Origin of the sequence: Chitinophaga pinensis (genome assembly GCF_007896845.1) — a bacterium.
Taxonomy (GTDB): Bacteria; Bacteroidota; Bacteroidia; order Chitinophagales; family Chitinophagaceae; genus Chitinophaga; species Chitinophaga pinensis_C.
The window spans coordinates 1-115343 of the sequence record NZ_VOHS01000011.1; the positions used below are offsets into that span (position 1 = coordinate 1).

105 protein-coding genes are annotated in these 115343 nt (G+C 44.5%); 55 read left to right on the forward strand and 50 right to left on the reverse strand.

Annotated features, from left to right (window positions below; translation table 11 throughout):
* Positions 1–264: hypothetical protein (locus FEF09_RS31395; RefSeq protein ID WP_222596956.1), on the forward strand; the 264-nt coding region annotated here is incomplete at its 5' end.
* Between the two features lie 106 nt (positions 265–370).
* On the opposite strand, the gene FEF09_RS13070 is transcribed toward FEF09_RS31395, so the two are convergent.
* From FEF09_RS13070 to FEF09_RS13085, 5 genes are all read right to left on the reverse strand, one after another.
* Entirely contained in the window at positions 371–616 is a 246-nt protein-coding gene (locus tag FEF09_RS13070; protein ID WP_146305532.1) for a hypothetical protein, read from the reverse strand.
* Between the two features lie 109 nt (positions 617–725).
* Positions 726–860 carry a hypothetical protein gene (locus FEF09_RS32985; RefSeq protein ID WP_261387467.1) on the reverse strand — a complete coding sequence of 45 codons (135 nt, stop codon included), beginning with the start codon at positions 858–860 and terminating at the stop codon, positions 726–728.
* On the reverse strand, positions 845–1042 hold the full coding sequence (locus FEF09_RS13075; RefSeq protein WP_146305676.1) for a two-component regulator propeller domain-containing protein: 198 nt from the start codon (positions 1040–1042) through the stop codon (positions 845–847). The genes FEF09_RS32985 and FEF09_RS13075 overlap by 16 nt, the downstream gene beginning before the upstream one ends.
* Positions 1009–1440, reverse strand: coding sequence for a two-component regulator propeller domain-containing protein (locus FEF09_RS13080; protein WP_146305533.1), 432 nt, complete (start codon positions 1438–1440; stop codon positions 1009–1011). Before FEF09_RS13080 ends, FEF09_RS13075 begins: the two co-directional genes overlap by 34 nt.
* Complete coding sequence (locus FEF09_RS13085) at positions 1416–2198, reverse strand: two-component regulator propeller domain-containing protein (protein ID WP_222596957.1); 783 nt, start codon at positions 2196–2198, stop codon at positions 1416–1418. Before FEF09_RS13085 ends, FEF09_RS13080 begins: the two co-directional genes overlap by 25 nt.
* Before the next feature lie 118 nt (positions 2199–2316).
* Here FEF09_RS13085 and FEF09_RS31400 point away from each other — a divergent pair, with 118 nt between their 5' ends.
* The 10 genes from FEF09_RS31400 to galB all read left to right on the forward strand — a co-directional run bounded on the left by FEF09_RS31400 (position 2317) and on the right by galB (position 13998).
* A complete protein-coding gene (locus FEF09_RS31400) occupies positions 2317–2862 on the forward strand; it encodes a carboxypeptidase-like regulatory domain-containing protein (protein WP_222596958.1) in 546 nt (181 codons plus the stop codon).
* A 2-nt stretch (positions 2863–2864) separates the two neighbouring features.
* On the forward strand, positions 2865–5249 hold the full coding sequence (locus FEF09_RS13090; protein ID WP_222596959.1) for a SusC/RagA family TonB-linked outer membrane protein: 2385 nt from the start codon (positions 2865–2867) through the stop codon (positions 5247–5249).
* Positions 5250–5266: 17 nt separating this feature from the next.
* A complete protein-coding gene (locus FEF09_RS13095) occupies positions 5267–6859 on the forward strand; it encodes a RagB/SusD family nutrient uptake outer membrane protein (RefSeq protein ID WP_146305534.1) in 1593 nt (530 codons plus the stop codon).
* 24 nt (positions 6860–6883) lie between these two features.
* Entirely contained in the window at positions 6884–7609 is a 726-nt protein-coding gene (locus FEF09_RS13100) for a SusE domain-containing protein (protein WP_146305535.1), read from the forward strand.
* A 94-nt stretch (positions 7610–7703) separates the two neighbouring features.
* Positions 7704–7940 (forward strand): hypothetical protein, encoded by a 237-nt coding sequence (locus FEF09_RS13105; protein ID WP_146305536.1) that lies wholly within the window; start codon positions 7704–7706, stop codon positions 7938–7940.
* Between the two features lie 39 nt (positions 7941–7979).
* Positions 7980–8159: a hypothetical protein gene (locus tag FEF09_RS31405; RefSeq protein WP_222596960.1), complete on the forward strand. Its 180-nt coding sequence runs from the start codon at positions 7980–7982 to the stop codon at positions 8157–8159.
* 13 nt (positions 8160–8172) lie between these two features.
* Positions 8173–8979: an arabinogalactan endo-beta-1,4-galactanase gene (locus FEF09_RS13110; protein ID WP_222596961.1), complete on the forward strand. Its 807-nt coding sequence runs from the start codon at positions 8173–8175 to the stop codon at positions 8977–8979.
* Positions 8980–9001: 22 nt separating this feature from the next.
* Positions 9002–10177 (forward strand): cellulase family glycosylhydrolase, encoded by a 1176-nt coding sequence (locus FEF09_RS31410; protein ID WP_222596962.1) that lies wholly within the window; start codon positions 9002–9004, stop codon positions 10175–10177.
* A 98-nt stretch (positions 10178–10275) separates the two neighbouring features.
* Complete coding sequence (locus FEF09_RS31415) at positions 10276–11553, forward strand: hypothetical protein (RefSeq protein WP_222596963.1); 1278 nt, start codon at positions 10276–10278, stop codon at positions 11551–11553.
* 3 nt (positions 11554–11556) lie between these two features.
* On the forward strand, positions 11557–13998 hold the full coding sequence (gene galB, locus FEF09_RS13120; RefSeq protein WP_146305537.1) for a beta-galactosidase GalB: 2442 nt from the start codon (positions 11557–11559) through the stop codon (positions 13996–13998).
* A gap of 61 nt (positions 13999–14059) precedes the next feature.
* Here the strand turns inward: galB and FEF09_RS13125 are convergent, their stop codons facing one another.
* Positions 14060–15904: a glycoside hydrolase family 2 protein gene (locus tag FEF09_RS13125; RefSeq protein ID WP_146305538.1), complete on the reverse strand. Its 1845-nt coding sequence runs from the start codon at positions 15902–15904 to the stop codon at positions 14060–14062.
* 139 nt (positions 15905–16043) lie between these two features.
* Here FEF09_RS13125 and FEF09_RS13130 point away from each other — a divergent pair, with 139 nt between their 5' ends.
* Positions 16044–16664, forward strand: coding sequence for a hypothetical protein (locus tag FEF09_RS13130; RefSeq protein WP_146305539.1), 621 nt, complete (start codon positions 16044–16046; stop codon positions 16662–16664).
* 16 nt (positions 16665–16680) lie between these two features.
* Here the strand turns inward: FEF09_RS13130 and FEF09_RS13135 are convergent, their stop codons facing one another.
* Positions 16681–17397, reverse strand: coding sequence for a DUF4440 domain-containing protein (locus tag FEF09_RS13135; protein ID WP_186774328.1), 717 nt, complete (start codon positions 17395–17397; stop codon positions 16681–16683).
* A 149-nt stretch (positions 17398–17546) separates the two neighbouring features.
* On the opposite strand from FEF09_RS13135, the gene FEF09_RS13140 reads away from it, so the two are divergent.
* Entirely contained in the window at positions 17547–18431 is an 885-nt protein-coding gene (locus FEF09_RS13140; protein ID WP_146305541.1) for a serine hydrolase, read from the forward strand.
* A gap of 71 nt (positions 18432–18502) precedes the next feature.
* Here FEF09_RS13140 and FEF09_RS13145 read toward each other — a convergent pair whose 3' ends face one another.
* The 3 genes from FEF09_RS13145 to FEF09_RS13155 all read right to left on the reverse strand — a co-directional run bounded on the left by FEF09_RS13145 (position 18503) and on the right by FEF09_RS13155 (position 21296).
* Positions 18503–19312, reverse strand: coding sequence for a helix-turn-helix domain-containing protein (locus FEF09_RS13145; RefSeq protein ID WP_146305542.1), 810 nt, complete (start codon positions 19310–19312; stop codon positions 18503–18505).
* A gap of 33 nt (positions 19313–19345) precedes the next feature.
* Positions 19346–20326, reverse strand: coding sequence for an aldo/keto reductase (locus FEF09_RS13150; RefSeq protein ID WP_261387468.1), 981 nt, complete (start codon positions 20324–20326; stop codon positions 19346–19348).
* 94 nt (positions 20327–20420) lie between these two features.
* Positions 20421–21296: a transglutaminase domain-containing protein gene (locus FEF09_RS13155; protein ID WP_186774329.1), complete on the reverse strand. Its 876-nt coding sequence runs from the start codon at positions 21294–21296 to the stop codon at positions 20421–20423.
* Between the two features lie 222 nt (positions 21297–21518).
* Here FEF09_RS13155 and FEF09_RS13160 point away from each other — a divergent pair, with 222 nt between their 5' ends.
* Both FEF09_RS13160 and FEF09_RS13165 read left to right on the forward strand, forming a co-directional pair.
* Positions 21519–22409 carry a sensor histidine kinase gene (locus FEF09_RS13160; protein ID WP_146305544.1) on the forward strand — a complete coding sequence of 297 codons (891 nt, stop codon included), beginning with the start codon at positions 21519–21521 and terminating at the stop codon, positions 22407–22409.
* 157 nt (positions 22410–22566) lie between these two features.
* Positions 22567–23289: a LytR/AlgR family response regulator transcription factor gene (locus FEF09_RS13165; protein WP_146305545.1), complete on the forward strand. Its 723-nt coding sequence runs from the start codon at positions 22567–22569 to the stop codon at positions 23287–23289.
* 142 nt (positions 23290–23431) lie between these two features.
* Here FEF09_RS13165 and FEF09_RS13170 read toward each other — a convergent pair whose 3' ends face one another.
* Complete coding sequence (locus FEF09_RS13170; RefSeq protein ID WP_146305546.1) at positions 23432–23617, reverse strand: hypothetical protein; 186 nt, start codon at positions 23615–23617, stop codon at positions 23432–23434.
* Positions 23618–23741: 124 nt separating this feature from the next.
* Here FEF09_RS13170 and FEF09_RS13175 point away from each other — a divergent pair, with 124 nt between their 5' ends.
* Complete coding sequence (locus FEF09_RS13175) at positions 23742–24557, forward strand: SDR family oxidoreductase (RefSeq protein WP_146305547.1); 816 nt, start codon at positions 23742–23744, stop codon at positions 24555–24557.
* A gap of 22 nt (positions 24558–24579) precedes the next feature.
* Positions 24580–25488 (forward strand): helix-turn-helix domain-containing protein, encoded by a 909-nt coding sequence (locus FEF09_RS13180; protein WP_146305548.1) that lies wholly within the window; start codon positions 24580–24582, stop codon positions 25486–25488.
* A 231-nt stretch (positions 25489–25719) separates the two neighbouring features.
* On the opposite strand, the gene FEF09_RS13185 is transcribed toward FEF09_RS13180, so the two are convergent.
* The 3 genes from FEF09_RS13185 to FEF09_RS13195 form a co-directional block, all read right to left on the reverse strand.
* Positions 25720–26472, reverse strand: coding sequence for a M57 family metalloprotease (locus FEF09_RS13185; RefSeq protein ID WP_186774330.1), 753 nt, complete (start codon positions 26470–26472; stop codon positions 25720–25722).
* Between the two features lie 658 nt (positions 26473–27130).
* A complete protein-coding gene (locus FEF09_RS13190; RefSeq protein WP_146305550.1) occupies positions 27131–28177 on the reverse strand; it encodes a DUF4375 domain-containing protein in 1047 nt (348 codons plus the stop codon).
* A gap of 198 nt (positions 28178–28375) precedes the next feature.
* Positions 28376–29116 carry an SDR family oxidoreductase gene (locus FEF09_RS13195; RefSeq protein ID WP_146305551.1) on the reverse strand — a complete coding sequence of 247 codons (741 nt, stop codon included), beginning with the start codon at positions 29114–29116 and terminating at the stop codon, positions 28376–28378.
* A 101-nt stretch (positions 29117–29217) separates the two neighbouring features.
* Here FEF09_RS13195 and FEF09_RS13200 point away from each other — a divergent pair, with 101 nt between their 5' ends.
* The 3 genes from FEF09_RS13200 to FEF09_RS13210 all read left to right on the forward strand — a co-directional run bounded on the left by FEF09_RS13200 (position 29218) and on the right by FEF09_RS13210 (position 31483).
* Positions 29218–29793, forward strand: a complete 576-nt coding sequence (locus FEF09_RS13200; RefSeq protein WP_146305552.1) for a Crp/Fnr family transcriptional regulator — start codon at positions 29218–29220, stop codon at positions 29791–29793.
* A 97-nt stretch (positions 29794–29890) separates the two neighbouring features.
* Positions 29891–30634, forward strand: a complete 744-nt coding sequence (locus tag FEF09_RS13205) for a carboxypeptidase-like regulatory domain-containing protein (protein ID WP_146305553.1) — start codon at positions 29891–29893, stop codon at positions 30632–30634.
* A gap of 99 nt (positions 30635–30733) precedes the next feature.
* A complete protein-coding gene (locus FEF09_RS13210; RefSeq protein ID WP_146305554.1) occupies positions 30734–31483 on the forward strand; it encodes a lysophospholipid acyltransferase family protein in 750 nt (249 codons plus the stop codon).
* 103 nt (positions 31484–31586) lie between these two features.
* Here the strand turns inward: FEF09_RS13210 and FEF09_RS13215 are convergent, their stop codons facing one another.
* Positions 31587–34331, reverse strand: coding sequence for a putative LPS assembly protein LptD (locus FEF09_RS13215; RefSeq protein WP_146305555.1), 2745 nt, complete (start codon positions 34329–34331; stop codon positions 31587–31589).
* Between the two features lie 240 nt (positions 34332–34571).
* Here FEF09_RS13215 and FEF09_RS13220 point away from each other — a divergent pair, with 240 nt between their 5' ends.
* The 9 genes from FEF09_RS13220 to FEF09_RS13260 all read left to right on the forward strand — a co-directional run bounded on the left by FEF09_RS13220 (position 34572) and on the right by FEF09_RS13260 (position 45245).
* Positions 34572–35930: an N-acetylmuramoyl-L-alanine amidase gene (locus tag FEF09_RS13220; protein WP_146305556.1), complete on the forward strand. Its 1359-nt coding sequence runs from the start codon at positions 34572–34574 to the stop codon at positions 35928–35930.
* Positions 35917–36246, forward strand: a complete 330-nt coding sequence (locus FEF09_RS13225) for a hypothetical protein (protein ID WP_146305557.1) — start codon at positions 35917–35919, stop codon at positions 36244–36246. The genes FEF09_RS13220 and FEF09_RS13225 overlap by 14 nt, the downstream gene beginning before the upstream one ends.
* A gap of 218 nt (positions 36247–36464) precedes the next feature.
* Positions 36465–37463 carry an MlaD family protein gene (locus FEF09_RS13230; RefSeq protein ID WP_146305558.1) on the forward strand — a complete coding sequence of 333 codons (999 nt, stop codon included), beginning with the start codon at positions 36465–36467 and terminating at the stop codon, positions 37461–37463.
* 8 nt (positions 37464–37471) lie between these two features.
* A complete protein-coding gene (locus tag FEF09_RS13235; RefSeq protein WP_146305559.1) occupies positions 37472–39604 on the forward strand; it encodes an OstA-like protein in 2133 nt (710 codons plus the stop codon).
* 436 nt (positions 39605–40040) lie between these two features.
* Positions 40041–40310 carry a hypothetical protein gene (locus tag FEF09_RS34760; protein WP_409994856.1) on the forward strand — a complete coding sequence of 90 codons (270 nt, stop codon included), beginning with the start codon at positions 40041–40043 and terminating at the stop codon, positions 40308–40310.
* Complete coding sequence (locus FEF09_RS13245) at positions 40240–40695, forward strand: hypothetical protein (RefSeq protein WP_186774338.1); 456 nt, start codon at positions 40240–40242, stop codon at positions 40693–40695. Before FEF09_RS34760 ends, FEF09_RS13245 begins: the two co-directional genes overlap by 71 nt.
* A 43-nt stretch (positions 40696–40738) precedes the next feature.
* The gene (locus FEF09_RS13250; RefSeq protein ID WP_146305562.1) at positions 40739–41263 is read left to right on the forward strand and encodes a hypothetical protein; all 525 of its coding nucleotides are present in this window, start codon (positions 40739–40741) and stop codon (positions 41261–41263) included.
* A gap of 104 nt (positions 41264–41367) precedes the next feature.
* Positions 41368–42912, forward strand: coding sequence for an NAD(P)H-hydrate dehydratase (locus FEF09_RS13255; RefSeq protein ID WP_146305563.1), 1545 nt, complete (start codon positions 41368–41370; stop codon positions 42910–42912).
* Between the two features lie 89 nt (positions 42913–43001).
* Positions 43002–45245, forward strand: a complete 2244-nt coding sequence (locus FEF09_RS13260; protein WP_146305564.1) for a sodium-translocating pyrophosphatase — start codon at positions 43002–43004, stop codon at positions 45243–45245.
* 542 nt (positions 45246–45787) lie between these two features.
* Here the strand turns inward: FEF09_RS13260 and FEF09_RS13265 are convergent.
* Positions 45788–46789 (reverse strand): helix-turn-helix transcriptional regulator, encoded by a 1002-nt coding sequence (locus FEF09_RS13265; protein ID WP_146305565.1) that lies wholly within the window; start codon positions 46787–46789, stop codon positions 45788–45790.
* A 443-nt stretch (positions 46790–47232) separates the two neighbouring features.
* On the opposite strand from FEF09_RS13265, the gene FEF09_RS13275 reads away from it, so the two are divergent.
* The 6 genes from FEF09_RS13275 (at position 47233) to FEF09_RS13300 (ending at position 55324) form a co-directional block, all read left to right on the forward strand.
* A complete protein-coding gene (locus FEF09_RS13275) occupies positions 47233–49611 on the forward strand; it encodes a TonB-dependent receptor (RefSeq protein WP_146305567.1) in 2379 nt (792 codons plus the stop codon).
* Positions 49612–49635: 24 nt separating this feature from the next.
* Positions 49636–50502 carry a DUF4249 domain-containing protein gene (locus tag FEF09_RS13280; protein WP_146305568.1) on the forward strand — a complete coding sequence of 289 codons (867 nt, stop codon included), beginning with the start codon at positions 49636–49638 and terminating at the stop codon, positions 50500–50502.
* A gap of 77 nt (positions 50503–50579) precedes the next feature.
* Entirely contained in the window at positions 50580–51203 is a 624-nt protein-coding gene (locus FEF09_RS13285; RefSeq protein WP_146305569.1) for a hypothetical protein, read from the forward strand.
* Positions 51204–51645: 442 nt separating this feature from the next.
* Positions 51646–52038, forward strand: a complete 393-nt coding sequence (locus tag FEF09_RS13290) for a BlaI/MecI/CopY family transcriptional regulator (protein ID WP_146305570.1) — start codon at positions 51646–51648, stop codon at positions 52036–52038.
* A gap of 34 nt (positions 52039–52072) precedes the next feature.
* On the forward strand, positions 52073–54088 hold the full coding sequence (locus tag FEF09_RS13295) for a M56 family metallopeptidase (protein WP_146305571.1): 2016 nt from the start codon (positions 52073–52075) through the stop codon (positions 54086–54088).
* Between the two features lie 105 nt (positions 54089–54193).
* On the forward strand, positions 54194–55324 hold the full coding sequence (locus FEF09_RS13300; protein WP_146305572.1) for a C1 family peptidase: 1131 nt from the start codon (positions 54194–54196) through the stop codon (positions 55322–55324).
* A 526-nt stretch (positions 55325–55850) separates the two neighbouring features.
* Here the strand turns inward: FEF09_RS13300 and FEF09_RS13305 are convergent.
* The 14 genes from FEF09_RS13305 to FEF09_RS13370 all read right to left on the reverse strand — a co-directional run bounded on the left by FEF09_RS13305 (position 55851) and on the right by FEF09_RS13370 (position 69051).
* Positions 55851–56126, reverse strand: a complete 276-nt coding sequence (locus tag FEF09_RS13305; RefSeq protein WP_146305573.1) for an acylphosphatase — start codon at positions 56124–56126, stop codon at positions 55851–55853.
* A 670-nt stretch (positions 56127–56796) separates the two neighbouring features.
* Positions 56797–57405, reverse strand: coding sequence for a 2'-5' RNA ligase family protein (locus tag FEF09_RS13310; protein ID WP_146305574.1), 609 nt, complete (start codon positions 57403–57405; stop codon positions 56797–56799).
* 316 nt (positions 57406–57721) lie between these two features.
* Positions 57722–58483 (reverse strand): triose-phosphate isomerase, encoded by a 762-nt coding sequence (gene tpiA, locus FEF09_RS13315; protein WP_146305575.1) that lies wholly within the window; start codon positions 58481–58483, stop codon positions 57722–57724.
* Between the two features lie 33 nt (positions 58484–58516).
* Positions 58517–59686, reverse strand: a complete 1170-nt coding sequence (locus tag FEF09_RS13320; protein ID WP_146305576.1) for a putative sugar nucleotidyl transferase — start codon at positions 59684–59686, stop codon at positions 58517–58519.
* Positions 59687–59754: 68 nt separating this feature from the next.
* Entirely contained in the window at positions 59755–60006 is a 252-nt protein-coding gene (locus FEF09_RS13325) for a type B 50S ribosomal protein L31 (RefSeq protein ID WP_012793782.1), read from the reverse strand.
* Between the two features lie 155 nt (positions 60007–60161).
* Positions 60162–60653, reverse strand: coding sequence for a YajQ family cyclic di-GMP-binding protein (locus FEF09_RS13330; protein WP_146305577.1), 492 nt, complete (start codon positions 60651–60653; stop codon positions 60162–60164).
* A gap of 160 nt (positions 60654–60813) precedes the next feature.
* Positions 60814–61548 carry a head GIN domain-containing protein gene (locus FEF09_RS13335; RefSeq protein WP_146305578.1) on the reverse strand — a complete coding sequence of 245 codons (735 nt, stop codon included), beginning with the start codon at positions 61546–61548 and terminating at the stop codon, positions 60814–60816.
* A 42-nt stretch (positions 61549–61590) separates the two neighbouring features.
* Complete coding sequence (locus FEF09_RS13340; protein ID WP_146305579.1) at positions 61591–62676, reverse strand: DUF4097 family beta strand repeat-containing protein; 1086 nt, start codon at positions 62674–62676, stop codon at positions 61591–61593.
* A complete protein-coding gene (locus tag FEF09_RS13345; RefSeq protein WP_146305580.1) occupies positions 62660–63211 on the reverse strand; it encodes a hypothetical protein in 552 nt (183 codons plus the stop codon). Before FEF09_RS13345 ends, FEF09_RS13340 begins: the two co-directional genes overlap by 17 nt.
* Complete coding sequence (locus FEF09_RS13350; RefSeq protein WP_186774331.1) at positions 63211–63726, reverse strand: RNA polymerase sigma factor; 516 nt, start codon at positions 63724–63726, stop codon at positions 63211–63213. Before FEF09_RS13350 ends, FEF09_RS13345 begins: the two co-directional genes overlap by 1 nt.
* A 236-nt stretch (positions 63727–63962) precedes the next feature.
* Complete coding sequence (locus FEF09_RS13355; RefSeq protein ID WP_146305582.1) at positions 63963–66425, reverse strand: outer membrane beta-barrel family protein; 2463 nt, start codon at positions 66423–66425, stop codon at positions 63963–63965.
* A gap of 301 nt (positions 66426–66726) precedes the next feature.
* Entirely contained in the window at positions 66727–67152 is a 426-nt protein-coding gene (locus tag FEF09_RS13360) for a hemerythrin domain-containing protein (protein WP_146305583.1), read from the reverse strand.
* A 4-nt stretch (positions 67153–67156) separates the two neighbouring features.
* Positions 67157–68455, reverse strand: a complete 1299-nt coding sequence (locus tag FEF09_RS13365) for a prolipoprotein diacylglyceryl transferase (protein ID WP_146305584.1) — start codon at positions 68453–68455, stop codon at positions 67157–67159.
* Between the two features lie 182 nt (positions 68456–68637).
* Complete coding sequence (locus FEF09_RS13370; RefSeq protein WP_146305585.1) at positions 68638–69051, reverse strand: BrxA/BrxB family bacilliredoxin; 414 nt, start codon at positions 69049–69051, stop codon at positions 68638–68640.
* 230 nt (positions 69052–69281) lie between these two features.
* Here FEF09_RS13370 and FEF09_RS13375 point away from each other — a divergent pair, with 230 nt between their 5' ends.
* Together FEF09_RS13375 and FEF09_RS13380 are read left to right on the forward strand one after the other, a co-directional pair.
* Entirely contained in the window at positions 69282–69737 is a 456-nt protein-coding gene (locus FEF09_RS13375) for an Hsp20/alpha crystallin family protein (RefSeq protein WP_146305586.1), read from the forward strand.
* A gap of 149 nt (positions 69738–69886) precedes the next feature.
* Positions 69887–70726, forward strand: coding sequence for a hypothetical protein (locus FEF09_RS13380; RefSeq protein WP_146305587.1), 840 nt, complete (start codon positions 69887–69889; stop codon positions 70724–70726).
* Positions 70727–71085: 359 nt separating this feature from the next.
* On the opposite strand, the gene FEF09_RS13385 is transcribed toward FEF09_RS13380, so the two are convergent.
* The gene (locus tag FEF09_RS13385; protein WP_089813398.1) at positions 71086–72483 is read right to left on the reverse strand and encodes an arginine decarboxylase; all 1398 of its coding nucleotides are present in this window, start codon (positions 72481–72483) and stop codon (positions 71086–71088) included.
* Positions 72484–72713: 230 nt separating this feature from the next.
* Positions 72714–73346, reverse strand: a complete 633-nt coding sequence (locus FEF09_RS13390) for a WbqC family protein (RefSeq protein WP_146305588.1) — start codon at positions 73344–73346, stop codon at positions 72714–72716.
* 339 nt (positions 73347–73685) lie between these two features.
* Between FEF09_RS13390 and FEF09_RS13395 the strand changes: the two genes are divergently transcribed.
* On the forward strand, positions 73686–74141 hold the full coding sequence (locus FEF09_RS13395) for an LEA type 2 family protein (protein ID WP_146305589.1): 456 nt from the start codon (positions 73686–73688) through the stop codon (positions 74139–74141).
* Between the two features lie 78 nt (positions 74142–74219).
* Here FEF09_RS13395 and FEF09_RS13400 read toward each other — a convergent pair whose 3' ends face one another.
* On the reverse strand, positions 74220–74591 hold the full coding sequence (locus tag FEF09_RS13400) for a heavy-metal-associated domain-containing protein (protein ID WP_012793797.1): 372 nt from the start codon (positions 74589–74591) through the stop codon (positions 74220–74222).
* A gap of 69 nt (positions 74592–74660) precedes the next feature.
* Entirely contained in the window at positions 74661–75308 is a 648-nt protein-coding gene (gene pyrE, locus FEF09_RS13405; protein ID WP_146305590.1) for an orotate phosphoribosyltransferase, read from the reverse strand.
* A gap of 39 nt (positions 75309–75347) precedes the next feature.
* Here pyrE and FEF09_RS13410 point away from each other — a divergent pair, with 39 nt between their 5' ends.
* Positions 75348–75974, forward strand: a complete 627-nt coding sequence (locus FEF09_RS13410; RefSeq protein ID WP_146305591.1) for an NUDIX hydrolase — start codon at positions 75348–75350, stop codon at positions 75972–75974.
* A 28-nt stretch (positions 75975–76002) separates the two neighbouring features.
* Here FEF09_RS13410 and FEF09_RS13415 read toward each other — a convergent pair whose 3' ends face one another.
* Genes FEF09_RS13415 through FEF09_RS13430 form a run of 4 tightly spaced genes read right to left on the reverse strand, consistent with a single transcriptional unit; the run spans position 76003 to position 78356 of the window.
* Entirely contained in the window at positions 76003–76437 is a 435-nt protein-coding gene (locus tag FEF09_RS13415; RefSeq protein WP_146305592.1) for a hotdog fold thioesterase, read from the reverse strand.
* A 30-nt stretch (positions 76438–76467) separates the two neighbouring features.
* A complete protein-coding gene (coaD, locus tag FEF09_RS13420) occupies positions 76468–76938 on the reverse strand; it encodes a pantetheine-phosphate adenylyltransferase (protein ID WP_146305593.1) in 471 nt (156 codons plus the stop codon).
* 6 nt (positions 76939–76944) lie between these two features.
* On the reverse strand, positions 76945–77496 hold the full coding sequence (locus FEF09_RS13425; protein WP_146305594.1) for an RsmD family RNA methyltransferase: 552 nt from the start codon (positions 77494–77496) through the stop codon (positions 76945–76947).
* Complete coding sequence (locus tag FEF09_RS13430; protein ID WP_177222955.1) at positions 77487–78356, reverse strand: DUF3822 family protein; 870 nt, start codon at positions 78354–78356, stop codon at positions 77487–77489. Before FEF09_RS13430 ends, FEF09_RS13425 begins: the two co-directional genes overlap by 10 nt.
* Positions 78357–78417: 61 nt before the next feature.
* On the opposite strand from FEF09_RS13430, the gene FEF09_RS13435 reads away from it, so the two are divergent.
* On the forward strand, positions 78418–79749 hold the full coding sequence (locus tag FEF09_RS13435; protein ID WP_146305595.1) for an MATE family efflux transporter: 1332 nt from the start codon (positions 78418–78420) through the stop codon (positions 79747–79749).
* Positions 79750–79751: 2 nt separating this feature from the next.
* On the opposite strand, the gene FEF09_RS13440 is transcribed toward FEF09_RS13435, so the two are convergent.
* From FEF09_RS13440 to FEF09_RS13455, 4 genes are all read right to left on the reverse strand, one after another.
* The gene (locus tag FEF09_RS13440) at positions 79752–80507 is read right to left on the reverse strand and encodes a hypothetical protein (RefSeq protein ID WP_146305596.1); all 756 of its coding nucleotides are present in this window, start codon (positions 80505–80507) and stop codon (positions 79752–79754) included.
* A 105-nt stretch (positions 80508–80612) separates the two neighbouring features.
* On the reverse strand, positions 80613–80963 hold the full coding sequence (locus FEF09_RS13445) for a dihydroneopterin aldolase (RefSeq protein ID WP_146305597.1): 351 nt from the start codon (positions 80961–80963) through the stop codon (positions 80613–80615).
* A gap of 224 nt (positions 80964–81187) precedes the next feature.
* The gene (trxB, locus tag FEF09_RS13450; RefSeq protein ID WP_146305598.1) at positions 81188–82132 is read right to left on the reverse strand and encodes a thioredoxin-disulfide reductase; all 945 of its coding nucleotides are present in this window, start codon (positions 82130–82132) and stop codon (positions 81188–81190) included.
* Between the two features lie 240 nt (positions 82133–82372).
* Positions 82373–83230, reverse strand: coding sequence for an RNA polymerase sigma factor RpoD/SigA (locus FEF09_RS13455; RefSeq protein ID WP_012793808.1), 858 nt, complete (start codon positions 83228–83230; stop codon positions 82373–82375).
* Between the two features lie 326 nt (positions 83231–83556).
* Between FEF09_RS13455 and FEF09_RS13460 the strand changes: the two genes are divergently transcribed.
* The 3 genes from FEF09_RS13460 (at position 83557) to FEF09_RS13470 (ending at position 88225) form a co-directional block, all read left to right on the forward strand.
* On the forward strand, positions 83557–84579 hold the full coding sequence (locus FEF09_RS13460) for a threonine aldolase family protein (RefSeq protein WP_146305599.1): 1023 nt from the start codon (positions 83557–83559) through the stop codon (positions 84577–84579).
* Between the two features lie 443 nt (positions 84580–85022).
* The gene (locus FEF09_RS13465; protein WP_146305600.1) at positions 85023–87668 is read left to right on the forward strand and encodes a valine--tRNA ligase; all 2646 of its coding nucleotides are present in this window, start codon (positions 85023–85025) and stop codon (positions 87666–87668) included.
* A gap of 98 nt (positions 87669–87766) precedes the next feature.
* Positions 87767–88225, forward strand: coding sequence for a hypothetical protein (locus FEF09_RS13470; RefSeq protein ID WP_146305601.1), 459 nt, complete (start codon positions 87767–87769; stop codon positions 88223–88225).
* Between the two features lie 175 nt (positions 88226–88400).
* Here the strand turns inward: FEF09_RS13470 and FEF09_RS13475 are convergent, their stop codons facing one another.
* The 6 genes from FEF09_RS13475 to groES all read right to left on the reverse strand — a co-directional run bounded on the left by FEF09_RS13475 (position 88401) and on the right by groES (position 96316).
* Positions 88401–91160 (reverse strand): TolB family protein, encoded by a 2760-nt coding sequence (locus tag FEF09_RS13475; RefSeq protein ID WP_146305602.1) that lies wholly within the window; start codon positions 91158–91160, stop codon positions 88401–88403.
* Between the two features lie 248 nt (positions 91161–91408).
* Positions 91409–92842, reverse strand: a complete 1434-nt coding sequence (locus tag FEF09_RS13480) for an L-serine ammonia-lyase (protein ID WP_146305603.1) — start codon at positions 92840–92842, stop codon at positions 91409–91411.
* A gap of 328 nt (positions 92843–93170) precedes the next feature.
* Positions 93171–93668 (reverse strand): FKBP-type peptidyl-prolyl cis-trans isomerase, encoded by a 498-nt coding sequence (locus tag FEF09_RS13485; RefSeq protein WP_222596964.1) that lies wholly within the window; start codon positions 93666–93668, stop codon positions 93171–93173.
* A 58-nt stretch (positions 93669–93726) separates the two neighbouring features.
* A complete protein-coding gene (locus tag FEF09_RS13490) occupies positions 93727–94233 on the reverse strand; it encodes an FKBP-type peptidyl-prolyl cis-trans isomerase (RefSeq protein WP_146305605.1) in 507 nt (168 codons plus the stop codon).
* Positions 94234–94339: 106 nt separating this feature from the next.
* Positions 94340–95974: a chaperonin GroEL gene (gene groL / locus FEF09_RS13495; protein WP_146305606.1), complete on the reverse strand. Its 1635-nt coding sequence runs from the start codon at positions 95972–95974 to the stop codon at positions 94340–94342.
* A 60-nt stretch (positions 95975–96034) separates the two neighbouring features.
* On the reverse strand, positions 96035–96316 hold the full coding sequence (gene groES, locus FEF09_RS13500) for a co-chaperone GroES (RefSeq protein ID WP_012793817.1): 282 nt from the start codon (positions 96314–96316) through the stop codon (positions 96035–96037).
* Positions 96317–96707: 391 nt separating this feature from the next.
* On the opposite strand from groES, the gene nusB reads away from it, so the two are divergent.
* The 6 genes from nusB to FEF09_RS13530 all read left to right on the forward strand — a co-directional run bounded on the left by nusB (position 96708) and on the right by FEF09_RS13530 (position 103553).
* The gene (gene nusB / locus FEF09_RS13505; RefSeq protein WP_146305607.1) at positions 96708–97637 is read left to right on the forward strand and encodes a transcription antitermination factor NusB; all 930 of its coding nucleotides are present in this window, start codon (positions 96708–96710) and stop codon (positions 97635–97637) included.
* A 28-nt stretch (positions 97638–97665) separates the two neighbouring features.
* Positions 97666–98109: a DUF1573 domain-containing protein gene (locus FEF09_RS13510; protein ID WP_146305608.1), complete on the forward strand. Its 444-nt coding sequence runs from the start codon at positions 97666–97668 to the stop codon at positions 98107–98109.
* Positions 98110–98152: 43 nt separating this feature from the next.
* Positions 98153–98494 carry a preprotein translocase subunit YajC gene (yajC, locus tag FEF09_RS13515; RefSeq protein ID WP_044220102.1) on the forward strand — a complete coding sequence of 114 codons (342 nt, stop codon included), beginning with the start codon at positions 98153–98155 and terminating at the stop codon, positions 98492–98494.
* A gap of 43 nt (positions 98495–98537) precedes the next feature.
* The gene (gene coaE / locus FEF09_RS13520) at positions 98538–99170 is read left to right on the forward strand and encodes a dephospho-CoA kinase (RefSeq protein ID WP_261387470.1); all 633 of its coding nucleotides are present in this window, start codon (positions 98538–98540) and stop codon (positions 99168–99170) included.
* A gap of 292 nt (positions 99171–99462) precedes the next feature.
* Positions 99463–102342, forward strand: coding sequence for a DEAD/DEAH box helicase (locus tag FEF09_RS13525; RefSeq protein ID WP_146305610.1), 2880 nt, complete (start codon positions 99463–99465; stop codon positions 102340–102342).
* Between the two features lie 98 nt (positions 102343–102440).
* Entirely contained in the window at positions 102441–103553 is a 1113-nt protein-coding gene (locus tag FEF09_RS13530) for a glycoside hydrolase family 5 protein (RefSeq protein WP_146305611.1), read from the forward strand.
* Positions 103554–104221: 668 nt separating this feature from the next.
* Here the strand turns inward: FEF09_RS13530 and secDF are convergent.
* Complete coding sequence (gene secDF / locus FEF09_RS13535) at positions 104222–107389, reverse strand: protein translocase subunit SecDF (protein WP_146305612.1); 3168 nt, start codon at positions 107387–107389, stop codon at positions 104222–104224.
* 255 nt (positions 107390–107644) lie between these two features.
* On the opposite strand from secDF, the gene FEF09_RS13540 reads away from it, so the two are divergent.
* The 4 genes from FEF09_RS13540 to FEF09_RS13555 all read left to right on the forward strand — a co-directional run bounded on the left by FEF09_RS13540 (position 107645) and on the right by FEF09_RS13555 (position 111680).
* On the forward strand, positions 107645–108823 hold the full coding sequence (locus FEF09_RS13540; protein ID WP_261387471.1) for a class A beta-lactamase-related serine hydrolase: 1179 nt from the start codon (positions 107645–107647) through the stop codon (positions 108821–108823).
* A gap of 37 nt (positions 108824–108860) precedes the next feature.
* Positions 108861–109577: a DUF4397 domain-containing protein gene (locus FEF09_RS13545; protein ID WP_186774333.1), complete on the forward strand. Its 717-nt coding sequence runs from the start codon at positions 108861–108863 to the stop codon at positions 109575–109577.
* Positions 109578–109825: 248 nt separating this feature from the next.
* On the forward strand, positions 109826–110965 hold the full coding sequence (locus FEF09_RS13550; protein ID WP_261387472.1) for a pyridoxal phosphate-dependent aminotransferase: 1140 nt from the start codon (positions 109826–109828) through the stop codon (positions 110963–110965).
* Between the two features lie 178 nt (positions 110966–111143).
* A complete protein-coding gene (locus FEF09_RS13555) occupies positions 111144–111680 on the forward strand; it encodes a hypothetical protein (protein ID WP_146305616.1) in 537 nt (178 codons plus the stop codon).
* A 4-nt stretch (positions 111681–111684) separates the two neighbouring features.
* Here the strand turns inward: FEF09_RS13555 and FEF09_RS13560 are convergent, their stop codons facing one another.
* Complete coding sequence (locus FEF09_RS13560) at positions 111685–112611, reverse strand: M23 family metallopeptidase (protein WP_146305617.1); 927 nt, start codon at positions 112609–112611, stop codon at positions 111685–111687.
* A gap of 114 nt (positions 112612–112725) precedes the next feature.
* Here FEF09_RS13560 and FEF09_RS13565 point away from each other — a divergent pair, with 114 nt between their 5' ends.
* On the forward strand, positions 112726–114279 hold the full coding sequence (locus tag FEF09_RS13565; protein WP_146305618.1) for a methylmalonyl-CoA mutase: 1554 nt from the start codon (positions 112726–112728) through the stop codon (positions 114277–114279).
* Between the two features lie 66 nt (positions 114280–114345).
* Positions 114346–115242: a class I SAM-dependent methyltransferase gene (locus tag FEF09_RS13570; RefSeq protein WP_146305619.1), complete on the forward strand. Its 897-nt coding sequence runs from the start codon at positions 114346–114348 to the stop codon at positions 115240–115242.
* The last annotated feature ends 101 nt before the right edge of the window (positions 115243–115343 follow it).

The window sequence follows — 115343 nt, forward strand, 5'->3', positions numbered from 1 at the left end:
GAAGCTGAAGGAGAAGGAAGACTGTCTGTAATCAAAGCTGATCTTATCTGTTATGCTGTATATCCTTTGAAAGTGGGGAGCCTTTCATCCCCGGCAGCATACGTTGATTGGCCACCTGCAGGTCCGTCAGGTATACCGGCGGCAAAAAGAACTGGTTGCGGATGTCTCCGGATAGAAAGCGTTAAAACCATTAATCCCGCCAAACAACATCAGGCCGTCTTTCGTCTGCAGATAGGCATTCGCTTCAAATTCCAGTCCTTGTAACCCATCATGGTTTATACTTTTTATAATGCTGTGTGTCCGGATTGTAACACACAATACCATCTGAGGTAGATCCAGAAATTGCCGGTTTTATCTTCTGTGATTCCTTTTATGAAACTGTTCCCAGTCCGCCGGCATGTGTATACAATTCAAATTCATTATGCAATTCATGGAAGCGGTACAATCCGGATTGTCCTACCCATACCCGTCCTTTGGAATCTGTAAACAGTACCCGTAAATCCGGCAGTTTTTCCGTTTTCCTAAAATAATAATCCAGCTTCTCTTCTGTCAGGTTATAACGGGTCAATGCGCCATCGTCTGATCCGATCCAAAGGCGCGCTTTTCCATCTTCCATCAGCGACACTATATTGTTAGCATGCAGCGGAAGGCCGTAACTTCCCAAAAAGCGTGAGAACTGATGGTTTTGGGATTATACATATTTAGTCCACCGTAATAAGTGGCTATCACAGACAGCCTTTGCTGTCTTCCAGTATTTTCTGCACATAATTGGAAGTGATACTCTTTTTATCGGCAGGATTGTTCAGGAAGCGGGTAAATGTTTCGGTACCCGGATGGTATAGATTTAATCCTCCTCCCATGTGCCTACCCATATATTGCCCTTACTGTCTTCTGTAATTGCGAGCACCTCATTGGATCCGAGGGTGTTTTTATTAAAAGCGTCGTACTGGTAATGCCGGAATGTTCCGGTCTTACGGTCAAACCTATTCAGGCCTCCGCCGTCTGTGCCTATCCAGATAAACCCTTTACTATCTTCACAAATGCCTTGACGTCATTATAACTCAGGCTGTTCTGTTTCATTTGCTGCTGATACAACCTGAACTTTTCCGCACCGGGTACATATATATTAATACCTCCCCGATGTGTTCCTACCCATATAATGCCCTGTCTGTCTTCAAAAAGGGCAGACACTGTGCGTTGAGACAAACTTTTGGGCGATTCCGGTTCATTCTGATAGTGATAAAACGAGTTGTCGTTGGGGTTCAGCAGGTTCAATCCGCCATTGATTCCTCCCACCCAGACATTTCCTTTATGGTCACAAAGCGTTGCCCGGACCTGATTGGTAGATAAGCTGGCGGGATCCTGCTCCTGATGATGATAAGTCTGGTACGTGCCACTATCAGGATTATAACAGATCACTCCATCTCCTGCTGTTCCCATCCAAAGGTTTCCCTTTTTGTCGGTGCTGAGTGTCCGGAGCGCCGTAGTCTCCTGATAGGCACCCGGAGCAATAAAATTTCTGCTGAGGGGTCAAATGCAGCCAGTCCATTATCTGTAGCCAGCCATAAACGTCCTTTGGCGTCTTCACATAGCGCATTTATCCTATCATCTTCCTGCCGCCGGTGTGGGCTCATCCGGTAAGCCGAAAATGTTCCTGATGCCTGATTATACAGATTCAGGCCTCCCCCGTCAGTACCTACCCATAAATGGTGCTGCCTGTCTTCATAGAGACAGGTCACATGATTATATCCCAGAGAGGTGGTATCGTCCTGCATACTCAGAAAACGGGTAAAGCTATTTTTTCCGGCGTCAAGACGGTTCAATCCATTCAGGGTTCCTACCCAGATGGCACCTTTACTATCCTCATAAATACACCTGATATAGTTATCGCTGATACTGCTACTGTCAGCAGCACTGTATCTGTAAGTAATGATCTGGTAACCATCATATTTATTGAGTCCATCCCGGGTACCAAACCACATGAAGCCTCTGCTATCCTGAAAAATGGTCTCAATGGTACTGTTGGATAAACCCTGTTCATTGGTCAGGTGTCGGAAATGGAGATCTGGTGCCTGAGAAAATACCGGATTCATTGTCAGTAACAATACCGGCAAAAAGGCACAGCGAAAGAACACTGCATAACGTGTCAGGCAATGATCAGAAAAGCGGAAATACGCCCGGGATAAAGCGTGGAACATACACACAGAATCAAAATTAGATCAATAGAAACAAAAAAATGTCTGATAGAATAACAGCCCCGAGGCCATCTATTTTACTTTGCGAACCTAAAATACGGCCAAAATAAAAAATGCCACGATGAAAATTACAAAACGGGGATTCCACGGTATCATCTATCTTATTGTTGCCTTGCTAGCCGGACTGTCAGCATCAGCCCAGCAAACTGTCAGGGGGACACTCCGGTCAGCCGCCGGAGAAGCTATTCCGGGGGCAACTATTGCAGTTAAAAAAGCAGGCACTGTCGCCATTGCCGATTCGGCTGGCCATTTTTCTATCAAAGCGTTGACAGGCGATACCCTTGTCGTGAGCTTTGTGGGTTTTAAACGACAGGAAGTCAGGGTACCTTCCTCTCTATCCTTAAATATCATTCTTCAGGAGTCTGTATCGACCCTCAGCGACGTAGTCGTGATCGGTTATGGTACCCGGGCTCAGAAAGACCTGACCGGTTCCATTGCAACTGTTAGTTCGAAAGACTTCCAGCAGGGAGCCATCACCACACCTGATCAACTGGTGACCGGCAAGGTGGCCGGTGTGGTCATTACCCCCAATAGTGGGGCACCCGGTGCAGGCGGTACCATCCGTATCAGGGAGGTACTTCTCTCAATGCGAGTAACAACCCGCTGATTGTGGTAGACGGGGTACCGCTGACCAGCGAAGGGGTATCTGGCGTCGCCAATCCGCTCAGCCTTATCAATCCGAATGACATCGAGTCATTCAATATTCTGAAAGACGCCTCCGCCACCGCTATTTATGGTAACAGGGCTTCTAACGGGGTGATCATTATTACCACTAAAAGTGGTTCTTCCGGCAAACTGAAGGTCACTTTTAATACCGTCCTTTCTGAATCTGTCAGAAGAAACGAAATCGGCGTCCTGAACGGTGACCAGTTCCGTAACCTGATCGCGCAGAAGGGGAATGACGAAGAAAAGTCACTTGTGGGTACCGCGAACACTGACTGGCAGGACCAGATCTTCCAGAAAGCCTTTGGAGGGGACTATAACCTTGGGCTCTCCGGCGGTATCAGACACCTGCCTTACCGTCTGTCTATCGGACATACCTATCAGGATGGTATCCTGAAAACCAGCAATATTAAAAGAACTTCAGCTTCCCTGAACCTGAATCCGACCTTCTTTGACAATACGCTGAAGGTTACTATTAACCTAAAAGGAGTTTATCAAAAGTCCCGTTTTGCCAACGAAGGTGCAATTGGGGCAGCCATCGGCTTTGATCCTACCCAGCCGGTATATGCCAGCAATAAGTATGGTAATTTCTTTGAATGGCTGAATGCATCTACTGGTATTCCGATTGAACTGGCCACTAAAAATCCGCTGGGTCAGCTGTTGTTAAATTCCAGTCTAAGCGACGTATACAGAAGCATCGGTAATATCAAAGTAGATTATAAATTGCCTTTCCTGCCCGCGCTGACCGCTACTGCCAATGCCGGCTATGATATTTCCAAAACGGAAGGAAACGGCTTTGTACCCGCCTATGCCGCCCTCTCCTACCAACGGGGTGGTTCCATGACGGAGTACTCTCAACGGAGAAAAGACAAACTCTTTGATTTCTACCTGACCTATAACAAGGAATTGAAGGAGCTGGCCAGTAAGTTCGATGTCACTGCCGGCTATTCCTATCAGGATTTCTTCAGGGGAAGCCCTGCCTATCCGGTAAGAAACGCCCATGGCGATGTAATTAACATCCCGGTGGCAGATTCCAGTCGCAATACGCTGGTTTCTTTCTTCGCCCGCGCCAACTATACTTTATTGGATCGCTATCTGCTGACAGCCTCTTTCCGTCGGGACGGTTCGTCCCGCTTCGGACCGGCTAATCACTGGGGAGACTTCTCCTCCATCGCACTGGCATGGAGGATCAAAGAAGAAAGTTTCCTGAAAAACGCCGATCTCTTCTCCGATCTGAAAGTACGCGTAGGCTACGGCGTAACCGGTAATCAGGATATAGGTCTGGCTTATCCGTTCCTCCCGATCTACACACAGGGCGCCAACAACGTGCAATATCCGTTCGGCAACGGGGCTTATTATACCTACCGTGCAGAAGCTTATGACCCCAATATCAGATGGGAACAGACGGCTGCATGGAACGCAGGTCTGGATTACGGCTTCCTGCACAACAGAATCACCGGTACACTCGATTTCTACTATAAGAAGACCAAAGACCTGCTGGCAGATATTCCTACCGCTGCCGGTGCGAATCTTAGTAACCACGTGCTGACCAATGTCGGCAATATTGAAAGTAAAGGTGTCGAACTGGCTATCAATGCCACCATTATCGAAAAGCAAAAACTGAACTGGAAAGCCGGCTTCAACATCAGCTATAATCAGAACAAGATCCTGAAATTGTCTAATGTCTCCGATTCCAGTTCCGAAGGCATTCTTACCGGCGGCATCTCCGGTGGTACGGGCAACAGCATTCAGATCAATACAGTTGGTTATGCACCGCAGACCTTCTATGTATATAAACAAGTGTATGGCCCAGATGGGCGTCCTGTAGAAGGTGTATACGAGAAACCCGGAGAAGGCAGTAACATGTTTTACAGATACAAATCTGCGAATCCTAAACTGACGATGGGTTTTACTTCTCAGTTCAATTACGACAACTGGGATCTCTCCTTCGTATTACGCAGCAATATCGGCAACTATGTATACAACAATATCCGTTCTGCCGGTGGTGCTTACAACAGTATCAGAACCTCCATGGGCTACATGGGTAATGTAAACAGAGACTATCTGAACTCGGGTTTCAGTAACAGCCAGTATTCCTCTGACTACTATGTGGAAAACGCTTCTTTCCTGCGTATGGATAACCTTTCCTTAGGTTACAATTTTGGAAAGATACTGCGGAACACGGCCAGCTTACGTGTGAATGCCATTGTACAGAATGTATTTGTTGTTACAAAATACAGCGGACTTGATCCGGAGATCTTCAGTGGTATTGACAATAATCCTTATCCAAAACCACGCATCTATTCTCTCGGCATCAACATCGCTTATTAACCTTGAAAAGAAGGAATATGACTATCAAATCACTATCAATTATAACTGCCTGTGCCGCTATTATGGCGACCACGGCCTCCTGTACCAAAGACCTGAACCGGTTGCCTTATGTACAGGAAACATCTGAAACGGTGTATAAAGATCCTGTAAAGATCAAAGGTGTACTGGCAAAACTATATGGCAGTCTTTGTCTCAGCGGACAACACTATGAAGACAACAGTCTTTCTGATATCGTTACTGACAACACCGGTACAAACGTATTTCTCCGTAACTACTGGCAATTGCAGGAACTCACAACTGACGAGGCAGTCATCGGCTGGAATGACGGGGACCTGCTGAGCTTCCACAACCTGAACTTTACACCTGATGGCAAATATGTAAAGGTGCTCTATGACCGTATCTTCTTTGGTGTGGCTGCCTGTAATGAATTCCTGCGACAGACTGCTGAGGAGAAAATGAGCAGTTTTCCTGCAGATGTCGCAGCCGATATACAGGAGTATCGTTATGAAGCACGTTTCCTGCGTGCCTTCTATTACTGGACAGCGATCGATATGTATGGGAAAGTACCTTTCGTCACAGAAGCGGATCCTGTAGGCGCCTTTCAGCCTAAACAGATCTCAAGAGCGGATCTGTTCACCTATCTGGAAACAGAATTAAAAGCATTGGAGGAGCTCCTGCCTGAACCACGTACCAATGAATATGGTCGTGCAGACAAAGGAGCGGCGTGGATGCTGCTCGCTAAATTGTATCTCAATGCGAAGGTTTATACCGGCACGGAGAAAAATAGCGAGACGATCACTTATTGTAATAAGTTAATGACGAACAGTCCTTATGCACTGGCGGCGGATTATTCACAGTTATTCAAGACAGACAACGATAAAACAGCCGAGATTATCTTCCCTGTTATGGCTGATGGCGTTACTTCACAGTCTTATGGCAACACGACTTTCATCGTATTGGGTTCCATTGGTGGTTCTATGAACGTCGCCGACTATGGGGTATCCACTGCCTGGGGTGGTATGAGAACGACCAGAGCAATTGTAGATCTCTTTCCTGATCCTTTTGGCACGGTGGATAAACGCGCGATGTTCTACTCCACCGGACAAAACCTCGACATTGCTGATATCGCAAGTTTCAATGATGGCTATGCGGTGCCGAAGTTTAAAAACATCAGCTCTACTGGTCAGGCGGGTTCCGATCCTACCAGAAGATTCACCGACACAGACTTCCCGATGTTCCGTTTAGGAGACGCCTACCTGATGTATGCGGAGGCGGTTGTTCGCGGAGGTAGCGGAGGGTCTGTTGCAGAAGCCGTTAACTATGTCAATCTGTTGCGTCGCAGGGCTTATGGCAATAACAATGGTGATATCAGTGCAACACAGCTTACACTGGATTTCATTCTCGCAGAAAGAGGCAGGGAATTATACTGGGAAGCGAAAAGAAGAACTGATCTGGTACGCTTTGGTAAACTGACCAACGGCAGCTATCTGTGGCCGTTTAAAGGCGGTGTTGCTTCAGGTACAGGTGTGCAGGAGAAGTACAATGTCTTCCCGATTCCTACTACAGACAGGATCGCCAATCCTAACCTTGTTCAGAATGATGGCTATTAATATATCCAACTGTAAAATGATTGTATGAAAAGAATCTTAGCTTATCTATTACTTACGCTGCTTTTTGCTTCCTGCAAAAAGGACGAAATAAAATCCGTGTATACGCTTCCGGCGGGTACACCTTCTTTCACCAGCAGCATTACGTCCATTGTACTGGATAGTACACACCGTGATGATGTAGCGGTCAGCTTCGCGTGGTCTGCGCTTAGTTATGGTATCAGGGCTGATGTCACTTATTCGCTTGAATTCGACACCAGCAATACCATGAATCATGCCGTTACATTTGTGATGAATGCTGATACGGCTAAACATTATACTGTCGCAGAACTGAATGCGATTGCCTTACAAACAGGACTTGAAGGCAACAAGGCTGCTCCACTTTACATACGCATGAAAGGAGAAGTACGTCAGAATGGTACTGCTACCAATCCGTCTACGATACCTGCTACATATTCCGCTATTCTGGCGATCACGGTCACTGCATATGCACCGGGTAATGTAGCACTGATGTGGGTACCGGGAGAGTATCAGGGATGGAATGCTGCCACTGCTCCTACCATTGCCGACGTAGCAGGTAAAGGTGCCTATGAAGGCTATATTTACTTTCCGAATAATGCAGGCGGCAACTACACCTTTAAGATCACGACAGCACCTAACTGGAATGATCCTGCATGGGGATATGAAAGCACTACCAAAATGGTAAAAGGAGGCGGTAATCTTTACACTTCCGGAGAAGGTTATTTCTGGTAAAGCCAATGTCAATTCAAGGGACTGGAGCACGACGCTGACCAGCTGGTCACTTGTAGGCGACGCAGTGGCGAGTGACTGGGAAACAGATATTCCAATGACGTTCGATGCCACTACCGGCACATGGACTGCCAATCCGGTTGCTATCAAAGGTTCCGGTGGATTTAAGTTCAGGGCGAACAAAGGCTGGACGCTCAACTACGGTCCTACCGATGGTAAACTGGTGCAGGATGGAGGTAATATCTCTGCACCGGGCGGTGTGGCAGGCAATTACAAAGTGGTGCTGAACCTGAGTCAGGCGGGCAACTATACTTATACGCTTACGAAGTTGTAAATCAAACACTGGAATGAAAAACTGATCATAGCAACCGGTATGCTCTTAGTGGCAGTCATGGGATGCAGAAAATATGAAATGCCGGGTAATACGCCCGCTACAAATCCAATTCTGGAGACGATGGTACGCGGCGCTGATGTCAGCTGGCTTACCGAAATGGAGGCGGCAGGCATGAAATTCTACGATACTACCGGTCAACAAACGGATGGTATGCAGTGATGAAAACGTCAACATGAACGCTATCCGTTTACGGGTGTGGGTCAACCCTCCGGGCGGTTACAATAATCTTGCAGATGTATTAGCAAAAGCGACACGCGCACATGCACTCGGCATGCAGTTACTGATAGATTTCCACTACAGTGATTCATGGGCTGATCCCGGGCAGCAAACACTTCCTGCAGCATGGAGCAATCAGGACATCACCGCTTTACAAACATCTGTTTATAACCATACACACGAAGTACTGACGGCTTTAAAAGCTAAAGGTATTATCCCTGCATGGGTACAAATTGGCAACGAAACCAATAACGGCATGTTGTGGCCGCTGGGCAAGGCGTCTGAACACATGGATAACTTCGCCCTGCTGATCAACGCAGGCTATAAAGCAGTGAAGGAAATTGACAGCAATATCAAAGTCATCGTTCATCTTTCAAACGGATACGACAATGGTCTTTATAAATGGATGTTTGATGGTCTGATAGCCAATAAAGCCAACTTCGACATTATTGGTATGTCTTTGTATCCCTCTACTGTGGAATGGCAGACTCCCAATCAGCAATGCGAAGCCAACATGCGTGATATGGTGTCCCGTTACAACAAAGAGATCATGCTCTGTGAAATAGGCATGCCGGCTACATCACCGGTTGCCACGAATTACTTTATCCGTGACCTTTACACAAGAATCCATAACTTACCGGGTGGCAAAGGCCTCGGACTCTTCTATTGGGAACCACAGGCGTACAACAGATGGCAGAACTATCTGCTTGGTGCATTTGACAATACCGGCAAGCCTACATTCGCGATAGACGCCTTCAGATAATTACATAAAACTTTTCAGGATAATGATCAGACGAACAGCGTTACTGATAGCCGTATTATTGACAATGAAAGGTTTTGCACAGCGTCCTGCTGTTGACAAAACTGCTCTTGTCTATGTAGACAAAACAGGTGTATTGCGTTATACAAAAGACCAGCAAGAAGCTGTTTTCTTTGGCGTCAATTATACAGCGCCCTTCGCATATGGATACCGTTCACACAAAGCACTGGGAGCAGATCTGAAAAAGGCAATAGACGATGATGTCTATCACCTGGCGCGGCTGGGCATAGACGCTTTCCGCGTGCATGTATGGGATACGGAGATAACAGATGCACAAGGCAATCTGCTGACAAACGGGCACCTTGACCTGTTTGACTATCTCATTAGTAAACTAAAGGAAAGAAAGATCAAAATACTGCTGACACCCATTGCCTTCTGGGGAAATGGCTATCCGGAGAAAGATGAAAATACCGGTAGCTTCTCTTATATCTACGGAAAAGAAAAAGCACTGGTAAATGATACGGCGATCCGTGCACAGGAGAATTACGTAAAACAGTTCTTTGTGCATGTCAACCCTTATACCGGCATGACCTATAAGAACGATCCGGATATCATTGCGACAGAGATCAACAATGAACCACATCATAGCGGTCCGCAGGAAGGAGCAACAAACTATGTCAACAGACTCGCAGCTGCTATCAGAAGCACCGGCTGGAAAAAGCCTGTCTTCTACAATATCAGTGAATCTCCTTACTATGCCGCTGCCGTAGCAAAGGCGGATATAGATGGCGTCAGTTTCCAGTGGTATCCGACAGGACTGGTAGCTAACCGTACCCTGCAGGGCAATCTGCTGCCAAATGTTGATCATTACAGGATCCCGTTCGACACTATTCCTGCCTTTCATAACAAAGCGAGAATGGTATATGAGTTTGATGCCGGAGATGTATTGCAACCTGTCATGTATCCGGCTATGGCACGTAGCTTCAGAACAGCCGGGTTCCAGTGGGCAACACAGTTTGCCTATGATCCGATGGCGACGGCTTATGCCAATACAGAATACCAGACGCATTACCTGAATATGATCTATACGCCTGAAAAGGCGATCAGTCTGCTGATAGCAGGTAAAGTATTTCATCAGCTACCACGCAATAAAAGCTATGGTTCTTATCCGGCTGATACACTTTCGGTAATACCCGACTGAGTTATGCGCTACAACTGAGTGAGTGGAACACTGCGACGGAGTTTTATTACACCAGTCATACCAACACCACACCAATCAACAGTACACAACTGGAACACGTGGCAGGTACCGGCAACTCTCCTGCTGTACAATACAGTGGCACAGGCGCTTACTTCCTTGATAAAATAGCAGCAGGTAACTGGCGACTGGAAGTCATGCCTGATGTCATTCCGCTGGGAGATCCTTTTGAAAAGGCATCTCTTTCCAAAGAAGTACGCCGGGTACAATGGAATGATCAGGCCATCAGCATTCACCTACCGGACCTTGGTGAAGCCTTTAGTATCACACCAGTGAATGCCGGTAATCATCAGCAGCCACAGGTAACTGGTACAAGCTGCATATTGTCTCCCGGCACTTATTTACTCACCCGAAAAGGTAGTGTTACGGTTACTGCCAACAGCAGGATCAACGGCGTGATCGCGCTGAAGGAATTTGCAGCACCACAGCCGGTACGTACAACACTGGCGGTCTATCACCAGCCATTGACGGAAGTATCAGCTGGTCAACCGGCGACTATCACCGCTACCATTGCAGGCATTGATGGCAATGCGCGTGTATGGCTGGAAGGTAACCGTTTCGGCGGACAATGGTTCAAAGCAGACATGCATCCGACAGGAGCAGGCAATTATGCAGCAATACTCGCCCCGGAAATATTGCAACCCGGTTTGCTGCAATACAGACTGATCATACAGCAAGGCGATCACTACACCAGCTTTCCCGGCCGACACGAAGGAGATCCTTATGCATGGGATAACTATCAGAAGGATACATGGCAGACTTTTATAGCGGCGCCCAATGCTATGTTATCACTGCTCAATGTGGCGGATAACAAGGATCTTATCACCATCCCTGCTTACACACAAGGCGCTTATACGGCGGGTAGCAGTTCCGGTCAACTGGCGATCCGCATCGCAGGACACGGCAAAGGAACGGATACTATCACCGGTGTAAGCAGAGCCGTTGCGGCATCTATCAAAGACAGGGTATCCGGACTGAAAGCGTACAACACCATCGTGATCCGCGCAAGGGTACAGGGAGTGTCCGCCGCACAGGCCAGCATAGCACTGATCACCGCTGATGCCAGCGCCTTTGCCACTGTATTCCCACTCAAAGATACATACAGTGATATCGAAGTGCCATTGAGCAGCTTATCTGCAGACAGGGCATTGTTACTGCCAAGGCCTTATCCCGGCTTTATGCCGCTGTGGTTCAAAGCAGCACAGCAGACAGCTTTCGATATCAGCCAACTTGATAAAATAGAATTGACTAACGTACCTGCTGCGGACACCACACCATACACGATAGAAGTAGAATCCGTCTGGTTAAAAGTTAAATAGCGTATGAACAAGTGTAAAATAGCATTACTGGTTATGGTACTCATGAGTGTAAAAGGGTTGTCCCAGGCACGTCAGGAATATCTGCTGGAGAAGAACTGGAGGTTTGCCAAAGGCGACCATCCTGAGGCCTCAAAAGAGGCGTTTAATGATAAAAGCTGGGAGACAGTCCGCATACCGCACGATTGGGCTATAAAAGGCCCTTTTGACGGCAATAACGATTTACAGAAAGTACAGATCTTACAGAATGGTGAACAGGAAGCAACAATGAAGGCAGGCCGTACAGGAGGTCTGCCATTCATTGGCACCGGCTGGTACCGTTTGTCATTTTCCGTCCCGGAATTCCGTGCCGGCCAAAAAGCCGTCCTTTTGTTTGACGGCGCCATGAGCAATGCCGTCGTTTATGTCAATGGCAGAAAAGTGGGTAACTGGCCATATGGTTATAACTCTTTTTCCTTTGACATCACTTCTTTCCTGCATCCAAAGGGTCAGAATACGCTTGCTGTGCGACTGGAAAACTTTGAACAGGCATCCCGCTGGTATCCGGGTGCAGGGCTGTACCGAAATGTACACCTGATCGTTACCAACGATGCACATGTACCAGTCTGGGGTACCTACATCACCACCCCAACGATCACAAAGGAAAGTGCGGCGGTACAATTGCTGACCACTATCGACAGAAGTAATAAAAAGTCTGCGCTCAGAGTAAAAACCAATCTGCTCAATGCCGCCGGCAAGGTGGTGGCGACCGCTTCCACGCCCTTAAAAGCAGACAGCAATACCGTTACACAACAATTCGCTATTACCCAACCTGCGCTATGGTCTCCGGAAACGCCTGTAATGTACAAAGCCGTCACACAGGTATATGAAGGGACACAATTAAAAGACCAATATGAAACACCTTTCGGCATCCGTACCATTGAGTACAAAGCCGGTAAGGGTTTTCTGCTGAATGGTCAGCCGCGGAAGTTCAGAGGCGTCTGCAATCACCATGACCTTGGTCCGCTGGGAGCGGCTATCAATACCGCAGCTTTACGCAGGCAAATTCGTCTGCTCAAAGATATGGGCTGCGACGCGATCCGTACTTCACATAACATGCCTGCACCGGAACTGGTAACACTATGCGACGAAATGGGTATCATGCTGATGGTAGAATCTTTTGACGAATGGAAAGCGCCCAAAGTAAAGAATGGCTACAGTCTTTACTTTGATGAATGGGTGGAAAAGGATCTGCTGAATATGCTGCATCACTACCGGAATAATCCTTCCAACATCATGTGGAGCATCGGTAATGAAGTACCTGATCAGAGTTCTGCCAATGGTAAAGATATCGCACGTCGTCTGCAGGACATCTGTCACCGCGAAGATCCAACCCGCCCCGTAACGGCAGGCATGGACCGCTTTGATGATGCGATTAACAAAGGCTTCGCTGCCGTACTGGATATCCCGGGTTTTAATTACAAACCAGCCCGTTATCCGGAAGCACACAGTAAATTGCCACAGGGCTTCCTGATGGGTTCAGAAACGGCATCTACGGTCAGTTCAAGGGGTGTATATAAATTCCCTGTAGGCTTCTACAAAGGGAAAATGTATGACGACAATCAATGTTCCTCTTATGATTTTGAGGTCTGTTCGTGGTCTCAGGTACCTGATGATGAATTCGTACAACAGGAGGAGCTGGATTATACTATTGGTGAATTTGTATGGACCGGTTTTGACTATCTTGGTGAGCCTACACCTTATGATTCCAAATGGCCTTCTCATAGTTCCTATTTCGGCATCTTCGATCTGGCAGGTATTCCCAAAGACCGTTTTTACCTGTACAGAAGTCACTGGAATAAGCAACAGCCTACCTTACATCTGCTGCCACACTGGACATGGCCGGGCAGAGAAGGACAGGTAACTCCAGTATTCTGTTACACGAATTATCCTTCAGCAGAACTTTTTGTGAATGGCAAAAGTATGGGCAGATTAAGCAAAGACACCACTACACATCAGAGCCGTTACCGTCTGATGTGGAATGAGGTGGTCTATCAGCCGGGCACGATCCGTGTAGTAGCTTATGACAATACCGGCAAAGCTGTGGCGGAAGATAGTGTATCCACAGCTGGTACGCCACACCACATCCGGCTCGAAGCAGATAATAACGCTTTATCTGCAGATGGTAAAGACCTGTCTTATATTACAGCCAGTGTAGTTGATGAGCAGGGGAATATTTGTCCGGCGGCTAATCATCTTCTCCGGTTTGAAGTAACAGGAGCAGGTAGTTTTAAGGCAGTCGCCAATGGAGATCCTACCTGTCTGGAAGCTTTTCATTTACCACAGATGAAAACATTCAGTGGGAAGTTAGTATTTATTGTGCAGTCAGGAGAAAAGGCGGGCGATATAAAAGCGTTGGTAAAATCGGCGGGTTTACAAGCGGCCAGTTATACGATTCATGTTAAATAGCAAAATAAAAACCGCCTCAGTTACCCGAGGCGGTTTTTTATTTATTCCTTCTGCACTGTTTTTACTTTGCCAGTGCCGGATTATACAATTTTGTATTTGCTTCTTTCATCTTATCTACCGGGAACTTATCCACTTTACGGTCATAAGTCATGAAACCATTGATCTCGCCTTCTACATCGGTTGTCTGTGTATATACCGCTGCAGATAAGCCCAATGGGATCAGCTGTGCGATCCTTTGGGTAAATTCATTGTAGCGTTTGAACATATCATCTGAGGTCTTGAAAGACTGATAACCCCAGTTTTTGTTCTGCTGCCAGGTATGTCCGTCTACAGGTAAACCTAATCCACCGAACTCGCCTAATACAAGGATCTGTTTTTCACCAAACAGTTCAGGGCTTGGCATGGCGGGATGTGGATAGTTGTGCAGATCCAGAATATGGCCGGTGATGTAGAAGTTACCACCACTTGCGCTGTTTACCAGTCTGGATGGATCTTTCTTCATTGTCCACTCTGTGATCTCCACTGTTTTGAACTGACCCCATGCTTCGTTGAATGGAATCCACACGACTATACTTGGATAGTTGTGTAAGGCATCCATGATGGCGTTCCACTCTTTACGATAGTAACCTTCTGATTCAGCCGTACGGTCTTTATCAGTCTGATGATCATAAATACCCGGACGGTTTTCCCATCCGTTACCTCTATCGCCACTTGGCATATCCTGCCACAACAGGATACCGGCTTTATCGCAATAAGTATAATACGTTGCCGGCTCCACTTTAATGTGTTTGCGGATCATATTAAAGCCCATTTTCTTCAGCTGGTCGATATCATACACCATGGCTTCGTGCGTAGGAGGTGTATACAGACCGTCAGGCCACCAGCCCTGATCCAGAGGCCCATACTGGAATAAGAACTCATTATTGAGCATCATACGCTGTACACCTTTAGCATCTTTCGCCATGGAGATCTTACGCATAGCGAAATAGCTCCTGATTTCATCTACCGGTTTATTATTGCGCAGCAGTGTTACTTTCAGGTCATACAGATAAGGATTGGAAGGAGACCATAATTTCTCATTGGACATCGTAATAACAGCTGCTTCCTTTGCATTTGCCTCCTGTTGGGCAATCACTTTATTGCCTTCCAGCACTTCAATTTTCAGCTTATCGCCATCCTGCACGTTCTGTACATCTGCAGAGAGCGTAAGCGTGTGTTTATCCACATCAGGCGTTTGTCTGGTAGCCGCGATGTATGTTTTCGGAACTGCTTCCAGCCATACTGTCTGCCAGATACCGGTTACAGGTGTGTACCAGATGCCTTCTGGTTTTACGACCTGTTTACCTGCAGGCTGCGGACCGTCATCTGTCGGGTCCCATACGCGTACAGTCACTTCCTGTTTACCCCCTTTCTTCAGGAAAGGTGTGATGTTGAAGCTGAAAGGATCGTAACCACCTTCATGTTTACCCACGCTGGCGCCGTTCACAAAAACCTCTGTTTGCCAGTCTACAGCACCGAAATGCAGCAGTACTTCCTTATTCTTCATAGCAGCAGGAATATTGATCGTGGTTTTATACCACAACAAACTGTCTTTTCCAACATTGCGGCCTACACCTGACAATGCTGACTCCACAGCAAAAGGAACGAGGATGCTTCCATCATAACTGGATGGTTGCGGTTGAGACTTACCTGTAATTGCATAACTCCAGAGACCATTGAGATTTTGCCAGTTATTACTTCTAACCAGCATCGGACGTGGATACTCGGGCAAAGGTGCTTTAGGATCTACCTTTTCAGCCCATTGGGTTACAATTCTGTCTTTGATCAGATGCCACTGTTGTTGCTGGGCATTTGCTGCCGTAGCGAGACACACAGACGACAGCAGACAGGATACTAGTTTTTTCATACATGATAGATTGTAGAGGCTAAATTTAATCAAATGTTTTAAAAAGTGCCAGTCACTGATGCACAAGCAGTTCCATTTAAGTTCCATTAACATTTCGCAGTTTTGTGGATAATCCTTACTTTGGCACAAATACCTACCTATGCGCAGTATCCTTTTCCACGTTACCGTACTCCTCTTGTGCTTTACCCGTGTATTCGCCCAGCAACCTTCTCCTGAAGACTACAAAGTATATACAGCAGTATTCAGGCAGGATATGAGACAAAGAGAAGACAAGATCAGTAGTGTTACTATCATGAAAAAACTGGATATAAAAATAGATGACTCATGGGTGATAGAGATGCTACAGGAGGAAGGGCAACGCTACCCCGGGGCTAATATCAGAACGCTCTATAATGACAAAATGAAGACTCCCATTGATACGTCCATCTGGCAGCTCGTTCTTACATTTCACGACACACACCATGAAGGTGAATTATCTACAGCAGGGTTCCATCTTAAAGAAAAAATAAACCTGACTGACAGTTATCCTATCAGCTCAAAGAACTACGATAAAGACTGGAAGCGTTATTATAAAAAATACCCGCATGATGCGGGTATCTATTCCTTCTCAAGTGTAACTTATTCAGCAGATGGCAAAACAGCTGTTGTGTATCATGCAGCACATTGTCATAGTCTTTGCGGACATGGTCATATCACTGTACTGGAAAAAGCGGAAGATAACTGGCAGGTAAAATTTGCAGTCAGACTATGGGCCAGCTAAAATAGCAGGGAGCTACTCATTTTACCTTCGGCAACACCTCTGCCACCACACCATTTTCTTTTACTGTCATCTTACGCTCCTTCTCAAACTCAAACACCAGATCACGGTCTTTATCAAAGAAGACATCTTCCTTCTCTGCATACAGATGATATACCTTGTCCCTTATTGTCATCACCAACGAGCCTTTCCCCGTTGTAATCTTTACCTCACCTACATTTGGTCCTTTATATGTTCCCACGTAAGCCGATAATACCTTTTCCGATAATGATATTTCCTTCCGTTTATTCTGATAAGTAGCGGGGCCATGATCATAACTTAAAACATTCTTCATCTTCCATACACCATCTGTTTTTAACCAGAGATGTGTAAATGAGGCATGTCCATCCAGTTGCGGCCCCTTTCCTGTTTCCAGTATATAAAACACATGTTCTCCGGATAATACAGCCCCGTAAATCGCGTTGTCTTTCCTCAGTGGGAACACCTTATACGATCCGGCCACCGGCTCCCTTTTTAAATGCCAGTTGCTATTACTACACAGATTCTTACTGAATGATCTGACCAGTGCAGGCAGTCCGATAGTCGGTCCTCCTTTATCATGATAAAATTCCACATCCGGACTGAAGAAAGATCCCATTGCAGAAGTATCACAACGGTTGTAAGCATCCCAGAATAAACTATCCTGACGGATGATCAAAGCAGATAATTCAGCATCTGTCTGCTGGGCCGATAACATATTGCAACAGCATAAAAGCAAAAACGTGAACATTGTCTTCATGGTCGGGGTATATTTTATACCATACAAAATAACACAAAGCACCCGCTTTACCAATATGCTGAAAATCTCATTGCCATTCTTTATCTTGGTAAAAACGTCTTCTTATCATGAAACGATACCTGCTTTTATTCCTGTTGTTACCCTCTTTTGTGTATGCACAGCAAGACCATAAACTGGAAAAGGGATTAAGAGAGATCATCACAGGCTTTCAGGGCGATGTAGGCATCTATGTCAGGAATCTGAAAACAGGACGTTATGTGGATATCAACGCTGATACCATCTTCCCTACCGCCAGTATTGTGAAGATCCCTATACTGGTGGGCGTATTTGATAAGATAGAAAAGGGTGAACTTACTTATCATCAGCCACTCATCTATCGCGATTCCATTAAATACGGTGGCTCCGGATTGATGCAGTTTTTCAAAGACAGTACAGAAACAGACCTGAGTGTACTGGTTGCTTTAATGATGGCCTATAGCGATAATACGACTTCCCTTTGGAATCAGGCTTTAGCCGGCGGAGGACAGCGGATCAATGAACTCATGGCCCAATATGGGCTCAATGTTACCCGCGTCAACTCACGCACACCTGGTCGTGAGGCGATAAGAAATGTATATGGCTGGGGAATGACAACACCACGGGAAATGGCAGAATTGCTGGTAAAGATCCGTAATGGTGAAGTGATCAGTCAGAACGCCTCTTCCCGGATGTACAGGCTGATGACACATGGTTACTATGATGAAGTAGGATTATCGCAAATCCCTCCTTATACACAGGCTGCCCACAAATCGGGTTCTGTAGATGCATCCAGATCAGAAGTTATTCTGGTCAATGCGGCACATGGCGAGTATGTGTTTTACGTTGGTACTAAAAATAACAAGGACCAGAGATGGACCAGTGAAAATGAAGCGGAGAACCTGATCAGAAAAGTATCGGCCTATCTCTGGGAGTATTATGAGCACGGCGGCAAAAAGAAACGCAAAAGCAGATAGCTCATAAATATGGGTATAGCTTTCTATTGTGATAGAGCGCTATACCCATGAGAAATTTGAAATCAGCAGTATCAATTCCAGTCGGTAGGTGATTTACCGAACTTCTTTTTGAATGAGTTTGAAAAATGCGCAAGGCTCTCAAAGCCCAGATCCAGATAGATAGCAGAAGGTTTTTTATTCTTTTTCTCTATCAGGTGACGAGCTTCTGTTAATCGCTTATCCTGTAACCAATGTCTCGGCGCCATGCCAAATGCGGTCTTAAAATCCCGTTTGAAAGCGGCAAGGCTTCTCCCTGTAAGCTCTGCAAACTTAGTAACCGGCACGTTAAAGTAAAAGTTGCTAAGCATGAACTTTTTCAGGTCAATCTTATAAGGTGCTGAAAAATCGAATAAGAGATCGCTGAGCGCAGGCATCGCATGTAAGAGGAGTGTCACCGCCTCCTTTACCTTCAGTATCCCGATTGCAGGAGGCATGTTTGCATCCGGATTACGCGCATAAGGTACTATAGACTGGAAATACCCCTTCAGGAAATCATTTACCGGAATAAGCATATTACGTGGCCCGGCATAAGGCTGACGCACTTCTATTTTTTCTTCAAGGGCTACTTTTCTCAACAGATCTTCCTGCAGGGTGATCACAATCGTCTGATAGTTTTCACCCGGCAAAGGCGTTTTGGTGATCTGGCCCAACTGATTTTTTCCGATCAGCAGCATCTGCCCTTTTTGCAATGAAATCTTCTGGCGGGCCGTTTCCAGAGTAAACTGTCCTGCTACCTGTAATACCAGAGTATTATGTTCCAGAAAAGCAATATCCTGCTTTTGCTGACTGGAAAGATAAGAGTAGAACAATACCCCCGGAATGATGACTATCGGATTCTCCATTTCCATAAAGTTATGAAAGGTGCACGTCTTCTGCTACAATCCGCTAACGCTGCAGGTAAGTACCACCAAGAATCGCTCCGGGGCGAAATGGGTGTTTAATTGATTGATCTCGTCTGCCGTAAAAGCAATCTCCATTGCCTGTATGTTTTCCGGCAGCCTTGACCTGCGGCTCATGCTCACTAATGGCATAATATATTCCCCCTGTGCATTTACCCATGCGATAGCCAGTTGCGTCGGTGTGCAGCCCTTATCCACGGCCATTTGTTTCAACAATTCGACTTTCGCGAGGTTGTTGATCAGGTTCTCCCCCTGAAAACGTGGGAAGTGTAACTGATAAGCATCAGCCGGGAGCGGCGCTTTCATATCGCCGGTCAGCAGGCCTTCGGCAGTATTGGCGAACGCGACCACACCAATACCGAGTTCTTTTGCTGTTGGGAGGAGATCGCTTTCTATCTGACGGTCAGCCAGTGAATAACCTATTTCCAGAGCACTTACCGGATGAACGGCATGCGCTCTTCTGAGTTGGTCGGCCGTGATTTCAGAAACACCCAGATGGCGTACTTTCCCCTCTTTGATCAGGTCGGCTACTGTACCGATAACATCTTCAAGCGGCACACTGTCATTGAGCCTGCAAGGCTGATAAAGATCGATGGTGTCTATACCCAGACGTACCAGTGAATAGTTAATAAAGTTCTTAATTGCTACAGGACGCAAATCCAGCCCCAGCATCTGACCATTATAGAATATTGCGCCAAACTTCACGCTGATAAAAGCATCATCCCGTCTGCCTTTGATCGCCTTACCCACTAAGAGTTCGTTATGTCCGCTACCGTAAAAGTCGCCCGTATTTAAAAAGTTGATTCCACTATCCAATGCCTGCTGAATAGTAGCGATACTTTCCATTTCATCATTTGTACGGCTACCCCAGGTGGATGACATCCGCATACAGCCTAATCCCAGTTTAGACACAAGCGGACCATTGTTCCCTAATGTCATTGTTGCTATTGTTGCCATTGTTTATTGATTTAATGCTACAAAGGTGAGGATTTGAAAGCCCTGCCCGATTGCTTCAATGGCTCAATTTATTTGTCTGTATGGCTCACCTGTTTTATTGCCGGTTCTCTACGGAAGGCAGCTGCCAGAAGACACGGTTATTATTAGTGTGGTAAGTGATCACTTTTGTATTGCCTCTTACTGAGGTCTCAAACATATCCACGGCGGGGTCTTTACTGCCCGGCGGTAGCAATTCCACGTATTGCAACAGTTTGCCTGCTGAACGCGTCTGAGAATCATATTCGCTGTTCACCGGACATATCAGCCTGTACATGTGTTCTCCCATGAATTCGTACAGATACTGTTCTTTCTTTGTCGGCACCTGATGATAATTGGCGCTTGCGTTCAGATACATCGGTTTTCCATTAACCAGCCGTTCCCTTACCTCTTCCACGCTCAGGAAATTACCTTTTTCATCCTTCACATATGCATTGTCCTGTGGATCCATATAGATCCATTTATGGAGCGATGATATATAAACGGCGTTGATGACATGTCCTCCGTCAGGCTCGGGGTATTTGGAAGAGAAGCAGATCACACTACGGGATTTGAAACCCATCGAAAGAAAGATCTCATTCATGGCAATTGACAAGGGATAACAGCCCTGCCCTACTTTCTTTTCTCTATAGGTGTCAATGATATACCGGGCCGTCAGCACTGGCAATGACCGCACATCCTCATGCGGCACCTGATTATGAAACCATTCCAGTAAACGGATCGCCCGTTCCGTTTCAGATCCCTGTCCTGCAATACTGTCCAGCTGATAGGTATCACGCAGGGTCTTCAATGCCGGGTCTTCCGGAGACTGGTAGGTAAAAACAGGAAATGTCTGTTGCTGGGTCGTGTCATAGGGCGCTGTCTTTTTCAACTGACTTATCTGCAAAAGTTTCTCTTTACCGGGCTTCTGGGCGAAGGCCGCTGATGTGATCATACACGTCAGTAAAATGGTCATTGTGGTATATCTCATACCTGCAAATATATCAAAGGAGCAAAACGGACAGGCTTATTTTAGACCAATGACGCTACGGATGTCTCAGATATCCACTTTTCTCCGTTACACAGGTACACGGCAGAAAACACAGGATTGGCGGTAACAAAGGTCCCGTTTACCGGGAAATACTAAAAACAGGAAAAGAATGTGCAATTTAGCAGGATGAAACTGACATGGAATATACAGTGGCAGACGGCGGCTATGCACCTGCTGTTCTGGTCGCTGCTGATACTGTATCAGGCCGTAAGTTACAACTGGGAAAATACGGATCAATTAGGCTTCAGACTTGTGCCACAGGTTATATATGTATCTATTCCTGTTACCATTGTCATGACCTATATCAATCTCTATATAACGATGCCTTTGTATTACTATCGCAGGAAGTATATACAATACGCTCTGATGCTTCTTGCTACGCTGTTTCTGAGCGGTCTTTCCATGAGATTTCTTACACATACCTTCATATTGCCATGGGAAAAGGTACATGATCCTTTACGTTACGCGAGAGAGAATAAGCACTTCTGGATCCCGGTTCGCATATTCCGGATGTCATTACAAACCTACCCGGTTATTGCTGCAGCTTCCCTGTTGGAATTAATGCGTAAAGCGTATATACAGGAAAAACACCTTCGCGCATTGGAAAAAGAAAAGTTCTCGGCAGAAATTGCCTTGCTGAAAGCACAGATCAATCCGCATTTCTTCTTCAATACGCTCAACAGTGTTTATGCACTTACGCTGAAAGGTTCTGCCATGGCATCAAAAGTAGTCTTCAGACTTTCCCATCTGATGCGCTATATGCTCTATGATACCGGAGCAGATAAGGTACTGTTGCAGGACGATATTGACCATCTGGAAAACTATATCAGCATAGAACAAATGCGTTTCGCTGATCGGCTGGATCTGAGCTTTGAATACTCCGGTGACATCGCTGGTAAAATGATTGCGCCATTGCTGTTATTACCTTTTATCGAAAATGCTTTTAAACATGGTATAGAGGAAGATGCAGGCTGGATCACCATCCATCTGAAAGTAAGCGGGACAGGCTGTTTCTGAAAGTGGAGAACAGTTACCCGAAACATTATATCCCTCAAAGCGGTGGTCTCGGACTCAGAAATGTACAACGGCGGCTTGAACTGACTTATCCCGGACGGCACACGCTATTGCTGAACAAAACAACCGAATCTTTTGAAGCTGATTTAAAGATAGATCTATGAGCAACATCACCTGTATTGTCGCTGATGACGAAGAACTGGCAAGAGAAATTATAGAAAACTACATCTCACAGTTATCCCAACTGGAATTGATTGCCTCCTGTACCAACGGCATGGATGTGTATAATGTACTGAGAGAAAAGCGTGCAGACATCCTGTTTCTCGATATTAAAATGCCGCAACTCAGCGGGATAGAGCTGCTACGTACACTCAAGCAGCCACCGGTTGTTATTATGACAACTGCCTTTAAGGAGTTTGCGTTGGAAGCCTATGAACTGAATGTGATTGATTACCTTGTAAAACCGGTTTCTTTTGAGCGTTTTTTGAAAGCGATCAGCAAGTATGAAACACTGACAGGTCTGACGGGGAGAACAGTCCTGCCGGCTGTACCTGAACAGGCTAACAGCGAAACGCCGGCGTTTATCTATGTGAAGTCTGATAAGAAAATGGTCAGGGTATTACTCAGGGATATTTTATACATAGAGGGGCTGAAAGACTATGTACAGCTACATACAACAGACAAAACCATCACTACCTACCAGACCCTGACTTATTTTGAGGAAAAGCTTTCCGCCAATCATTTCGCACGCGTACACCGTTCTTTTATTATCTCACTTGACCACATCAGTTCTTATTCTGCTACGCAGATAGAATTAGGTGTACACAGCATTCCCATAGGTGCGTCTTATGCCCGGAACATCCTGAAAAAGCTACAGGCATAGCCCTGCAATCTTTAGATGACTACCTATGACTATGCCTGTTATAATGCGTATAATACTGATCAGCACTCTGAATAATCAGAAGAGAATTTTCCATTGATCGCATACAGCTTATCAATCCTGATTTCTGTCTGGTCTTCCAGTTTCAGCCATTGCAGGCCGTCCCGCTCGAAACGCTTTCAATAAGCCCATTGGCACGGGTAACACCACTATCTTCGTATAAAATGCCTACCTTCTGTTTACTTTCAAAAAGCTCCATTACATATGGATAAAACGTACCGCCAACCGGAATCGTATCTTTCTTGTCCATGGTGATTGTTTTTATGTACACAAATTTACCTATTAAAGATCGCATAACCAATCAATCCGGAAATTGTACAAATCAAGCGTAGATATGTATAAGTCCGCGCGCGGCCGGTGTAGGAAATTTGTGTTGTAATAAAAAGCAGACACAAATGAAAAAGACAGTATTTATCACCGGTGCGTCATCCGGTTTTGGAAAAGAAACAGTGTTAAAGTTTCATAATGAAGGCTGGAATGTTATAGCCACCATGCGTAATCCTGAAAAAGAGACCGGACTGGCAGCGCTGGAGAACGTGTGGATCACCCGTCTGGATGTTACAGATAAAGCCAGTATTACGGCGGCAGTTAACAGCGGACTTGAAAAATTCGGGCGTATCGACGTACTCGTCAATAATGCGGGTTATGGTGCTATCGGAACTATTGAAGCTGCTTCAGACGAAATCATCCGCCGCCAGTTTGAAGTCAACCTTTTTGGGGTGATCGATGTTACCAGAACGGTGTTACCTGTTATGCGCAGGCAACAGGCTGGTGTTATCATTAATATTTCTTCTATGGGTGGTCGTATCACTATTCCTTTTGGCGCATTGTACAACGCTACAAAATTTGCGCTGGAAGGGCTGACAGAAGCAATGCAATATGAATTGAATCCACTGGGTATCAGATTGAAGCTGATCGAACCGGGCAGCTACCGCACGAACTTTAATGGCAGTTCTATGGACTTCTTTGGTGCAGGTGACGTAACAGACTATCAGCCTATCTTTGAGAAATTCACGGCTATTGCTAAAAGTCCCGGCCGTGGTAACACTAATCTTACAGAAGTCAGTGATGCCATCTATCTGGCAGCAACAGATGCAACAGAACAGTTACGCTATGTAGTAGGCGCAGACGCTGCCCACATGATCAATTACAAACTGGAGAAAGGGGATCTTGCCTTTAAACAGATGGTATCAGGACACTTTGGTATATAATTCTCCGACGTATCTTTAGGTTATGCAGAACAGATATGTAGATATCAACACGATCAGTGAATTGCATACATTCTACGGATGTGGCAAACCACAACATCCGCTGATCACCGTTATCGATCTGCTGAAGGTGAACAGGGAGAGTATTCCCGCGGATGGGTCATTCTACCGGCTGGGCTTCTACAGCATTTTTTGCAAGCAGTTCAAAGGGCTCCTGAAATATGGCAGGTCACATTATGATTTCAGCGAAGGCTCACTGATGTTCACTGCCCCTCATCAGGTAACTTCCACCAGCAGGGATATGCAGATAGAAGAAGGCTGGGGATTGTTTTTCCATCCCGATCTCATTAACAATACGACTCTTGGCAGAAAGATCAATGATTACACCTTCTTTCACTATGATGTGAATGAAGCACTTCATGTATCGGAGGAAGAAAAACGAACGATTGGTGAATGTGTCAATAATATCAGGAAAGAGTATGCACAGAACATCGATAAACATACACAGGGACTTATTCAAAGCAACCTGGAATTGCTGCTGAACTACTGCAACAGGTTCTATGACCGTCAATTCTTCACGCGGGCGCATGTCAGCAATGATACGGTGGAACGTTTCGAACACCTGCTGAAAGATTATTTTTCGCAGGATTCTCTGATCGAAGCTGGCCTGCCGGATGTAAAATACTTTGCCTCCCGCCTGCACCTTTCTCCCAACTACCTTTCTGATCTGCTGAATAAATATACAGGCAAAACTACGCAGGAACATATTCACCTGCAACTGGTAGAACGGGCGAAGGCACTGCTGTGGAGTTCTGATAAGCCGATCAGTGAAATCGCCTATGATCTGGGTTTTGAGCATCCTTCGCATTTCACGAAGATCTTTAAGAATAAAACAGGACGCTCGCCGAAAGCGTTCAGAACAATCAGAAATTAAGGATTGTCAGAAAATTGGCTGTCATGTAGTACTATTATTCATACCTGCTTGATAGCATACTTAAACACTATAAAAGGAGTGGCTCTTCTTATGAGAAGAGCCACTCCTTTTATAGTGTTATAAATTTATTGGCTAATCACCTATGCAAGTGAAGTTCTTTCGCTATCAAAGAACAAGTCACTTCATATCATATGCAGCCAATGATGAAGTTAAAATGCTGATTCGTAATTCTCATGGGTACAGTACCTGTGCGGCCTGTTTATCTTTTGTAGATAACACTGTCGCGCCGCTACCACACTGACCGCCATTCATCAATGAAGACGCATCGGTACCACCTACACCGGGAACAGCTGTAGCGCCTGACTCACCGATAGAAGACCAGTTCGTATGTCTGAAAGACACATTATGTCCCATCTCATGACAGATGGTACGTGCACGCTGTGCAAAACTATTGCCGGCAATATAGGCTTTGTTGATACGGATGGTGCTACCAGCGCGGCCACCGGAAGGGAATGTACCGGAACCACATACGCCACTGCCCAGATTGCTGTCAACAATGATTACATCATAAGAAGAACCTGTGGTTACTGTCCAGTTGATAGAACAACCGGAAATAGCATTCCACTGGCTGATCGCAGAGTTGATTTCTGATGTCATGGAAGTCATGGAAGCATCGATACGCAGACGAATGTTTGTTACATTGGTAGCAGAAACCAGACTACCTGTATAATACTGTTCTGTTTTAGGCTTACCTGAAGGTACTTCCATGTCTTTAGGGAATACGATGTCGCCTTCAGCAATAAACTCTTTTGCATTTTCGACAACCGCATTATCCGGGAATCCCAGATCGCGGATGTAAGCGCGTACTTTAGCTGCGTTATCGTACTCGGTTTGAGGCGTCTCGCCGGGGCCATCGGCTGACTTTTTACAGGCTGCAAAACAAATGGTCAGGAGGAGCAGCAGAGGAAGAAACATGTTTTTCATGTTGTTGCATTTAGGTTTTAAAAGTGAAAGATCAGGGTATGAAAAAGCATTATCAGGACGCAGAACATCATCACCATGCATGCTTGCTACATAGGATACCACAGGAAAAGTTATTCAATAGCTACAGCGTTCACTTAAACGTCGGTATACATTAGGCTCTCAAAAAAAGTTCTGCGAATTTGATTGATTACGATTTAGTTCAGGCTGACAGATTTAGATTCGGGTTTTATCAATGTTACAAATATTTATTCAGGAAAGAAAGATATTTAATTGGGCGGCTGAGAAGAGATCTCAGTCAAATTATCTAAGTCGCCTCTCCCACTGATGCACATACAGAAAAATGGGCCAAACCCCACAAAGAGACTGGCCCATTATATTAAAACAGTTTAATTTTCTTTTTGCTTTACTATCCGCACAAACTTTCCATTTTCATATTCTCTTATAGACTCTTCGTTACCATTATCATCATATTCAATATTAAGACCGTGCTCTAAGCCATTCACATAATTTCTTTTAAGCCACAATTTCCCGTTTTGATAACCATCTGACACCCCATTAGCTAAATAGTTTTCACAATTCACTACATAACTATAAAATGAAAACCTACGGTCTTCCTCTTCCTCAAAATCATAATCGTGAAAAATACCATTCCCGTTAGTTAACGTTTCTTTTTGTTTTCATCAAAACAAATCAGGTATTCATTCAATTTATTGAAGCGTTCATTTTCAATTTTTTTAATCGTGTGGTAACTTCTTATCTGTCCATCATCAAAATATCTCCTGATGTGAATTTTTTCTGTTTCGTCCTCCCAATATTGCGCTTTTATAATGCCGGTATCATAAAATCTATCCCTGAATACCATATTCGAATTATAACTGTCTTTTATTATTCTTTTTGTGTGCGATTTCAATTGCCCATTCGGATAGTATTTCAGTGTATGTTCCATGTTTTTAACAGTACTATCAGTTCTTTTCTCCTCATATGGCTGTCCTTCTTTGAATTTCTTTTCCCCAATCTGTTTACCTTTACTGTAAAATATTTCCTCTATTTGAACACCGTCTACGTATTTTTCATATTTCCCTTCCGGCACTCCTTTCTTTACTTCTAAAACTTCTACAACATTATCGGTTTTATGCTCTACCCGGCCGGTATATTTTTTATCTATCGGTTTGATAAATTGCTCCTGATGTTCTCTGATGAAAGCTTCAAGGTCTTTGTATAATTGTGCATTTATCTTGAAATAAGGAATGTTGTTTTTATTAACAGTGTCGGACTTTCCCTTCAGATAAAGGAAATACACCTTCTCGACCAGCTCATAATATTTCTTATTGGGTAATTGCTTTAAGCCATTTAACACTGCCGGGAAATATTTATCATAACCATTGTCAATAAACTGGCTGAAACCACCATTTGTAACCTGACCGTCTAAATACCACCAGAAGAATAGTAATTTTTGCCCGGGTGATGTTACTGCAATTGCTTCAGTCAGGTCTTGTTGTTTTTTCTCCAGATATGCAGCGACCATTTTTGATAACGGACTTAATACAGCCCAGTTAAAATCCATATTATGCAATCTGTAATAATCAATCGGGGATATCTCTGGCCGGATCTGGTTTTCCGGATCAGTTTTATTATAAAGATCTCCGTTTAAATGTTCTTCAATGAATGCTTTGTCCCCAGTTGATAGTTTGTAATTAGTCTTCATGGAATAAAATCTGTTTGGTTTTTCGGGCAATTATTGCCTTTGGGAGGCAATAAATATACACAATTATCATAATGCAAGACTAACTACTTTCCTACCACTAATAACACAAAAGCGGACAATCCTTCAAACAAGAAGAATCATCCGCTTTTATCTCCACAGCAGCGTATTACTGCTCAATTTTTAACACTTAATTCCTGATTAAACAAGAACGCCGCCGCCATCCACAGTCAGTATCTGTCCTGTTGCAAACGCCTGTTTCATCATATACACAAATGTCTGTGCAATATCCTCTGCCACACCCACTCTTTTCACCAGCAATGAATTTCCCAGCGTGGTGAAAATATTCTCCCTATCGGCTTCCGGCATACCATTCCACAGATTCGTTCTTACTACACCCGGTGCTACCAGATTCACTCTTACAGGCGCCAGTTCTACCGCCATAGCACGCGTAAATCCTTCCATAGCCATACAGATGCTGGCTGCTACACCCCATCCTCCATTTGGACGCTGACCTGCATTACCACCGGTAAGATTGATAGAGCCCCCTTTTCTGATATAGGGTGCCGCGTATTTTACAGCTGCAAATGCGCCCCAGTAACGCACGTTAAAAAATCGCTGTGCATCTGCGATATTGGTCTTACTGATCTCCTGTAAGGTCAGGTTCTCCCCTGCCGTATAGATCAGGTGATCAAAACTACCTGCGCCTTCAAAAAAAGCACGGATGTTTTCTTCATTTGACAGGTCAACGGCATATCCTTCACTACCGGCTGGTAATTGTTTGAGTGCATCGTTCATACGCTGTTGATTACCTGACACAATTACTACTTTCGCGCCTTCTTCTGCAGCGGCAATTGCTGTTGCCAATCCGATACCGGAACTCGCGCCCAGTATAATTACCCGCTGGCCTTCTAATGTCTGTTTCTGAGTCTGTTTTTCCATGATTATTCGTTTGATAGGTCAAAGGTCGCCCGCACCGGAATCATGGCACTTAACAAATGGTAAAAAAGGAATTCCTGCTTCAAATTGCAGATATTTGCTACATGGATAGTCAGTTATTCAATTATCTTCAGCCGGGAAATGCTTTTACTGCAGCAGAACAGTCAGACATTCTGCAGGCATTTGATAGTAAGACCTTCAAGGAAGGAGAAGTGCTGTTCCATTCAGGAAATGCCTGCCGGCAACTTTTTTTCATCTGTCAGGGTGTGATCAGAATATTGGTACAGGGAGACAATGGTAACGATGTGACGCACTTCTTTATCAATGAAAATCACTTCTGTACGATTCTAAAAAGTTTCACTACACAGACAGTCGCACATGAGTCCATTGTAGCGGCCTGTGACCTCGAAGTATTGGTCATTGACAGAGCGGCTTTGCTGGATCTCTATAAGACTTATCCCCTGTTGAAAACCCTGATAGACGAACGTATACAACAGGCTTTACTGGAAAAAATCGTTACCCGTAATGCTTATCTGGGCCTCGATTCCACAGCCCGCTATCAGGTCTTTCTGGAAAAACAGCCGGATATTGCCAGAAGGGTACAACTGAGAGACATTGCCTCCTATCTGGGTATCACCCCGCAATCCCTCAGCAGGATCAGGCGAAACAAGGCCTTATAGCTTTCCATCCCTGCCGGAGAACCGTTCATCTAAAATGAAATGTTAATATTTCCTGTATTCTTGATTATCTTTTTCAGCTGCCTTAGCTTAGCCCATAATGAGTAATTCTACCCTTTTACTAAAAACGGTCCTGTTTTTTATACTGGTGCTGTCAGGCGGAATCGCCACAGCGCAGGTACGGGTATACGGTACAGTATACGATCGTTCCGGCCGTTTTGGTATGCCCTATGTCAGCGTTATGAGTTCCAGTGGTGGTGGCACTGTTACCGACTCACTGGGTCGTTATAGTCTCAATATGGCTCCTGCCGATTCCCTCAGCTTTTCCTATCAGGGCAAAGCCACCATGAAGATCCCGGTAGCCGAGATCCCGCGTAACCGTCCTTTTGATACCAAAATACACGTGGACGTTACGACCCTGCCTACTGTCGTCGTGGAAGAAAAGAGGAGAACCTATCAGATGGACTCCATCGCCAACCGTATGGAATATCAGAAGGTGTTTAACTACAGTCCCGAATATATCAGTACAGGTAGTACCGTCGTTGGCTTCAACCTCGACGCCCTCCTATCTATGCGGAAGATCAAAAGAATGGAAAGGTTCAGGGATCACCTGATAGAGCTTGAACAAGAGGACTATGTCAGTCACCGTTTCAATAAAGCGCTTGTCAAAAAACTGACGGGTATCAGCGATTCCACAGCACTGGATGCCTTTATGCAACGCTATCGTCCGAGCTATTACCAGATCCTTGAATACGATACAGAATACGACTACTTCAGATACATCAAAGACCTCGGCCGTTATTTCAAATATGACTGGAAACGCGAGCATCCTGACAGCAAATAAGACTTTTTAGGACGTCCTACACAGGCATGTATGCATATATAGGAGATAGTCCCTATATTTATATAGTAAATACAGGGCTCAAGAATAACTCCAACAGATATGAAATGGCTTAAGAATATCCTGGCCAGGTTATACGCTATCTATGCATTGATCGTCTTCATCTGCACTATGCTGATCATGCTACTACCTATGTGGCTGGTCTCTCTGCTTCCCGGACCACGAAATATCCACTATTTTATGGCGCTCGGACGCGGCTGGATGCATGTATTCATGCCCCTGATTTTTTGTCCGGTGAGGGTGAGGGGGAAAGCATACTTCGACTCCGACCAACCTTATATCATTGTGTGCAATCACAATTCCATGATGGACGTTCCTACCACCACCTATGCAGTTCCTGCTGCCAGTAAAAGTCTGGCCAAGGAAGAAATGAAAAAGGCGCCGGTCTTCGGCATCATGTATAAGGTAGGTTCTGTATTGGTAAACAGACATGATCCTGAAAGCCGTAAGCGCAGTGTAGCGGAAATGAAAGAAGTGCTGAACGATGGCGTACACATGCTGCTGTACCCGGAAGGGACCCGCAACAAAACAGATGATCCGCTAAAATCTTTTTACGATGGTGCATTTACACTGGCTATCGAAACACAAAAACCAATTCTGCCCACCGTCATTTTCAATACGCGTAAGATCATGCCTCCGGGAAAGGTCTTTTATGCTCTTCCGCACGCAATAGACATCCATTTTCTGGCACCGGTTGATACAACGGGATTGACGGCCGCCGATCTGGAATCACTGAAAGAAAGGGTATTTAAAACGATGTGGGAGCATATCGAACAAAACTGGAAAAAATAATAAACAACATAATCATACAAGCCATAGGCTATTCATATAAAAACGAAGAAGGCGCATATGATATGCGCCTTCTTCGTTTTTATATCTTTCACTAACTGCGTAGCTACAAGTCGTAGAACGTTCGCGATCGGTTAATCCTGAGGTCTCTCAAAATACCTGATTTCGGACTGATCGTGATACTGAACTGACGGTATGTACCGATCGGCACCAGGTTGATCGACATCTGCCAACAGTGCAGGTCACGGGAGATATACATATTTGTATATGCCAGCTTCTGCTCGTTGAAGTTATAACCACTGGTTACACCGATTTTCCATTTTGGCGTCAGACTGAAATCACCGTTAAAGCTCAGATACTGATTGAAAGTATTTACGACCCCACCAGAGTCAGGAATGATCTGTTTGGAATAGGTCATACTATACGACAGATCCAGCTTCCATGGAATATCGAAATCCACATATTCACCCGGATTCCTTCTTACCTGCTCCAGCTGACGCTGTTGGGCCTGAAAAGCGGCATCCGTGCTCTGTTCATTCTCTATATTGTTGATTTGCTGTTCTTTATCTTTTGCTTTCTTATCCTGAGACTGGAAGGAAGTACTCATGGCGATACTCGCATTTGTCAGACGACCAAGGCTGAGTTTACCGGTATTCCACACATAGTTATCCAATCTCCGGCCACGGGAATTCACCTCATACGGATCTATACTACCACTGGCTGTAATGTTCAGTTTATCAAACAGATTGGTACGGGCATAGATACTGAATGGCGCCAGTTTGAAGCTGTCTGCCAGCAGGTTATAAGACGTATTAATACCAAAACCATCCAATAATTTGATCTTCTTTTCATGGTTGGCAGAAGTATCTTTCTTCGAGAAGACCTTCATTTCAAGGTTGTTATCCAATCCGAAGGAGATCGATCCGGCACGCCCATCCGAAGGCACACCAACTGAGGAGCTAAGGAAATAAGACTGTCTTAAGCTATCCCCATCTCTGTTATATTGTAGATAATAATAAGCGTTTTTAGCAAGGTCAGGCTGATAACTCATACTGATTGTGGGACGCATCACGTGTCTGATAGCCTTAATCTTGGACGTCTTGCTGAACTGGTACATACCATACACGGCGGTGGACAGTGAAATACTGGCACTGGCCTGTCTGGCGGTATAAAAACCAGATTCATAAGTTGTATCGATACCACCAAGGGAGTCAATGCTGACACGCTTGTTAGGTTTCCATGTCCTGATTGTTTTCTTGGTAAACCAGTATTCTGAGTAACTCACGCCCGGTGACAGGGTAAAGTTTTTAAATACCGGAATAGAGAATGAGATAGGTACGGAATGTTTTACACCTGACTGCAACGCATCAAACATCTGTGATTTACCGAACACGGAGTCTTTAAAGGTCACGCTGTTATTCAGTGTACCATTATACCCTACCCCCAGTTTATGATACCATTTAGCCTTACCCACCACTTCTTTTGGCTGGAAAGGATAGATCGTATTCACGGTGAATGTTGCTGAAGGGAACGCAATGTTCACGTCGCGGGTAGTCAGGTTCTGTGAGTGCGACAGACTGGAGGTAAAGTTGAAAGGCTTACCCTGCCAGGTCTTCGAAAAGTTGATGGAAGAGGATAAAGTATTGGTTACGCGGGAAGCATAGTCAAATACGTTATAGGTATTGAATTTTGCCGTACCGAAGTTCACACTGGCTCCGAAGGTTACACCCGGACGGGCCTTGCTGTCCATACTGTGGTTCCAGGTAAGACGGAAGTCACGCGATTTGGTAAACTCTGTTTTTACTGCCGGATCACCGAAACGTGTATTAGCGATACTCAGGGTAAAACCACCATTATAATGGTAACGCTTGCGATAAGTAGGGCTTACCATCAACTGCCAGCTACCATAAGAATAGATCTCACCACGCAGGGTCATATCAAAATTGTCTCCCAGACCTATATAATAACCACCATTTTGCAAACCCATCCCTTTTTGTGCATTCACGATATAACTTGGCACCAGGATACCTGATTGTTGGCCGTGTGTGATCGGGAATATGGCAAAAGGTATAAATAATGGCGTCGGTACCCCTTCAATTTCAAGGTTTGCCGGACCGGATATTACCAGTTTATCAGGAATAACTTTGATCTTATTGGCTCTGAACTGGAAGTGAGGGGTATCCAGATTACAGGTAGTGTAGCCGTTTTTGTAACCAAAGATGCTGTTGTCAGGTTCGCGTTTGGTCTGCTGACTCAACACAAATCCTTCCCCATACTGTGAACGGGTATTGATAATCTTTGCACGATGTGTTGCGATATTCACCCTCAGTGTATCTGAGTCGAAAGCCTGTCCGTTATCTTCCAGCTGCGGGCGGCCGTAAGGTTTACCGGCAGTATCGGTCGCTGTGGTAGCTTCCATAATACCTGTAGCCTGATTATAAGTCATACGTTCCGCGTTCAGGGTCGTTTTCTGATATTTGGTATTAGCGGTACCATAAAAATAGAAACGTTTATCCGGCACGAGGAGTACGATAGAATCTTTTGCTTTATAGGTAATAGGAGCTTCCAGACTATCTTTCGATACCTTTGGCATATCCAGACTATCCGTACCAGTGCTGTCGTCAGGGAACCCATCATCGTTCATCTTTATCTCCTCAGTACTCACCGGTGCCACTTTCTGAGGCAGTTTGGTGGTATCAGGGATGCGATGACTCGTATCCGGGTTTGGTACGGTATCTGTGAAACTTTTGTTAAAACGTACTCCGGCATTTGGCGCGGGAGTTGCTACTGCGTTTATTATAAAAGGAATGACAATTAATATACCTGCAAAAGTCAGGTATATCTGTCGCAAAAACTTTTTATAATTATTTTTGTAATTCAGGTGCATGTGTTAAGCGGGCACAAACCTACAAGATTTTATACAAATTATTATCAATTGTAAAACGAAAATGAGCGCCAGGCCAAACAAAGCATCCAGTCATTTATCGAACGACAAAATACGAACGACAATCCAAGGAACAAAGCGGACGCTGCGCTCCCTGAACAATTTAACAGAATACTAACGCCCATTAAATTATATAAAAACTGAATCATGCGCTGGAACCGATTTTGGATATTTTTCGGATGTGCCATCTTCCTTGGGACTATCCTACTTTACGCGACGAACCGACCTCTTATTGGCAAAAAACAAAATCCTCCGCTCCGGACCATCATTATAGATCCAGGCCATAGTGCGCAGACACCTGGCGCCCGTGGTAAATATTCTACTGAAGAAGGTGTCGTGCTGGACGTGGCCCTGAAACTGGGGAAGATCATCGAAGAAAATATGAAAGATGTACGTGTAGTATATACGCGTAAAACCAGAAATGCCCTCGGCTCTACCCTGCGTGCTGACCTGAATGAGAGAGCGATCATCGCCAACAGGGAAAAAGGAGACCTTTTTATTTCAATTCACTGTAACTCAGCAGGTCCCACCCGTAAGGTGACCGGTTACAAAACAGTCTATATTAAGAAAGGTAAAAAGAAGGTGCCTGTAAAAAGAGCCATCTATGCGACTTCCCCAAGCACTGCTCAGGGTACTGAAACATATGTATGGGCTACCGGTAAGAACAATGCCAAGACAGAATCACTGAAAGAAAGCTCCGTAATCATGCTGGACGCCAACTCGGAAGATGCAAACTCCGTATTGGATATGTCTGATCCTGAAACCTTTATATTATTAAACACCCTGCGTAACGCCTATTTTGACCAGAGTCTCCGCCTGTCTACCCTCATTGAAGATGAATTCACCAATGTAGGCCGTATCAGCCGTGGCGCCCGTCAGCGTGACGAAAAAGGTATCTGGGTACTTCAGGCGACCGCCATGCCAAGCGTACTGGTGGAACTGGGCTTTATCAGCAATCCGGAAGAAGAAGACTACCTGAACTCTGACAAAGGACAACAGGAAGCTGCCAATTGTATCTTCAAAGCCATCAAACGTTATAAAGATGAACTGGGCCGTTACAGTGCTCCGGAAGACAGACAGTCCGCTGCTCCCGCTTCCGGCGAACAGTCCACTCCTGTCAGCTACCGCTCTCCGAAGTCCAGAAACAACGACACCCGGAATGCCGTAGCAGCGACAAAAACCAAAACACCGGCGCCGGCTGCGGTTTCATCCGGCTCAAAGACTAAAACAGCTACCCGTCAGGTAGCTGTCCGGAAAGAGCCGGAAACGCCCGCCTATAAATATGATATCCAGTTGCTCGTAAGTGACAAAAAGTACACCCGCGACGCTGCTATCTTTAATAAACTAAGGGGGACCATCCGGAAAGAACAGCTGGTCGCCAACAGTAAAAAGATCAATAAGTATAAATATATGGGGCAGTTTCCGGTCCCAGGCAGAAGTCAATGCTGCTTTGCGTCAGGCAAAGCAGCTTGGCTTCCGGAAAGCGGTACTGATGGGACAGGGTAATACGAAAGGCCAGCTGGCAGCAGCCGCATCTGCTCCCGCTGCCACCCCTTCTGTTCCTAAAGTCAGCTTTAAATATGATGTACAACTGGTCATCACCGACAAAAAATACACCCGCAGTGCCCCCGTCTTTAAGGATTTACGCGGTACGATCATACGGGAATCAGTCGTCATCAACCGCAAAACATTAAATAAATATACCTGGGTGAACTTCAAAACCGAAAAAGAAGCCAATGTCGCACTCAGCAAAGCAAAAAAAGCAGGCTTCTGGAACGCCACAGTAGTGACCGCAGACAATGACCGTATCGCCAGCAGATAAACCTCTCCAACTTAGCTAATACACCACACACATTCCCGTTACCTGACCCACCCCAAGATCTCCTTTAACAATATATTAGATTAATTTCTCCCGAAAAGCTGCATATTTGCCTGCCGTCATCGAAAACGGTATCAGATTTGGTATAGACGCCCGGCATCCGGATTGTGATTGCCCGCAACCTTTTTTGATTATTTTTGTAGCAACGTATAACGTATTCTATGCTTAAAGTATCTAACGAAACCAAAGTAGGCGTCCTTGCAGCTGTATCAATTGCATTGCTGATTTTGGGTTTTAATTTGTTAAAGGGTAAAAGCCTTTTTTCAACCAGTAAGAAAATTTACGCCCAATATACCCAGGTAAATGGCCTTCAACCATCCGCAACCGTTCAGGTAAACGGACTTGTAGTGGGTAGCGTGTCTAACCTGGAACTCATGGATAAAAACGCCGGAAAGATTCTGGTGGAACTGCGTATCACCAAAAAGATTGACATTCCGCAAAATTCAGTTGCGCGTATATCCAGCGACCTTTTAGGTACTAAAACCGTGCAGATCGACTTTGGTAACGCTAATGACTATCTCAAAAGCGGCGACACGATCTATGCTGCTGTCGATGGATCCATCACAGACGCACTCAAAGAACAACTGAACCCGCTCGTGAAAAAACTGGAGGGTACACTGGGTTCCGTGGATTCTGTGCTCCTGACCGTTAATTCTATTTTCGATCCGTCTACAAAAGGTAATCTGCGTGAAGCTATCGCTCACCTGAATACCACCATGAACAACTTTACCCGTACTTCCGCCTCTTTAAATGGTATGCTGGATCCTCAGCACGGAAATGTAAAGGCAACGTTCGACAACCTCGAAGCACTGACTGCTAATCTTAAGAACAATAACGATAAGATCACCGCCATCCTCGGTAATGCAGAAAAAACAACTGCTGCCCTTGCAAACGGTGAACTGGATAAGACACTGGTACAATTACACCAGCTGTCAACACGCCTGAACGAAACAATTACCAAATTAAATAGTACCGATGGCTCAGTAGGATTGATGCTGAATGACAAACAGGTATACAACAACCTGCAAAATTCACTCAGTAACCTGAACAAACTGCTGGAAGATCTGCGCGTGAATCCAAAACGTTACGTACACTTCTCCCTGTTTGGTAAAAAAGCGAAAGTACAGCCCATACCATCTGATACCGCGAAGGCACTATAATCTTGAAAATGCAGCACTTAGCAAAATGCGGGCTTCTCCTTGCCGGACTTTTTCTGGGAGGCATCTTCACTGCCAGAGCGCAGGAAGCAGAATCTTCGCAGAAAGACACCACACAGGTTATTCACATCATTCAGTCCGATAAGCTGAATGTGCTCACAAAAGACAGCTTACAGCTGAACAGATTTATCGGTAATGCCATTTTCCGTCAGGGAAATACTTTATTTTATTGTGACAGCGCATTGATCAACAGAGCAGCCAACGTACTGGATGCTTATGGTCATATACATATTAATCAGGCCGATAGTATTCATATCTATGGAGAATATCTCCACTATGAAGGAAATACCCGTCTGGCCACCCTCCGCGATAATGCCCGGCTGACAGATGGTAAGGTCACCCTCTCCGGTCCGGAACTCCTCTACGACATGAATGCCCGTATCGGTACTTATGTAAAGGGCGGTAAACTGGTCAATGGTAAGAGTGTGCTCACCAGTCAGGAAGGTTACTATTATGCGGATACCAAAGATGTCTACTTCAATTACAACGTATTGCTGGTCGATCCGCAATATACCCTTACCACAGATACTTTATTATATAACACCGGCACTAAAATAGCCACTATACTGGCGCCTACCACCATCAATGATGGTAAGAGCGTCATGTACACTACTTCCGGTGAATATAATACCGAAACAGGGGAGGGTAATTTCGACAGCCGGCCTACAATCGAGGATAGTACCGCTACCATCACGGCCGACAGGATCACGATGGATAAACGTACCGGTCTGGCTTATGCTGTAGGGAACATGATCTATCGCGACACCGCACAGAAAATGACCCTGTTATCCAACTATGGTACCGTCAATCAGATCGAGAAAACCGTATTAGCTACCCAACATCCGCTGATGATACTGGAAAGGGAAAAAGATACCCTCTTCCTTGCTGCGGATAGTCTCTACTCCGGCATTGTAAAAAAAGATACCACTACAGCAGCCGCTGTGAAAGTATCCGCTGATACAGTGAAGCCTGTCACCCGTGGCCGTCGTTCCCTGCCGGTGCAGAAAGTAAGTCCGCCGGTCACACCGGATACGGTAAAAACAGCACTCCCTGATTCAATACCGGATATTCCATCCGACACTTCTGCATTCGCCAAAAGACTGCAAAGTGCCATAGATCCTGAAAGCGCAAAATTAAAACCAGTGATGGTTGCTCCGCCGGGACCGGATACCATACCGAAACTACCAAATGCATTGGCCAAACTGGTTGACAGTACCAAAGCACTCCATGCGGATAGTGTCGTATTATCCAAAGATTCCGTCTTAATCGCATTTAAAGAAAAAGCTGCCGCACTGGCAAATGATACCAGCAAACTGCCTCACCCGGCAGGTATTGTACTGGCAAAAGATTCTATCGGTATCCTGAAAGCAAAAGCATTGTCCATTCCCAATGATACCAGCGGTATGGCCAAAGCCCTGACACTGCCTGCCGATACCAGCGCACAGCAACAGGATACTACTGAAATCAGGTTTATCAGGGCATGGCACAATGTGCGTATCTACTCCGACTCCCTGCAGGGAGTGGCAGATAGCCTGTACTACTCTGGTAAAGATTCCATCTTCCGCTTCTACAGAAACCCGGTATTATGGGCTAATGAAACACAGCTGAGTGGCGATACGATCTTTATGTATACCAAAAACCAGAAGGCTGACAAACTGCTGCTGGATCAAAACGGACTGCTCGTAAAAGAAGCAGGAAGGAATATGTATAACCAGATCAAGGGTAATCAGATCACCGGTTACTTTACCGGACAGGCCATTGACTGGATGCACGTGGATGGCAATGCTGAAAGTATCTACTATGTTCAGGATGATGATAGTGCCTATGTGAGTGTGAACAGAACCCTGAGTGGGGTGATCAATATTTATTTCAGAGAAGGACAACTGCATACGATTTCATTCATCAAAGATCCGGAAGGTACTATGTATCCCTTCGGACAGCGCCCGATGGACCAGATGAAACTGGAAAACTTCCACTGGGATATCAAACGCAGACCGAAGAGCAAATATGAATTGTTCGGTACTGCAGGAGAGATCAAAAAGAAAGAAGAGGAGGCGCCTAAAAAAGAAGAAGACGAGTTTTGATAAGAAAATTATTATCACCCATCTACCAGTATTAAAGCAAAAGCCGTGCAGTAGGGATCATTCTGATCATCTGCACGGCTTTTGCTTTAATACTGACTAATTCAGTGTGACAACAGGCTTATCGTCTATACTGCCGGTTTGCAGATCGGCTATCTATTGCAGCTTTGCTATTCCCGTTTTGCTCATCATCCTGAACAGGGCTAACTACGCCCTCGATGGTGCTATTTTATCCCCGGTATCATCTTATGGTATTGTATCTATAATTCAGCATACACGCTACTATTGCCGGTGTATTGCTGGCGGTCTGTATTCCTCTGCGAGGGGATTTTTCTCTTCTCCTTTCTGGCTACCCGACTGCGACTGGCGACACTACCTGAGTATGCACCACCGGAGCCAGCTGCCTGATATAGGTATGATTGCCGGCATCAGATTTACCATGTCAATATTTATTGCGGCCCTGGCTTATACGGCGGCCGATTGGCAAATCACTTCAAAAACAGCCATCATAGCGACTTTTCTGTCATCGGGGTTAATTGGATATAGCTTTCTCAAACGGTCTGCGCGACCTTTATTTACAATAGCAAAAATAATAATCTGTATCTTGGCACCGTTATTGCAAAGCAATGCAATAATTTATGAAGCGTCTGTTCATAACCCTGCTACTTGGAGTGTGTATTCAAACAGTGAATGCACAAACAAAAGGTAATCCGCAATTGGGATTACGTCTTGGCCTGCCATTCGGTGCTACCGCACGCTATTTCTTCAGCGATGCAAATGCTGTCGAAGGTATAGCCGGCGTGTATTCCGGGACCTTTACCGTGACCGGCCTCTATGAACGCCATTTCGATCTTTCTCCGCAAACAACGGAAGGTCTGGGATGGTTTATCGGAGGTGGTGCGCATCTGGGCTCCCGAAAAACGGATGGGAATATGAAATTTATAGCAGGCGTGGATGGCATTGGAGGAATGGATTATACCTTCCCATCTCTGCCTTTGAACCTGAGTCTTGACTGGAAACCGGCTATTCACTTCAACACCTCTTCCGATCTCACGGATTTTGCGTTATCCGTACGATATACCTTCGGAAGGTAAGAGAGGAAAAACCTATTAAGCATTCTTTTAAACAGTTATAATTATGAAACAAATTGTGTTATTATTTGGCTTGATCACACTGATGGCAGTGACAGCAGATGCACAAAAGAGACGCAGCAGCTCCGGAGATTTTGGCTATGACAATGCAGTGGGTTTAAGAGTTAACCCATGGCTGGTAGGTGGAACCATTAAACACTTCTTTACTGGTCCTCATGCAATTGAAGGTCTGGTAACTACCAACGTTAGCAACAGAAGGAACGTAACCTTCACCGGTCTGTATGAATACCATATCGCCCCGTTCCCTAAACCAGAATTTCACCTGTACTTTGGTGGTGGTGCGCACGTAGGTGTTTACGATCGCCGCGATTACCACAATGACGATTACTGGAGACATGGCGACGGTACTTTCGTAAGCGCTGGTCTGGACGGTATCGTAGGTCTGGAATACAAATTCAAAAACATTCCGCTGGTAGTGAGCGCTGACCTGAAACCATATTTCAACTTCAACGGTGGTACTCACTTCGTAGGAGAAGAGATCGGTGGTGCGTCAGTTAGATACACTTTCTAATTTCCCGCTGAACAGCAACAATATCAGGCGACCATACCGCAGTGCGGTGTGGTCGTTTTTTTTTGCTTATATTTATAAGCTATGCCTCACGGCAGATAATAACCATGAAAATATTCACAGCACAACAGATTCGCGAAGCAGACGCTTATACGATCAGGCAAACACCCATCAGCAGCCTGGATCTTATGGAAAAAGCTGCCATCGCCTGCACTGCCTGGATCTGCCGGCATTACAGCGAGTATACCCCTGTGTATGTATTCTGCGGACTGGGCAACAATGGTGGCGATGGTCTCGCCATTACACGTCTGCTCCGCAACCGTGGTTATGACGCACATGCCTACGTACTGCACCACAGCTCCAAAGCTTCTGCCGATCACACAGCCAATCGTAATGCGTTACAACAACAATATCCTGCTGCGATACATGATATTGCAGAGAATGGACTGCTACCACAACCAGATGCGCATGCCCTTATTATAGACGCCATACTGGGCACAGGATTGAGCCGTCCGGTCGAAGGCTGGACGGCCGCTGTCATCGGACAGATAAATGACCTGAAGGCAGCACATGAACTTGTTGCGATAGACATTCCTTCCGGTCTGCAGGCAGACGCTTCTTCGCTTCATACGACCGTTATCAGGGCTGATCATACACTTAGCTTTGAATTCTATAAACTGGCTTTCCTGTTGCCGGAAAACGCAACATTTGTGGGAGATATCTGCATTCTCCCGATAGATCTTTCACCCGATTATATTGCGCAGACTCCCTCCCGTTTCCATATTACGGATGCATTTCAGATAAAGAATATCTACCGTCCGCGGAAACCCTTTTCCCATAAAGGCACATTCGGACATGCCCTGTTGATTGCAGGCAGCGAAGGTAAGATGGGCGCCGCCGTCCTTAGTGCGAAAGCGTGTCTCAGGACAGGCGTGGGACTGCTCTCCTGTCACGTCCCTGCCTGCGGCTATGATATCATACAAATATCCGCTCCCGGCGCTATGTGTTTTATCGATGAGCAGAAGGATCATAGCTCCAGCTTCCACACACACTTGCCCAATGCGGAAGCAGCTGCTAAATATAAGACGATCGGTATCGGCCCCGGACTCGGCACTGCCGCAGGTACCTGCTGGGCTTTCGAAAAATTACTGGAGCATTATCATCAACCAATGGTCATCGATGCGGATGCTTTGAACTTATTAGGATCGTCTCCTGCAATGTTGGATAAAGTACCCGCAGGATCAATTCTGACGCCACATCCGAAGGAATTTGAAAGGCTGTTCGGTAAAACAGCCAATGACGTGGAACGACTCGAAGTACTCTCAGAAAATGCCGTTAAAAGAAAACTGAATATCCTTTTGAAAGGCCGCTATACTGCCATGGCTTTTCCAGATGGCTCCATCTGGTTTAACACCACCGGTAATCCCGGTATGGCCACCGGCGGCAGCGGTGATGTACTCACCGGAATACTCACTTCCCTGCTGGCGCAGGGCTACACACCCCGGGATGCGATGCTCATGGGCGTCTGGCTGCACGGACTCTCCGGCGACCATGCCGCAGCAGAACGTTCAGAAGAAGCCATGATAGCGGAAGATATTGTTGAGTTCCTCGGAAAGAGCTTCCTGGAGCTGCGCAGACAGCTATCCTGTTAACCCTTTTTTTGCCCCTTTTCCGGCGCCAAAACCCCATGATAAATACTCGATAAAAGGTTATATTTATAGGAATTGTTAAAATCACGTATATGAATATCGTTTACCTCGTTCCATGTTTTGGATTACTAGCTTTGTTATTTACTGCTATCCGAAGTTCCTGGGTATCCCGCCAGGACGCCGGCAATGAAAAAATGAAAGAAATCGCCCAGCACATTGCAGAAGGAGCGATGGCATTTCTAAAAGCTGAATACAAAATCCTTACTTACTTTGTAATTATAGCCGCTCTCCTCCTCGGCTATATGGGCGCAACAAACCACAATTCTGACTGGATTATTTCCATTGCCTTTATTATCGGTGCCGTATTCTCTGCCACCGCAGGCTTCATCGGAATGAAGATAGCGACCAAAGCGAATGTACGTACTGCACAGGCAGCACGTACCAGTCTGTCCAACGCACTGAAAGTATCCTTTACAGGTGGTTCGGTGATGGGAATGGGTGTAGCCGGTCTGGCCGTATTAGGTCTCGGCGGACTGTTTATTCTCCTCAGAGCATATTTCGGCGCAAGCGCCAATTCAGAAGAAATGATCAAAACCATTGAAGTGCTGACCGGCTTCTCGCTCGGTGCGGAAAGTATCGCTCTGTTTGCACGTGTAGGTGGTGGTATCTATACCAAAGCAGCCGACGTAGGTGCTGACCTCGTAGGTAAAGTGGAAGCAGGTATCCCTGAGGATGATCCCCGCAACCCCGCTACCATTGCCGATAACGTAGGCGATAACGTAGGTGACGTAGCCGGTATGGGCGCTGACCTTTTCGGTTCTTATGTAGCCACTGTACTGGCCACCATGGTATTGGGCAGCGAAGTAAACTCCCACGATAACTTCGGTGGCGTTGCTCCTATCATCTTACCGATGCTGATCGCAGGTATTGGTATCGTATTTTCAATTATAGCTACCTTCTTTGTCAGAATATCCGAGAATGCAGGACTGAATACCAGCGTTGTACAAAAAGCGCTGAATATGGGAAACTGGGGCTCTATTGTGCTTTCAGCGATCGCCAGTGCCGCACTCGTGTATTATATCCTTCCTGCTGAATCCATCTACCTGAAACGTGACTACGTGGAAGATGGCACCGGCGCCCTGAGGGAGAATGTAATAGCCATTACACAAAACGGCGTTGTAGGCGCCATCTTCGTAGGACTGGCTGTAGGTACCCTGATGAGTATCATCACAGAGTACTATACCGCAATGGGTAAACGCCCTGTACTTTCTATCATCCGTCAGTCTTCTACCGGTCACGCAACCAACGTAATTGCGGGTCTGGCTGTAGGTATGGAATCGACCCTGTTGCCCATCATCGTACTGGCAGCCGGTATCTATGGTTCTTATGCCTGTGCAGGACTGTATGGTGTAGCTATCGCAGCAGCCGGTATGATGGCTACCACAGCGATGCAGCTGGCCATTGACGCTTTCGGTCCTATTGCCGATAACGCAGGTGGTATTGCCGAAATGAGCGAATTGCCCAAAGAAGTACGTGAAAAAACCGACATCCTTGACGCAGTAGGTAATACGACTGCCGCTACTGGTAAAGGTTTTGCGATCGCTTCCGCAGCGCTGACTGCACTGGCACTCTTTGCTGCATTCGTAGGTGTGGCCCGCATCAGTGGTATCGATATCTATCATGCAGATGTACTGGCTGGTCTCTTTATTGGCGCTATGATCCCGTTCATATTCTCCTCTCTCGCCATCCGCGCTGTAGGTGAAGCTGCTATGAGCATGGTGGAAGAGGTTCGTCGTCAGTTCAAGGAAATCCCCGGCATCATGGAAGGTACCGGTAAACCTGAATACGATAAATGTGTGGCTATCTCCACGCAGGCTTCCATCAAAAAAATGATGCTGCCCGGTAGTATTGCCATCCTCACTCCTATTGTCGTTGGTTTCATCTTTGGACCTGAAGTATTAGGCGGCTTCCTTGCCGGTGCAACTGTAAGCGGTGTACTGATGGGTATGTTCCAGAATAATGCCGGTGGTGCATGGGATAACGCCAAAAAATCATTCGAAAAAGGCGTTGAGATCAAAGGTGAGATTTACTACAAAAAATCAGAGCCACATAAAGCATCTGTTACCGGCGATACTGTAGGAGATCCATTCAAAGACACCTCTGGTCCGTCTATGAACATCCTGATCAAACTGATGTCTATCGTATCATTGGTTATTGCTCCTACCCTCGCTGAAATTCACGGTAAAACAACTGTCGTTACAGCGAAGAAAACAGCGCCGACTGAACAGGTAGCTAAAACGCAGGCAAAAGCGGGTGTTTTAGCAAAAAGACAGTAATATCGAACAAATAAGAACGATAACAAATAACACTACCAACATAATAAAAAATGGGTGCCGGATAAATCCCGGTGCCCATTTTTATTATTTCCCGATTGAGATGCGTCGTATATGCGTCGTATATGAGTCGTGTATAAAGTATGTACTCTGTCTCCTAAATTCAAGATCTCTTCCTAACCTGTTCTGTTCTGGTCTAATTCATTTTTGGGCTGCTTTTGCTTTGGTTTCAGATACCTGACGGACTGACGCCCGTTTTTAAGATGATTGGGCAGTAGTAGGTAGGCTGTGCGGTGGAGCTAAGGGAGACGGTAGCTGGATGCAGGGGACGGGCTAAGGTCCGCGCAGGCATCCGAAACCGCCGCTGTAAGAGCCGGTTGAGAGGTGTAATGAGGTTGCGCGTAAAAGTATGATCGGTCATTGCTCCCCCAAAAACCGCAATCCGGTTCAGCTATAGTCTGACTATACTTATACTATACTTATTCTACGTTAATGCTACGTTTTTTTCGTAGCATTAACGTAGAATAAGTATAGTATAAGTATGATCAAAGCCTGATCTTACCTGGACTGATGCCAAATTTCTTTTTGAAAGCGACGCTGAAATGCTGGACAGAAGAAAAGCCCAGTTCTTCTGCAATTTCAGTCATGGTATACTGCTGGCGGGCAATCATTTTTCTGGCATATTCCATCCGATGGTCATTTAAATAACCAAACACCGAATTATCAAATAATTGACGGAAACCATTCTTCAGTTTAAATTCATTCAGCCCGGCCATTCTGGACAATTCGGGCAATGAAGGTGGATGTTGTATGTTTTTTAATAATAATTCCCTTGCATAATGCAGTTTGTCTCTATCTGAGGGTGTCAGAGCATGCGAAGTGCTCCGTACGTTCTCCACACGCTCATATTGCTCACATTGCAGGGCCAATAATTCCAATACTTTAGATTGTAAAAAGAGCTTTTTAATGCCTCCATTGAACTTACACTGACGTATCTCTTCCAATACCATCATCATCCGGGTAGTAATTGGCGGATTCGTCTTCCTGTTCAGGTAGATCATCTTATCTCCTGCCACTTTATCAGCCAATTGTTCCAGTACCCGGCCATTATTCACAGCCAGCTCCAGAAAGCGTTCTTTCGAAAAACTCAGTCCGACAAGCTCGAAATCCCTTTGTTTCTCTACATCAATATTCTCCGCAATGGTAGGATTATAAAAAAGATTGTGTTCCAACGACTTATACCGACGCATAGCAAAGTCGCCCACCTCTCCCGGACCAGAATCAAACTCGCCGTTCAATACGAACATCAGTGAAATAGTGGAAATATGCTCAGTAGTGGTGATGTGCAGGTTCTGATGAACATTCGCGCCTCCGATAGCTATATGGTATCCGTCAAAGTACATTTCCCGGAAATCGGCTTCTACAAACGCCAGATTGACTGTTTGTTTATCTTCTATCAAAGAAGTAGAACGCATTTTTCCCAGCGGAAATTCCTGCTGCTCAGTATAGATTAGCTCTCTGGCGTCATTTCTGATCTGGATGTCCATAAAAATCCTTTAAATATAAATTTTAATCCTTCTCGTGTAACAGCTATACGGACAAAGACCTGCAATTTTGCACAAAAATATTCCATAACGTTCAATAATAATAGTCATGGTGGTCGGAATATTCCGTACAAATATATGTACCCAACAGGATAAGCATGCAATAATCAGCGCGATACGTACCCAGTTTGACAGTGACTGCACCATCGACATTGAAGATTGTGACAAGGTAATGCGTATAGTATCCGGATCCTTACCTGTGGCTGAAAAGGACATCATACAATTCGTAGTAAATATGGGTTTTCGCTGCGAATTGCTCGATTAACTTATACATTTAAAAAAAATTTAAGGGCACTTCTAGGGGTAGTCTTATCTCTCCTCGTCATATATGCGTAACAAAAATGTTATAGCCAGCTATCCGCTACTAAACAATACAAGTACCTTATATGAAGACAAGATTACTTATGCTGCTGGGCGTATGCCTGCTGCTTATGCAGGTAAGCTATGTACATGCACAACAACGATACACGATCAGTGGTTATGTAAAAGACCAGCAAAATGGTGAAAGCCTTATCGGCATTACTGTAGCAAAAGCAGGTACCAGCCTGGGCACCGTAACGAACGAATACGGTTTCTATTCCCTGACACTCCCCGCAGGTGATCATGAGATCCAGTTCTCTTATATAGGCTATGGAACAATCAAAATGAATGTTTCGCTGAAAGCCAACAAAACACTGGACATGAAACTGGAGAAATCCAGTTCTCAGTTAAGCACCATCACTGTAACCGGCAATAAACAGGAGAAAGCGGTTAATACACTCACTACAAGTCTGAACAGACTGGACATCGCGCAGATGAAAAAGATGCCCACTTTCATGGGTGAGGTAGATGTACTGCGTTCTATCCAGACATTGCCGGGAGTAAACACGGTGGGTGAAGGCGCCAACGGTTTTAACGTACGCGGTGGTGCGGCTGATGAAAACCTCATCCTGCTGGATGAAGCCCCTGTATATAACTCTACCCATATGCTCGGTTTCTTCTCTGTATTCAACCCGGATGCAGTAAAAACCATCAATCTCATTAAAGGCGGTTTTCCGGCTGAATACGGCGGCCGTACCTCCTCTGTACTTGATATACGCATGAAGGATGGAAACAACCAGAAATTCAACGTAAATGGGGGTATAAGCAATGTATTCAGCAGAGTAGCAGTGGAAGGTCCGCTGAAGAAAGATGAATCTTCTTTCATTATTGCCGCCCGTCGTTCTTATATCGATATCCTCATGAAACCCTTCCTGAAAGGAGACATGAAAGATACCAAGCTGAATTTCTATGACCTGACTGCGAAAGTGAACTACAAGCTGAACAAGAACAATACCCTCTTCGCCAGTGGTTATCTTGGTCGCGATGTATTCGGATTTGGTACACAGGTGAATATGAACTGGGGTAATAAAACGGCAACTGTACGCTGGAACCATGTATTCACGAACAAAACTTTCCTGAACCTGACTACCTTCTACAGTAACTATGATTACACACTGGATTTCAACAACGAAAGTCAGAAAGGTGCGGGAGAAGATTCGCAGCGTTACAAATGGACATCCAACATCATCAACTATGGTGTGAAACCAGCCTTCACTTACTACATCAATACACATAATAGCGTGCACTTTGGTCTGCAGGGGCTTTACTATACCTTCAAACCGGGTACAGGTACCGGTGTGGAAGGCGATGAAACTTCTGTGAAGGAACTGACACAGCAGCATGGACTGGAAGCAGCAGCTTATCTGGATCACGAGTGGAAGCCGAGCGATAAATTCGGTGTACAGTATGGTGTGCGTCTTTCTTCTTACCAGTATCTTGGTAAAGGTACTGCTTACTACTACAATGATACCACACCGGGCATCCGCAGAACACTGACCGGTACAAAACAATATGGTGCGAACGAACTGATCAAAGCTTACAGTTATCTGGAACCAAGGATTACGGCCCGTTATGCACTGACATCGAATCATGCTGTGAAAGCATCTTATGCACGTACCACACAGTTCATGCATCAGTTGTCCAACACCGCATCTCCGACACCGCTGGATATCTGGACACCAAGTACCAACAATATTAAACCACAGGTGGCTGATCAATACACTATCGGATATGTATACGATGCTCCTTCCGGTGTCTTTGAAATCTCTGGTGAAGCGTTCTACAAGAATATGGAGAACCAGCTGGATTATATCGACAATGCTAATCTGGAGCTGAACCAGCAGATTGAAGCAGATCTGTTGCAATCACACAGCCGTTCATATGGTCTGGAACTGATGGCAAAGAAGGAAGTAGGCAAGACCACCGGATGGGTAAGTTATACGTTGTCCCGTTCCGAAAGACAAACAACCGGCATCAGCAAAGATGAATGGTTCCTGAACCGTTATGACCGTACACATAACCTGAATCTGGTTATTACGCATGAGTTATCAAAACGCACCTCTCTTTCCGCCAACTGGGTTTATGCGTCAGGAACACCAGCTACTTTTGCCGACAGCCGGCTGGAATTCCAGGACTGGGATATTCCTTACAACAGTACTGATAAGCGTAACAACTACAGACTGCCTTCTTTCCACCGGTTGGATATGTCATTAACGCTGAAAGGAAAACAACTGCACCGTTGGAAAGGAGAATGGGTATTCTCGCTCTACAATGTATATGGTCGCAGAAATGCTTATACCGTTTACTTCAGACAGAATGAAGATGATCCATCTAAAAAAGAAGCGGTTCGTCTTTCCATCATAGGTTCTATCATCCCGGGTATCACCTATAACTTCAAATTCTAAAAACATCCGCAAAACACAATACAGATGAAAAAGATCAGACTCAGCATATTACTGGTGATAGCAGCCGCTTTTACAGCCTGCGAGGATGTAGTGGATATTGACGTTGCAAAAGGCACTTCTTATCCGGTGCTGGATGCCTGGATCACGACAGAACCAGGTGTACAGAAAATCAGATTTACGAAATCAGTTCCATATACAGATCAGACGCCATCTCCTGTAATCGGTGATGCAGTGATCACGCTCTTCGATGAAACAGCGAATAAATCATATCCATTTACTTTCAAGGATGGCAATTACACTTACGATCCCGGAGACAATGAAACCATCGGCGTAACAGGACATGCTTACAGACTGAAAGTAGAATATGGAACAGAAGTATTTGAAGCGATTGATACGATCAAAAGAAATACGGTGATTGATTCTATCTCCTACAAATTTCAGACTAAAGAGGAAAACTTCGTTTCAGAGGATGGGTATGTGGCCAAGTTTCATGCAAAAGACATCGAAGGTGGCGTAGATTACTACTGGATGCGTTCTTACAGAAATGATCTGCAGCATAAAGTAGGCGATGCATTCTCTGTGGATGGTTATTTCGATCAAAGTGTAAAGGACGGTTCCTCTTTTATTCTGCCTATACAGGAAGCAGTGACTGACTTTGACAAGCCTTTCCAGAAAAATGAAAAAGTGATCGTCAAACTGCGTTCACTCACCTACCAGAGCCATTTCTTCCTGACACAGGTAGATGAGCAAATCAACTCGGGCGGTCTGTTTGCAAAGGTGCTGGAGAATGTAAAAAGTAATGTCATCAATAAAACAAGCGGAGGCAAAACAAGGATCCTTGGCTGGTTTGGTACTTCAGCAGTAAGCAGCAAAGAGCGCGTAATAGAATAAATCTCTCACTATCATAATAGCTGGCTAAGGGCCTGTCTCTTAGCCGGCATTCTTTCCAACAACACTAATACAATTTTATGAAAAAGATTCTGGCAGCACTCCTGGTGCTAGCGGCACAGCAGACGTTTGCACAATCCAATCAGGAAACTTTATTTTCTGCGAAAAAAGGCAAAAAAACAACTATAGGGGCATATGGGGTGCCTGCAGCCAAATTTACACCCATTGATGGTAAATTTGGATTGCTGACAGGCGGTTACGGTGGTGTATTACTGAATGGCAAGATCATGCTCGGTGCAGGTGCTTATTCACTGGTGAATAACGTGGACCTGCCAACACTAAATACCGCAGGATACAAGGAATATGTAAACCTCTGGTACACCGGTTTTGTGGCTGAGTATATCCATAATTCGGACAAACTGGTACACTGGACGGCAGGTGCATTATTAGGTGGTGGCGGTGTAGGTCGCCGGGATAAAAACAGATGGGAGAACGACGATTGGGATCACAACAGCGTATATGACCAGAGTGGTTTCTTCGTTGCAGAACCTTTCGCCAATCTGGAAATCAATATCACAAAATTCCTGCGTCTTGATGTCGGAGCATCCTACCGTTACATTGCGGGGTCCAGCACAGCCGGTATTACAGATGGCAAGATAGGTGGTCCATCTTTAAATGTCGGTCTGAAAGCAGGTAAGTTCTAATATTGCTTCCCGATATGTTTTCTACAAGGCATTGTTGCCCATTTCGCTGAACGATTTCATGCAGGAATGGGCAACATGCCTTTTCTTGTTTTTATATTCACATGAACGGGCTTTGCGGGCTGGATAACAAAAGAATAAAACCAGACCTCTTCAGTACAGCAGCACCAGACCTGCAGATGATCATTAGGGCCTGCAAAAAAGATAATAACAGCACTTGTTACGAATATAAAAAAGCCACGGAAATACAAAAAAGTGGCGTTATGCGGGAATCATCCACTTTATGGAGACGGTATATCAGACTTAAAAACCCTCCCGGCTTCTCCCCTATTTTTTCCTCTTTCTTTATTTTTTAAAAAAAATCCCCTTCGGATTTGGCAATTACGAAACTTGTCGTACATTTGTTTACGAAGATATTCGTAGATCATATAATCATTGAAAACAAATGAGTACCGCAAAAAATTACAAGCCTACAGAAAGTGAACTGGAGATCCTGGGGATATTATGGGAAAAAGGCGCAGGTACTGTGAGGGAAGTGCATGAGATATTAGAGAAAAGCAAAGACGCCGGTTATACAACTACCCTTAAACTGATGCAGATTATGCATGAGAAAGGGTTGCTCAAAAGGGATACCAGCAGCAAGACGCATGTCTATGAAGCTGCTATTTCTCAGGAAAGCACACAGCAACAGTTACTGACAAAAATGATCGATACTGTGTTTAACGGATCAGCCACACAGCTGGTTATGCAGGCACTGGGTAATCATCGTTCTTCACAGGAGGAACTGGACAAGATCAAGCAGTATCTGAATGAGATAGAGCAACAACAGAAAAAGTAAACCCGGCGCTACTGGCGCATCTAATACCACTATCATGACTGCACAACTCCCCTTCACTGCAGATGTGATCCAGGCTTTCGGCTGGGCACTTCTGCACTCATTCTGGCAGGCCTTCTTCATTTTTGCCTGTTTACGTCTTGTACTGTATCTCTGGCCACAGGCGGGCTCCAGCATAAAATACAACCTGTCGTATATTTCATTGACAGGCATTTTCACCTGGTTTTCCGTTACGCTCTGGCAGCAGATAGAGGCAGTGAGGAGGGTACATGCAGCCGCTCAGTTCATGATAGAAACCGGCATCAGGCAGTCTTCTGCTGTGGAGGTACCGGTTATCTATAAAAGTCAGTCACAACTTACAACGCTGTTTCCTACGCTGGAAATGTGGTTTCCGGTATTGGTCGCCATTTATGTGGCGGGCGTGGCAGTTATGACTATCAAATTATCAGTTGATCTTGTACAACTGCAACAGATCAGAAAAAAGCAGGTATTCCCCATTGACGAAGTATGGGAAAAGCACCTGACCAAACTGAAAAATCAGCTCCGTATTCCCCGCAAGGTGAAATTGCTGATATCGCAGTACATCCAAGTACCCGTAATGATAGGTTTCCTGAAACCTGTTATCCTGCTACCGATAGCCATGTTCAACAATCTCACAGCAGAACAGCTGGAAGCCATTTTGCTGCATGAACTGGCGCACATCAAACGCAATGATTATCTATTGAATATCTTCCAATCAATTGTTGAAACCATTTTATTTTTTAATCCTTTTATATGGTGGATTTCTAAAAACATCCGCCTTGAAAGAGAACACTGCTGCGATGATCTTGTACTAAAAAATCAGGTACAACCGCTGCATTATGCTAAAGCCCTGGTCGCGTTAGAAGAATACCGGTTAACAGTCAACTCGCTCGCCATGGCAGCAGCCGACAACAAACAACATTTATTTCACCGTATCAAACGTATCATGGAAATGAAAACTAAAAATATCAACTATACGCAAAAGTTATTAGCTGTCATGATCATTGCCGTTGGCCTTGTATCCATTGCATGGTTAAACCCTCCGCGCAAAGAAAAACAGTCTGACAAACAGAAAGCTGCTGATAATAATATCATCCCGGCTCCGCTGGCGCCTGCTACTGGTCATCCGATCGTCTTTCATGCGGCCAATATTACCACTTTGCTGAACGACACGGTTCCTGCTACTAAAGAAGAACGTGAAAAAGAGCGTGACAGGGTATTAATGGAAAATTATAATACCAGCATGGAAGCGGCCAAAAAAGCCATGGAAAACATTGACTGGAGCAAGATGAATTCAGAAGTGGCGAATGCCATGAAGAACATCGACTGGCAGAAAATCAATGACGAAGTAAAGCAGGCAATGAAAAATGTTGATTGGGATCAGATCAACAAAGAAGTGTCACAGGCCATGAAACAGGTTGACTGGAAACAGGTAAACAAAGACATGACCAACGCGATAAAAGAGATCAACTGGGATGAAATGCGTCAAGATCTCAGAAATAGCATGAAGGAAGCGGCGGCGCAAGGTATAAAGATAGACCCGGACATGATGCAGGAGCAGATCCGCAAAGGCATGGAAAGCGCTAAACTGGCAATGGCCATGGCTACTTCCGATGAGATGCGCCAGACTATACAGAAAAGTATAGAAGAGTCTCAGAAAATGCTGAACAGCAAAGAAATGAAAGAAATGATGGAGAAGACCCGTCAGGAAATCATCAATGCACAGAAGGAAGTTGAACAGTCCCAGCAGGAAATCGAACAGACGAATCAAAAGATCAAAGATGAAGCCGCCGCTGCGAATGAAAAGGTTTCCGGCAAGTACAAAACGCTGATCCAAAAAATGGCAGATGATAAACTTATCGATGCCGACGGAAAGTTTAGCATCGAAAAGAAAGGCGATGTATTAACTGTGAATGGCGTGCGCCAGTCTGACGATGTACTGAAAAAATACGCTGACCTGATCGGCAGTGTTGACGAACTCTCTATCAAAGGCCAAAAAGGGAGTCTGAAAATCAACGCAAACGAACACTAAACATACTTTTTTCCGCCATTATATGCGCTACTGCCGTTCATACAGCAGTAGCGCTTTTTGTATGTTATTACCCCTTATCTTTAGGTATCAAACCTCACTTTACATATGAGAATAGCTGCTACATTGCTGGCATTGGTTTTTACCATACAAAGCCAGGCACAGGAGACTACCAGGTCTCTGGAAGAAATTAAAATCATCAGGAACAACCCCTACACGCCTGTAAAGAATCAGGCCAATACCGGCACCTGCTGGTGTTTCTCTACTACCTCGATGATCGAATCAGCCTGTCTCCGTGAAGGACAACAGGCACTGGACCTTTCTGAAATGTTCACTGTACGCAATATCTATCGCGAAAAGGCTGAAAATTATATCCACAGACAGGGTTTTACCCGTTTTGATGAAGGTGGACTGGGACATGATGTGCTGCGCGCCGTTGCGACATATGGTATCGTTCCGGAAGAAGCCTACAGTGGGCTTAAAGAGGGGCAGGAATGGCATGATCACGCTGAGATGGTCGGACAGCTGCGTACTTACCTTGACAGCATTCTGAAGCTTAAAAGACCCATTCCTACGAACTGGGAAGATGGCTTTAATGCTATTATGGATAAATACCTTGGTACTGTACCTGCCACCTTTACGTATAAAGGGCACTCCTACACTCCTAAAACTTTCGCGAAAGAGGTCGTAAAATTCAATGCGGATGATTATGTCAGTCTGACGTCCTTTACACATCATCCTTTTTACAGCTCCTTCATTATCGAAGTACCTGATAACGTTTCCAACGGTGCGTACTATAACATTCCGTTGAAAGAAATGATCGACATTGCTAAAACTGCTGTGGAAAAAGGATATACGGTATTATGGGATGCTGACGTTAGCAACCGTGGTTTCATGGTAGGAAAAGGATATGCATTACGGCCAGTAGCTGATTCACTCACACGTGGCGCTGTGATCAACCCTGATGTGGAAGAGAAAGATTATTCACAGGAAGAGCGTCAGCAGTTATTCGACGAACTTGTTACAGAAGATGACCACCTGATGCACATTACCGGTATCGGTAAAACCGGGAAAGGCAAGGAATTTTTCATTGTAAAAAATTCCTATGGCAGCAAATCCGGTCCTTTTGATGGTTTCATCAAGGTATCAGTTCCTTATTTCGCGATCAATACTATTACGATTATTGTTCCGAAAGCTGCACTGGAAAAGTCGCTGAGTGGTAAACTGGCTGTAAAATAAATAAGGTTGTTATGCGGTAAAACCGGTATTACAGCCTCTGACAACGATCGACACAGACTGTGTATATGAAAAAGGGCAGCCTTGTGAAATCACAAGACTGCCCTTTTTCATGGTCATTTGTTTGAGGGAAACAGCGTATTAAAAATGCTACAATAACAATATCGCTATCGGGGAAAATCCTTTATATATCGTGTCTGTTCACACCAGTGACCTGTTGTCACTCACTGCTGTTGCAGATCTTTATCATTTCAACGGGTTTGAGTGATCAGTTGACTCAAGGCTTCAAAGTAAAACAGATAAGACTATCGTTCATGATGCTCATTGCCTCAATTTCAGCGAAAGCCTTCCTGCACTACTATATCAATCACAAGGAGGCCAAAACTGCCTGTCTCATTGCTTCAATCTCAACTGCCCTAAGCCTTTTAAATTACTATCTCAATCGAAACAGGACTAAAACTGCCTCGTCTCATCTCTTCAGATTCAAGATTTCCGGGCTCTCCTATACTTTAGTCAGCATAAATCACCGTTACCTCACCACCTCAAACGCGTTATAATTCTGCAAAGGCGCAACAGTAATTACCAGCTCTGTCACCTTTGCAAAAGGCGGCCCCTGCCGGCACCAGGCTATAAATGACTCCATAGTGTGTTCATCTCCTTCCGCAGTAATAAACACATTGCCGTCAGGTAAATTCTTTACCTCGCCTGTAATACCAAGATCATCGGCAGTATTTTTGGCACTGGCTCTGAAGTATACGCCTTGTACCCTGCCTTTCACCAGGATTTCCTTGTGTATCTTTTCCATATAAGCGGCTTAATAGTGGATGAGTAATGATCTTACTATCCAAAACTACAAACAGCCCGGTAAAAGGAAAAATTAAAATCGGTAGAGTGACTGAAAGGCTTAGCATTGACCAATATCGGTATTTATCAACCTTAGCTTTACTAGTATATGACCTTTACCAGTATTAGCATTTACTAGTATTTAACCTTTACCAGTATTAGCACTTACCAGCATTAGCCTTTACTAGTATTTAATCTTTACCAGTAATAGCACTTGCCTTCATTAGCCTCCACTAGCATTTAATCTTTACCAGTATTAGCACTTACCAGTATTTAACCTTTACCAGTATTAGCACCTACCAGCATTAGCCTTTACTAGTATTTAATCTTTACCAGTAATAGCACTTGCCTTCATTAGCCTCCACTAGCATTTAATCTTTACCAGTATTAGCACTTACCAGTATTTAACCTTTACCAGTATTAGCACTTACCAGCATTAGCCTACTAGTATTTAATCTTTACCAGTATTAGCACTTACCTACAACAGCCTTTACCTCCATAACGAAATACATGGGATACATGATTACATGAAACATCAGGAACACATAGACTACATAAGATAGTCGTAACAGCAGCAACGAAATCGGGTTAACAAACATTGAATAAAAGCCGTTGACAAAAAGTTGCATAGGTTATGCTGCGTAATTAAACAGGTTAATATCCTGCTGAACTGCTTCATCTCCGAATATGAATTCTTTTACAGGCTCGTAGTGACCACCACTTGCCGGCTTGCGTAACAGCATAAAGCTCTTACACTGAAAACTCCGTACAAAAACCTGATTGTAAAAATGATCATACACTTTATCAAATTCAGGTGTACTGATAGCTCTGGCGATGGTGATATGCGGCTTAAATGTTCCCGGCTTTATATCAAACTCCTGCAGTATTTTCTTATGTAGCTCAACGAGAGGTTTGGGATTCGCTACATTGACGTAGATAGTTCGTTTCTCCGGTCCGTGTTCAAAATGGTCAAACTTTGAGGTATATAACGTGAAGCCTGATTGTTTTCTGGCGATATCATCCAGCATATGAACGAAATCTTCCTGGAATCTCTCAGGGAATACAGATCTGAAAAGACTGATATGCGCCTTGGAAAAGCGACTACCGTACATTCCCAGTTCCTGGGCAACTAACTGCTTTAATGCGGTTACATCATTGGCAATACTAGTACCTGGACTTACTACCAACAAGTAATCAAACAATGGTTCCTGTTCAAATGCAAGTGTGTTATCTGTATGCATAACCAAGTAGTTTTTAAATTAAGATGTACTGGTTACTTGAATATTGACAATACAAATATAGGAATCTTTTATTGAAATACTAATATTTTTAGCATTTTGTGCTAATTAATTTCGCTTTAAACTGTATCATAATGATTTTAAACAACTTATATCAAAATATGAGGGCTTATTTTTTTAGTATCCGGCCTGAAAACAAGCTTTTTAATCACTTAAGTCTTTTGAAATACAGTGTGTAATTCGGCCACTCTTGTCAGCCTACTGATAATAAAAAAAGCGGACCTTCCGGTCCGCTTCCCTGATATATTCTATGAATTAATTATCCCAGATGACTAACGATAGCCAGGAAATCAGCAGCTACTAATGAAGCACCACCGATCAGACCACCATCCACATCAGGACAAGCAAATAATTCTCCTGCGTTAGAAGGTTTTGCACTGCCACCATACTGGATAGTCAGGCGTAAAGCCGCTTCTCTGCCATATTTAGCAGCGATCTGGCCTCTGATAAAAGCATGCATATCCTGAGCCTGTGCAGCGCTCGCTGTCAGACCAGTACCGATTGCCCAGATTGGCTCATAAGCGATAACTACATTTTTCAGTTGCTCTTCCGTCAGGTGATAAAGACTTTCCTCCAGTTGTTTTGCAACGAATTCGTTCTGTGTTTCTGCTTTTCTTATTTCCAGTGGCTCACCGCAGCAAAAGATTGGTTTGATGCCGTTTGCCAGCGCCAGATCAATTTTCTTTGCCAGTACAGCATTGCTTTCCTGAAAATACTCTCTTCTTTCAGAGTGACCCAGTATCACGTAGTCAACACCAATAGAAGCCAGCATTTCTGCAGATACCTCACCAGTATATGCACCAGATTTCTCAGATGCACAGTTCTGAGCTGCCACGTAAAAACCGGGCGTATTTTTCAATAATGCCTTTGCTTTCAACAGGTATGGAAAAGGTGCGGCAACTACCACTTCCTGTCCTTCCGTCAAACGCAGGCCAGCCTGCAGGATGTCATTGATCAGCTGTTCTGCCTGTCCGAGGGTCAGGTTCATTTTCCAGTTTCCAGCAACGATTTTTTTTCTCATGTCTATCGCTATATTGATTTTTAAAAAGGTTTATTAATCATCTGAAAGTTTCGCAAACAAAACTTCCAGTACCTGTTTGTCTGTTTCCGTCATCTCCTGTCCTTTGAAGCGCATCCAGGTTTCGATATCGCGTAGCGCCTGTGCTATACGGTAACGTTCTATCTTTCCTGCACCACCCCATGAAAAGGAAGGCACAAATTTAGGCGGAAAGTCTGCACCAAAGATATTACAGGATGCGCCTATCACTGTACCCGTATTCAGCATCGTACCGATGCCACAACGGCTGTAATCCCCCATCAGCAATCCACATTTGGTACCTGCCGGTTCTGCCTGTTGCAAAGCTTCTACCCATACTCTCACCACACTCCCGTTATTCTTCAGATTAGAACAGGTCGCATTGGCCCCCAGATTACACCATTCCCCGATCACCGCATCTCCCAGATAACCATCATGTCCTTTATTGGAATAACCAAACATCACCACGTTTTTAATCTCTCCCCCTCCTACACTACCAGGCCCGAGGGTGGTGGCACCGTACACTTTGGTTCCCATTTTCAGCACGGCTTTCTCTCCCATTGCCAGCGGTCCTCTTACCAGACAACCTTCCATGATCTCCGCATTTCTGCCTATATAAATAGGACCAGTCAGGGCATTCAGGACGCTATGTTCCACCACTGCTCCTTCCTCCAGAAACATCTGCTCTGAACCACTCACTTTATTCGTATCACTGACAGGTGCGGATATCCTTCCTTTTGTCAGCAAGGCAAAATCACTGCGCAGTGCCTTGTCGTTCAGCAAAAAGAAGTCCCACGGCTTCCTCACCACTGATATTTCGCCAAGATACTCTTTTCGTTCTATAGGTGCAGCATCTGGTTGGTCTCCCGGAGTCACCTTAGCAATTAATTCATGGGACTTAAAGAGTCCCTGACCTTGCTGCAGCTCAGCTATAGCCTGTACCAATGCCTCATCTGGCAGTACATTTCCTGCAATCAGGACTGCCGGCACGGTCTCATCTTTTTTAAGCGGATATTTTTGTTGTAAATAAGGGACAGTAAAGTGGCTGATAGCGGTATTCAACCAGTGCTCCCATTTCTCCCGGATGGTCAGAATACCTATACGGCAGGCTGCAACCGGTCTTGTATGAGTGAAGGGATATAACAACTCTCGGGCGGGCGTGTCTAAAAGAATGTAATTCCGCTTCATAGGGGATAAAAATAAAAAATCCCATCGAAAATGCCGATGGGATTCTTGAAAATATTTTAGAGGCCTGATTAGGCTTTCTTAGCGTAACGCTTGTTGAATTTGTCGATACGTCCTGCTGTATCCACCAATACGTTCTTACCAGTATAGAAAGGGTGAGAAGTATTAGAAATTTCCAGCTTAATTACCGGGTACTCGTTACCATCTTCCCAGGTGATAGTTTCTTTGGAAGGAGCGGTAGAACGGCTTAAAAAGCTAGTACCGTTTGACATATCTTTGAATACTACAAATCTGTAGCTTTCTGGATGGATTCCCTGTTTCATCTGAATGTTAATTTTCTTTTTGTTACCAGATGCAACCCCGCATATTCATTCTTCTGATGCATGATGAATGCCATGCTTGGTTTCATACCAATATTATTAGACAGGGTGCAAAGGTAAAATAATTTTTCAAAAAACACAACTGAAGACTAAATATTTTAGCTCTTCATATTTATATATTGTAAAGGAATACCTAAGTTCGCTTCTTTCGTCTTCTGTATAACCTCCTGTAAATCATCGATCTTCTTACCAGTCACCCTTACAATATCGTCCATAATGGCCGCCTGTACCTTAGCTCCGGAATCTTTGATCAACTTAACCAGCTTCTTGGCATCTTCCTGTTTAATACCATTTCTGATAGGAACGTCTTTTTTTACCACCTTTCCGCTCTGGTAATGTTCTTTACTCAGGTCGAAAATGTTACCGTCCAGTCCCTGACGCATTGTACGACTGATCAGGACGTCAATTACCTGGCCCAGCTTCATGTCGCTGTCTACCTCTATGGTCAGGCCCAGTTCCTTCTTATTCAATTCAATACTTACATGCGAATCTTTAAAGTCGTACCTGTTGGTAATCTCCTTTTTAACGGTGTTTATCGCATTATCAAGTGTCTGTGTATCCACTTTGCTAACAATATCAAAGGATGGCATGCTGAAATATTTTAATAATCTACTAATTACTTAAGGGCTACAAATATAAACCAATACTGCATTATATAAAAAACCCCGGGACCATACCCGGGGTGTGTTAACGGAATGCCTTCCGGTAACAGGCTGCATTGTATCTGCTACAAGCAGCCAACAACTATCTTTAGTCCACTTTAGTGATCTTAGCCATGCCTGAAGAAGACTGGTTGATCACAGGTGTTCCTTTGTAACGGATCTTACCCATACCGGAAACATTCACATCCAGCTTCTTTTCCGCTGTAATATCCAGTTTACCGGTACCGGAGATAGCGACCTTCGCGTCAGAAGACTGTAAATCCAGCGCTTCTACATCGGCAGTACCTGAGATCTCATATTTGGTGGATGGGATATTTCCTTTCAGATTCAGATGACCGGAACCGGATACTTCTACTTCCAGGTTGCTGGCATCCAGCTCAACCTCTGTGTTGGTAGAGCCGCTGAAGGAGAATTTCACGTTATTTCCTTTCAGTTTGCCTTTGCTGTAGAATCCACCGCTACCACTTGAACTCAGTTCTTCCAGCTGGTCCATGGTCACATATATGTTGATGGTTTTAGAAGGCTTGATATCATATCCTCTTTTTGTACCAATTTCCAGATCGTTCCCTCTCAGCTTTGTTTCTATATATGGCAGCAGATTGTCGTCTGCCTCGATTCTGATATCGTTTTTAGCACCCGGCGTGATATACACATTATACGAACCTGAAGTACTGATGCTTCTGAACGGTCCTTCTGTACGGGATTCTGATTTAATGTTGCCACTGCCCTTTACTTTTTCATTGAGGACTTTAAAGGCAGACGCGGTGATAGTGAACAGCAATAGTGCTACTGGCAGTACCCAGTTTAAACGTAATGTTTTCATACATGAGATTTAACGGTGAAGGATTTTTTGCAGATACATTCATTAACGGCTTTCGAAGCTGATATCACTATACACGCCATTCACCGTAACGGTGGCAGATCTGTCGTCTGCGTTCGACGTGGAAGCCGAGTATGTTAATTGTGAATTCTTTTTGATGCTGGAGATATTCTTCAGAGAAAGCTCGCCGGTTCTGACATCTCCGCTGTTCAGCTGTGCTCTGATTTGCAGACCGAGTCGTTGTGGTATGCCCAGCTTTACATCGGTATATGTCAGTTGCAGTTCAGCACTTTTAAAACCTGCGCCCAGCGCTTTTACAGACAGATCGCCATACACCAGTTTTGAATTGATTTCTGACTGGACTTCTGTAAAACGAAAATCGGTATAAGTGTTTTTACCATTGAATGAACCAACCCTGTTGATGTTATATTCATCATAGTTGCCGTTTGTGGCCAGATGCGTCACGGTACCGAGGTTGTATTCGCAGTAATTGGAACGTGTGGTCAATGAAGCGATGGCATCGCTTTTAAGATTGGAATAGTTAGCTCTGATATTTACTGTTTCCGCTTTACCGATACGGCCGCGATCACAGTAATTCATATTCAGCTCCAATGTTCTTTCTGCTTCCTTGATATCGTAGTTGCAGTAGTTCATTTTTATAGATGCCGGAAACGACAGTACATCTGTGATCACATCGCCGAAGTTGTTATCGAGGACCAATTGTGCCAGTCGCTCGGGAACATACATTTCATAATCGATGTTCACATAATCTTTCGAATCTTTTTTGCCTCCCCAGGAGAACCATTTGCTGCCGGATGATGATGGATTATACACCGTCTGCAGACTGGCGCTATTGCCGGAAGTATTCTGTGCAATATCCACCATATTTACGATGGAGGTGGCTTCCTCCACGCTTTTGCCGAAACCTGTGATAGTAATAGTTGCCTTTACTTCATTTTTATTCCAGGTGTGCACAATGATCTTACCATACTTGTTACTAACGCTTAGCGTTGTACCAGGATTTGTGCTGAATTCCTTTACAATAACCTTCTTAAATTCACTGTCTCCTTTCTTACCATAGGTGAGTATAGGTAGCAATAACAATAACAGGATACTAAATCTCTCTTTCATAATTAGATTGCTTTTGGCTTACGGGCTGTTTTTCTCTCAGCTCTTCTAATATTTTATCAAGCAGGTCCAGCTTCATCTGGTAGTAGCGGACCATCGCTGCTTTAATTCTTTCATTACCTGGATTCTGGATCAGTTCTGTTTCCAGCATCTGATAGGTTTCATTGCGTAACTCCAGTTCCTTACGCCCTACACTATCCAGTCCCAGTACGGAGTTCGGATAACTTTTAATTGTCTCCAGCCGCTGCTCTATCTGCGAAGTATAATAGGTCTTCGCTTCCTGCATTTCAGGAGATACATTGATCAGGTGCTGCGACTTTTTCATTTGCAGGAACTGATAGATCATGACGCTGTTCACCAGCAATACCAGAATAGCAGCTGCTTTCAACCAATGACGGCCGATCATTTGGATCACCCGGTTTTTACGGGGAGGATTAAGCTGTTCTTCAAGGTTGGCCCATACCCGAGGGCCGGGACCGGGTGCTTCAAATTCCTGACGATGCTGTCGGACAAAATCTTCAAAACTATTTTCTGACATCAGCGTATTAATTTTCTCTGTTTTATGATCTGTCTCACTTTATCTTTTGCACGCATATACTGTGTTTTCACTGTTGACTCAGAAATGTCCAGCATGGAAGCAATTTCTTTATGTGAGTACTCTTCAAATATGTACAAGTTAAGAACGGTACGGTAGCCATGTGGCAAAACATGTATGGCCTCTTTTATAGCAGCTACCGTCCAAGCAAAATCTGATTCGTCTACTACTGTTTCTTCCTCGACGTCTATATTATCCACTTCTTCAAAATATACTTTCTTTCTACGCAGGTGGCTCAGGCAATGGTTCACAACGATTCGTTTGATCCATGCTGTTACGCTGCCTGCGTTTTCCAGCCGTTCTATATTTTTAAACACCTGCATAAAAGCCTCCTGCAAGGTATCTTCGGCATCCGCCGGATTCCCCGTCATACGCAAACAGATATTATACATTGCAGCAGAATATGCATTGTATAACTCACGGAATGCGAGTGTGTCACCTTTCTTACACCGGGACACCAGGTGGTCTGTTATGGATGTATTGTTCAAGTTGTTGGCTGATGCTTGCATTATAAAGACAATATTTTGGAAAAAGGTTGCACGGGAAGAGAATATTTTTTGCAGATAAGGGGCAATAACAGTTTCACGGATTCACAATAAGCTAACAATCAATCTTTAACATTTTAAAATAAGGACGCAACCCAAGAATAGGTCGCGTCCCTTCCATCCTTATATATACCTAAAAACAGGTCATATTAATTACCGTCTTTTACGCGGCCCTGTTCATCTTCAAGGCCGGTTTTACGGTTGCGGGCAGCTTTGATATTGGTGTTACCGAAGCGATAGTTGAAGGTCAGTCGTACCTGACGGCTTTCCCATTTACTGTTAACACCGGTGTAACGGCCACCATTTTCGAAGCTTCCACGGAAGCGCTGAATATTGAATACATCATTTACATTCAATTTCAGACTTCCTTTCTTGTGCAGGATCTGTTTGGAAACACCCAGATCAACTGCGCACATATGTTTCATTCTGAATAATCCTTCGTCGGCGATCTGCGGAGACAGATAGAATACGCTCACTTCGGCACTCAGATCTTTTGGTAAAGTGAATGTCTGTTGCGTACGTCCCATGAATCCACCGCTGGAGATATTCACAGACTGGTTATCCACGATTGTCTGGAACTTGTTGTAGTAAGCAGACAGATAGGTAAAGCTGCTCCACCATTTTGTGATCGTTACAGGAAAAGAGATATTCAGATTGACGATATCAGATTTTGCAACGTTCAGGTATTTGTAACGGATATTCAATGTATCTCCGGATACCACATCTTTGTCAGCTTCCACGATTTGTGTGATTTTATCTTTTGTATGTGTATAACCGACAGAGGTAGTCAGGAAATGTTTGAATGTATGTGTAAACTCAACGCTGTTTGCATATGAAGGTTTCAGATAAGGGTTACCCGAGATCAGTGTATATCTGTCAAGATAGATCTGAAACGGATTCAGGTCTTCATAATCAGGGCGTTGCAGACGACGGCTGTAAGACAATCCCAGCTGATGGTTTTTATGTACATCATAGCTTACAAATACACTTGGAAACAGGTTGAAATAACTGGTGTCTGTCACCTGATTCATTGTGATGGAATTACCTTCAACATTACTCTGCTCAGCACGCAGACCTAACTGTACATTCACTTTTTTGAACTGTTTCTGGAAGTTGATATATGCAGCGTTCACATTCTCTTTATAGATAAAGTGGTTGGAACGGTTTTTATCGTATACCCAGTTACCATTACGCAGTGAATCAAATTTTGCGTCATTGTCTGTCTTTACAAAACTCAGTTTGAAACCGGCTTCCAGCTTCGCCTGATTACGCAGCGGATGTACGTAATCTGCTTTGATGGTTTTGATATCAATACTGTTTGGCTGACTATTGCGGGAAGTATCACCGCGCATATAATTTTTACCGGCAGAATCCCAGATGGTAGAGAAGATATCGTTGCCACGCTCTTCACTGTTACGGGCATAGTCCAGATCGATATTCAGCTCTTTACCTGTTGTATCCAGAATGGCTCTATAGTTAAGATTATACGCCCATCTTCTCCAGTTACCATCAGCGTTGGTATGAGTTTTCAATGTAGAATCCACACGCTGTCCGTCACCAATCTTAGTGAGCGCATCCGCAGGTTCTGTATTGCTTCTAAACCCTGCATCAACCATGACACCGATTGTATTATTCTTGTTGATGAAATAATCCATGCCCACTTTAACACCGTGGTAATCGGATTTTCTTTTTCTTTCGTTGTCCTGATCGAAAACAGTTGGTCTTCCTTCAGTAGTACCGGTACGATACAAACCAAGGTGCTGCTGGTTTTCACGGTGATTGTAGTTGTACGAACCGAAGAGGTTGAATTTCTCATTGCGATGGTTCAGGTTCAGGGCGCCACCATATTTTGGCGTCAGACCATAAGCGCCGAACAGTGATACGTTACCGTTGGAACCTACCATTTTATTCTTTTTCAGTTTAATGTTGATGATCCCGGAGTTGCCAGCTGCGTCGTATTTGGCGGAAGGATTGGTGATCAGTTCGATTTGCTCAATATTACTACTGGGCATGCTTTTAAGCAGCTGTGCAACGTCCTGGGAACTCATATTGGTAAGCTTGCCATCAATCATGATAACAACACCACTCTTACCTTTCAAACTAATATTATCGTCTTTATCGATAGATACACCGGGTGATTTTTCCAATGCTTCCATAGCGGTGCCACCGGCACCTATAATGCTGTTTTCAACATTTACAATCATTTTATCAGCCCGCTGCTCAATAAAAGGTTTTTTAGCAGTGACATTGACTTCTTTCAGATTTTTGGCGTCTGTACCCAGTGTCAGTGTCTCCATTGATACCGGTGCACTGCCTTTCACTTCAAAAGGTTTGCTGTAAGCTTTCGTCATGCCCACATAAGCGGCAGCAATCAGATACTTACCTTGTTTTATCTGTTCAAATTCATATTGGCCATTGATATCTGCAATAGCACCTTTTACCAGGGATGAATCTTTTGCTTTCAGTAGAGTAATAGTGGCAAATTCCATAGGCTTTGCACCTGTCTGTAATACCCGGCCAGTGATCCGGGCTGTTTCAATTTGCTGTGCCTGGATGGTATTAATGCTACAAAAGGTTAAAAAAGAGGCCAACAATGTAGTGGTCGATTTCATATAAGGAGGATTTAAATTTATTATAGGCTTTAATCTAATTGTTTATTTCTATAGAACCGTTCTTAGTACAGATCCTTTCTTAAACAACTACAGTGTAAAGGTAGGTAGTTTGCATTGCATAGTACATAGTTTTACACAAACGGTATCCAGTTAGGGATGATTGGTAAAAGTTCAATAAAAGGGTGAGGAACCTATAATAAAGACGACTCAGTGCTGTTTTCGTTGCAGTGGGGCTATATATTCATAAAAAAAGGCGTTGCCGATTGGCAACGCCTTTATAATAAAGTTATGATAATCAACCTCATGCCCATTTTATACGTTCAAGTATCTCTGGCAATTCAGTCTGGATCTTTTCAAATAACACCCGTTCCTCCTTTCTGATATGTTCTTCAAGGCTGCGGGCCAGAATATCCATAGCGGCAATCATGTCTGTATTTTCGGCCAGTGCACTATACATACGGGAGATCTGTTGATGTTCCAGTATCAGTTCCTGTATCAGCTGATCAATTTCCGGGTGATGCCCCGTACATATTTCAAAGAGATATTCCTCTTTCTGGATGTGTGGTACCATCACCTCCTGAAATACTTTCACGATATAAGCCAGCTTGGCATTAGTTTCAAGAGGAAAACCCTCAAAAGCGGCGGCATCATTTTTCAGATACCGGCAAACGAACAGTAAACGTTGATGTTCCTGCGATAATGGAATCAGAACCGGATGACGTTGCATATTATCAGATAGCTGGTTTTGCTGCTTTATGTATTTTGCGGCAATACCAGATCAACCCTGCGCCACCGATTACCATTAATGAAGAGATAATTTCAGCCTGTGTTGGATGGAAACCGAAAATATCATATTTCGTGTTCACCCTTATTTTCTCAATAAAGAAACGTTCAACGCCGTTCATTATCAGATAGATACCAAAGATAACACCCGGTATAGTTACTTTTTTACGCAGTGCATATAATACAGCGAACAGGATCAGACAGGTGATGATTTCATATAAAGCGGTAGGATAAACGGATACCGGCAATACACTACAGTATTTACCTGTGCAACCAGCCATCTGTACACCTTCGTTGATAACGTTATGTGGATAACCGTATGCAAAGAACCAGTCAGGCAGGAAACTGAGACCGGGAGGTTTTGCGAAAGCGGCATGCGGAATATGTTCAAGGCTACCGTATTGTCTGGTAAAGAACTGTTCACTTGCTTTAATCATTTCCTGGAACTTCGCCGGATCTGCTGGTACAACTTTACCAGCGGCATCCGTAACATAGGCACTATTATATATACCCCAGTCACCATCTCCAGAGAAATGACATCCCATACGACCGACACCATAAGCCAGCATCAGTGAAGGAGCAGCACTGTCTATCAGCTGCCATACATTGACACCTTTCTTTATAGCGTAACGGATAATGACATAAGAAGCGACGATCAGTCCACCGTAGAAGGTAAGACCGCTAAAGGAAAGTAACGCACCAATGGGATCCTGCACGAAATCACCCCAGTTCTCCAGATTGTGAAATATCTTGGCGCCTAATAATCCGGCAACAGCTGCCATCACAATAATATCCGGTACACGCTGGTGAGGCATTACTATTACTGTCTCCTCTTTTGGAGTAGGCAGTTCCTGTTTTTTACCTGCACGGTATTTCGAATAACCAAAAACGCCGCCTAGTAAAAGGCCACCTACCCAACTTCCCTGAGCTGATAATATGTATGATTGCAGATCCTGAGATGCGGTCGCCCACTCAAGAGAAAAGCCCAGAATTTTGTATCCTATAACAAAACCGAGCAAGCCATGCACCAATATTTCCGTCATGCTTACCGGTTTACCGATCACAGTTTTCTCTGGTACTCCTTTCAGCAATCCAAGCCCCTCTCTTCTTTTCAACTCTTTGGTCAATACATAGGCAGCGACCAGAAATGCAATGGCAACAAAGAATCCAAAGGTTTGCAAAAGCTTAAACGGAGGGATCTCAATGCCCAAAAGGTCTTTAAAAGCGTAATATAGATTAGGATACATAGCCAAAAAAAAATTGGTGATCTGAATTTTCCTATGAACAAAGCCGAATTAGTCAAACGGAAAATCAAACCACCAAAGTAAGCTGTAAAAATTACAAATTCCAAATCATAATCCCTTTTTCTATTGTGTAAATAATATATTAACAGGCAACAGCAGAAAGGATTACGATCCGGAATAAGTTTTTAGCAGTATTGCGCAAATGCGTCAACCAGGTTAGCTGCAATCATCTGTGCAGGACGACCTTCAATCATGTGACGCTCAATGAAATGCACCAGCTGACCGTCTTTAAATAAAGCGATCGCAGGAGAAGACGGAGGGTAAGGTAACAGGTGAGAACGGAGTTGCTGAACTGCTGCCAGATCAAAACCTGCAAAGCTGGTAGTTAATCTGTCTGGTTTTTTCTCACTGTGAGCAACTGCCATCAACACACCCGGACGTGCGCTACCTGCAGAGCAACCGCAAACTGAATTGATCATCACAAGGGTAGTTCCCTCTTGCTTTAAAATCTCATCCACTCTCTCAGGTGTAAGCAGTTCCTGAAAACCATTATCTGTCAATTCTGCCTTCATGGGCATTACTAGTTCTGCTGGATACATATAACTACAATTTTTTTTGTTCGATAGTTTCCACAAAGTTAATCATTCAGCAGATTAAATAGAAAAACTTGAATGAATATGACTATATGTCATATAAAAACAATATAAAGGGACAAAAAGTCAGATAAATAACAGTGTTTCATAGCATTTTAGCAGGTTTTATGCCATGGTATTCTGTTTGCTTATACCTAATCGTTCAAATTTTAAAACAAACTCAAAAAATTATAATCATGACATTCGTAAAATTCAACCAGGCTCCAGCAGTAAAATCTTTCGGTGGTTTAGTAGAAGATATCTTTAACCACAATGGCTTTAACAGATTTTTGAAAGATGATGTTCATACCAACGACTTCTATGGTGCTTATCCGCCAGTGAACATTACAGAAAATAAGGAAGGCTATCAGGTAGATCTGCTTGTACCGGGTCTGGCTAAGGAAGATTTTAAAATCAACCTTGAAAACAAAGTATTGACTATCAGCGCAGAGAAAGCTGCTGAAACCAAAGATGAAAATCAGAAACAATTACGCAGAGAGTTCAGTTTCCGTTCATTTAAACGTTCCTTTACCCTGAATGAGCAGGTAGATGCTGAAAAGATCCAGGCGAAATACGAAAATGGTATACTGAAATTGCAGCTGGCGAAGAAAGAAAAAGTGCAGGATGCAGCAAAAGCAATTGTAGTTGAATAAGTAGAAAGGTTGGATAACGTGTGAAAATCCCCTCCCTCCCGGAGGGGATTTTTTTTATAATTCTATGGCATAGCTACCCAATAATTCACACAAACGTTTAAGAGCGAAAATATTTTTTAAAGATAATTTGCTCATATAACCGTATGGCTATGCCGCAGTTGATCAAGAAAATATATAAAGTTGCTTTAAAGACGTACCAAAACGTAGAAAATGCGGTGATTGGCAACGTCTTACACATTACTACGGACTCAAAGGACCGTTGTAATGCAAGGCTTCTTTTTGATTATCTGTTCTTCCATTTGCTGTTATTAATACCAAAATACCTGATCGGGCTTTATACACATAATACAACGGAACTGTTATTAAGCACTGCTTTCCTGATCACTCTGGTTGCCTGCATGTTATTAGTAAGAAGAGGTGCTCCTGTGAAAACGATCAGTATTCTGGCTGCCTTCCTGACCCTGATGTTGCCTGCGGCGTGTTCTTTCTTAAACAATCAGGATCTTTCGCCCAGATATTCAATGATCTGGATCGTAAGTATCCTGTTTTGCTATATCGCCACTAACATTGCAGCTACTCTGGCACTCGGCGCCGTATTGTGCGGTTATCTCAGTCTGGTAGCATGGATTCAGGTAAACCACATTACCGTATTCAGCACACCGGGATTCAGCCCGGAACAAAGTCTGATCTTTAATCCGATCCTAACTGCGTTCTATATATTATTCTTAATCAGGGTACTAGGGGCCCATTATAAGAATATATTCATTACTGAACATGAACGCACCCTGCAGAAACAGAAACAACACTCATCTCTGCTGAGTCAACATCTTACAAAACAGTTCATTATACTGAAAGGACTGTCCCGCTCGGGTAAGTCAAAATATCTGGATGGCAATAAAGAATTACTGGAAGCTTGTCTGGTAGAAATCGAAAAACAGTGTGAAACGGCTATCAGCTACCTCGACAATGGAACGGGTACAGAAAACTAAAACGGCCTCGTTCGCCGGCTACACGTCTGTGTGAGGGGTTTTCAAAAATGGTAAATAACTGTTAAAAAAATTACAACTTTCGGGTATTTCCCACCTTTCCGGAGCGTCCTATCTTTGCAATGTAAACAACAGGGTCCTATTCTCCCTATACACCGACTGAGTCCTTCTTTCTCCCTATACACCACAACCTTTTATCCCCTTCCTGGTCTTATTTTCCTTTATGCTTAGATGGTAAACCTATGCCATGAACGGCTCTTCTGCATAAGGGGAGCCTACTTTTTTCATATAACGGATAATCATAAAAAAAGAAACCCCGCGAGAAATCGCGGGGCATTTCAGTGGATTACTAACCCATTTTTTTAATAACCCAAAATCTTTAACATACTCTGAGCTGTCTGTTCCTTGGCATATAGCCAGTCTTTCAGTTGCCCGTTTTTGTCATATCCAACGATCACATGTTTTGGTGAAGGGATCAGACAGTGTTTGATACCGCCGTATCCGCTCAATTGATCCTGATAAGCACCTGTGTGGAAGAAGCCAATATACAGAGGCTCTTCTCCGGCAAGCTTCGGCAGGAATACCGCATTTATGTGTTCTTCAGAAGTGTAAAAGTCATATCCGTCACAGGTCAGACCTCCGAGATGGACCTCCTGATATTCCTGATCCCACTTATTGATAGGTAGCATCAGGAACTTTTCCCCGATACCCCAGGTATCAGGCAGGGTAGTGATAAAGGAACTGTCAATCATATACCAGTTCTCCCTGTCGTTCTGCATCTTTTCGCCTACCACGCTATAGATTACAGCGCCGCTCTCTCCTACTGTGAAAGAACCGAATTCAGTATAGATATCCGGAACAGGTACTTTGTTCTTTTTACAAATACTCTTGATATTGGCAACGATCTCGTTTACAATGTAATTGTAGTCGTAGTCAAAACCAAGGGAGTGTTTGATCGGGAATCCACCACCTACGTTAATACTATCCAGTTCAGGGCAGATCTTCTTCAACTGGCAATACAGGTTCACCACACGGTTGAACTGGCTCCAGTAATAAATATCATCTTTAATCCCCTTATTCATGAAAAAGTGCAGCATTTTCAGCTCAAACTTTTCATTTCCCTTCAGTTTATCCACATAAAACTCCAGTACGTCACGGGAACGGATACCTAATCTGGATGTGTAAAAATCAAAGGTAGGTTCCTCTTCCGCTGCAATACGCAGACCCAGCTTCACCTTATCCTTTGTACGAATGAATTTTTTGTAATCTTCCAGCTCCTCTTTGTTATCCAGTACAGGAATCACATTGCGGAAACCTGAGTTGATCAGACGGGAAATAGCTTTTGTATATGGCTTGGTCTTATAACCGTTGCATATCACAAAAGTATCCTTGTTGATCTTTTTCCTTTCATACAACTTCGTGACGATATCGATGTCATACGCAAAGGAAGTCTCGATATGAATACCATGCTTAAGCGTTTCCTCCATGATAAAGGAGAAATGCGAACTCTTGGTGCAATAACAGTAGTAATAGTTCCCGTCGTACCTGTTCTTCTTAATTGCATCCTGGAACATTTTCTTCGCCTTGTTGATCTGCATTCCGATTTTCGGCAGATAAGTAAGCTTGAAAGGTGTCCCATACTTGTCTATCAAAGCCTTGATATCCACTCCATTAAACTCCAGGTAGTTATCCTGAACGTCAAAACCTTCCTGTGGGAATTCGAAGGTTTGGTGCACGAGATCTGTGTAGGTACTGTTCATTTAAACCTATAAGACATTTTAAGGATTAGTAAAAGCTATCACAACCCTCGCTGGAAAACTCCTGGTTTATGCACCTACGTCAGTTCGAAGCCCAGCAAAATTGGTTGCAAAGCTAAATATTTTGTGTTATTGGCTGGGTAAAAAGTTTCTTTTTTTTTTAAACGGTTAAATATTACGCTAAAACATTACGTTTCAAGTTTTTATCACATAATGTATGTAATATTTTACCTCTATTTAATCAGTTCCAGACTACGTTTTCCTTCGCAGAAAATCAGGTCCAGAATGCTCAGATCGGGCAGGAAACCAACGCGATCCTGAAACACCTGAGTGTATCGCACGGTATCCTCTTCGACCTCCTTCTCTTCCGGCCTGATGATATCCCTCATATCGTTTATACCAGCCGCCTCATATGTCTTATGATACTCATCTGTAAATGCCAGCGGTGTATTCACGCCGATGATCTTGTTGGCCCACTCAAAGCATAGCATATTCCAATCCAGCAGAAATGATACCGGTTTTTCATACAATAAGCCCATCTCGTCCTCATAATATTCAAACCATGGGGAACGACGATAAGCAGACACCAGTGTTTTCCAGTGCAAAGCCTGCCAACGTTCGGCATTGCTGATCCTTACATCCTTCATTACTGTCCGCTGGTTCTTACCACGAGCCAGGGGAACACTTAATAAGATACGTCCGTTCGGTCCGGCGATGTAACAACGGTTACGAAAACTTAACTTCTGATAGTGTTCATGCTTTTCCAGCAGTAAATTATCGTAATTAATTAAAGTTTTATAAAAGGAAATATTCGGAAAATACTGTGATTCAATGAGTAGTGTCTTCTTATTTGCATCAGCTGCCATGTCGTCAAAATTGGTATTTAATAGCTAAACCTATATGATTCAATCAGTTAAAAGACTTATTCTAAATTCTCTGATAAACTGCGTTAAATAGCTGGCCCACAGCTCATAGAAGCATTATATATATGCTACTCCCTTTAGTATTATTGCCTTTTAACCCTGTACCCGGGCCGGCGCAAATTTACTAAACTATTTAGTAGCTTTCTTTGTTCATTTTTTAAGGGTCGTTTTACTTCAAGTAAAATATTAAAGCGTGATTTTAAAGAGGTTAAAACTTTCCTAATTCCGACTCCTCACTATTGACATATCTTCCCTTTGGTGTAGGTTTGCCAAAAATCTTTCATGAAGTTTTTCAGACTCGGCATTATCATTTTAACAATCTGGGGAGTAGCGAGTTCATGTGAGAAAGCTAAAGATCTTGAATTTGTAAGAGTGGCTGGCATTAATTTCGACAACCTGGGCTTTTCTAAAAGTGTTGTAAGGTTGACCCTGGCTTATTACAATCCTAACAATTTTAAACTCAAATTGAAGGACGCATCTTTTGATCTTTTTATGGACGACAACCTTGTCGGCCATTCTCTGCAGGACACCATGATCGCGATTCCGGCAAAAGATACTTTTTACTTCCCTGTAAAACTGGAAGTAAACATGGAAAACGTCTTTAAAAATGCTTTAGGTGCTCTTATGAATAAAGAGGTCACTATTAAAGCTACTGGCAATTGTAAAGTAGGTAAAGGCGGCGTATATCTGCCATTCCCTATTAAATGCGAAACAAAACAGCCAATCAAGTTTTTCTGATCATAACCGTGTAAAACTAAAAAGGCCTCGTTGCAATGCAACCGAGGCCTTTTCTTTTGAATACGTTTGTCGCAGCAATTAGTGCTTTTTATCACTATGACCACCATCTTCCGGCTTTTTACAGCAGGTTGGCAGTTTGGTGTAAGCTTCTTCATTTGCAGTTACATTATCCGCATCGTACCCTGCATTTGCGATAGCAGTTTTTACGTTCTCTATATTAGTACGATCACTGAAGAATTTTACAGTAGTGATGCCTTTTTTGAAGTCTACTTTAGAAGACTGAACACCTTCTTCTCTTGACAGATATCTTTCTATGCGATTTTTACATTGCTCGCACTGCACAGTTGGGGTATTCACCTTGGCAGTTACCAATGTACCTTTTTTAGTCTGGGCCATTGTAACACCGATACCCGTAAATAATAATACCAATACTAATTTGATGATACGCATAATTTTCTTTTTACAGACCCTAATATAACAAATACTTATTAACTGAAAACCTGATTTGGGAAGAACGGTTTAAACAGCTGGTTCCGCATTCCATTTATCTGGTGCACTTCTCCACGCTTCCAGCGTAGCCTGCTCATCGGCAGAAACTAATCCCTTCTCAACTGCCAGCTCGATTAACGCACTGTAGTTGCTCAGTGAATAATAAGGCACTTTTGCTGCTTCAAAAGCTTTTACAGCAACATCAAATCCGTAGTTGAAAATAGAAACCATACCGATCACTTCACCACCGGCTGCACGGATTGCATTAACTGCCTCCAGACTACTCTTACCGGTAGAGATCAGGTCTTCTACCACCACTACGGGCTGACCCGGTTGTAATACACCTTCAATCAGGTTACCCATACCGTGTTCTTTTGCCTTCGCTCTTACATATATAAACGGCAGCTTCAGCTGATCTGCCACCAGCGCACCCAACGGAATACCACCGGTAGCTACGCCGGCCAGTACCGCTGCATCCTGGAATGTTTCAAATACAACATTGCACAACTCAGACTTTACAAAGTCGCGCACATAAGGATAAGACAATATCTTACGGTTGTCGCAGTAAATAGGAGATTTCCAGCCAGATGCCCATGTAAATGGTTCTGACGGACGCAATTTTACCGCCTGTATCTGCAGCAGTTTCTCTGCTACCTGTTTTTCGCTGATCTTACTCATAGTAAGCAAAAATAGTTAATTACAGATTACATTTGCGCCATGCAAACAGATACAGTTATTTATCTCAATGAACGTCCGCTGCTGATCACGGCCACCCATCAGGGAATTCCCGAAAAATACAAAGATGCAACTTTGTATACGGAGCCGGACGCTGCTACTATAGAATCGGTATTACAGGCCCTCGAAACAGGCAAATCTGAATCTGCCATTTTCATCCATCCGGATGCTCCTGCCCTGCTGGAACAGGTGAAAGGATACTTTCACGTGCTGGTAGCTGCCGGCGGCCTGATCACCAATCCCGAAGAAGAAGTATTACTGATGTTCCGCCGTGGTAAATGGGATCTCCCAAAAGGCAAACAAGATCCGGGAGAAAACCTGGAAACAGCTGCCATCAGAGAAGTGGCCGAAGAAACTGGTCTGCATAATGTAACTCTGGAGCATAAAATTGGGGAAACCTTCCATTTCTATACCTGGAAAGAGAAGAGAACACTGAAGCACACTTATTGGTATAAAATGAAATTCACCGGTACAGAACTGACTGTTCCGCAGATAGAAGAAGATATTGTAGATATACAGTGGATTAAACCGGAGCACCTGGGTAAATACCTGAAGTTCTCTTATCAGAACATTATAGACGTCTTCGCAAAAGACGGTTATGCCGTATAATATTTAAAGCTTAATGCCTTTAAGGGCATTAAGCTTTTTTATCTCTTACGGCCACAGTTAAACGGCTGATACATATCAGTTTATTATCATCGTCACAGATCCGGATATCCCATACATGCGTTGTTGACCCGATATGTAATGGTTTCGCGATTGCATGTACATACCCTTCAGATACACCCTTGAGATGATTGGCGTTGATATCCAATCCCACACAGATCTGTTTCTTCGGATCAATGATCAATGAGGATGCCACACTACCCACCGTCTCCGCCAACGCGGCAGATGCACCGCCATGTAAAAGGCCGAATGGCTGCTTTGTCTGATCATTCACCGGCATAATCATCCGCAGATAATCAGGACCTATCTCTGTAAATTCCATGCCCAGATGGCCGGACAAAGTCTTGTTACCATATTCGTTCAGCTGGTCGAGGGAAATATCCAGAGAATGCCATATTGGTTTCATGGGTAATGACGCATTAAAAGTGAAAAAAGATTATGCTTTGAGCTGCCTGATAATATTTGCCGGCAAAAGCTGAGAAGCATCGCCGCCATAACGCAGTACATCCCTCACCAGCGAAGATGCCAGAGTGGAATAACGGGGCGAACAGCTCAGAAAAATAGTCTCGATGTTTTCGTCCATCATCCTGTTCACATCAGCGATTGCTTTCTCATATTCAAAGTCGCCAATGCTACGGATACCACGCAAAATAAACTGTGCCCCAATCTCTTTACAGGTATTTACGGTCAATCCTTCATAAGAGATCACCTTTACCTTCGGTCTGTCACTATAGATCTCACGGATCCATTCAATCCGCTGTTCCAACGGGAACATCGGGGTCTTGGCAGCATTCACGCCGACACCTACCACTATTTCATCGAAAAGATCCAGAGAACGGTCTATAACATCTGTATGCCCAAGCGTGATCGGATCAAAAGTGCCCGGGAATAAGCAAATACGTTTCATGCCTGTTTATTTTTTCAGCTCCTCTCTATTAATGAAGATCGAAAAGATGGTGGTACCATAGTTACGTTCACTACGGTAGTATGAATAATTCTTGTAGTTATTGCGGGGGGTATGTTCCAGTACGAACCAACCTTCCGGTTCCAATAACTGTCTTTCGAAGACAATCAAAGGCAGCTGGTCAATCGTGGTCAGCGCGTACGGCGGACCAGCAAAAATGAAGTTGAATGTCTCTGTACACTGTTCCAGGTATTTGAACACGTCCATACGCTGCAACTTCAGGGGTACTTCCAATGATTTGGCCGTCTTCTGTATGAAGTCTGCCATATTCGGATCTTTCTCCACAATAGTCAGGTCAGTCACGCCTCTGGATGCCAGCTCATAACTAATGCTGCCCGTACCTCCGAAAATATCCAGTGTTTTCAGTCCGTCGAACTCCAGATTATTCTCAAGGATATTAAATAGTCCGCCCTTGGCAATGTCTGTTGTGGGACGGGTATGCGGCATATTTGCTGGCGGCTGGAACCGCAATCCTCCCTTCTCTCCTCCGATTATACGCATAATGCCATCGCATAAAGATTGTTAAAATAATAGCCTGGAATCTCCTCCATTTTCGGGATGTACCAGAAGCCCGGCAGGCGAGGCATCCATTCCAGTTTTGGAATGAAGCGGCGTAACTCCTCATGTATCTGTGAATCAGATGTCACCGCCCCTCCTACTTTCACCTTCACCAGCTGTTCATCAAGACCGGTCTGACGCAGTATGTTCACCAGATGATACACTACATCCAATCCCGTCTGACTGGACACATCCTGCTGAATCAGCAGTTTGCCAAACCTGAAAATGGTCAGTGAGAACTTATGTTGCTGAATATCAACATAAGCGACCCCATTCAATTCCAGAAAATCGTTATCAAAACGGTAAGACTTCAGCAATCCTGAGTTAGCGTGGATCACTTTGTCTGTCGAAAATTCCTTTCTTAAAAAGCCCATCACGTCTTTATCTACTGAGTAGATATTGACCAGCTGCTGATCTGTCAATACATCTGCCAGCACCAGTTCCTGGGTCTGTTCAGGGTAAATGACATGCAGATAATCCTTCTTCAGGGATGGATTATAGTGCTGTTCGGGCACCAATGTACTGTTTACGCCATCAAAGGCCAGCTGCACCAGGTTGAAATTGGTGAATAACAGCTTGTCTGCATCGAATATCTGTTCAATCATCTGCAGATCTGCGGTAGCAGTCTTCTGCGGCAGAAAATGATAGGATTTCAATGCCAGGAACTTTTTCGCGGCCGGATTATACACTACATAACTGAAGGTCCCTTTTCCGATTAGAACAAGCAGCTGGCAGGAAGTAAGATCCGTCTCGAGCAGAGATGCATCATCCGCAGCAAAGGCAGGATGAATTTTATAGGACACAGACATTATTAATACATTAGATATGGCACAATAATACTCAAAAAACGTGACTTTTGCAGCTATGCAGTTCGAAGTAAATACGCGGCAAATAATAAAAATTGCCGCCCCTATATGCCTGGCTCTCATTATTCCACAGATAAATCACATGACAAATACCGCTTTCCTGGGTCGCCTGGGAGAGTTTCAGCTGGCAGCCAATGGTATTGCCGGTATTTATTATCTGGTGATGTACATGGTCGCCTATGGCCTGAATAACGGTCTACAGGTCCTGATCGCCCGCCGGGCAGGTCAGCTGAATACAGAAGGAATTGGCCGCCTTTTCTCTAATGGTCTGTTACTCGGACTGGGTTCTTCCTTTCTGGTTATAGCGATCACGCTGTTGCTGGCGCCATGGTTCTTTTCGAAAAGCCTTCATAATCAACAGATATATGAGGCTGCATTGTCCTTTATCCGCATCCGTATCTGGGGCCTCCCATTCCTGATGATGCTGAGTATGGCCAATGCCTTCTACATCGGCAGCGGTAATTCCAAAGTATTGGCGGTGACTTCTTTATGTCAGGAAGTAGTCAATATTTTCTTTGACTACACTTTGATATTCGGCAAACTTGGATTGCCATCCCTCGGATTAAACGGTGCAGCGGTTGCTTCTGTCATTGCCGAAGGCACAGGCATGACTGTCGCGTATACCATTCTCTTTGGTATGGGATTTCACAAACGCTTTCTGTTATTTAAGTATCTGAAACCCTCTTGGGCTATTATGCGCAGTATCCTGACTATTTCTGCGCCGTTGATCGTACAGTTCCTGTTCAGTATTGGCAGCTGGTTTATCTTCTTCATTTTTATAGAACACCTTGGCGAAAGACCGCTGGCTATTTCCAATATGCTCAGAAGTATCTTCGGATTCTTTGGTGTCTTTACCTGGTCCCTTGCGGCAACCTGCAACACCATGGTCAGTAATATTATTGGTCAGGGAAAAACGGATCAGGTATTCAGCGTGATCCGTAAAATTGTCATGATCAGTTTATTATGCGCGGTAGTTGTGTGTATACTGGTTAATCTATTCCCATATAATATCCTGCGTATTTACACGACGGATATGCCATTGATACAAGAGGCCATTCCTTCTGTCCGCATTATTACACTGAGCACCCTGCTGATGGCCATATCCGGGGTCGTACTGAGTGCTGTGACGGGTACCGGCAATACAAGGATTAACCTCGGCATTGAATTCGCCGCAGTACTGGGTTACCTCTTATATTGCAGTATTGTGGTAGAGCAGTGGCGCAGCCCACTATATGTAGCCTGGCTGGCTGATTTCTTTTACTGGACCATCATCTTTGTGCTTTGCTTCTTCTATCTGCGCAGCGGGAGATGGAAATCAAGGTCTATCTGAGATTACTCCATGCTTTCCAGCATCTTTCTACAGGTGGACTTGATGCCCGGATCATCCTGATATATTGGACGCAGGGTCACCGCCTTCCGCAATACTTCGATGGATTTTTCCAGTTCTTCCTTGTCTTTATAGGCTTTCGCGAGGTCCTGATAATTGACCAGCAGAGAGGGGTCCAGTTTACGGCATTTTTCGAAGCTGGTAATCGCATTATCCAGCGAGCCTTCCGGTAAGCCGCCGAACAGCATTTTGGCTGCCGCTTTTTCCAGAGCGTTCATATTTGCCATGTCGTAATTCAGTTTACCCAATACGTAATAGGCTTTAGCATAAGTAGGGTTAAACTTGATCGCCAGTTCAGCAAATCTTTTCACTTCTTTATACGCAGCGACTTTTTCTTTAGCCCCCTGAGTAGTGGCTACACGCCCTAATGCTACAGCCATCACATAGTTAGCTTCCGCGTTCTCAGGTGCTATTTTGATTGCCTGATCTGCATAATTTTTTGCCTCAGTATAATTACGTGTTTTCTCATCCTTGTCGGCGGCTCTGCTGCCTTCGCGGGCACTGAGTTCACTGGCGCCTGTCAGTGCGGCAATGTTATCAGGTTGTACTTTGAGTGCATCTTTGTAAAGGGACAAAGCAGCAGGTTCTTTCATTTGTTTTTCCAGTTGTCTGGCCTGGTCAACCATCTCTTCAGGAGTTTGGGCATATGTGAATGCAGATACCAGGAATAAAGCAGCAGATGTAAATACCTTATAAAACATAGGGCGGAATTTTACACATATTAAATTAACTAAATTTAACGCTTTATCGACAGATAACCCATACCGTATATGTATTTATCTGTGAAGGCAGGGGAAAATGCCCTGTTAATAGTTCTTTTCGAGTGTTACGATGGAGTTGCGTATAGGAGCCCCCATGGGAGGGTTCATTTTCTTAAGAGAAATAACGGAGCGCTGGATTTCAGGATATTTTTCCTTTACAGCGTCGCTGATATTATATACGACCTGTTCCAGCAGGGGTTGTGGAACGGCCATTATCTTTTTCACGATATTATAAAGTCCCTGATAATTAACCGTTTCAGCGATACTATCAATATGATGTGTACCGGGAATAGTTACAAAGATGTCTACGACAAATTCATTGCCTATCACTCGTTCTTCCGGATATAAGCCATGAAATGCGCGAAAGGTAGCTTGTTCTAATCCAACGGTAAGCATAAGAAAATCAGGAATTACGAATTAGGAATTGAGACTTCCAATGGAAGGAGTCTTTCTACAAAGGTTCAGACAATCTCTTGAGCAGCAGATGAGTAGTACTGTCGTTGGGTAGTCAGCATAGTATTAATTTATACCGCCAACGACAATTTATTAAAGCAATCAGGAATTATGAATCAGAAATTTTAAACCCAATTTCTGATTCATAATTCCTGATTGCTAATTATTTAGAAGCCCTGGGCAGATAAATAACGTTCTGCATCCAGTGCAGCCATACAACCACTACCCGCAGCTGTTACTGCCTGACGGTAGATCTTGTCCTGTACGTCGCCACAGGCGAATACTCCTTCCACGTTAGTACGGGAAGTGCCAGGTACGGTTTTGATATAGTCCTGTTCGTCCAGTTCCAGATAATCTTTGAAGATAGCGGAGTTGGGCTGGTGACCGATTGCTACGAAGAACGCGCTTACCGGAACGGTTGTTTCTTCATTTTTGGCAGTGTTCAGCAATCTAACTGCTTCCACTTTATTTTCGCCCAGTACTTCCTGGGTTTCAGTATTCCAGTATACGATGATGTTGGAAGTTTTCAGTACGCGGTCCTGCATAATTTTGGATGCACGCATTTCATGACGGCGAACGATCATATGAACGTTGCTACACATTTTGGACAGGTACAGTGCTTCTTCGGCAGCGGTATCACCAGCGCCTACAATCGCCACTTCTTTACCACGGAAGAAGAATCCGTCACAAACAGCGCAGGCAGATACACCGCTACCGTTCAGACGTTGCTCAGAAGGCATTCCCAGCCATTTGGCGGAAGCACCTGTAGCAATGATGATAGCATCAGCTGTCATCACTTTAGATTCGTCGATCGTTACTTTATATGGTTTGCTGCTAAAGTCTACGGATGTAGCCAGACCAAAGCGGATGTCAGCACCCATGCGGGTAGCCTGCTTTTCAAAGTCCACCATCATTTCAGGCCCCTGAATACCTTCCGGATAACCCGGATAGTTTTCTACTTCTGTTGTGATGGTCAGCTGACCGCCTGGCTGAATACCCTGGTAAAGTACAGGTTTAAGATTTGCTCTTGCGGCATATATAGCGGCAGTGTAGCCTGCCGGTCCGGAACCTATTATCAATAAATGTACATGTTCCTGTTGGTTAGTTTCCATGCTTACTATGTAATATTAATAAGGTATAATGATGGTTTATGAATGTCCGTATTCGTTACCGGCACACATGACAAGTAGACGAACAACGCCCAGGCATATGGCTTGCAAAAATACGTTTCCCCATAAAATAAAAAACACCGGCTATAAAATTACAGCCGGTGCATCTATATAAAAGTTATAGATCTATGATTTGAATAGCAACTTAATGCTTATCCTCTTCTCCTCCATCTTAACAGGGGATTAACCCAGGTAAGATTTCAGTGCTCCGCTGTAGCGGGCTTTCTGCAGCCTTTTGATGGCGCGTTCCTTGATTTGACGAATTCTTTCTTTTGTCAGGTCGTACTTCTGACCGATTTGCTCGATCGTTGCTCCATTCTCTCCATCCAGACCAAAGTATGCGTTTACGATTTCCGCTTCGCGAGGGCTGAGTGATTTCAGCACACGGCGGATCTCTTCACGCAGTGAATCACGCATTACATCATCATCAGTGATATCACCACCTTCCAGCAGGTCGCCCATTGCCACATCTTCTGCTTCGTGAACCGGAGCATCCAATGACATGTGACGGGTATTGCTTTGGAAGATATTGTTAATCTCTGACTCAGACATTTCCAGGATCTCTGCTAACTCTTCTGTTGAAGGTTCTCTTTCATTCTCCTGTTCAAATGCCATGTAGGCTTTGTTAGCTTTATTATAAGTGCCGATTTTATTCTGCGGCAGACGAACCAGACGGCCCTGTTCTGCTAAAGCCTGTAGTATGGATTGACGAATCCACCAAACAGCATAAGAAATGAATTTGAACCCTTTCGTTTCATCGAATCTCTGCGCAGCTTTGATCAACCCTAAATTGCCCTCGTTAATGAGGTCGCTGAGGCTTAAGCCCTGGTGTTGATATTGCTTTGCTACTGATACTACGAAACGAAGGTTTCCTGTAGTTAAACGTTCAAGAGCCTTCTGGTCACCCATCTTAATGCGCTGCGCCAAAACGGTCTCTTCCTCAGGTGTTAACAAAGGGATCTTTGAAATCTCCTGCAGGTATTTTTCTACCGCCTGCGAATCACGGTTTGTGATCTGGGTGGCAATTTTAAGTTGCCTCATATTGAAAGTTTATTAGTTTATAAATTGAATAACATCAAAAGAATTTTTTTGTTGAGATATTTTAAATAATTATCTTACAACCTATTCCACTCCTCTAACATTATCGTTTTAACAAATTAGCCTGCAAAGATCGTGCTAATACCCCACACCGCCAAATACTTTTCAAGCCATCAATTTGCTATAACAAAGTACTCTATATAAACGATATTTAATAACCCTTTATTAGGTATTTTCACGGCTTTAGTTAAATTTTAACAATTGAAAAATAATCAACTTCAGATTATTAACTTCACTAATTTATTATTCGATACATTGCAAATTCTTCAATGATGATTATTGATTTCAGGAGTGATACTTTCACAAAGCCAACTCCCGGAATGCTTAAAGCGATGACTGAAGCAGCCACCGGTGATGATGTATTTGGCGAAGACCCCAGCGTAAACCAGCTTGAAGCCACGATGGCAGCATATTTTGGCAAAGAAGCTGCCATGTACTGCCCCTCTGGCACAATGAGCAACCAGATTGCGATCAAAGTACATACCCAACCGGGTGATGAAGTGATTTGCAGCGACTTAGCCCATGTATATATATATGAAGGCGGCGGTATCGCCTTTAATGCGGGCGCACAGGTACGCGCGCTCGAGGGTGACCGTGGTATGATCACCGCTGCACAGGTAGCCGCAGCTATCAACCCTGACGATGTGCACAAAGCCACTACCAGTCTGGTTTGCCTTGAAAACACCTCTAACCGCGGAGGTGGCTGTTGTTATGATATTGAAGAAATCACAAGGATTAAAAACGTATGCAGGGATAATCACCTGAAACTACATCTGGACGGGGCCAGACTGTTCAATGCGCTTGTGGCAACCGGGGAAAATCCGAAGACATTCGGGGAACTGTTCGATACGATTTCTGTCTGCCTCAACAAAGGCATGGGCTGTCCTATGGGCTCCGTGCTACTGGGGAGCGCAGCGTTTATTAAATCCGCCCGCAGGGTGAGGAAAAAGTTAGGTGGTAGCCTACGTCAGGCTGGCTATATGGCAGCAACCGGACTTTATGCCATGGAACATCATATTGCCAGATTGGCAGAAGACCATCTGAATGCCAAACAGATTGCCAAATACCTGTTACAGAAAACCTTTGTCGGACATATGCTGCCGGTAGAAACCAATATCCTCATCTTTAATGTACAGGATGAATGGACGCCGAAACTGTTTGCAGACTATATGAAACAGGAAGGCATATTGGTAACGCCGATCTCCGATACACAAATCCGTATGGTACTGCACCTTGATATTACACAGGAAATGGTGGAAAAAACCTGTGCTGTTATCTCCCACATGGAATAGTCTTTTCAAAAAATGGAATTATCTTCCAGATAATAGAATAAGAGGGCTGTCCGCTTTACGGTGAACAGCCCTTCTCCTTATTCTAAATTCAGCCACTCTGTTACCTGCCGGTAATCATGGAGATCGATCCCTTTGCTACGCGCGCCGGTGAGCTATTGTCCTGACACGGCAATGACTTTAAATTTCAATTTTAGCAAGGTGATTCAGTTAATAACAAGTATGTTACGGGGTTATCTGCTGGCAATAATTTCTAAAGTTGGTCAAAACTAGCCAGCCCCGCTGGCAGACGCAACCGGGATTGTATACCCGGTCGCATTTTTTTTGTAACCGGTCGTTTTACTCTGAAAAGTGAGGAAAGGTGACTCCCCTCCCCAAAAACGGAGATGATTCTAATCGGTTATTCTCTTATTTTTGCACACTTATATAAATGATATATCGCAAGCATGGAACTTTCTAAAAATTTTACGCCTGCTGCTGCTGAAGGCAAATGGTACCAGCACTGGATGGACAAAGGTTATTTCCGTAGTAAACCGGACAACCGTCCCCCCTTTACCATTGTGATCCCTCCTCCTAACGTCACCGGTGTGCTGCACATGGGACATACCCTGAACGAAACCGTACAGGATATCCTGGTGCGCCGTGCACGTATGAGCGGATACAATACCTGCTGGGTCCCTGGTTCCGACCATGCATCTATTGCAACAGAGGCAAAAGTGGTGAACATGCTCAAAACCGAAAAAGGTATTGAGAAATCACAGCTTACCCGTGAAGAGTTCCTCAAATACGCGTTTGAGTGGAAAGATAAATATGGTGGCATCATTTATAGCCAGATCAAAAAGCTTGGATGCTCCTGCGACTGGGACAGGGTAACCTTTACCATGGATGACCATTACTATCAGGCAGTTATCAAAGTATTTACAGACCTGTATAGCAAAGGCCTGATCTATCGCGGTGCCCGCATGATCAACTGGGATCCGAAAGCAAAAACTGCGCTGAGTGATGAAGAAGTACAGTATAAAGACATCAACGGTAAACTTTACCATGTTCAATACGCCATCACCGATTCTGAAAATAATCTTACCGGCGAAAGCATCACCATCGCTACGCAGCGTCCTGAAACCATCATGGGCGATACCGCTATCTGCGTAAACCCTGATGATGAACGTTATAAACACCTGGCAGGTCACTACGCGATCGTACCACTGGTAAACCGCAGAGTGCCTATCATCTTTGATACGTACGTAGATAAAGAATTCGGTACAGGTGCGCTGAAAGTAACGCCTGCACACGATATCAATGACTATAACCTTGGTCTGAAACATAATCTGGAAATAGTTGACACCCTGAACGACGATGGTACCCTCAGCACTGCTGCCGGCGTATTCATTGGTGAAGACCGCTTCAAAGCCCGTAAAAAGGTGATTGCTGCACTTGACGAACAAGGCCTGTTGGTAAAAGAACAGGAATATACTACCCGTCTCGGCTACAGCGAGCGTAACCCTGATACTGTGGTTGAACCTCGTATCAGTACGCAGTGGTTTGTGAAGATGGCAGAACTGGCTAAACCAGCTTTGGATGCAGTAGTAGAAGGAAACGTGAAGATCCATCCGGGCGACCGCTTCCTCGCTACCTACAAATACTGGATGGAGAATGTAAAAGACTGGTGTATCTCCCGTCAGCTCTGGTGGGGACAACAAATCCCTGCTTTCTATGCGCCTGATGGTACATTCGAGGTAGCACAGAACGTAGACGCTGCTATCGCTCAGTTCAAGGCGAAAGGTGCGACCTACACTGCCGCAGACCTCCGTCAGGATGAAGACTGTCTGGATACATGGTTCTCTTCCTGGTTATGGCCAATGGAAGTATTTAACGGTATCTCTCAGCCAGACAACGAAGAGATCAATTACTACTACCCAACCAATGTACTGGTAACCGGACAGGATATCATCTTCTTCTGGGTTGCCCGTATGATCATGGCTGGTCAGGAATACAGAAACGAAAAGCCATTCAGTGATGTATACTTCACTGGTATGGTTAGAGATAAACAAGGTCGCAAAATGAGTAAGCAGCTGGGTAACTCACCGGACCTGCTGGAACTCATTGAGCGTTTTGGTGCTGATGCCGTTCGCTTCGGTATCATGATCTCCTCCCCTGCGGGTAATGACCTGCTGTTTGACGAAGCTGCACTGGAACAGGGTAGTAAGTTTAACAACAAGATCTGGAACGCCCTGAAACTGGTGAAAATGTGGGAAGCCAATACCACCGGTGATGCAAATACCGCGGTTGACCACTTCGCTATCAGATGGTTTGAAAGCAGACTCAATGAAGTAAAAACACAGATAGCTGACCAGTTTACCGACTTCAAACTGAGCGAAGCACTGAAAGCACTTTATAGCCTGATCTGGGATGATTTCTGTAGCTGGTATCTGGAATGGGTAAAACCCGGTTTCGAACAGCCTTGTGATGCAGGCATATATGCAAAAACTGTTTACTTCTTCGAAGAACTGATGCAATTACTGCACCCATTCATGCCGTTCCTGACAGAAGAGGTGTATCAATTGCTGAAAGAACGTCCGGCAGGTGATGACCTGATTATCAGACAGTATGGTGCTCCCGGTACTATTGATGCAAAAATGCTCGCAGAAGGTCAACTGGCTAAAGAAGTCATCACCAGCATCCGTGATTCACGTAACAAGCACCAGATCAAGCCAAAAGAAGAAATCGTCCTGCATATCGATACCCTGCAGGAAGCTGCTTTTAAACAAATCGAAGGCATGCTCTCCAAACAGGTAAATGCGAAAGCAATCAATTATACCAAAGAGCCGGTAGCTGGTTGTATCACACTGGTAGTACAGAAAGACAAGTTCTACCTCGGTACAGAAACCGTACTGGATCAAGGTGCTCAGAAAGACCAGCTGGAAAAAGACCTCGCTTATCTGCAAGGCTTCCTCGTATCAGTTGAGAAAAAGCTGAGCAATGAAAAATTTGTCCAGAATGCAAAACCGGAAGCGGTAGAGATAGAGCGAAATAAGAAGAAAGACGCTGAGGCAAAAATTGCTGCCATTACGGAAAGTTTGAAATCACTATAATTTTCAATATCGCCCGGACGTTAACTACTCCGGGCGATTTTTATATCCCTTCTTATACTATGCGTAAATGTTATTTGATTTCGGGAATCCTCTTACTGATGGCCAGCATGCCAGTATTGGCGCAAACTGCGAAGCCAAAGAAACCTGCAGTTAAAAAACCTGCAACAGCTGCTACCGGTAAAACTACTACTACCACCCGCTTCCGCAGTACCTGGGGCATTTTCCTGCCGGATACGCTTCCGCGCCCGGAAATCATCAAACTGCTTGATTCTCCACTGGTAGTAAGGGACGAAAAGAATAATAAATATCCTGTGGTATCCTTCCAGTTCACCTACGAAAGAAAGGAACCTTACCTGAACGATACAACCGGTAAACCCGGCTTCTATTCCGAATTTGTCGGAGACGACTTTAAGGGTGACAGACTCCCTGCCATCTGGGTAGAACGTATCAAAGAAATGCTTGAGAGAAATGAAGTGTTTTACTTCGATAATATCATCATCAACTATACCGGCGACAAACTGTACAGAGCTCCCAAACTTCGTTTCGACGTCCGTTAATAACTGATTAGTTATCCTATAGCTGCGGAAATGACCTCCTTTGGCTTATGTCAGGCATCCAGACAGGTGTCTGCGACATAAATTAAGGGAAAGGTGATTTATAGCTATTTCTTGTCCGTTGTTTACAGACAAAAGCCAATCCTTGCGGACAATAAACTACACTGCCAGCAAAGTATCAATAACTAAACAGCTGCTGCAATGGAAGAATGAATGAGAATCTTTGTGTTGCCCTATCAACGGGATCTTTATCAAACAGGTGACTATACCTTACACCAAAGGTAAAGGGTATCTCATTCCCAATTTTTGTGTCGAAGAACAGTTCTCCCCCGGTAGATTTATACTCGGTATTTACCTTACTGATAAAATTATAGGCCCTGCTGTAATCATAGAAGACATTTGCCCTGACACGCATGAGATAAAACAACTGTGCAAATCCCCAATCCGGATAGACAATCGGGAAATGATAGTTCGCACCCAGTTTATACACATGTTCATAGAACGGCTCATTGTATCCTCTGGCGTACGCAAAATTGTCCGTAAAAGAGTAGTTACGGGAAGTATCTCTCTGCTGCCATGCGCCCTGCAGTACAAGACTATGACTTGGCAGAATACCAGGCAGATACAGATCCAGTCTTGCGAACAACTGTTCAGCAAATAATTTCGTGAGTGAGCGGTTATATTGTAAAGCGATGTATTGTCCGAAATGAGAATAAATATGTTGTCTGGCCCTGATACGCTGATTGTTGAACACAAGCGTATTCCCTATGTATTGTATGCTCGGGTTCACAAAGCGGAAAGCACCTTGTGGGAATCGTTCCAGATAGTGATACATGGAAGACACTGATAAGCTACGGCTATATAAACCAGCAGACAAGTTCAGGGGAATTGTAAATCCTCCGTGCACATCCATTTCCTTCCAGTATAAACGTCCTTTACCGGTAAAGATATCAGACCGGTTAAAGGTATACTTTGCTCCTGCCTGCAAATAAGGGAACAATGCACCATAGATGAAATCACCGGTAAAGCCGGAGCTTCCTTCATTACGGTTGTAAGTATACCCAATGGCAGTGGAAGCTGTTCCAAGAATATTATCTCCGTATAAAGTCACGCTATAATCAGGATCATCAAATGTTGGCAGCCAACTATGAAAGTTGATCAGGCGACTGCTTTTGGAGTAGGTTGCTACCGTATACTGTTCATGGGGTGCTTTTTCAAGTATGCTACCGCCTTCCTGAAAATCAGGTTGTAACCATGCACTATGATAATTACGTCCCGTATCTATCTGCTGCCATTCTTCCGGCGCCAGCGGTGTTGCATACAGCGCATATCCTTTCGTTCCGAATGCGCTATAGATCACCTGTTGTGAACTGTTATCAACAGCAGCATGTAATACGCCATTGGAATGCGCTGTCACCTGCCAGATCTTTTTATCAGACAACGTCAGTGCATATACGTTATCTACATCTTTGTAGGCGGCGGTATAATATATAGTGTCCTGACTGATCACAGGAATGCCTAATACGGCAAATGAGAAAGGAGTCAGCAATTCCTTTTCTCCGGTCTTCAGCGACTGACGCAGCATGGCCATCTCACCACGATTATTACGCACATTACTGATGATCCATTGTTCGTCAGCAGAGAATTTCGGATAGGTATAATACCAATTATCAGGATTAGGTAATGAATCGATCAACACACCTGTCTGTGCATCCAGCACCTGCACGCCATATCGTTGTGATGACAGTGTGGATACTGCCACAATACGTTTGCCATCTGCAGAAATATCAGGCGAGAAATACCTTGTGGTATGTGTGAGTGTGGATGTCTTTCCGGTGGACATATCATATGTCTTCACTACAGAATAATCTTTCCACGACCAACGGGGATGGAAACGGGCTTCCGTCCATACCAGTCGTCCATTGCGATAACTGAAGTAATCATCGAAGTTCATACCCGGACGGGTCACAAGTGTCTGATGACCAGTGCTATCCAGCAGATAAAAACCGGCCAGATGCTGATAAGAATCTTTATAGATCAGCCATTCTCCGGGCTTTACCGGATAGATGTATTTATAATTGGTAACGGTATTGGGTGCTTCCAGCAAAGCTTTGCCCGGTTTACTATGTTCCGTTGCGTATTGATTCCATAGTGGCTGATATTCCTTCAGCATGGCATGATAGAGACCAGTAGAATTATAGCCGGTACGTTTCCTGAGACTATGTGACAACGGATAGAAGAATCCCCGGTAGCGTACGGCATCAGTTGTTACATCTTTCCAGAAAGTACGGCCATAGTGTTCACGGCCATACATACTCATAAGATATCCCAGCGGATAGTGATTGGGAGTGAAGTCAACATAAGAGCCATTTCTGATCTTCATGTAGCTGTAATCGCGATGTTCAAGTGAAAGTGCCCTAAAGCCATCGAAGAAAGCAGGCAGACGTCCCCTGCCCTGCATACTCAGAGCTGTCTCCATTGTCACCGCATCTCCTTCCCAGAACCAGTTAGGTACTGCAATACTGGCAAGACCAGCCATCCCCAATTCACCCATGACATAATAAGCAACCCGGGTAAGTCCCTGATTAAAATTACGGTATTGTAATACGTGACGATACTCATGAATCGCCAGCTGGTCTTCCCATTTCAAAGACCCAAGGTCTCCGGATGCCGGTGGTGGTGTAAGATAGAATTCAGAACGGAAAGGTCCCATGGCAACATAACCATTAGATTCCAGCGTCTGGTTCTGCAGTACGATATTGACCTTTTTATTCCGGTTACCAATAGAGGAACGGGTATACCTGTCAATATAATGAATCAGATTAGCAACGCGCTGTCCCTGCTGCTCCAGACCGGCGGGGAATATAACACGAGCGGTATCAGTATTGATCTGGCGCCATTTTACAGAAGGAGGATTACCTCCAAATGTTTGTGCCATTAAGGTAAAGGGAAACAGTATGGATATCAGAAGGCAGGAGATAGCTTTCATATCAATTGCAGGTATATCAAACAAGATACGTTAGAAATTAGGAATTACGAATTAGGAATTGAGGCTTACAATGGGAATGGCTGTAATGACCATTATTGCTTCTGGGATATCCGCACAAATACAATGGATCAAAAAAATGCAGGAATTACGAATCAGTTAATTATTGCTAATTGTTGATTCGTAATTCCTGATTGATATTAACATTCCGGAAGGCTGATCGGTATATTAACAGCTAATCCGCCGTCAGAAGTTTCCTTATACTTACTATTCATATCCAGTGCGGTATCCCACATGGTTTTTACGACTGCATCGAGTGACACTTTCGCCAGTTCCGGGTTACTCTGTAAAGCCAGCTGCGAAGCGGTGATAGCCTTGATAGCGCCCATGGTATTTCTTTCAATGCAGGGCACCTGTACCAGTCCGCCGATAGGATCACATGTGAGTCCAAGGTGATGTTCCATGGCTATTTCCGCTGCCATGAGCACCTGACGTTGAGAACCGCCCAGACATTCGGTCAGTGCTGCAGCTGCCATTGCAGAGGATACGCCGATCTCTGCCTGACAACCACCCATTGCGGCGGAGATGGTAGAACGTTTTTTGAAGATACTGCCGATTTCGGAAGCGGTGAGTATGAATTGCATAATCTTCTCGTCCTGATAACCATCACAGAAGGCAATAAAGTATTGCAGTACTGCCGGGATTACACCTGCGGCACCATTTGTCGGTGCGGTCACAACACGACCGAAGGAAGCATTTTCTTCATTAACGGCCAATGCAAAACAGCTTACCCAATCGAGCGTATAAGCGAAGTGGTTACCACCTTCTCTGATTGCTGCGATCCAGGAGTCATAATCAGTATAGGTACGTCCTTTTAATAATTTCTTGTTCAGCGCGGCTGCACGTCTGGCTACACGGAGTCCGCCGGGCAATTCGCCTGCTGTATGTGAACCACGGTAGATACATTCTTTCATCACACGCCAGATATTCATGACACCTGCTTTGGTGGCTGCTTCTGGTCTCCATGCCTGTTCATTTTCCATCACCAGTTCAGAAATGGAATAGCCTGTTTTGATACACCATTGAAGCAATTGCCGGGCTGTATCTATCGGAAAAGGCAGATCAACCTGCGCTGCACCGCCACCAGACCCTTCGCCTTCTTTTACCACAAATCCGCCACCGATGGAGTAATAGGTAGCTGCCTGTTGTTCTCCATCCACAAAAGTGACGAGGAAGGTCAATGCATTGGGATGGAAGGGCAATGATTCCTCAAAGAGGAAAGAGATATCCTGCAAGGGATCAAATGCAATGCAATGGGTACCGCCCAGCATCATCTCTTTATTTCTGCGGATATCATCCATTTTGCTATTTATCTGATTCACATCAAATGTAACGGGGTCATCACCACAAAGACCTAATTGTACCGCGATATCCGTACCGTGACCATGACCGGTCTTGGCTAATGAACCGTATAACAAAACACTAACATGTTCTATGGAACTAAGTTTTCGTCCTGCAGACTGAATTTCATTCAGGAACTGGAGGGCTGCCCGCCATGGGCCTAACGTGTGTGAGCTGGAAGGACCTACACCTATCTTAAAAATATCAAAAACCGATATACATTCGTGTGCCACGACTTAGAATTTGAACAAATGTAAGCGGAATTTGCATACCGCCTCATTACATATAGCCGTATTACAATATCATTACAGGGCACTCCTGCATAGCACGCCTCTACCAGACTCGTGTAATAAAATTGTAATGCTGTTTCATTCAGGTACGGGTCAGGAATCGGTTCGTCTCTTATCAACAGGAGTCTTTCTGTCCTGAAAGCTCACAAAAACAAGCATTCGCTATCAGCCTGACAGGAAGAATACTAGCACAATAATGCCTGATTCCCTGATAAAAAAAGCCTGTTCCATTACAGAACAGGCTTCTCAGTATAAAGTGTAAAGTACGATACTATTGTATTGGGTTGGTCAGGTTTACCAGTTCGATATCGAAGATCAACGGAGAGTTAGCCGGAATGCCATCTTTCGCCTGATTACCATATCCGTAGTAAGACGGAATATATACCCTGATCTTACCACCTTTAGTGATTTTAGTCAGTGCGAACTGCCAGCCAACGATCACTTGTCCCGCAAGAAACTCGCGTGTGGTGGTGCCTGTAGTAGCGTCAAATACCACATCATTCAGCAGTTTACCGGTATATAATACATTCACTTTGGTGGTGTTGTATTTCACGGTGTCCACGCCATTACCTGGTACAGAAATGTTATAGAAAATACCGCTGAGCGTATCTTGTATAGCTGTCAGGTTTTTGGCTTTCAGATAAGCCTTAATAGAGTCAACATCTTTATTGAACTGAGGAGTTGGGTCATAAGGCTCAGTTTTGTCTTTACTACAAGCTGCAAAAAAAACCATCATTATCGCTGCTCCGATAAAGAGCAGATGTCTCATGCGAAATCTTTTCATGAAGTGCTCGAATTTATAATATTGATAATTAATTACGGGTGAATCATTTAAAGTCTACAAGTTCCACGTCGCAGACAAGAACGGTATTTGCAGGTATAATATTACCTACGGCTATATTACCAAAACCTAAGGGAGAAGGAATGATCAGAAATATTTTTCCTCCTTTTCCAATTTTCTGTAATCCGACCTGCCAGCCTACGATATGGTCTTTCAGGGCACGGCCATCAAAGTTAGTGCTACCGAAAGAAGCGTCCAGAATGGAATCTCTCAGATTACGGCGTACGTAGCTCAATGTAGGGACGGAGTTCAGGTTCATAAAGGCACCCTGATCGCCCGGATTCTCAATTTTATAATAAATGCCACTGAAGTCGTGCTCCAGTCTCAGGTTATTGGCGCTGATATATTGTTGAATAGCAACATCCTGTTCTCTCATTGTTCGTTCGTAGTCACCGACGTCGTTATATGCCTCGGATTGCTCACTTTTTGAACAACCGGTTATCAGGACAAGTGATAATAAAAGACTAAAAGCGGCGCGTAAATATGCGTTCATACATTTATAACGGAGAAAATACCCTAAAGTTACAGGAAGTGCTTAAAAAAGGAAAGGGTATCTGCTTTTAGCAGACACCCTTTCACTTATATTTTTGGATACTATATTAATAGTCCATACCCATTCCGTGACCACCGTGAGGAGCTGGTGCAGCAGACTTAGGTTCTGGTTTGTCAGCGATCACACACTCAGTGGTCAACAGCATACCTGCGATAGAGGCAGCGTTTTCCAGTGCGATACGAGTAACCTTAGCCGGGTCGATAACACCAGCAGCCAGCAGGTTTTCGTATACTTCAGTGCGGGCGTTGAAGCCGAAATCACCTTTACCTTCTTTTACTTTCTGTACTACGATAGAACCTTCGATACCAGCGTTAGCAGTGATCTGACGCAGTGGCTCTTCGATAGCACGTTTAACGATAGCAACACCTGTCTGTTCGTCAGCATTGTCACCTTTCAGTGTGTCCAGGCTTTCGATAGCGCGGATATAAGCCACACCACCACCAGGAACGATACCTTCTTCAACAGCAGCACGGGTAGCGTGCAGTGCATCATCAACGCGATCTTTCTTCTCTTTCATTTCTACTTCAGTAGCAGCACCTACGTACAGTACAGCCACACCACCGCTCAGTTTAGCAAGACGTTCCTGCAGTTTTTCGCGATCGTAGTCAGAAGTAGTTACTTCGATCTGTGCTTTGATCTGGTTGATACGAGCCTGAATTGCTTCTTTCTCGCCTCTGCCACCAACAACAGTCGTGTTGTCTTTATCGATAGTTACGGATTCAGCGCGACCGAGGTAGCTCAGGTCAGCATTCTCCAGTTTGTAACCTTGTTCTTCGCTGATTACAACGCCACCTGTCAGGGTTGCGATATCCTGCAGCATTTCTTTTCTTCTGTCACCGAAACCTGGTGCTTTAACTGCAGCAACTTTCAGCTGACCACGCAGTTTGTTCACTACCAGAGTAGCCAGTGCTTCACCTTCCAGATCTTCAGAGATGATCAGCAGCTGCTGGCCGTTCTGAACGATTTTTTCCAGAATGTGCAGGATGTCCTTCAGGGTGCTGATCTTTTTGTCATAGATCAGGATGTAAGGGTTCTGCAGTTCAGCGTGCATTTTTTCGCTGTTGGTGATGAAGTACGGAGACAGGTAACCGCGATCGAACTGCATACCTTCTACTACTTCTACAGTAGTATCAGTACCTTTCGCTTCTTCAACGGTGATAACACCATCTTTGGTTACTTTATTCATCGCTTCAGCGATCAGTTTACCGATCTCGAAATCGTTATTAGCGGAGATAGCAGCAACCTGTTCGATCTTTTTGTTGTCATTACCAACAGTTTCAGCCTGTTTAGCGAGGTTTTCGATTACTACTTTAACAGCTTTGTCGATACCACGTTTCAGGTCCATTGGGTTAGCACCAGCAGCAACGTTTTTCAAGCCTTCGCCGATGATAGACTGTGCCAGAACGGTAGCAGTAGTTGTACCGTCACCTGCGATGTCAGCAGTTTTAGAAGCAACTTCTTTCACCATCTGAGCACCCATATTTTCAATTGGATCTTCCAGTTCGATTTCTTTAGCAACGCTTACACCATCTTTAGTTAAAGAAGGAGCACCGAATTTTTTCTCGATTACAACGTTACGACCTTTTGGACCCAGGGTTACTTTCACTGCATCTGCCAGGGTATCCACGCCCTTCTTCATTTTGTTACGGGCGTCTGTACTAAAAAATATCTGTTTTGCCATAATAGCTTTGTGTTTTTCTGTTGAATGTTTTGGTTTTGTCCGTCAGTGTAGCGGGAATGATTAAACAATCGCTAAAATGTCAGATTCACGCATGATTAAGTAGTCGCCACCTTCAATGCTGATCTCAGTACCGGAGTATTTACCATACAGTACGGTATCGCCAACCTTTACAGTTACCGGCTCGTCTTTCTTACCAGGACCTGCTGCAACTACAGTACCTCTCTGTGGTTTCTCTTTTGCAGTATCCGGGATGATAATACCACCAGCTGTTTTCTCTTCAGCAGCTGCGGGTTTAACGATCACCCTGTCAGCTAAGGGTTTAATACTTAAATCTTGTGCCATATAATTATACTTTTTAAAAAGGTAATATGAAGGTTTATTGTGTTCTTGGCACTTCGATAATTGTGCCAAGGCTTTTTTCGGGTCAAATTTTCAGTCACCGAAGATAGGCATATTGCCCACACTGACAAAAATGCCATTTTTTCAGAAAAAACCTGACAGAATCAATGCCTGCATCCTCAAAATACCGACATATCTTCCTCATCGTCTGACGCAACAATGCAGCAAATTGTCATATTTCCCCGGACATCTCACTATAAAAATATCATTACTGAATGAATATCAATGATATAGAAATTATACTGTCAGCAAATGATGCCTAATTATGAAATGCCAATACCTAATTGGTCATTTTTCCATAGCTTTGCGCCCTCATACAGTTCTTGATTATAAGATGATTAGCAGAAGAAATATCCGGGTGAAGGTCATGCAGACCCTTTATGCGCTCGAAACGATGGAACCGGGTGCCATTAAGCCGGGCACGGCTACCAGTTTGCTGAACGAAAAACTGGACCAGACAAGTCAGCTCTTTACATACATGTTATACTGCCTCACGCAGGTAGCACAATATGCAGAAATTGACGCTCAGACCCGCGCTTCCAAACACCTTCCCTCAGCAGCCGACCTTCAGGTAAACACCAAAATAGCGGGAAATGAGTTCATTTTCCAGATCATCAATGACAAAGGTTTTCAGGTAAATCTGGAACAATGGAAGCTTAAATACCTTCCGGAACCAGACCTGATCAGAAAACTGTACAACACGCTCACAGCCACAGACATTTACCAGAAATACATCCAGGAACCGGGCCGCAACAAAGCGTCCGAAAAGGAAATCATGGAGTATGTATACAAAGAGATCCTCATTAAAAATGAGCTGTTCCTGCAGCACATGGAAGACAGCTTCCTGCACTGGAGCGACGATGCCGAAATGATGGACCTGCTGGTAGCCAATTACATGCACAAGCCGCATCTGTTCAATTTCCTCCAGCTTATCAGCCGGGAGAAACTGGAATATGCACGTGAACTGCTGCTGACCGTACTTGATAAGAAAGAATATTGCCTCGAGCTGATAAAGCCGAAATTACAGAACTGGGACCCTGAACGTATCGCCGCAGTGGATATGCTGTTAATGGAGATGGGTGTATGCGAGTTCCTGTATTTCCCGACCATACCTACCAAGGTGACAATCAATGAATACATTGATCTGGCGAAGGCTTACAGTACTCCTCAGAGTGGTCAGTTCGTAAATGGTATTCTGGATAATATCCTGAAGGACCTCGATCAGGCCAATCAGATAAAGAAGGTTGACCGTACAAAAAAATAGCTATTTTTGGGTCGAACCCGATACAATTATGAAAAAGATATTCTTCTACCTGATCGCTGGCAGCCTTTTAGCAGGTGCCTGTAATAGCTCAGATGCCGGCAAAAACGCAGCAACAGCAACAAGCGCTGCCTCAGACAGCTCAAAAGGTACACCTGTGATCGCCTTTGAGGAAATGGTCCATAACTTCGGTAACATCACAGAAGGCGAAAGAGTGGAGTATTCCTTCAAATTCACAAATACCGGAAACGGAGACCTGCTGATAACAGATGCTACCTCCAGTTGCGGTTGTACCGTTCCCGACTGGCCAAAAGAACCAATCAAGCCGGGAAAGAGCAGCTACATCAAAGTGGTTTTCAACAGCGCAGGAAAAGACGGATATACTGAAAAAGAAATCATTATCAGGGCTAATACAAATCCTGAACAGGTACAGGGACCAAAAATCCAGTGTACGATAATGAAGCAGAAAGCGTAACAACTAAAACAACAAATAACAACTTAATACGATGTACACTAACATGCTGAACGTTCTACTGATGGGTGGTGGTGCAGCTGGTGCTCAAGGTGGCGCTGGCTTCCAGTTCATATTTATCGGGGGTATGATCCTGGTAATGTGGTTATTCATGATCCGCCCTCAGACCAAGAAAGCAAAACTGCAAAAAGACTTTATCAGCAATCTGCGTGAAGGCGACAAAATCGTTACTATCGCAGGTATCCATGGCAAGGTTAAAAAGATCAACGATAATAACACGTTGCAGATTGAAGTAAGTCCAGGTACCTACTTTACTGTTGAGCGCTCTGCGATCAGCATGGAGTATACCTCTGCACAGCAGAAAGCTGCAGAAACACCTGCAAAATAATTTGCTGTCTTCCGACAGTAAGTCCCAAATTCCCTCGCGGGGTTTGGGATTTTTTTTGGAATTTGGTGCTATGTTAAAAATCGGTATTACAGGCGGAATAGGCTCAGGAAAAAGTACAGTTGCAAAGATCTTTGCCCTGCTGGGCGTTCCTGTTTACTATGCAGATGATGCTGCAAAAACTATTATGCAGACAGATGCACTGTTGATTGAACAGGTGAAAGAACATTTCGGACAACAGATCTATAACGCCGATAATGTACTGGACAGAGCTGCCCTCGGCAAAATCGTATTTAACGATAAAGATAAACTGGAACTGCTCAACACTCTTGTCCACCCCGCTACCATCCGTCACAGCGACGAATGGGCCAACCGTCAGACCGCCCCTTACGTCTTAAAAGAAGCTGCCCTCCTCTTTGAATCAGGATCTTTTCAATTTCTTGATAAATGTATAGGCGTATCCGCCCCCCAGCCTCTGCGTATACACCGTGTCATGAAACGGGATAATATCGGCCGCGCTGATGTGCTGGCCCGGATGTATAAACAGATCGATGATAATATTAAAATGAAACTGTGCGACTATGTCATTAAAAATGACGAACAGGAAATGGTCATCCCACAGGTATTGGCCTTGCATGAGAAGTTGCTACAGTTAGCAAAAGGGGATCAGGAATTGTAATGCTGCGGAGCGTTATGAGGAGGTTGGAGTGCAAAAAGCATTGCGAGGAGGTTAAAGTGTGAGAACGTCGTGAGGAGGCTAGAACTTAGAAGAGCATTGTGGAGAAGTTTGAGTAAAGAGAATAGAAACTGAATAAAGAAAATAATTGGAGAGAGCGTTTGAATCATGCATATGCAATACTTTTGAGTCAGACGTTTTATGTTTGAACCAGATTTTTAGAAGAAAAATCTGAATACGATTAATACAGATCAGCAGTAAATAATAACCCGATTTATTATAACCATTCGATTACATGGGTAAAACCATTACACAAGGCAGTAACAATAAGAATAAAGTAACTCCCGTGCTCTTGCTCGAGTTACAATCCAATCACCCCGAACCGGTGAAGATCAGTGCAGGAATGTTAAAAGAAGATGCGGCCGGACGTACCTGTCAACGTGTGCCCCTGAGTGACAAAAAATCATTATCCATCTTCAATACACTGCCAGCAGGCGTACAACACCTGCTGCAACCCTGTACGCAGGAAGCCATGGTCTACAAAGAACTGCAGCTGAAAGAGAAGTTCCGCGATAATCCCGTGAAAGAACTTACCCAACAGCAGTTTATAAAGGAAGGCCTGCAGCAATACCTTTATCATACATTACAGCAATTAAGGCCTCTGACGCCCGTATTGCCATGGTATACTATGATCACGGACGATAGTATGCTGATGAAACATACACGTCCGGTGACAGTCAGCAACTTCACCCCGATCCTCTCCTTCGAACTGAAACGTACGACGACCGGTGCTTTACGCATGGTCGCTATCGTAACCATCAACGGACAAGTAACACCACTTTCCGGTTTTGAACATTACGGATTCCTGCTGCGTAGAGAAGGTGAGTTGTTTATTCTCGCTCCCGCTGCTGCCGCCACATTGGAACAGTTTCCGGCTGGTGTAAAGGAAATTCCCGCTGCGGAAGAAGCGATGTTTCTGCAAGATGTACTGCCTGTATTAAGCGAACAATACACCGTAGACAAAAGCATCCTGTTACAAAAAGAAGTGATCGATACACCACCTGCCTGCAATATCTGGCTGAGTGAACTGAATAAAGCATTTCTTGTACTGACACCACAATGGCAATATGGCAACTTCTCTATTGAAGACAGCAGCGAACCTGTTGTACTCAGGACCGAAGGAGATGTTCAATATGAGATACGGCGACACATGGACGCCGAAAAAGAGATAATCGCCTTTATCCGTGGTTTGCACGCACGTTTTGCACAACAGCGTAACGGTTATTTCTATCTGCCCTTTGCAGATGCCGAGAAAAGCCAGTGGCTGGTAAAATGTTATCGCAAACTGACAGATAAAAACATTGGTGTATACGGAATGGATCAGCTGAAACATTTCCGTTATAATACCCATATTCCTGTGATGGATGTGCGCTGGCACAGCGATGACAAGGATACTTTCGATCTTGAAATAGATATACATTACGGCGATATTCCTGTAGCTCTCACCGATATACAAAAAGCGTTACAACACCGGCAACCGCACCTGTTGCTGAAAGACGGTACCATCGGTGTCATTCCTGATGAATGGCTGCATAAACATGACCTGCTCTGGAAACTCGGACAGGTCAATAAAGACAGGCTGAAACTATCACGGCTGCATTTTACTGTAGCACAGGAAATGTTGGAAGCAAGGGAAACTCCTGTACAGGAAAATACACTGGAAAAACTCCGTCGCTTACAGGCACAGACCTCCGGACAATTCCCGGTTCCCACAGCAATACAGGCCAGTCTCCGTAATTACCAGCAAGCAGGATTTGAGTGGATGTGTCTTCTTGATGCCATGCGCTGGGGTGGATGCCTCGCAGATGATATGGGTCTTGGTAAGACCCTGCAAACGATCACCTTTCTGCAACACCTCACAGAAAAGTATCCGGGGGAGACGCATCTGGTCATATGTCCGACATCACTGATCTATAACTGGCAGGCCGAATTGCAGAAATTTGCACCCGGTCTGCGCTACACAGTGTACCACGGAGGTAACAGACAATATGACGCAGCCTCCTGGAAACAGCAACAACTCATCATTACCAGTTATGGTACGGTGCGCAGTGATGCTGCTATTTTCAATAATCATATATTCGGTTATGTCGTGCTGGATGAAAGTCAGGTGATCAAGAATCCGTCTTCGCAGACCACCAAAGCCCTGCAGGTATTGCAATGCCGCAACAGACTTATATTGAGCGGTACACCTATCCAGAATAATACCATGGATCTTTATGCGCAAATGAACTTTGCGAACCCCGGACTGTTAGGTAATCAGGCATTCTTTAAGTCAGAATTTGCCATGCCAATTGACAAATATGCCGACGCAGAAAAGGCCGGCCGGCTGCGCAGATTAATATATCCTTTCCTGCTGCGACGTACCAAAGAACAAATTGCACAGGATTTGCCGGATAAGACCGAGATCATTATGTGGTGCGAGATGGGTGAAGAACAGCGTAAGTCATACAATCGCATACGCGATATGTACAAGGAAAAGCTGTTAAAACAGATCAACGAATCCGGAATGGCCGCCAATACCATCTATGTATTGGAAGGTCTGACCAGACTCCGTCAGATTTGTAACGCACCTCAACTGGTAGAACAGGAATCGCATGTGACCAGTTCTGTCAAACTGGATGAGCTGATGCGCGAAATCAGTGAGAACACCGGGGCACATAAAGTGCTGGTCTTTTCACAGTTCACCGGCATGTTACAACTGATCGCAAAATCCATGGAAAGTGAAGGGCTCCCCTTCCTCTATCTGGATGGTAGTACCAAAGCCGAAAAAAGACAACAACTGGTACAGCAATTCCAGACAGATGAGCAAGTGAGAGTATTCCTGATCAGTCTGAAAGCAGGAGGTGTCGGACTGACATTAACAGCGGCGGATTATGTTTACCTCGTAGATCCATGGTGGAATCCGGCGGCAGAACAACAGGCGATAGACCGTACACACCGTATTGGTCAGCAGAACAAAGTTTTTGCCTACAAAATGATCTGTAAAGACAGTGTGGAAGAAAAGATACTGGCATTACAGGAAAGGAAAAAAATGATTGCTGATGACCTGATTAGTGAAGACACGGGCTTCGTGAAAAAGCTGACTGAAGACGATGTAGCTTTCCTGTTCAGTTAACGGACTGTTCAACCACAGACATCGCCTGTTCAACCAGAGAGGGTTCATTTCCGGCGAACAGGTTTGCCCTTACAGACTAATTTTTGAATATTTGCGTCATGTTAAATATCTACAAACTACCTATTATCACATTGATCGTAAGTCTGCTGGCTATTCCCTCGTCAGCGGTGTTTGCCCAGACCCAAAGAATGCCTGAAGGATTTGATATCCATAAGGGAGTGAACGTCAGCCATTGGCTATCACAGTCCGGTGGCCGTCATGGTGTAGCTCAGAACGATTATTTTACAGAAAAGGACGTAGCTCTGATAGCCTCTAAAGGGTTTGACCATATCCGCATTCCTGTGGAAGAAGCGGAATTATGGGACTATAAAGAAGAAAAATACAAGGATGCATTCGTCCTTCTGCACAAAGCAATAGGATGGTGCAAACAATACCATATACGGGCGATTGTGGACATGCACATCCTGCGTAGCCATCATTTTGATGGTAAAAAGAACCGTCTCTGGGAAGAATCTGCTTCTCAGGAACGTTTCCTCCAATGTTGGAGAGAACTGAGTGGAGAACTAAAGAAATATCCGACTGATCTGGTAGCTTATGAATTACTGAATGAACCTGTGGCAGATAGCGCCTCCCAATGGAATGACCTGCTCGCACGTGGTGTTGGGCTGATCAGGGAACTGGAACCTAAACGGGTGATTGTAGTAGGCAGTAACCGCTATCAGTCATACGCTACATTTCCTTTGCTGAAAATACCGGCCAATGACAAAAGGATCATCCTGAGCTTCCATTATTACAATCCATTCTTCTTCACGCATTACAAGGCCAGCTGGACTGCTCATAAGGATTTCAGCGGACCGGTACATTATCCGGGTGCGACGATCTCAAAGAAAGAGATGGCGCAGCAACCGGCTACTATTCGTAATATACTGGCAGGAGCAACTGAAGAATATAACGCCGACGTGATCGAGCAACAGATCATGACTGCCGTAAAAGTCGCACAGAAGCTGAAATTGCCTCTGTATTGCGGGGAATTTGGTTGTCTGAACAGTGTATATCGTAAAGACAGATTACACTGGTATAAGGATATAAAGAAAGCGCTGGATAAGAATAATATATCATGGAGCGTATGGGATTATAAGGGCAGCTTTGGTATCATAGACGAGAATGGTGAAGAGGATGATAAGCTGATCAAATTGCTGACAAAAGATTAAGATCCGGTCAAACGATATTAATACTAACCCAAAACCCGGTTCCGGGATTATCAGTAAGCTTAGGGCTTGCAGATAATCCCGGTTCTTTTTAAAGCTACGACTCACTAAAATTACTACTCAGAAGTACCCAATTGCACCTTATAGCACTTTCTTTATACATCTCCGGCTATTCGCACTCTCTCCGTCCCTGCCATCTCTCTAAAAGCCATTTTTAGCCCAATTTTCCGATCAGAATATTTCCCGGATCAACTATCCATTTATTGGCAAATACTTCAGATTTTGAGCGAAAAACCTACTTTCTGGTCATTTTAGGGTATTCTGCGGGGTGATTTACGGTCCTATACAATTAACTCTTCTTAAGGGTCTTCTCCCTATCATCAACAAAGGAATTAACATACTGATATGCAGCAAATTATCTCCGCATCCTCTTCAGGAGCATCATGCCTGATCTATTGTCGGACGGACTAATTCCTGTATTAACTAATCCTCTTCCCCACCATCAACAAGGGAATTAACATGCTGATATGCAATAAATTGTCTCCGCATCTTTCTCTCAGGAGCATTTTGCCTGATCTATTATCAGACTAACCAATTCCCGATTCGTCCAAAAGAAAAAGCCCTTCGGTTAAACCGAAGGGCTCTTCATATCAAACATTTTAGTTGAACACTTACTTACTAGCCGGAGCAGCAGCTTCTTTTACAGGAAGTGCTTCGCTTTCGTTAGCCAGCTGGTTGTTCTTATCGAAGTCAACCAGAATTGGTGCAGCTACGAAGATAGATGAATAAGTACCGGTGATCACACCGATCAGCATCGCGAATGCGAAACCGCGGGTTACTTCACCACCGAAGATGAACAGGATCAGGATGGTCAGGAACACAGTCAGGGAAGTCATTACAGTACGGCTCAATGTATCATTGATCGCTTTGTTAATGATCTGGTCTCTGCTTGCACCCTTCATAGAACCTGTACGGAAGTATTCGCGGATACGGTCGAACACGATCACGGTATCATTCATTGAGAAACCGATCACGGTCAGGATAGCCGCAATGAAGTGCTGGTCAACTTCCAGTGCGAACGGAACGATATCGCGGCAGTAAGAGAATACAGCCAGTGTTACCATCACGTCATGCAACAGGGAGAAGATAGTACCGATAGAGTATTGCCATTTGCTGAAACGCAGCAGGATATACAGGAAGATTACGATCAGGGATAATACAGTTGCTTTAACCGCACCTGCACGTAAGTCATCAGAGATGGTCGGAGACACTGTCTGAGATGCTACGATGAACCTTGGAGAAGAGAATGCTTCTAAAGTCAGGCCCGGTTCGTAGAATTTCTTCAGACCGTCGAACATTTTCTGTGTTACTTCTTTATCTACTGCTTCGCTTTGTTCTTCAATTTTATAGTTGGTAGTGATGCTCAGCTGGTTACTGTTACCGATTGTTTTCACATAAGGTTCAGTACCGAATTCATGTTCGAGTGCATCACGTACATCGTCTGCTTTCATTGGTTGTTCGAAACGGATGGTGTAGTTACGACCACCGTCGAAGTCAACACCGTGACGGAAACCGTGGAAGAAGGAAGATGCACCTAAAGCGATCATTACGAATGATACGATGTAAGCGTATTTTCTTTTACCTACGAAGTCGAAAGCAGCGTGTTTGAATATTTTACGGGAAACCGGTGTAAAGTATTCGAAGTGTCTTTTCTTGTTAGTCCACCAGTCAGTAACGATACGGGAGATCATGATACCACAGAACAGAGACAGCAGCAAGCCGAGGATCTGAGTGGTAGCGAAGCCCAATACCGGACCAAGACCGAAGTAGAACAGGATGATTGCTGTGAGCAGGGAGGTGATGTGACCATCCAGTACAGGAGCGTAAGAGCGTTTGTAACCGTCTTCTACTGCCTGCTGGTAAGTCTTACCGCGGCTCAGTTCATCTTTAATACGTTCGAATATGATTACGTTCGTATCCACAGCCATACCGATGGTGAGTACCAGACCCGCGATACCAGGCATAGTCAGCGTAGCGCCGAGGGAAGCGAGGATACCGAAGGTGAACAGCAGGTTCAGGATCAGGGCGATGTTAGCTACCCAACCAGCTGTATTATAGTATACCAGCATCAGTACGAAGATCACAACGAAGGAGATCAGGAAGGATTTCGCACCAGCAGCGATGGATTCAGCACCCAGGGTTGGTCCGACGATCTGTTCCTGAACGATTTTAGCAGGAGCCGGCATTTTACCTGATTTCAGGATGTTTGCCAGGTCATTTGCTTCTTCCAGTGTAAAGCTACCGGAGATAGAAGAACGGCCACCTGCGATCTCACCCTGAATGGATGGAGCAGAGTAAACGATATTATCCAGTACAACGGCAACGTAGTTCAGGGAAGCGATGTTAGAAGGATCAGTAGGAGCCAGTTCGCCGGTCAGTTTTTTCCATTCTTTTGCACCAACCTGATCCATCGTCATGGAAATTTCAGGGCGACCGCTCTGATCATAATCCTGTTTAGCGTCGATCACTCTTTCGCCACTTACACGTGGAGTAGGATTGATCGGGTTTACTCTGATAGCGTAAACAGGCAGTGGAGCACGCTTATTTTCTTTGTCTTCAGCACCGTATACGAACACCAGATCTTTAGGCAGTACATTTCTTACTGAAGGGATCTCGGTATAACGTCTGAAGGTTGCAGTATCAGAAGGCAGGATGTGGCCGATGATCGGACCAAAAGCAACACCTTGTCTTGGATCATATCTTGGGAAGAAGATGCTGAAGAAAGGCTCAGCTTTCGCCAGTTCAGCTCTGCGTTCAGCGTCTGATTTCAGGGAATCAGGTTTGCCGGATTTAGCACTGTCCTTACCATCCAGAATAGATGCAAGGCTACCTGTAGAAGAAGTATCAGTACCAGTTTTTGCTACGGCTGCTGAATCTTTTTTAGTAGTGTCAGCTGCTGCTTTTGGAGCAACACCTACAGCTGCTTTGATAGCTTCGTTCATTGGCTGAATTACACCAGCGATGAACTGCTCATCATTTTTATATACCTCACGGAATTCCAGATTTGCGCTGGCCTGCAGGTATTTTCTTACACGCTCAGGATTGTCAACACCGGCCAGCTCTACAGAGATGATACCTTTGTTTTCATCCAGGCTGATGTTTGGAGAAGCCACACCGAATTTATCGATACGTTTCTGCAATACGAGGTAAGTATTTTTGATAGCTGCACCTGCCTCACGACGGATCACATCTAATACTTTTGCATTACTTGTATTGAAGTCGATATCTTTCTGATAAGCATTGGCAAAAATGGTAGAAAGACGGCCCTGCGGCTGTACTTCTTCATATGCCTGCCCGAACAATGTCACAAAATCTGACTGACTGGTTTTCTTACGCTGTACAGCAAGTTCCAGGGCTTTGTTGAAAGCCGCGTCACGGGATTGACCGCTTAATGCACGGATCACATCCTCCACACTCACGTCAAGAACGACGTTCATACCACCCTGAAGGTCAAGCCCCAGGTTCAGCTCTTTTTCTTTGGCTTTGTCATAGGTTACGTACCAAGGAAAACCCGCCATTTCTTTGTTGCTGGTGCTATCCAGGATCCTTTGTCTTCTCTCTTTCACCAGATCTGCCAGTGAATCCGAATAAACAGCCTGCAGCTCTTTATTTCCAGGATACTGCTGCTCAGCAGATGGAAGTGATTTTGTAATGTCACTCTGGGCTTGCGCAGCAACTTTTTTCTCGTAATTACGTACCAGGAACGTAAACGACAAATAATACACAGAGATAAGGATCAATGCACCGGCAAAAAATCTAACCAGTCCTTTAAGTTGCATATTGTTTCGGGTTTATAAAAATTTTTTAAGAGTTGCAAAGATAGAATTTAAATTGATATATTAAAGCCGATCAAAGGTAGAAAAGGAAAAAGGTGGAAATAATTGATATTCAGTTAATAAACCCTTACTTTTTCTCTAAAAAACTATTCTTTAACTATGCTCCGGTGTATTTATCTATGGTTGATGCTACTCTTTGCAGCCTGCAATACTAATAAAAATATGGGAACAAGGCATTATCAATCTAAGGACTCTTTTTTGGACACCCTTTTAGCATCCCATTCAGCACAGCTGGGCCCGATATATCAGCATCCGCAGGCATCCGGTTTACAGATCATCTATACAAGAATAGACAGGGATGCCGCCAACCAGCCGCATTTCACCGATTATTATTACCACGTCGATACCGGCCGCTACTTTTACCCTGCTTCCACCGTCAAATTGCCGGCTACCGCACTGGCCCTTGAAAAGCTGAACGATCTCGCCATCACAGGCCTTGACCGGCAAACGCCGATGTATACCGATAGCCTTGAAGGGATCAGTCCTGCTGTATTGAGCGACAGCTCCGCAGCGGACGGACAGCCTTCTATTGAGCAATATATTAAAAAAATACTATTGGTGAGTGATAATGATGCATTTAATCGTTTATATGAGTTTATCGGACAGGAGACCTTTAATAAACGATTGTGGGAGAATGGCTTCGGGAATACACAAATACTCCATCGGGTAGGTGTCAGCGGGCTCAGTCCGGAGCAGAACCGGCACACCAATGCCGTCACATTTCGCAAAGAAGGTAAGATCTTATACCAGCAACCCGCTGCTTATAGTCAGCTGACATTCTCTCCAAGACATGACAGCATCGGGAAGGCCTATTATAATAAGATAAACGAACTGGTAAACAATCCGATGGACGCCTCTCAGAAGAACAGACTCACCCTTGCTGACCTTCATGAAATACTGCGTTGCATAATTTTTCCGGAAGCTGTAACAAAATCCAGACGTTTCCGTTTAAAGGAAGAAGATTACAGTTTTTTATATCATTGCATGTCGGCGCAACCGGAAGAATCAGAGCATCCCTCCTACGACACCACGGAATTCCATCACAATTATGTGAAGTTCCTGTTATTCGGAGGTAAGCCATATAACAGACCGGATGCAGACCTGCGAAGTTTTAATAAACCCGGCTGGGCATACGGATTTTTGACTGATGCAGCCTATATAGCGGATTTTACACATCAGATCGAATTCATGCTGTCAGCCACTGTATATGTTAATAAGGACGGTATTTTAAACGACGAGCATTATCAGTTTGACGAAACAGGGAAACCATTTTTGAAAGCGTTAGGACAGCTTATATATGAGTATGAACTACAACGTACACGAAAACACATTCCGGACCTGTCCAGATTCAGGACGGATTACACCAGAATCGAATAATCTTTATAAAAACTCAATTGCACTAAAAGATAGCACAATGACAACTACAAAAATCCGTGTGTGGGCATTACTGGCCCTTGTGACCTTGGTAACAGGTTTAAGCTCCTGTCTGAAGACTGATCCGGTTACTCCTTCAAGACCCCAGGCAGGTGTTGCCATCATTAATGGTATTCTGACCACCAGCAATATGGACTTCTACGACAATTCAGTGAGAGTGAATCAGAATCCATTGACTACTGGCTTCCTCTTCTCAGGTTATGTAATCTATGGCGGTCCGCGTACTTTCGCCTTTAGGAAAGCCGGTCTGACTGACGATTACGCAAAAGTGACCAGTGTATTTGACTCACTGACCTACAACACTGTTATCGCTTATGGTGATTCTACCAATCCTATTATGAGAGCTATTAAAGATGATTTCAATACCGCAAAGGAAAACTTCGTAAACTTCCGTTTCTTCCACCTGAGCCCAAATATCGGCGCTGTTGACCTCTATCTGGACAACCAGAAAGTAGATAGCAACCGTGTATATTTTGGTGCTTCAAGTCCGGACTATACATTCAAACAACCAAAGAACTCTCTGTTCTCTAACAATATCAAAGTGAAACTGGCGGGTACCGACTCAGTATTGATAGAAAATACAAGCCCTACACTGAGCTTCACACCTAATAAAGTATACACGATCGTATTGTCTGGCGACAAATCATTTACCGATATCAAGAAACTGAAGGTAAATAACATGTACAGCCTGTATTAATCAATAATTACGTTTATCCACATAGCAGCAGCCGGGGTCAATGATCAAGTTGACCCCGGCTGCTTTTTTAATGCAGTGTATTCCCTTAAACAAGGCTTCGCCATTATAGCTTTCCATTATTTGTGCTATGACACTTGCAAATTTATTGTAGGTTTGTCCCAGTTAACCCTATAAAACTGTTATTGTTTATGAAGCAAATGGAACTCGCCGAAAGGCTGTCGAGGATATCCGAGCCTCAAACGATTAAGATGGCTAAATTAAGCCGTGAGCTGAAAGCCCAGGGTATAGACATTGTAGATCTGAGCATAGGAGAACCTGACTTTGATACACCTGCCCACATCAGGGAGGCTGCTAAGAAAGCTATCGACGATGGCTTTACACACTATACACCTGTTGCCGGTATTCCTGACCTGCGCCAGGCGGTGGTGCATAAGCTGAAACGTGATAACGGACTGGAATACACGCCTGAACAGATCATCGTATCCACAGGTGCGAAGCAGAGCATTGCCAACACCGTATTGAGTGTGATCAATCCCGGTGACGAAGTGATCATTCCTACGCCTTACTGGGTGACCTATTCTGAACTGGTAAAACTTTGTCAGGGTGAGGTGGTATTCGTTCCATGCAGCATCGAAAACAAATACAAGATCACGCCTGCACAGCTGGAAGCGGCTATCACGCCAAAAACCAAACTGTTCATGTTCTCCTCTCCCTGTAACCCTACCGGGTCTGTGTACAGTAAGGAAGAACTGAAAGCACTGGCAGACGTATTCGCAAAACATCCGCAGATCTACATCATGGCGGATGAGATCTATGAATATATCAACTATGTTGGTAAGCATGAAAGCATTGCCCAGTTTGAGGGTATGCAGGAACGCACTATCATCATCAACGGTCTGAGTAAAGGTTTTGCAATGACCGGATGGCGTCTTGGTTATCTGGCGGCTCCTAAAGCAGTAGCTAAAGCAGCTGAAAATATCCAGAGCCAGTTTACTTCTGCCACCAGCTCTATCACCCAGAAAGCCGGCGTAGCCGCACTGACCGGTGATCTTAGCACGGCGCATGCCATGCTGGAAGAGTTCAGAAAGAGACGTGCTTTTGTATTTGAACAACTGAGCAGCACACCGGGTCTGCAACTGATTGAACCGGATGGTGCCTTCTATATGTTCCCGGATGTAAGTGCTTTCTTTGGTAAATCTTATGAAGGAAATGTTATCAATAATGCAGATGATATGTGTATGTACCTGCTGCACAAAGTGCATGTATCTACCGTAACCGGCGCTGCATTTGAACAGCCGAACTGTATCCGCCTTTCCTACGCGACTTCCATGGCAAAACTGGAAGAAGGTATGAAGCGCCTGAAAGCAGGGTTAGCGCAACTCAGCTAATGTTGCCTGTATATAACTATAGTCAGACTATACTAAACTTACGATAATGCTACCTTTATAACGTAGCATTATCGTAAGTTTAGTATAGTCTGACTCTTTTTATGCCCTTCACTATTTCAGATGCGCCTTTGCATATTAATTCATTTCCATATATTTGCGTCAGTAATAATCAATCCGAATGGACTTCTCAAATCGTACCTTACTCTTTATTCTGCTGGCTGCCGGCGCAATTTACATCGCGTATACCATGGTAAAGGACACTATCCGCAAACCAAAAGACGCCACACCTGCTCCCGCTCCTGATGCTGCGGCAAAAGCTCCCGTAGACAAAAGCATCCTGCCCTTACAACTGGCGGCTTATGAGCGCCTCGTGTTACTGGTAGAACGTATCAATCTGCAAAACATGATCAGCCGCATTTTTCAGCCGGGCTTAACCGCTGTAGATATGCAGGTAGGGTTGATACAGACCATTAAAGCAGAATTTGAACATAATATAGCGCAGCAGATCTACGTATCTCCTACAGCCTGGGAAGCTGTAAAAACGCTGAAAGAGCAGACCATTACCATCGTTAATCAGGTAGCCAGTCAACTGCCTCCTGACGCGACCGCAATGGATCTGAACAAACAAATATTAGAAATATTCCTGCAGGCGGAAACATCTCCTTCCGAACTGACCTCACAGATATTAAATGCAGAAGCTAAACGGTTATTTTAACCGTTTACTTCTGTACCATTTCCACCCTTTGCGGCCGGATCACTTCATACAACAGATATCCTCTGCCATTGAAATGAATATATCTTGGCGGAGAACGGAACCATGGCTCTCCCGGCACCTTTACATGAGCCTGAATATGCAGGTGCGGTTCTGAACTGAACCCCGAATTACCCACACATCCCAAAGGATCTCCCTGCTTTACAATATCTCCTTCTTTTACGATCACACTTCCCTGCTTCAGATGGGCCAGGAACACATAACTGTTCTCTGTTTCAATCAGTACCTGATTGGTATTATGCGGACCTCTTGCCATATTCGGCGGGATATTGTCCGGGTCTTCTCCTACCGCTTTGGCGATTCGTCCGTCACAGGGACTGTACAAAGTATCACCGAATATTTCATAATCCTCCAGCCGTGGGCTGAAGATCTTATTTGCCCTGCTGCCATCTGACTTTAATTTCACTATATCCATGGCGTAGATCGCGCCACGCAGACTAAAGTGAAACAGGTTTGTGGGCAGTCCTTTACCTCCCTGCAGGACGAAATAACGACCCGTTTTCAAAGGAAACGCCAGATCTATCGCCCTTGCCTTGCCGGTTGTACCGGTAAAATACAGGATGGATAAAGTGATCAACAGGGCTGAAAAGAAAACGTTGGCAACGTATCGCCACTTACGGGGCGCCGGTTTATCTTTCTTTTTGCGGAAAAAGACACCCAGCAGGGTTAGCAATAAAAAGATGCCAAAACCCCATTTGGCATCAACAGTAAGGTAGATCCAGGTTCCATAGAGATAAATAAATACACCGAGGGATAAACCTAAAATCAGCACGGACCAGCTATGCTGCAGCCCCCTTCCGGAAGCCCTGAAAACAAAGAAGATACTGAGCAAGGCCAGGGCAAATGTGAGTAATAACAATACGTAAATAAACATAGCTTATCAGAAAAAACTTTTTGCAAATTATCAATAATTTGAGCTCCACGGCAATAACGTAATAATTATGTAACATTGCTCTTACTACTACATTTATTCCACGAAAAACACATTATGGAAAATATCATCAAAACAGATGCCGGTATCCCAATTGCTCCAGTATATACGGAAACTGTACCCATGCAGGAGTTGCCCGGCGAATTCCCATTTACAAGGGGTGTTCATGCCTCTATGTACCGGGATAAACTGTGGACGATGCGGCAATATGCAGGCTTTAGTACGGCAGAAGCTTCCAACGAACGTTACCACTATCTTTTACAACAGGGCGTAATGGGCCTTAGTGTGGCCTTTGATCTGCCGACCCAGATCGGTTATGATTCTGACCACGCGATGTCAGAAGGGGAAGTCGGTAAAGTCGGTGTGGCCATTGACAGTATTGAAGACATGGAGCGCCTGTTTAAAGGCATTCAATTGGAAGAGATCTCCACTTCCATGACCATCAACGCCACTGGTTTTATACTACTCGCTTTATATATCGCACTGGCAAAAAGGCAGGGCGCGGATCTGAAAAAGCTGTCCGGTACCATTCAGAATGATATTCTGAAGGAATATGCGGCCCGTGGCACCTTCATCTATCCCCCAAAACCTTCTATGCGGCTGATCACCGATATCTTTGATTATTGCAGCCGGGAAGTGCCTAAATGGAATACGATTTCCATCTCCGGTTATCATATCCGCGAAGCGGGCGCCAATGCGGTACAGGAACTGGCTTTTACGCTTGCCAACGGAAAAGCCTACCTAAAAGCGGCGCTGGAACGCGGGCTGGATATCAATGTATTTGCCCGTCGCCTTTCCTTCTTCTTCAATGCACATAATCACCTGTTTGAGGAAGTCGCAAAATTCCGTGCTGCAAGACGTATGTGGGCACATATCACCAAAGGTATGGGCGCTACAGATCCGAAGGCACAGATGCTACGTTTTCATACACAGACTGGTGGCAGCACGCTTACCGCACAACAGCCACATAACAATATCGTACGGGTGACTGTACAGACGCTGGCGGCCACATTGGGCGGCACACAATCGCTGCATACCAATGGTTATGATGAAGCGCTGTCGCTGCCAACAGAAGCTGCTGCGCGTATTGCGTTGCGTACACAACAGATTGTCGGATACGAAAGCGGTATTGCAGATACTGTTGATCCGCTGGCGGGTTCCTTCTATGTGGAAGCGCTGACCAACGAAGTGGAATCCAGAGCATGGGAACTGATCGAAAGGATCGATGTGATGGGAGGCGCTGTGGCAGCTATCGAACAGGGATTTATGCAGGAGGAGATTGCACGTAGCGCATATCGTTATCAGCAGGAAATTGAGTCGGGAGAAAAGGTGATCGTTGGTGTGAATAAGTTTGCCGTGAAAGAGCCATCCACAGAGGAAGTATTCCGTATCGACGATAGTATCAGACAAGTACAGACGGAGCGACTACAGGCCTTACGGGCTAAACGGGACAATACGGCGGTAGCAGCCCTGTTGGAGCGACTGGAAGCAGCGGCGCATACTACAGAAAATCTGATGCCGATCGTAGTGGAAGCAGTAGAACATTATTGTACACTCGGAGAGATCGCCGATACACTGAGAAAGGTATGGGGAGAGCATAAGGGCATATAGTGCGCTAATTATCAATTCATTCTCAATTGTCATCCGTAATTCGTAATTGTATTGTATTTTCGGGCCATGTCTTCGATTTATTATAAAGCCTGTCCGGTATGTGGGTCAGGCAATATACACAAAGTACTTGCGGCCAAAGATCATACAGTATCGGGCGAAACATTCGACATTTTTCATTGCGGACATTGCAGCGGACGTTTCACGCAGCATGTCCCCGGCAGTGCAGAGATTGGCCGTTACTATCAATCACAGGAATACATTTCACATTCCGAGACTAAAAAAGGCTTAATCAATCGTTTATATCACAGCGTGAGGAAGATCACCATGCGCTCCAAACAGAACTGGGTAAAGGCTGCCACTGGTCTGAAACAGGGTTCTTTACTGGATATTGGTTGCGGTACAGGTGCTTTCCTTCACTATATGAAACAATTAAACTGGGAGGTAACAGGACTTGAACCGGATGATACAGCGAGAAGTAATGCAAAAACACTCTATGGTATAGAACCGCTGCCTTCTTCAGAACTGTTCCATCTTCCGGCACAACAATATGACGCCATCACGATGTGGCATGTATTGGAACACGTGCATTCCCTGCATGATTATCTGAGACAGATCAGGACTTTACTGAAACCGGAAGGTGCGCTGATCATTGCTGTACCTAACTACACTTCTCCTGATGCGGAGCATTATAAGGAGCTGTGGGCAGCATATGATGTACCCCGTCACTTATATCACTTCTCTCCTTCTTCTATGGAAGAGTTATTGAAGCAGCACAAGATCAGGATTGTGCGAAAACATCCGATGGTATTTGACGGGTTTTATGTGAGTCTGCTGAGCGAGAAATACAAAACAGGCGGTAACGGTCTGTTTAAAGGCTTCTGGAACGGTTTCAGGTCTTATAGAAAAGGGCTGAAGCATGTAGACAGATGCAGTTCTGTTGTCTACGAATGTAAAGCAGATTAAAGACTAACATCAACAATCAAAATAAAAAAGCAGCGATAATAGCTTAGGGTTATTATCGCTGCTTTTTTTATTAGGGACGATAGCCATGACAGTGATACTGT

Bases quoted from the DNA above. Each gene is read 5' to 3' on its own strand.
- FEF09_RS13070 (WP_146305532.1), bottom strand. From the start codon at position 616: ATGGAAGATGGAAAAGCGCGCCTTTGGATCGGATCAGACGATGGCGCA.
- FEF09_RS32985 (WP_261387467.1), bottom strand. From the start codon at position 860: ATGGGAGGAGGATTAAATCTATACCATCCGGGTACCGAAACATTTACC.
- FEF09_RS13080 (WP_146305533.1), bottom strand. From the start codon at position 1,440: ATGGGAACAGCAGGAGATGGAGTGATCTGTTATAATCCTGATAGTGGC.
- FEF09_RS13085 (WP_222596957.1), bottom strand. From the start codon at position 2,198: ATGTTCCACGCTTTATCCCGGGCGTATTTCCGCTTTTCTGATCATTGC.
- FEF09_RS31400 (WP_222596958.1), top strand. From the start codon at position 2,317: ATGAAAATTACAAAACGGGGATTCCACGGTATCATCTATCTTATTGTT.
- FEF09_RS13095 (WP_146305534.1), top strand. From the start codon at position 5,267: ATGACTATCAAATCACTATCAATTATAACTGCCTGTGCCGCTATTATG.
- FEF09_RS13100 (WP_146305535.1), top strand. From the start codon at position 6,884: ATGAAAAGAATCTTAGCTTATCTATTACTTACGCTGCTTTTTGCTTCC.
- FEF09_RS13105 (WP_146305536.1), top strand. From the start codon at position 7,704: ATGACGTTCGATGCCACTACCGGCACATGGACTGCCAATCCGGTTGCT.
- FEF09_RS31405 (WP_222596960.1), top strand. From the start codon at position 7,980: ATGCTCTTAGTGGCAGTCATGGGATGCAGAAAATATGAAATGCCGGGT.
- FEF09_RS13110 (WP_222596961.1), top strand. From the start codon at position 8,173: ATGAACGCTATCCGTTTACGGGTGTGGGTCAACCCTCCGGGCGGTTAC.
- FEF09_RS31410 (WP_222596962.1), top strand. From the start codon at position 9,002: ATGATCAGACGAACAGCGTTACTGATAGCCGTATTATTGACAATGAAA.
- galB (WP_146305537.1), top strand. From the start codon at position 11,557: ATGAACAAGTGTAAAATAGCATTACTGGTTATGGTACTCATGAGTGTA.
- FEF09_RS13125 (WP_146305538.1), bottom strand. From the start codon at position 15,904: ATGAAAAAACTAGTATCCTGTCTGCTGTCGTCTGTGTGTCTCGCTACG.
- FEF09_RS13130 (WP_146305539.1), top strand. From the start codon at position 16,044: ATGCGCAGTATCCTTTTCCACGTTACCGTACTCCTCTTGTGCTTTACC.
- FEF09_RS13135 (WP_186774328.1), bottom strand. From the start codon at position 17,397: ATGTTATCGGCCCAGCAGACAGATGCTGAATTATCTGCTTTGATCATC.
- FEF09_RS13140 (WP_146305541.1), top strand. From the start codon at position 17,547: ATGAAACGATACCTGCTTTTATTCCTGTTGTTACCCTCTTTTGTGTAT.
- FEF09_RS13145 (WP_146305542.1), bottom strand. From the start codon at position 19,312: ATGGAGAATCCGATAGTCATCATTCCGGGGGTATTGTTCTACTCTTAT.
- FEF09_RS13150 (WP_261387468.1), bottom strand. From the start codon at position 20,326: ATGGCAACAATAGCAACAATGACATTAGGGAACAATGGTCCGCTTGTG.
- FEF09_RS13155 (WP_186774329.1), bottom strand. From the start codon at position 21,296: ATGATCACATCAGCGGCCTTCGCCCAGAAGCCCGGTAAAGAGAAACTT.
- FEF09_RS13160 (WP_146305544.1), top strand. From the start codon at position 21,519: ATGAAACTGACATGGAATATACAGTGGCAGACGGCGGCTATGCACCTG.
- FEF09_RS13165 (WP_146305545.1), top strand. From the start codon at position 22,567: ATGAGCAACATCACCTGTATTGTCGCTGATGACGAAGAACTGGCAAGA.
- FEF09_RS13175 (WP_146305547.1), top strand. From the start codon at position 23,742: ATGAAAAAGACAGTATTTATCACCGGTGCGTCATCCGGTTTTGGAAAA.
- FEF09_RS13180 (WP_146305548.1), top strand. From the start codon at position 24,580: ATGCAGAACAGATATGTAGATATCAACACGATCAGTGAATTGCATACA.
- FEF09_RS13185 (WP_186774330.1), bottom strand. From the start codon at position 26,472: ATGAAAAACATGTTTCTTCCTCTGCTGCTCCTCCTGACCATTTGTTTT.
- FEF09_RS13190 (WP_146305550.1), bottom strand. From the start codon at position 28,177: ATGAAGACTAATTACAAACTATCAACTGGGGACAAAGCATTCATTGAA.
- FEF09_RS13195 (WP_146305551.1), bottom strand. From the start codon at position 29,116: ATGGAAAAACAGACTCAGAAACAGACATTAGAAGGCCAGCGGGTAATT.
- FEF09_RS13200 (WP_146305552.1), top strand. From the start codon at position 29,218: ATGGATAGTCAGTTATTCAATTATCTTCAGCCGGGAAATGCTTTTACT.
- FEF09_RS13205 (WP_146305553.1), top strand. From the start codon at position 29,891: ATGAGTAATTCTACCCTTTTACTAAAAACGGTCCTGTTTTTTATACTG.
- FEF09_RS13210 (WP_146305554.1), top strand. From the start codon at position 30,734: ATGAAATGGCTTAAGAATATCCTGGCCAGGTTATACGCTATCTATGCA.
- FEF09_RS13220 (WP_146305556.1), top strand. From the start codon at position 34,572: ATGCGCTGGAACCGATTTTGGATATTTTTCGGATGTGCCATCTTCCTT.
- FEF09_RS13225 (WP_146305557.1), top strand. From the start codon at position 35,917: ATGGGACAGGGTAATACGAAAGGCCAGCTGGCAGCAGCCGCATCTGCT.
- FEF09_RS13230 (WP_146305558.1), top strand. From the start codon at position 36,465: ATGCTTAAAGTATCTAACGAAACCAAAGTAGGCGTCCTTGCAGCTGTA.
- FEF09_RS13235 (WP_146305559.1), top strand. From the start codon at position 37,472: ATGCAGCACTTAGCAAAATGCGGGCTTCTCCTTGCCGGACTTTTTCTG.
- FEF09_RS34760 (WP_409994856.1), top strand. From the start codon at position 40,041: ATGTCAATATTTATTGCGGCCCTGGCTTATACGGCGGCCGATTGGCAA.
- FEF09_RS13245 (WP_186774338.1), top strand. From the start codon at position 40,240: ATGAAGCGTCTGTTCATAACCCTGCTACTTGGAGTGTGTATTCAAACA.
- FEF09_RS13250 (WP_146305562.1), top strand. From the start codon at position 40,739: ATGAAACAAATTGTGTTATTATTTGGCTTGATCACACTGATGGCAGTG.
- FEF09_RS13255 (WP_146305563.1), top strand. From the start codon at position 41,368: ATGAAAATATTCACAGCACAACAGATTCGCGAAGCAGACGCTTATACG.
- FEF09_RS13260 (WP_146305564.1), top strand. From the start codon at position 43,002: ATGAATATCGTTTACCTCGTTCCATGTTTTGGATTACTAGCTTTGTTA.
- FEF09_RS13265 (WP_146305565.1), bottom strand. From the start codon at position 46,789: ATGGACATCCAGATCAGAAATGACGCCAGAGAGCTAATCTATACTGAG.
- FEF09_RS13275 (WP_146305567.1), top strand. From the start codon at position 47,233: ATGAAGACAAGATTACTTATGCTGCTGGGCGTATGCCTGCTGCTTATG.
- FEF09_RS13280 (WP_146305568.1), top strand. From the start codon at position 49,636: ATGAAAAAGATCAGACTCAGCATATTACTGGTGATAGCAGCCGCTTTT.
- FEF09_RS13285 (WP_146305569.1), top strand. From the start codon at position 50,580: ATGAAAAAGATTCTGGCAGCACTCCTGGTGCTAGCGGCACAGCAGACG.
- FEF09_RS13290 (WP_146305570.1), top strand. From the start codon at position 51,646: ATGAGTACCGCAAAAAATTACAAGCCTACAGAAAGTGAACTGGAGATC.
- FEF09_RS13295 (WP_146305571.1), top strand. From the start codon at position 52,073: ATGACTGCACAACTCCCCTTCACTGCAGATGTGATCCAGGCTTTCGGC.
- FEF09_RS13300 (WP_146305572.1), top strand. From the start codon at position 54,194: ATGAGAATAGCTGCTACATTGCTGGCATTGGTTTTTACCATACAAAGC.
- FEF09_RS13305 (WP_146305573.1), bottom strand. From the start codon at position 56,126: ATGGAAAAGATACACAAGGAAATCCTGGTGAAAGGCAGGGTACAAGGC.
- FEF09_RS13310 (WP_146305574.1), bottom strand. From the start codon at position 57,405: ATGCATACAGATAACACACTTGCATTTGAACAGGAACCATTGTTTGAT.
- tpiA (WP_146305575.1), bottom strand. From the start codon at position 58,483: ATGAGAAAAAAAATCGTTGCTGGAAACTGGAAAATGAACCTGACCCTC.
- FEF09_RS13320 (WP_146305576.1), bottom strand. From the start codon at position 59,686: ATGAAGCGGAATTACATTCTTTTAGACACGCCCGCCCGAGAGTTGTTA.
- FEF09_RS13325 (WP_012793782.1), bottom strand. From the start codon at position 60,006: ATGAAACAGGGAATCCATCCAGAAAGCTACAGATTTGTAGTATTCAAA.
- FEF09_RS13330 (WP_146305577.1), bottom strand. From the start codon at position 60,653: ATGCCATCCTTTGATATTGTTAGCAAAGTGGATACACAGACACTTGAT.
- FEF09_RS13335 (WP_146305578.1), bottom strand. From the start codon at position 61,548: ATGAAAACATTACGTTTAAACTGGGTACTGCCAGTAGCACTATTGCTG.
- FEF09_RS13340 (WP_146305579.1), bottom strand. From the start codon at position 62,676: ATGAAAGAGAGATTTAGTATCCTGTTATTGTTATTGCTACCTATACTC.
- FEF09_RS13345 (WP_146305580.1), bottom strand. From the start codon at position 63,211: ATGTCAGAAAATAGTTTTGAAGATTTTGTCCGACAGCATCGTCAGGAA.
- FEF09_RS13355 (WP_146305582.1), bottom strand. From the start codon at position 66,425: ATGAAATCGACCACTACATTGTTGGCCTCTTTTTTAACCTTTTGTAGC.
- FEF09_RS13360 (WP_146305583.1), bottom strand. From the start codon at position 67,152: ATGCAACGTCATCCGGTTCTGATTCCATTATCGCAGGAACATCAACGT.
- FEF09_RS13365 (WP_146305584.1), bottom strand. From the start codon at position 68,455: ATGTATCCTAATCTATATTACGCTTTTAAAGACCTTTTGGGCATTGAG.
- FEF09_RS13370 (WP_146305585.1), bottom strand. From the start codon at position 69,051: ATGTATCCAGCAGAACTAGTAATGCCCATGAAGGCAGAATTGACAGAT.
- FEF09_RS13375 (WP_146305586.1), top strand. From the start codon at position 69,282: ATGACATTCGTAAAATTCAACCAGGCTCCAGCAGTAAAATCTTTCGGT.
- FEF09_RS13380 (WP_146305587.1), top strand. From the start codon at position 69,887: ATGCCGCAGTTGATCAAGAAAATATATAAAGTTGCTTTAAAGACGTAC.
- FEF09_RS13385 (WP_089813398.1), bottom strand. From the start codon at position 72,483: ATGAACAGTACCTACACAGATCTCGTGCACCAAACCTTCGAATTCCCA.
- FEF09_RS13390 (WP_146305588.1), bottom strand. From the start codon at position 73,346: ATGGCAGCTGATGCAAATAAGAAGACACTACTCATTGAATCACAGTAT.
- FEF09_RS13395 (WP_146305589.1), top strand. From the start codon at position 73,686: ATGAAGTTTTTCAGACTCGGCATTATCATTTTAACAATCTGGGGAGTA.
- FEF09_RS13400 (WP_012793797.1), bottom strand. From the start codon at position 74,591: ATGCGTATCATCAAATTAGTATTGGTATTATTATTTACGGGTATCGGT.
- pyrE (WP_146305590.1), bottom strand. From the start codon at position 75,308: ATGAGTAAGATCAGCGAAAAACAGGTAGCAGAGAAACTGCTGCAGATA.
- FEF09_RS13410 (WP_146305591.1), top strand. From the start codon at position 75,348: ATGCAAACAGATACAGTTATTTATCTCAATGAACGTCCGCTGCTGATC.
- FEF09_RS13415 (WP_146305592.1), bottom strand. From the start codon at position 76,437: ATGAAACCAATATGGCATTCTCTGGATATTTCCCTCGACCAGCTGAAC.
- coaD (WP_146305593.1), bottom strand. From the start codon at position 76,938: ATGAAACGTATTTGCTTATTCCCGGGCACTTTTGATCCGATCACGCTT.
- FEF09_RS13425 (WP_146305594.1), bottom strand. From the start codon at position 77,496: ATGCGTATAATCGGAGGAGAGAAGGGAGGATTGCGGTTCCAGCCGCCA.
- FEF09_RS13435 (WP_146305595.1), top strand. From the start codon at position 78,418: ATGCAGTTCGAAGTAAATACGCGGCAAATAATAAAAATTGCCGCCCCT.
- FEF09_RS13440 (WP_146305596.1), bottom strand. From the start codon at position 80,507: ATGTTTTATAAGGTATTTACATCTGCTGCTTTATTCCTGGTATCTGCA.
- FEF09_RS13445 (WP_146305597.1), bottom strand. From the start codon at position 80,963: ATGCTTACCGTTGGATTAGAACAAGCTACCTTTCGCGCATTTCATGGC.
- trxB (WP_146305598.1), bottom strand. From the start codon at position 82,132: ATGGAAACTAACCAACAGGAACATGTACATTTATTGATAATAGGTTCC.
- FEF09_RS13455 (WP_012793808.1), bottom strand. From the start codon at position 83,230: ATGAGGCAACTTAAAATTGCCACCCAGATCACAAACCGTGATTCGCAG.
- FEF09_RS13460 (WP_146305599.1), top strand. From the start codon at position 83,557: ATGATGATTATTGATTTCAGGAGTGATACTTTCACAAAGCCAACTCCC.
- FEF09_RS13465 (WP_146305600.1), top strand. From the start codon at position 85,023: ATGGAACTTTCTAAAAATTTTACGCCTGCTGCTGCTGAAGGCAAATGG.
- FEF09_RS13470 (WP_146305601.1), top strand. From the start codon at position 87,767: ATGGCCAGCATGCCAGTATTGGCGCAAACTGCGAAGCCAAAGAAACCT.
- FEF09_RS13475 (WP_146305602.1), bottom strand. From the start codon at position 91,160: ATGGCACAAACATTTGGAGGTAATCCTCCTTCTGTAAAATGGCGCCAG.
- FEF09_RS13485 (WP_222596964.1), bottom strand. From the start codon at position 93,668: ATGAGACATCTGCTCTTTATCGGAGCAGCGATAATGATGGTTTTTTTT.
- FEF09_RS13490 (WP_146305605.1), bottom strand. From the start codon at position 94,233: ATGAACGCATATTTACGCGCCGCTTTTAGTCTTTTATTATCACTTGTC.
- groL (WP_146305606.1), bottom strand. From the start codon at position 95,974: ATGGCAAAACAGATATTTTTTAGTACAGACGCCCGTAACAAAATGAAG.
- groES (WP_012793817.1), bottom strand. From the start codon at position 96,316: ATGGCACAAGATTTAAGTATTAAACCCTTAGCTGACAGGGTGATCGTT.
- nusB (WP_146305607.1), top strand. From the start codon at position 96,708: ATGATTAGCAGAAGAAATATCCGGGTGAAGGTCATGCAGACCCTTTAT.
- FEF09_RS13510 (WP_146305608.1), top strand. From the start codon at position 97,666: ATGAAAAAGATATTCTTCTACCTGATCGCTGGCAGCCTTTTAGCAGGT.
- yajC (WP_044220102.1), top strand. From the start codon at position 98,153: ATGCTGAACGTTCTACTGATGGGTGGTGGTGCAGCTGGTGCTCAAGGT.
- FEF09_RS13525 (WP_146305610.1), top strand. From the start codon at position 99,463: ATGGGTAAAACCATTACACAAGGCAGTAACAATAAGAATAAAGTAACT.
- FEF09_RS13530 (WP_146305611.1), top strand. From the start codon at position 102,441: ATGTTAAATATCTACAAACTACCTATTATCACATTGATCGTAAGTCTG.
- secDF (WP_146305612.1), bottom strand. From the start codon at position 107,389: ATGCAACTTAAAGGACTGGTTAGATTTTTTGCCGGTGCATTGATCCTT.
- FEF09_RS13545 (WP_186774333.1), top strand. From the start codon at position 108,861: ATGACAACTACAAAAATCCGTGTGTGGGCATTACTGGCCCTTGTGACC.
- FEF09_RS13550 (WP_261387472.1), top strand. From the start codon at position 109,826: ATGGCTAAATTAAGCCGTGAGCTGAAAGCCCAGGGTATAGACATTGTA.
- FEF09_RS13555 (WP_146305616.1), top strand. From the start codon at position 111,144: ATGGACTTCTCAAATCGTACCTTACTCTTTATTCTGCTGGCTGCCGGC.
- FEF09_RS13560 (WP_146305617.1), bottom strand. From the start codon at position 112,611: ATGTTTATTTACGTATTGTTATTACTCACATTTGCCCTGGCCTTGCTC.
- FEF09_RS13565 (WP_146305618.1), top strand. From the start codon at position 112,726: ATGGAAAATATCATCAAAACAGATGCCGGTATCCCAATTGCTCCAGTA.
- FEF09_RS13570 (WP_146305619.1), top strand. From the start codon at position 114,346: ATGTCTTCGATTTATTATAAAGCCTGTCCGGTATGTGGGTCAGGCAAT.